Origin of the sequence: Burkholderia sp. Bp8986, from assembly GCF_003854225.1 — a bacterium.
GTDB lineage: Bacteria > Pseudomonadota > Gammaproteobacteria > Burkholderiales > Burkholderiaceae > Burkholderia.
On record NZ_QTQM01000007.1, the window covers coordinates 56,671 to 169,893 of the forward strand.

Below are 113,223 nucleotides of genomic sequence, written 5' to 3' on the forward strand. Positions count from 1 at the left end.
TCGGCGCATCGGCCAGCGCTTCGCGCGACAGCGCCAGCGCGGACACGGCGCCGATGCTCGTGATCAGGAAACTCCGACGGGATGTTTTCATGGGGGACTCGCTCCAACGTTATCGGTTTGAAAGCCGTTCTGGCGACGGCCGTTCAACAGAATAACGCTCAAGCGCATGAATGTGCGCGCCGAAATGCCGGAGATAAGGGATTTCACACAAGGGATTTCACACGGGTCTCGCCCGGGGTTTCGCACGGCCGGCCCGCACGGATGCGGGCCGTGAGTGTCAGCCATGCGACGTCATGTCGGCGACGCGCTGCCCGAGCGCGAGCGACGCGGTCAGCCCCGGCGACTCGATGCCGAACAGGTTCACGAGGCCGCGCACGCCGTGCTGCGCCGTGCCCTGCACGATGAAGTCGGCCGGCGGCTCGCCGGGCCCCGCGAGCTTCGGCCGGATCCCCGCGTAGGCCGGCTGCAACGCGTCGTCCGGCAGGTCGGGCCAGTACGTGCGGATCGACGTGTAGAACGCCTGCGCGCGCGCCGGATCGACTTCGTAGCGCAGCGCATCGACCCACTCGACGTCCGGGCCGAAGCGCGCCTGCCCGGCGAGATCGAGCGTCAGGTGCACACCGAGCCCCGCGCGGTCGGGTATCGGATAGACGAGATGCGAGAACGGCGCGCGGCCGGACAGGCTGAAGTAGTTGCCGCGCGCGAGATAGAGCGGCGGCACCCATCGCGGATCGAGGCCACGCGTGCGGCGCGCGAGCGCCTGCGCGCCGAGGCCCGCGCTGTTGATCACGCACGCGGCCTCGATTTCGGTCGGCGCGTCGCCGCCGGTGCGCACGACGAAGCGGCCGCCGCGCAACACGTCGATCGACTCTACCGGGGATTTCAGCGCGCACACCGCGCCGTCGCGCTCCGCGTCGCCGAGCAGCGCGAGCATCAGCTGGTGGCTGTCGACGATGCCGGTGCTCGGCGAAAACAGCGCCTCCACGCAATCGAGCGCGGGCTCGAGCGTCTGCGCCTCGGTACGCGTGAGCGGCATCAGGTCGAGCACGCCGTTTTCCGCCGCGCGTGCGGCGATCGCCTTCAACTGCTTCACCTGCGCGGCGCTCGTCGCGACGAGCAGCTTGCCCACGCGCCGGTGCGGCACGTGACGCGTCTCGCAGAACTCGTACAGCAGGTCGCGCCCGCGCACGCACGACATCGCCTTCAGCGAGCCGCGCGAGTAGTAGAGCCCCGCGTGAATCACCTCGCTGTTGCGCGAACTCGTGCCCGTGCCGATTGCGTCGGCCGCCTCGAGCACGATCGTTTCGCGTCCGCGCGCGGCCAGCTCCCGCGCAATCGCAAGACCGACGACACCCGCGCCGATCACCACACAATCCATCTGCTCCATGGCGTTTCGCGTCGCTCACGCGTCGAGGGGAGAGAAGAGAATTGTACGTCCCGGTTCGCCCGCCTGCCGAACGCGCTTGCATCGGCATGTCGCGTGCGCCGCGCCGCACGGCGCGACGCGCGCAGGCCGCGGCGAGGCGCGCGCCGCCGGCTCAGAACCCGATCGGCCGGCGCTTCGCCGCGCCCTCGTCGGCGCGGATGTCGGACGGTGCGATCACGTCCCGGCCGTCGAGCCGCGCGGCGCCGAACGCATGCAGCAGCGCACGGCGCATCGTGCGCGGCGGCGTCGCGGCCAGCACGTCGAGCGCGTCGTCGTCGAGCGTGTCGGGGAAGCGCCGCCCCCACGCGTGCGACGTGCGGATCTCGTCGTAGATCGTCTGCGCGATCCGGCGCGCGCCGGCCGCGTCCGGCGGCGCGATCTCGTACACGTTCATCCGGTTCAGCAGCGGCTCCGGGATCGCCTGCGCATCGTTCGCGGTCGCGACCCAGATCACGTTGCCCGCATCGATCGGCACCTCGGCGAATTCGTCGACGAACGCGCGCGCGGTGTCGTGCTCGAGCAACGCGTACAGCGCGCCGAGCGGATCGTATTGCGCGTCGCTGCCCGCCTTGTCGATCTCGTCGACCGCGATCACCGGGTTCGCGTAGCTGCCGTTGACGAGCGCTTCGAACACCTTGCCGGGCTTCGCGTTCTTCCATTGCGACGATGCGCCCGACAGGATCCAGCCGGCTGTCAGCGAACTCATCGGCACGTAGTGGTACGCGGTGCCGAGCAGCTGCGCGAGCGCCTTCGCGAAATGCGTCTTGCCGATGCCGGGCGGCCCGAGCAGCAGGATCGGCATCAGTTCGAGCCGGTCGTCGGTCTCGAGGCACAGCGCGACCTGCTTGCGCACGTCGTCGAGGGGTTCGGTGAAATTGGGCAGCGCGTCGCCGAGTTCGTCGAACGACGGCATCCGGTTCGGCTTCACGCAAAAGCGCAGATTGCCGGTCTTGAGCATCCGCTCGTAGGTGGCGCGCAGTGCGTCGCTCGCGCTCTCGTTCAGCTCGTTCAACGCGGTCTCGACCTGCTCGAGGTCGTACACCGTGCTGAAGGACGCCACCGCCAGTTCCTGTTTCACCATCGCCGTCGTCATACCAACCTCGCCGCTGCTGCCGTCACACGATCATCAGACCCTTACGATTTCAGTGTAGCGATCCCGCATCGGCGTGCAAGCAAGCAGCCACCGCGGTCTGCTGCTAACACCGTGCGCGCGCTGCGGCGTCGCGCCGCGCGGCGTATGATCGATGGTTCACCGGCCGTCGCGCCGGCCTCGCCACGGCGCCCGCACGGCGCCGCGCGCTTCGTCTCGAAGGGTTGCCGATGTCCGTCCCCGCTGCTGCCCCGCGCGTCGATCCCGACGCGATCCACGCCGTCGACGCTGTCGACGCCGCGCTCAAGTCGCGCCGCGCGATTCGCGCGTTCCTGCCGACGCCCGTGCCGCGCGACACGCTCGAGGCGATCCTCGAAGCCGCGAGCCGCGCGCCGTCGGGCACCAACATCCAGCCGTGGCACGTGTACGTCGCGACCGGCGCGACCCGCGACGCGCTCGCCGCGGCCCTCACCGCGGCATACGACGATCCGGCGCGCGACGAGAAATACGTCGCCGAGTACGACTACTATCCGCGCGAATGGGTGTCGCCGTACATCGACCGGCGCCGCAAGGTCGGCTGGGACCTGTATGGTCTGTTGAACATCGGCCGCGACGAAAAGGCCCGCATGCACGCGCAGCATGCGCGCAACTTCCGCTTCTTCGATGCGCCGGTCGCACTGTTCTTCACGCTCGACCGCGTGATGACGCACGGCGCATGGCTCGACTGCGGGATGTTCCTGCAGGGCGTGATGACGGCCGCGCGCGCACGCGGCCTCGACACCTGCCCGCAAGCCGCGTTCGTGCCGTTCCACCGGATCGTCGCCGAGCATCTCGGCATCCCGGCCAACGAGCAACTCGTGTGCGGGATGTCGCTCGGCCATGCGGACCCGCACGCGATCGAGAACCGCCTCGTCACCGAGCGCGCGAGCGTCGCCGAGTTCGCGCGCTTTTTCGCTTGAAAACGCGTGACGCGCACCTACCTTTCGATCAGGACCAGATCGTGCTGCGAACCCGCGGCGACGCATCGTGTCACGCGACCGTCCGGATCGATCGGGCGTAAGATGTGCGTCCGTTCCCCGCTACCCCGCGTTTCCGGAGAAGTTTCATGCTGAAACACGGCCTGGCCGTCCTGCTCGCGAGCGCCGCGCTCGCGGCCCATGCGCAGAGCGCCGCACCGGCAGCCGTCGCATGGGAGATCCAGGTGGTGCGCGACGGTCAGACGATCGACACGTTCCAGCAACGCACCACCGTCGGTCAGACCCGCACCGACACCCATCGCTATCCGTCCGCCGTGCCCGTCGGCTGCGGCAACGCCGCGCGCGTCGTGCCGACCGAGCGCTCGCGCTCGGTGACGGTCGCGCCGCTCACCGTCGACGACGCCGCCCGCACCGTGTCGCTCGCGCTCGACGTGCAGGAAACCCTCGACGACGAAAACGCGACACGCAGCGATCCGTGCGTGCCCGCGTCGCCGCGGCAGATCGTCGCGAGCCATCCGGGGCTGTCGGTCGGCGGCGACGCATGGACCGACTGGACGCTCGTCGAGCAACGCCCGCATCTCGTCTACCGCGTGCGCGCGCACGTCGCGAAGGACTGAGCGCCATGTCCGCCGACGCCCTGTCCCTCCCGTTCGCCGAACCGCACGCCGCGCCCGACGAAATCACCGCGGTCAGCTGGAACCTGCACAAGGGCCGCTCGCCGCTCGGCTTCACCGCATGGAACGCGATGCGCAACTGGATGCAGTCGACGCACGCCGACGTGTATTTCCTGCAGGAAGCGATGGCGCGCCGCATGCCGCGTCCGATGCTCGCCCCCGGCTTCGGCGCGCCGATGGACGACGCGGTCGACGACGTGTGGCACTGCCAGGCCACCGAGATCGCGCAAGCGCTCGACTGGCAGATCGCGCTCGGACCGAACGTGTTCAAGCCGTCGTGGCGGCACGGCAACGCGATCCTGTCGCCGCACCCGCTCGACCTCGGCGGCCGCTGGGACATCTCCGCGCACCGCTTCGAGCGGCGCGGGCTGCTGGTCGCGCGCGCGACGCTCGCCGGCGCGCGGCCCGTCACGCTCCTGTGCGCGCACCTCGCGCTCACGCGTGCGGCGCGGCTGCGCCAGATGCACTGGATCGCGCACTGGATCGTGCGCAACGCGGGCGACGACCCGCTCGTGCTCGCCGGCGACTTCAACGACTGGCGCAACGATTCGGTCGCGCTGTTCGCCGAGATCGGGCTGTCCGAGGTCGCGACGCTGCTCGGCGAGTCGGGCCGCACGTTCCCCGCGTTCTCCCCGGCGCTCGCGCTCGACAAGATGTTCGTGCGCGGGCTGACACCGCTCGAATGGCAGGCGCCGTCCGGCGAAACCGCGTGGCTGTCGGACCACCTGCCGTATATCGCGCGGCTGCGCCTCGATTCGCAGTGACGCGGCAGCACCGCATGCCCGCGACTACCGAAGCGCATATCGCAGCGGCCGGTTCACCTGCCTGACCGGCTCGAAAGCGTGCGCGTCCCGGACCAGCGTGTTCGCGGCGCGAAGCTCGCTGCCGATTACTGAAAGCTGTTTGCAAGATTCCGTTGCGCCAAATCCGCGCAGCCGCGCGGGTCAAGCCCGCATCTGCCCCAAGCAGGGTAAAATAAAGAGTTACTCAAACGTCTGTCATCGAGAAGGCGCGTGTCCGACGCGCCGGCCGGCCGATCCGCGATCGGGCCGACGCACTCGGTTTTTTTGCCCGTTTTTGGGCCCGTTACACGCGTCCGCTACGCGCGTCCGTTTTCAAAGCCATGAGCAAATACGACACCGCCACCGTCCAATCCGTCCATCACTGGACCGACACGCTTTTCAGCTTCACCTGCACCCGTGAGCCGAGCCTGCGCTTCAACAACGGCGAATTCACGATGGTCGGCCTCGAGGTCGACGGCAAGCCGCTCGCGCGTGCCTACTCGATCGTCAGCCCGAACTACGAAGAGCACCTCGAATTCTTCAGCATCAAGGTCCAGAACGGCCCGCTGACGTCGCGCCTGCAGCACCTGAAGGTGGGCGACTCGGTGCTGATCGGCAAGAAGCCGACCGGCACGCTCGTCGCCGACAACCTGCTGCCCGGCAAGACGCTGTGGATGCTGTCGACCGGCACGGGCCTCGCGCCGTTCATGTCGATCATCCGCGACCCGGACATCTACGAACGCTTCGACAAGGTCATCCTGACGCACACCTGCCGCCTGAAGGGCGAGCTGGCGTACATGGACTACATCAAGCACGACCTGCCGGGCCACGAGTATCTCGGCGACATCATCAAGGAAAAGCTCGTCTACTACCCGACGGTCACGCGCGAAGCGTTCGACAACGAGGGCCGGATCACCGACCTGATCGCGACGGGCAAGCTGTTCACGGACCTCGGCGTGCCGGCGTTCTCGCCGGAAAACGACCGCGTGATGCTGTGCGGCAGCACCGCGATGCTGAAGGACACGACCGACCTGCTGAAGCAGGCCGGCCTCGTCGAAGGCAAGAACAGCGCGCCGGGTCACTACGTGATCGAGCGTGCATTCGTGGACTGATCGAACCCCGAATTTGTGCCGTATCAAGAACCGGAGCAAAAGCTCCGGTTTTTTTTCGTCCCTACTTGGCGAATTCGTAACAAACTGGGACCATTCCATGTCAAATCGTTACATTTGGATACGCGCAACGCCGGTGCTTTCGTGTCGGTGTTTTTCCTACAGCCAGCTTCATTCCGATTATTCACATTTACCCTTAAACCTCCGTCTGACATGACCTTTTCAAAATTTTTGAGATATTATTCGGCCCGCATGGTTGGCGTCGGGACGGTCATTGAAGGGTCGGACTCAAACGTTACAAATTGTAACTTCTGTTACCTCGGCAAGGGGCGATTCTCTGACGGCGACCGTCATCGAAACGGCAGCCGATCCACGCAGCCAGCCGGTGCCCGAACCGCTTTCTGACAGCAGGGAGAGTCATGGATACGTCGCTCAACGCGCCCCCGGGCGCCCACGCCCCGTTCCCGTCGCAGCCGCGCGTGCCTGGCGACGGCGCGGCAGCAGCCCCCGTGGCCGAAGCCCTGCCCAACCGCGACACGTCCGCCGCCCGGATCGCAGCGCTGTCCCTTCAGCTGACGGCCGCCGACGAAGCGGCCCGCCGCCATCTGGCCGGCGAACTGCATGACGGGCTCGGCGCCGAACTCACCGCCGCGCGTTTCGCGCTCGCAAACGTTCAAACGTGGCTGCCGGCCGATGCGCCGGAGGGCTGCCTGCGCGCGCTCGAGCTGGCGCAGCGGTCGCTCGACGCCGCGACCGACGCCAACCGCAGGCTGATCGACGAGCGCGACACGCCGGCACTCGACGGCGGCGTCGTCGGCGCACTGTCGACGTGGGCCGACAGCCACGCGGCCCGCACCGGCCTGCGTACGAGCTTCGTCTGCGCGGCCGACGCGCGCCTCACGCAACTCGGCGGCGCCGGCGCGCTCGCGATCTTCCGTGTCGCGCAGGAAGCGCTGTCGAACGTCGCGAAGCATGCGCGCGCGGCGTCCGTCGACGTGCAGATCGACACGGACGCCACGCATCTGTCCCTGATCGTCACCGACGACGGGACCGGTTTTACCCGCAGCCGGCGCGCCGGCTACGGCCTCGCCGGGATGCGCGCACGCTGCGAGGCGTTCGGCGGCAGCTTCGACGCGCGTGCGCCGGAAGCGGGCCGCGGCACGCGCGTCATCGCGCGCTTCGCGTGGGACTCGCTGTTCGCGGTGCCGGCCGCCGCGCGCCGCGGGTCGCTTTCGTGAGGTCGCCATGAGCCTGAACATCCTGCTCGTGGACGATCATGCGATCGTCCGCCAAGGGATCCGCCACCTGCTGATCGACCGCGGTGTCGCGCGCGACGTGACCGAAGCCGAGACCGGCAGCGATGCGATGGCCGCGGTCGACCGCCAGGCCTTCGATGTGATCCTGCTCGACATCTCGCTGCCGGACGCGAACGGCATCGAGGTGCTCAAGCGCATCAAGCGCAAGCTGCCGGGCGCGCCGGTGCTGATGTTCTCGATGTACCGCGAGGACCAGTACGCGGTGCGCGCGCTGAAGGCCGGCGCCTCCGGCTACCTGTCGAAGACGGTGAATGCCGCGCAGATGATCGGCGCGATCCAGCAGGTCGCGGCCGGCCGCAAGTACGTGAGCCCGGCGATGGCCGAGGCGCTCGCCGAATACGTGTCGTTCGAGAACGAACCGCTGCCGCACGAGAAGCTGTCCGACCGCGAATACCAGACGCTCTGCATGCTCGCGTCGGGCAAGCGCCTCACCGACATCGCGAACACGCTGTCGCTGTCGGTGAAGACGGTCAGCGTGTACCGGTCGCGGCTGCTCGAGAAGATGCGGCTGTCGAACAACGCGGAACTGACGTTCTACGTGATGAGCAACCGGCTCGTCGAGATGACGCCCGCGTCGGGCGCCTGATCCGCCGGATTCACCGGAATCGCGCCGTTCACCGCGCCGGCCTGCGCCGCGCCGGCGCCGGCCGCCGAATGCTGCGCGCAAGCGCTTGTTTTGTCGGGCGATTCCGGAGCACGCCGCTGCGCCGCAGCGGGTCTTTCACGCCAAATCGGCTAAAATTGCGGGTTTTCACTCACTCGGCGCCGCCGCGCTCGCGCGCGCCGGAGACACATCCGCAATGTCCCTCTTCCGCAAGAAAAACGTCGATCGCATGATCGCCGGCGCGCACGGCGCCGGGCTCAAGAAAGCGCTCGGCGCAATCGACCTCACCTTCCTCGGCATCGGCGCGATCATCGGCACCGGCATCTTCGTGCTGACCGGCACGGGCGCCGTGCAGGCCGGCCCAGCGCTGATGCTGTCGTTCGTGATCGCCGCGATCGCATGCGGCCTCGCGGCGCTGTCGTACGCCGAATTCGCGTCGACGATTCCGGTCGCGGGCTCGATCTACACGTATTCGTACGCGACGCTCGGCGAGCTCGTCGCCTGGATCATCGGCTGGGACCTGATGCTCGAATACGGCCTCGCGGCGTCGGCCGTGTCGGTCGGCTGGTCGGGCTACCTGCAGTCGCTGCTGCAGGGCTTCGGGCTCTCGCTGCCGACCGTGCTGACGGCCGCACCCGGCGCGATTCCGGGCGTCGTCACGTGGTTCAACCTGCCGGCGTTCCTCGTGATGCTGGTGATCACGACGCTGCTGTCGATCGGCATCCGCGAGTCGACCCGCATCAACAACATCATGGTGTTCATCAAGGTGTCGGTTGTGCTGCTCGTGATCGCGGTCGGCGTGTTCCACGTGACGCCCGCGAACTGGAAGCCGTTCATGCCGCACGGCTGGAACGGCGTGTTCGGTGCTGCGGCCGTGATGTTCTTCGCGTTCATCGGCTTCGACGCGGTGTCGTCGGCGGCCGAGGAAGTGAAGAACCCGAAGCGCGACCTGCCGATCGGCATCATCGCGTCGCTCGCGGTGTGCGCGGTGCTGTACGTGACGGTCGCGGCGGTCGCGACCGGCATCGTGCCGTCGGCGCAGTACGCGAACGTGTCGCACCCGATCTCGTATGCGCTGCAGATCGCCGGCGAGAAGTGGGTCGCGGGCTTCATCGACCTCGGCGCGGTGCTCGGCATGCTGACCGTGATCCTCGTGATGAGTTACGGCCAGACGCGGATCATCTTCGCGATGTCGCGCGACGGGCTGCTGCCGGCGACGCTGTCGCGCGTGCATCCGCGCTACGCGACGCCCTTCCTGACGACCTGGCTCGTCGGCCTGTTCTTCGGGCTGATCGCCGCGCTCGTGCCGCTCAACGTGCTCGCCGAGCTGATCAACATCGGCACGCTCGCCGCGTTCTCGATGGTGTCGATCGCGGTGCTGGTGCTGCGCCGCACGCACCCGGAACTGCCGCGCGCGTTCCGTTGCCCGGGCGTGCCGGTGGTGCCGATCCTCGCGGTCGGCGCGTGCCTGTTCCTGATGCTGAACCTGCAGCCCGTCACGTGGGCCGCGTTCGGCATCTGGCTCGTGATCGGCCTCGTGATCTACTTCCTGTATTCGCGGCGCCACTCGAAGCTCGCGCACGGTCACCACGACGCGCATTGACCGCCGCCGCTGCGCGCGCACGCCGCGCGCAGCACCCAGCGTGTAGCGGTACGACGCCACGCCGGGCCGGCACCGGTGCCGTGCGCCCCGCTCCCTCCCGCCTGAATCGTCCCCGCCCGAATCGTCCCCGCCACAGGCGCACCCGCGCGGGCGGCGCGACATGCGCCGCTTCGCCCCGCCCGCGCACGATCGCTGCCCGATCGTCGCGATTTCTTGCCCGATCGTCCGGATTTGCCGCCACGATCTGCACGCTGCCGGCACGCGCGCGCCGGCCGGTTCATAATCCCGCCATCGAACGACGGCCCGGCCCGGCGGGCCGTCCGGCAACAGGAACAGGATGATGGAAAGCGTCGATCTCGATGTACTGAAATCCAGCGCGCGCTGGCTCGACGAAGGGCGCCGCGTGCTGCTCGTGACGGTCGTGAAGACATGGGGCTCGTCGCCGCGCCCCGAAGGCGCGATGCTCGCGGTGCGCGAGGACGGGCTCGTGGTCGGCTCCGTGTCCGGCGGATGCATCGAGGACGACCTGATCGCGCGCGTGCATGCGAGCGGGATCGCGGCCGACGCGCGCCCGGAAGCCGTCAAGTACGGCGTGACGGCCGAGGAAGCGCACCGCTTCGGGCTGCCCTGCGGCGGCACGATCCAGCTCGTGCTGGAGCCGCTCACGCGCGACAGCGGGATCGCCGCGTTGTGCGCGGAAGTCGAAGCCGGCCGCCTCGTCACGCGCACGATGACGCTCGCGACCGGGCGCGCGTCGCTGTCACCCGCGCAGGCGACCGACGGGCTCGCGTTCGACGGCGAGCGGCTCGTGACGATCCACGGGCCGCGCTACCGGATGCTCGTGATCGGCGCCGGGCAATTGTCGCGCTATCTGTGCCAGATCGCGGTCGGCCTCGACTATCAGGTGACGGTTTGCGATCCGCGCGAGGAATACACGGATGCGTGGGATGTGCCGGGCACGCGCGTCGTGCACACGATGCCCGACGACACGGTGCTCGACATGAAGCTCGACGCGCGTTCGGCCGTGATCGCGCTCACGCACGACCCGAAGCTCGACGATCTCGCGCTGATGGAGGCGTTGAAGACGCCCGCGTTCTACGTGGGCGCGCTCGGCTCGCGACGCAACAATGCGGCGCGGCGCGAGCGGCTGCTCGAATTCGACCTGAGCGAGGCGGAACTTGCGCGGCTGCACGGGCCGGCCGGCATCTACATCGGCAGCCGCACGCCGCCCGAAATCGCGATCTCGATCCTCGCCGAAGTGACGGCCGCGAAGAACAACGTGTCGCTGCCGACGATCCTGCAGGTCGAGGGCGCGAAGGCCGCCCGCGAAATCGCGGCAAACGGCGGCGCGGCCTGCGGCCTCTGAGGCCCCCTCCAAACCGGTCGCTTCGCGCCAGCCCCCCAAGGAGACTTCCTTCGGGACGGAAAACCTGGGGCGGCCCGGCGTTTTCTTGACGCCGTCGCTGCGGTGCAAGGCCGCGCCGGATGGCCGTCATGCGTCGGCGAAAACCGGCGCGCGTCGATGCCGACGTCAGGCGAGTCCCGCCGCGAGCGCCGCAGCGACCGAGCCGGCCACCAGCACCACGCCGACCGTGCGGCGCTTGTTCAGCTCCGTCCACAGCAGCACGCCCGTCAGCGATAGCAGGATCAGCGAACCCGCGATCGTGTCCATCAGCAGCACCCAGCCGAGATTCATGCCGACGCCGCGATGCAGGTTGTTCAGCGTCGTCAGGAACGTGTTGCCGGTGCGCTTCACCGACACGTAGCCGTTGCCGACCCAGTATTCCGCCTGCAGGTTCTGGTGCGGACCGAACAGGCCCATCTGCCAGTGCTCGGGCTGCATCACGCGCTTGTCGCCCCAGGCGACCGGCTGCGCAGGCTCCTTGCGCACGCGGCCCGGCCGGCCGTCGAAGTGCAGCTCCTGCTGGAGCCACTTCGTCATCGCGGCGGGCGACTTCGGCACCGGGTCCGGCAGCGCGATCTGCATCTGCTCGACCTGCGGTTCCCCGGTCGGGATCTTCAGCGGCGGCGCACGGTGGTTCAACAGTACGCCCGTCACGCCGAACAGCAATCCGAGCACCGCGCCCCACAGTCCGATCCAGCCATGCACCTTGCGCAGCCATTTGATGAAGGTCGCGCGGCGCGAGCGCTGGCGGCGCACCGCCAGTTCGGCGTCGCTCAGGGGCCGTGCGGCCGGGTGCAGCACGGTAACGCCCGCAGGGGGCCTGCCCGCCTGCGGCGGGGCGATCGTTTCGGGCGCGTTCACGCGAGAGTATCCATTCGTTCAAAGCAACGGGCGGCGCACGGAAAACGTGCGCCGCCCGGACAGCATGAAAATGAGAATGGATATCATTACACAAATGACGCGGCCGCTCAATCCGCCGGCACACGATGGAGCGGGCGAGAAAGTCCAGAGATAACCGAAAAAGCATACAGATCGCACGCAGATTCCGGTCAATAGACGAAAAATGCCGACGAAATGATCACGAAAGACCCGGACAGCATTTCGCAAGAAAACCCGGGGGGAGGCGTGGACGCGGACTCAGCGACTCAGCGACTCAGCGGCGCAGCGGCGGCAACGGAAAGCGTGGCGCGGCGTCATCCGGTTCGGGCTCGGTGCGATCGAGCGCGTACAGCCACGCGAGCAGATCCGCGACGGCGTGGTAAAGCTGCGGCGGAATCCGGTCGTCGAGGTCGACCTGCATCAGCAGCGACACCATCTCCGGCGCGGTGTGCACGTACAGCCCCGCATCACGGGCACGCGCGACGATCATCTCGGCGAGCAGGCCATACCCCTTCGCGACCACGCGCGGCGCGGCATCGCCGCCTTTCGGATCGTAGACGAGCGCGGCCGCGCGCTTGCGCGACGTCATGCTCATCGCGGCACCTCGTCGTCGGCGCCCGGCACGCCGCCAGCCGCACTGCGCGCATACGCGGCAGCGGCGGCCTGCGCGACGAGCGGATCGAAGCCGTCCGGCTCGTCGCCGACCGCGCGGATCGACAGTCCGCCGAGCTGCAGGCCCGATCCCTCGAACCGTTGCCGCAACGCCGCCTCGTTTCGCGTGAGCCGGTCGGCACCGGCCGAATTCGCGCGCAGCCGCGCGACGAGCTGCTTGCCGTTCAACACCAGCTCCGCGTCGACCGTGCCGAGCGACGGCAACGTGAGCGTCAGCCGGGTGCGCCAGGCGATCCCGTCCCCCGTGTCGTCGCCGCCGCGCGACGCGCGGCCGCCCGGCTCGTCGGGCTCGATCGTCCAGTCGAGCCGCGCGCCGGGCCATGCCTCGCCCGCCCAGCGAAACTGGTCCGTCGCGAGTGCGTCGAGCTGCTGCCGGACGATCGGCACGGCGGCCGGATGCACGGGAGCCGATGCCTGCGCCTGCGGATCGGCCGACGCGGCGGCCAGTTCGGCGCGCGCCGGCGTCCAGCGCGGGTCGGGATGGTCGCCGAGCGGGTCGGTCAGCGCGGCCGTGCCCGACGCGGTACCCGGCCGGGCGACCAGCTGGGCGTTCTGCACAGGCTCGTGCAGCACTGCACCGCCCGGCGCGGGCGCGCCCGGTTGCATGGCGAATCGCGGCGCGGCCGCCGGCAACGGCAGACGCGGCGCGAGTAGTTCGTCGAGCACATCGGGCGCATCGTGCTGCGCGGCATCCGGGGCGGGCTGCACCGGCACGGTCGTGAGGCGCGCCTGCGGTTCGCGCATCAGCGCGGCGAGCGGGCGCTGGCCGGCCAGCCACTGCGCGAGATGGGATTCGTAGAAGAGGCCGCTTTCGCTCACGGCCTGCGCGAGCGCCGCGCGCAGCGCCGCGACGGGTGGTGCGGCAGCCGCAGCGCGCGTGGCCGCGACGTCGGACGCGGGCGACGCAGTTGAAGAAGTGCTGGAAGAAGCGGTGTAGGAAGCAGTGGAAGAAGCGGCGGCCGAAGCGGCCGGATCGGAGGCGCTCTGCCCGACCGGCGGCGCGGCTGCCGCGACGCCCAGCAGCACGGAAGGGTCGGCCAGCAGCGGCGTGCGCCCGGCGATCACGGGCGTCGCGACACCGCCAGAGCGCGAGATCGCATCGAGCACGAGCGCGACATCGGATAACGCCGTCTGCGCGGACGCCGGCGGCGCGGCCGGCGTGGCCCCCGTCGCGGGCGGCGACGACGCGCCGGCACCCGGCGTGCCGACTTGCGCGGTCGCGCCGCCGCCAGCGGGCGCCGTCACGGTGCCGGCCAGCAGGCTGTCGAGGCGGCTCGCCAGCAGGGCGGCCGCAACGGAGTCGATACCGGTCATGATCGAAGCCTGCTCACCTCAGCCACATCGTTGCGATGCCGGGCACGCGGCTACCGCCGCCCCGGCAAACGGGCACTATCCGCGAGCGCGGTAGAGATCGGTCAATACCTCGGTCGAGCGCCGCGCCTCGAACAGCGCGGACAACCGCGCGACTTCCGGGCTCGCGAGATCGCGGATCGCGGCGTCGTCGGCAAGGATGCGGCGGATCAGCGCGAGCTTGCGGCCGAGGTCCGCTTCGTCGAGCGCGACACCCGGAGCGGCCGCCTTCAACCCGTCGACGAGCCTCAGGAATTCAGCCTGCAACTCCGGCAGCGCGCGCCAGTCCGCGCCGCGCGCCGCGCACAGCATGCGGCCGGACACGGCCGCGAGCGCCTCGTAGCGAGCGAAGTATTCGGCCTTGAGATTCATCGCGCCGCGCCCGCCGCCTCTTGCGCGGCCATGCGCACGACTTCCGGAGCGATGCCCGTCCACGCTTCCTCGAGCGTCGCGAGCAGCCCGTCGACCTCGACCAGCATCGCGTCGCTCGCATTCAGGTTGGCTTCCAGCAGGCGCCGGCCGATATAGGTGTACAGCGCGTCGAGGCGTCCGGCGATCTGGCCGCCCGCGTCGCGATTCAGCGACGCCTGCAGGCCGCTCTCGACGATCCCGATCGCCTTGCCGATCGCTTCGCCGCGTGCGGACACGTTGCCCTGCTGCAAATGCATGCGCGCGAGCGCGATGGCCTGCCGCGCGCCCTGATACAGCATCGCGATCAGCCGGTGCGGGGAGGCGCCCATCACCCCCGTCTCGACGCCGACACGCGCGTACGCACTGGCTCCAGCGTGTCCTGGGGAAAACATGCGCTTCTCCTTGTGATGCGTTGGCTATGCGGTGGCCGCCGCCTTGCGATGCACGACGCGGCCTCGTTCCAGAGTTATCGGAACGGAATTGGAAAGCTTTAGGTGCGCGGGCCGCCTGCGCGGCAGGCGGGCTGCTCCTCTGGGCGGCTGCCCCAGGACGCCCGTCGCCGGATGCCCGCGCGTCAAACCGACATCTGCATGATGTCGTTGTACGCGCTCACGAGCTTGTTGCGGACCTGGAGCCCGAACTGGAAACCGATGTTGGCCTTCTGCATGTCGACCATCACGTCGTTCAGCGACACGTTCGCCGCGCCGACCTCGAACGCGTGCGCCTCGCCGAGCGCGTGCTGCTGGTCGCCGCTGATCTTGTCGAGCGACGCCTTCATCGCGCTCGCGAACGTGCCGGCCGTCGCGGCGCCCGAGCCGGCGAGCGCTGCCGCCGGGCTCCCGACGCCGCCGCTCGCCTGCGCGGCCATCGCCTGCATCTGTTGCAACACCGAACCGATTCCGCTGACGTTGGCAGCCATGCTGTCCCCAGACCTGTAAGAGATGAGACCCGGGCACACCGGGCGTTTCCGACGGCGCCGCACGACGCGCACCATGCCGGATCGCGAAAAAGGATAGCAGCGCGGCGCGCGCCAAAGCCGCGAAAGTACGGGGGAAACCCCGCTCTTTTCGGTCGATCGGAGTCGCGCCCGGGTCCCGATAATCGCATCGTGTCATTGTCCGTCCGCTCGTCCGAGCGGCTCAGTCGTCCCGCTCCGGAGAAACTCCACGCATGGATTCGCAGGCCAACTCGCTGATCAACCCCGACGCCCGCACGGGCCTCGCCAGCCCGGTGCCAGGCGCCACCGCGGCCGCCGCGTTGCCGGGAGCAGGCGGCGCCGGCGCGGACTTCGGGTTCGGCGGCTTCGCGGAACGCATCCCCGGCATCTCGCGGATGAAGGGCAACCCGAAGCTGCCGTTCGTGATCGCGGTCGCGTTCGCCGTCGCCGCGATCACCGCGCTCGTGCTGTGGAGCCGCGCGCCCGACTATCGCGTGCTGTACAGCAACCTGTCGGACCGCGACGGCGGCGCGATCATCACCGCGCTCCAGCAGGCAAACGTTCCCTACAAGTTCGCCGACGCGGGCGGCGCGATCCTGGTGCCGTCGAACCAGGTGCACGAAACGCGCCTGAAGCTCGCCGCGATGGGCCTGCCCAAGGGCGGCTCGGTCGGCTTCGAGCTGATGGACAACCAGAAATTCGGCATCAGCCAGTTCGCGGAGCAGGTGAACTACCAGCGCGCGCTCGAAGGCGAGCTGCAGCGCACGATCGAGTCGATCAACGCGGTGAAAACGGCGCGCGTGCATCTCGCGATCCCGAAGCCATCGGTGTTCGTGCGCGACAAGGAAGCGCCGAGCGCGTCGGTGTTCGTCGACCTCTACCCGGGCCGCGTGCTCGACGAGGGCCAGGTGCAGGCGATCACGCGGATGGTGTCGTCCGGCGTGCCCGACATGCCGGCCAAGAACGTGACGATCGTCGACCAGGACGGCAACCTGCTGACCCAGACGGCGTCGGCCTCCGGCCTCGACGCGAGCCAGCTCAAGTACGTGCAGCAGGTCGAGCGCAACACGCAGAAGCGCATCGACGCGATCCTCGCGCCGATCTTCGGCGCCGGCAACGCGCGCTCGCAGGTCAGCGCCGACGTCGATTTCTCCAGGCTCGAGCAGACCTCGGAAAGCTACGGCCCGAACGCCTCGCCGCAGCAGACCGCGATCCGCAGCCAGCAGACCAGCACGGCCACCGAACTCGCGCAGGGCGGCGCCTCGGGCGTGCCGGGCGCGCTGTCGAACACGCCGCCGCAGCCGGCCTCCGCGCCGATCGTCGCCGGCAACGGCCAGAGCGGGCCGCAGTCGACGCCCGTCAGCGACCGCAAGGACCAGACGACCAACTACGAACTCGACAAGACGATCCGCCACGTCGAGCAGCCGATGGGCAACGTGAAGCGGCTGTCGGTCGCCGTCGTCGTCAATTACCAGCCGGTGGCCGACGCGAAGGGCCACGTGACGATGCAGCCGCTGCCACCCGCGAAGCTCGCGCAGATCGAGCAGCTCGTGAAGGACGCGATGGGCTACGACGAGAAGCGCGGCGACTCGGTGAACGTCGTGAACAGCGCGTTCTCGACCGCGAGCGATCCGTACGCCGACCTGCCGTGGTGGCGCCAGCCGGACATGATCGCGATGGCGAAGGAAGCCGCGAAGTGGCTCGGCATCGCGGCGGCCGCGGCGGCGCTCTATTTCATGTTCGTGCGCCCGGCGATGCGCCGCGCGTTTCCGCCGCCCGAGCCGGCCGCGCCGGCGCTCGCGGCGCCGGAGGATGCGGTCGTGCTCGACGGCCTGCCCGCCCCGGACAAGGCCGACGAGCCCGATGCGCTGCTGCTCGGCTTCGAGAACGAAAAGAACCGCTACGAACGCAACCTCGACTACGCGCGCACGATCGCCCGCCAGGATCCGAAGATCGTCGCCACCGTCGTGAAGAACTGGGTGTCCGATGAACGCTGAAGGCCTGACCAAGAGCGCGCTGCTGCTGATGTCGATCGGCGAGGAAGAGGCCGCTGAAGTATTCAAGTTCCTCGCGCCGCGCGAGGTGCAGAAGATCGGCGCCGCGATGGCCGCGCTGAAGAACGTCACGCGCGAGCAGGTCGAGGACGTGCTGCAGGAGTTCGCGAGGGAAGCCGAGCAGCACACCGCGCTGTCGCTCGATTCGAGCGATTACATCCGCTCGGTGCTGACCAAGGCGCTCGGCGAGGACAAGGCCGGCGTGCTGATCGACCGGATCCTGCAGGGCAGCGACACGAGCGGCATCGAGGGCCTGAAGTGGATGGACTCGGGCGCGGTGGCCGAACTGATCAAGAACGAGCATCCGCAGATCATCGCGACCATCCTCGTGCACCTCGACCGCGACCAGGCGTCCGAGATCGCATCGTGCTTCACCGAGCGGCTGCGCAACGACGTGCTGCTGCGGATCGCGACGCTCGACGGCATCCAGCCGGCCGCGCTGCGCGAGCTCGACGACGTGCTGACCGGCCTGCTGTCCGGCAGCGACAACCTGAAGCGCAGCCCGATGGGCGGCATCCGCACCGCGGCCGAGATCCTGAACTTCATGACGAGCAATCATGAGGAAGGCGTGCTCGAAAGCGTGCGCCAGTACGACGCGGAGCTCGCGCAGAAGATCATCGACCAGATGTTCGTGTTCGAGAACCTGCTCGACCTCGAGGATCGCGCGATCCAGATGGTGCTGAAGGAAGTCGAGTCGGAAACGCTGATCATCGCGCTGAAGGGCGCGCCGCCCGCGCTGCGCCAGAAGTTCCTCGCGAACATGTCGCAACGCGCGGCCGAACTGCTCGCCGAGGATCTCGACGCGCGCGGCCCGGTGCGCGTGTCCGAAGTCGAGACGCAGCAGCGCCGCATCCTGCAAATCGTCCGCAATCTCGCCGAAAGCGGCCAGGTCGTGATCGGCGGCAAGGCGGAAGACGCGTATGTCTGATTCCGCGCGCGAGCCCGCCGGCACCCTCACCGCGTACCAGCGGTGGGAGATGGCGTCGTTCGATCCGCCGCCGCCCCCGCCGCCGCCCGACGCTGCCGCAGCGGCCGCCGCCGCGCTCGCCGCGGACCTGCAGCGCGTGCGCGACGCCGCGCATGCCGAAGGCCATGCGGCCGGTCACGTCGAAGGCCAGGCGCTGGGTTATCAGGCCGGTTTCGACCAGGGCCGCGAGCAGGGTTTCGAAGCCGGCCAGGCCGAAGCCCGCAAACAGGCCGCGCAGCTCGCGGCGCTCGCCGCGTCGTTCCGCGAAGCCGTATCGAGCATCGAGCACGATCTCGCGTCCGACCTCGCGCAGCTCGCGCTCGACATCGCGCAGCAGGTCGTGCGCCAGCACGTGAAGCACGATCCGGCCGCGCTCGTCGCGGCGGTGCGCGACGTGCTCGCCGCCGAACCGGCGCTGTCCGGCGCGCCGCATCTCGCGGTGAATCCGGCCGACCTGCCCGTCGTCGAAGCCTATCTGCAGGACGAACTCGATACGCTCGGCTGGAACGTGCGCACCGACGCGTCGATCGAGCGCGGCGGCTGCCGCGCGCACGCCGCGACGGGCGAGGTCGACGCGACGCTGCCCACCCGCTGGCAGCGCGTCGCCGCCGCGATCGGCAAGGTGAGCGCATGGTGACGCCCACGCCCGAATCGATCCTGCACGACGGAATGACGCCGCTCGAGCGCGAACTCGCGCTCGCGTCGTTCGGCCCCGACGGTCCGCACGACACCGCGCACGACGCGCCGGCACACGCGACGGATGCCGCCTGCGACACGCCACGCGCGCCGCACAATCCGCATCTCGCGCACTGGCGCACGCACCTGAACGGGCTCGCGACACGCAGCCACCGCGCGCTGCCGCTGCGGCCGTGCGGGCGCCTCACGCGCGCCGCGGGCCTCGTGCTCGAGGCGATCGGGCTGCGCCTGTCGGTCGGCGCCGAATGCACGATCGAATTGCCGCCCGGCAGCACGCTGCCGCACGCGGAAGCGGAAGTCGTCGGGTTCTCCGGCGATCGCCTGTTCCTGATGCCGACCACCGACGTCGCCGGCGTCCTGCCCGGCGCGCGCGTATGGCCGCTGGAGGCCGCGCCCGTCGCCGATCCGCTCGCGGGCGCCAAGCGGCTGCCGGTCGGCTGGGAAATGCTCGGGCGCGTCGTCGACGCGTCGGGCCGCCCGCTCGACGGCCTCGGCCCGCTCGGGTCGAAGGTCGATGCGCCGCTGTCGGCGCCGTCGATCAACCCGCTCGATCGCGAGCCGATCCACCACGTACTCGACGTCGGCGTGCGCGCGATCAACGGCCTGCTCACCGTCGGCCGCGGGCAGCGGATGGGCCTGTTCGCCGGCTCCGGCGTCGGCAAGTCGGTGCTGCTCGGCACGATGGCGCGCTACACCAGCGCGGAAGTGATCGTGATCGGGCTGATCGGTGAACGCGGCCGCGAAGTGAAGGAATTCATCGAACAGATCCTCGGCGAGGACGGGCTCGCGCGCTCGGTCGTCGTCGCGGCGCCGGCCGACGTGTCGCCGCTGCTGCGGATGCAGGGCGCCGCCTACGCGACGTCGCTCGCCGAGTATTTCCGCGACCAGGGCAAGCACGTGCTGCTGCTGATGGATTCGCTGACGCGCTACGCGATGGCGCAGCGCGAGATCGCGCTCGCGATCGGCGAGCCGCCCGCGACCAAGGGTTATCCGCCGTCGGTGTTCGCGAAGCTGCCCGCGCTCGTCGAGCGCACCGGCAACGGGCCCGAAGGCGGCGGCTCGATCACCGCGTTCTACACGGTGCTGACCGAAGGCGACGACCAGCAGGACCCGATCGCCGACTCGGCGCGCGCGATCCTCGATGGCCACGTCGTGCTGTCGCGCGCGCTCGCCGAGGCCGGCCACTATCCGGCGATCGACATCGAGGCGTCGATCAGCCGCGCGATGACCGCGCTGATCGACGAACCGCATCTCGACCGCGTTCGGCAGTTCAAGCAGATGCTGTCGCGCTACCAGCGCAATCGCGACCTGATCGCGGTCGGCGCCTATGCGCCCGGCCGCGACGCGCAGCTCGACCGCGCGATCGCGCTCTACCCGCGCATCGAATCGTTCCTGCAGCAGGGCTTTCGCGAATGCGCACCGTTCGAATCGAGCCTCGCCGCGCTCGATGCGCTGTTCGACGTACACGGAGGCTGATCCCGATGGCACACGGCTTTCCCCTTCAACTGCTGCTCGACCGCGCGCAGGAAGATCTCGATACGGCCGCGAAGCAGCTCGGCACCGCGCAGCGCGACCGCACCGCTGCCGCCGAGCAGCTCGATGCGCTGCTGCGCTATCGCGACGAATACCACGCACGCTTCGCGCAGTCCGCGCAGAGCGGGATGCCGGCCGGCAACTGGCGCAATTTCCAGGCGTTCATCGACACGCTCGACGCTGCGATCGCGCAGCAGCGCAACGTGCTGGCCGCAGCTGAACGCCGCATCGACGAGGCGCGCCCGAACTGGCAACAGAAGAAACGCACCGTCGGCTCATACGAAATCCTGCAGGCGCGCGGCGTCGCGCAGGAAGCGCAGCGTACCGCGAAGCGCGAACAGCGCGACGCCGACGAACACGCCGCGAAGATCCTGCGCATGCGGGCCGACGCCGCCCGCTCGGCGTAGCCGCTCACCGCTTTCGAACGAGAGAATCGTCATGCCTCCCCTGCCCCTGCTCGGCGCGCTGCTCGACACCGCCGGCACCGCACTCAAGGCCGTCCGCGACGCGGGTTCGTCGGCCGCCGCCGGCAAGACCGCCGGCAACGATGCCGCCGCCAGCCCGGCCGCCGTGCCGTTCGCGCAGACGCTGAAGCAAAGCGTCGACACGCGGCACGACGCGACGAATGCCGGCATGCCGGACGCCACGACGAAACAGGTGTCGGCGACGCCGGCCGCCGGCACGAAGCCGTCCGGCACGGGCGACGACAAGCCGACCGACGACGCGAACGCGACGCCCAATCCCGACGCCGCCGCGCTCGCAGCGGCCGCCGCCGTGCAGGCGCAGCTGCTGGCTCGCACGAACGACGCGGCGCCGGCCGATGCCGACAGCACCGCCACTGCCGCGCAGACGACGGCCGTGTCCGGCCAGCCCGACGCCACGGCCGCGCTGACGAATCATGCCGGCAAGGATGCGGCCGCCGAGCCGGCTGCCCCCGCGCCGGGTCGCGACGCGCTGCAGGCCGCGCTGGCGAAGCTGACCGGCGGCGCGGGCGCGATCGCGATGCCCGCGACGGGCGCGGCGGCGGGCGCGGCGGCGGCCGCAGCGCCCGCACCGGCAGCGACGACGTCGGCCTCGGCCGCCGCCCCGCTGACGCCGAAGGTCCCGACGTTCGACCGCGCGCTCGCCGACGCCAAAGGCGCGCCCGCGACACAGCAGCCCGCCACGCAGGCCGCCGCACCGGCGCTGCAGGCCGGCGCAACGGCCCAACCCGCCGCGCAACATGCATTCGCGGCCGCCGAAGAAACCGCCAGCCCGGCCGCCGACGCAACGGTCGCTGCCGCCGCCACGGCTGCGGCAGCCGCCCAGGCGAACCTCCAGGCATCGCCCGCCGCAAGCACGATTGCCGCGGCCAACCCGCACGTGCTGGCCCCGCACGTCGGCACCGCCGACTGGACGGATGCGCTGAGCCAGAAGGTCGTGTTCCTGTCGAATGCGCACCAGCAGAGCGCCGAGCTGACGCTGAACCCGCCGGACCTCGGCCCGCTGCAGGTCGTGCTGCGCGTCGCGGACAACCACGCGCATGCACTGTTCGTATCGCAGCACGCGCAGGTGCGTGACGCGGTGGAAGCCGCGCTGCCGAAGCTGCGCGAGGCAATGGAAGCGGGCGGGCTCGGCCTGGGCAGCGCGACGGTCAGCGACGGCGGCTTCGCGTCGCAGCAGCAGAACCCGCAGCAAAGCTTCGCCGGCGGCCGGTCGTCGCCGCGCGCGCGCGCCGGATCGTCAGCCGTCGACGCACCGCTCGACGCCGCGCAATCCGCATCGGCCGCCGCCACCGTGAGCCGCGCGGGCCTCGTCGATACGTTCGCCTGAGCATCGCGTCGCTCGCGTGCCGGTATGTGCCGGTATGTGCGAGTATGTGCCGCTCAGCGGCCGTGCGCGGCCGCGGCCGCCTCACCGCGCGGCACGCTGCCCCGGCGCGCCGCGACGATGAAGTCCGCCGCGCGTTCGCCGATCATCACCGACGGCGCATTCGTGTTCCCGCCGATCAGCGTCGGCATCACCGACGCATCCACCACCCGCAGCCTTTCGACACCCCGAACGCGCAGTTGCGGATCCACGACCGCGCGCGCATCCGAGCCCATCCGGCAGGTTCCGACCGGGTGATAGATCGTGTCGGCGTGCGCGACGATCGTCGCGCGCAGCTCGGCTTCGCTCTGGCCCGCCCGCGTGTACAGCTCGCGCCCGCCCTGCGACGCGAGCGGCGCCTGCGACAGGATCCGGCGCATCGCCTGCGCACCGCGCACGAGCAGGTCGAGATCGCGCGTATCGCTGAAGAAACGCGGATCGATCAGCGGCGCGTCGCGCGCATCGCCGCTCGCGAGCGCGACCGTGCCGCGGCTGAACGGGCGCAACGCGCACACGTGCAGCGAATAACCGAAGCCCCAGTGCATCTTGCGGTTGTGATCGTCGACGAGCGCCGTGCAGAAATGCAGCTGCAGGTCCGGACGATCGAGCGACGGATCGCTCTTGATGAAGCCGCCGGCCTCCGCGACGTTGCTCGTCATCATCCCCGTGCGGCTCGAGAAGTAGCGCGCGAGCGCCGGCGCCATCTTCGCGATCCCGCGCATGCAGATGCCGACCAGCTCCGACGAATTCACGCGCGTGTTGATGATGAAGTCGATATGGTCGATCAGGTTGGTGCCGACATCCGGCGCGTCCTGCACGACCGCGATCCCGTGCCGGCGCAGTTGTTCCGCCGGCCCGATCCCCGAGCACATCAGCAGTTGCGGCGAATTGAACGCGCCGGCCGACAGGATCACTTCCGCGCGCGCGCCGAGCGTTTCGACGCGTCCGTCGCGCGACACCACCACACCGACCGCGCGCCTGCCGTCGAAGCCCACGCGCAGCACCGTCGCATCGGTGATCACATGCAGGTTCGGCCGGTCACGGTCGTAGATGTACGCACGTGCAACGCTGCAGCGCGAGCCGTCGCGATGCGTGACCTGATAGAAGCCGACGCCTTCCTGCGTCGCGCCGTTGAAGTCGTCGTTGAGCGGATAACCGGCCGCGTGCGCGGCCTGGATGAATCGTTCGGAGAACGGATTGCGAAAGCGCAGATCGGACACCGTCAGCGGCCCGTCCGCGCCGTGCCAGGCGTCGGCGCCGCGCGCGTTGCCTTCCGCGCGGCGGAAATACGGCAGCACGTCCTGCCAGCCCCAGCCCGTCGCACCGAGTTGTGCCCACTCGTCGTAGTCGCCCGGATGGCCGCGCGTGTAGATCATCGCGTTGATCGCGCTCGAGCCGCCCATCCCGCGTCCGCGCGGCTGGTAGCCGCGGCGGCCGCCGAGGCCCGGCTGCGGCACCGTTTCGTAACCGTAGTTCGTGCCGAGCTTGAACGGCACGAGCGCCGCGATCCCCACCGGCATGTTGACGAGCAGGTTGCGCGCCGTGTGCGAACCGGCCTCGATCAACGCGATCGTCGCGTCGAGGCATGCATCGGCGAGGCGGCTCGCGAGGCTCGACCCGCCCGATCCTCCACCGACGATGATGTAGTCGTATTGCATGTCACGTCTCCTTCGTGTCATGAACGGCGCCCGGCGCGGCCCGGCTCCCGCTTGTAATGTTCGGGCATTGTAGGAATGGCCGTCGCGCGCGCGGCACGCCGATTCAAGAGCGATTCCTCTAAACGCCCGCGTGAACTAAATTTAAGATGTATCGATGAATTCGACGCGATGCAGCGGCCGCCAGAAGCCGCGCCGTCGCGAAACTGGGGAGACGACGATGCAGCGCGACGTTCTGCAGGCCGCGTGCCGATCGGGTTGTCCGGACGCACCGCGCGCGGCCCGCATTTCATTTCAAACGGATGCCTTGGCGGTGACGTGCAACACCGTGCGCGCGGCCGGTCGAAATCGAACGACGCCGCGTATCGCCGACCGTTTGAACGGCGCGTCGCATGCGCGGCTCGACCTGCCGATTCATGCATCGTCGCGCGCATCGCGTCATGCCGCTTCGGTGCGCCGGCAAGCATCGGCAATTCGCGATCGCGCACCATTCGGAAGTCGCAGCGAGCCGCACGCGCACCCCGAGCAATCCCGTTTTCGAACACGAATACCGTCGCGCGGATACGACGCTTGCCGCACGTTGCACCCTGTTTTCGACCGTGCATTGCATCCGGCCCCGTGCCGCGCGACGCGCGCCATCCCGACCCGCCCCACCACGCTCGCCGAGCGGGTACGTGCGGCCTGACTGCTGGCCGACGTGCCACGCCCAACTGGAGTAGACGACATGAAGAACGACCTGCCCGAACTGGCCCCGCAAACGGCGCCGTCGGTCGATGCGCTGACGTCGCTGCTGCGCGACCAGCGCGCGGCCTACCTGCGCGCGCCGTATCCGGAGTGGGACACCCGCGCGCAGCACCTGCGCGCGCTGCGCACGATGCTGCTCGATCACGCGGATGCGCTCGCCGATGCGATCAGCGCCGACTTCGGGCATCGCGCGAAGCAGGAAGTACTGCTGTCGGAAATCTGGATGGCGAAGGAAGAGATCGACGATGCGCTCAAGCACGGCAAGCGCTGGATGAAGCCCATCCGCAAGCCGATGAACAAATGGCTGCGGCCGGCGCGCGCGAAGGTGCTGCCGCAGCCGCTCGGCGTGGTCGGCATCGTCGTGCCGTGGAACTATCCGCTCCTGCTCGCGGCCGGGCCGCTGATCTGCGCGCTCGTGGCCGGCAACCGCGCGATCATCAAGATGTCCGAACTGACGCCGCGCACGTCGGCGCTGTTCGAGCAACTGATTGCGAACACCTTCTCGCGCGACCACGTCGCGGTCGTAAACGGCGATGCGGAGATCGGCGCCGCATTCAGCGCGCTGCCGTTCGATCACCTGCTGTTCACCGGGTCGACGCACGTCGGCCGCCATGTGATGCGCGCCGCGGCCGACAACCTCACACCCGTCACGCTCGAACTCGGCGGGAAGTCGCCGGCGATCGTCGGTCCGAATGCGCGCTTCGATGCGGCCGTCGACGCGATCATCGGCGGCAAGACGCTGAACGCGGGCCAGACCTGCATCGCGCCCGACTACGTGCTGCTGCCGCGCGGGATGGAAGCCGCGTTCATCGAGCGGGCACGAGCGCGCTTCGCGAAGCTGTATCCGGACCTGTCGACCAACGGCGACTACACGACGATCGTGTCGCCGCGCCATTACGCCCGGCTGCAGCAGCTGGCGACCGACGCGGAGGCGGCAGGCGCGCAATTGCATCCGCTGTCGGACGCGCAGTCCGATCCCGCGTCACGCCGCTTCGTGCCGTGCGCGGTCACGCACGTGCCGGCCGCGTCGCAACTGATGCAGGAGGAAATCTTCGGGCCGTTGCTGCCGCTCGTGCCGTACGAGCGGCTCGACGAGGCGATCGCGTACGTGAACGCGCGGCCGCGGCCGCTCGCGCTGTACCTGTTCGACGAGGATGGCGGCACGGTCGAGCGCGTGATGCGCGAAACGATCTCGGGCGGCGTGACGGTGAACGACGCACTGCTGCACATTGCGTGCGGCAGCCTGCCGTTCGGCGGCGTCGGCGCGAGCGGGATGGGCGCGTATCACGGCTACGACGGCTTCGTGACGTTCTCGAAGATGAAGCCCGTGCTCACGCAGGCGCGCCTGAATACCCGCGGGCTGATCGCACCGCCTTACGGCAAGCGCTTCGCCGCGGTCATCAGGATGATGCTGAAGTTCTGAGCGATGCGGGCCGCGCGCCACACGCGCCGGCCCGCCCGCGAACGCCGCACGGCGACGCTGCCGCGCGCGCCGTCGCACGTCACACGGGCCAGAGCGGCCCTTCCTGCATCGCGCCGATCTGCTCGCGCAGCTCGAGCACGCGTGCTTCCCAGTAGCGATGCGTGTTGAACCACGGGAACGCGGCCGGAAACGCCGGATCGTCCCAGCGGCGCGCCAGCCAGGCCGCGTAGTGGATCAAGCGCAGCGTGCGCAGCGCTTCGACCAGATGCAGCTCGCGCGGCTCGAATTCGCAGAAGTCCTCATAACCTGCGAGCAGGTCCGCGAGCGCGCGCGAGGCGCCTTCGCGATCGCCCGGCAGCAGCAGCCACAGATCCTGGACGGCGGGCGCCATCCGGCTATCGTCGAAGTCGACGAAATGCGGGCCTGCGTCGGTCCACAACACGTTGCTCGGATGGCAGTCGCCGTGCGTGCGCAGCAGGCGAATCTCGCCCGCACGCTCGAACGCGGCCTCGACGCCTTCGAGCGCGAGGTTCACCGCCGTCTCGTAGGCGGGCCGGACATCGTCGGGAAGAAAATCGTGCGCGAGCAGGTAGTCGCGCGGCTCGTAGCCGAACGTGCGGATGTCGAGCACCGGACGCGCGACATACGGCTCGGTCGCGCCGACCGCGTGAATCCGGCCGATGAAGCGGCCGAGCCATTCGAGCGTGTCGCTGCGGTCGAGATCGGGCGCGCGGCCGCCGCGCCGCTCGAAGATCGAGAAGCGGAAGCCGTCGAACGCATGCAGCGTGCGGCCGTCGAACGCGCGCGCGGGCACCGCCGGAATCTCGCGCGCGGCGAGCTCGGCGACGAACGCGTGTTCTTCCAGGATCGCGTCGTCCGACCAGCGCGCGGGCCGGTAGAACTTCGCGACGACCGGCGGGCCGTCTTCGATGCCGACCTGGTAGACGCGGTTTTCGTAGCTGTTGAGCGCGAGCAGGCGCCCGTCGGTGCGCAGCCCGGACGGCATCAGCACGCTGTCGAGCGCGTCGAGCACGCACTCGGGCGTGAGGCCGGCGAACGGCGGGCCGGCGGGAGCTGCGGGGGCGGAAGTGTCGTCTTTCATGCCCCGCATTGTGCCGTCAGCCGCGCCGAAACACGAGCGCCCGGTGCGGCACGCGCGCTCAGTGGATCGCGGCGCCGGCCGGCAGCACGGATTCGCCGGTGTCGATCAGGTCCTCGAGAAAGAACGGCTCGGTGTTGAGTTCCTTCGACTCGCCCGGCACGCCCGCGTACCAGGTCACCATGGCCATGTCGCCCAGAACGCGCTGAACGATGCCGCGCGCGCCCTTCGGCACTGCGATATGGGTAGTGCAGACAATCGACCCGACATGCATGATGGTTCCCCACTCTTGAAACTTGAAACCCGGCTCGCTGGCGAGCCGGCAAATGCACGATCCGCGCCGCCCTCGTCGGGGTGTTGCGCGTGATCCCATTGTTCACGGTTTATCGAAGCGCGAAAAGAAGAAGAAGCAGGCGAAGTGCCGCGAATTCGTCGAATGTCTCCAATCAACCACTGCGCCGCGCGTGCGCTTGCACGGGCGGATACCCCCATCATACCCTGTCGAATGTGACTGTCCGCCGAATCCGGCCATACGCGCGGCGCGCACGCGAATCGCACGACAGGCGTATCGTCTGCCCTTTGCCCGGTCGCGAGGAGACTTCGCGTGAGCGCAGCGAACGGAACCACGCCCGCGGCCTCGCGCCTCAATGCCGCGCCCCCTACCTCGAACGAGACTCACGCAGCTACCGACGCGCGGCGTGCGGCGTGATGTCGTAGTGTCGTGGCGCCATAGCGTATGGCGGTGCCGGTGCGCCAGCGGTTGCGCTGCACGGCCGCCTTGCGTTACCTTTGACGTTCATTCGCGTTCAAGCGCATTTCGACACGATGCATCCGCTCACGTCCGCTCTCGCAAAATCCCGGCCGCAGTTCGACTCGCGGCCGCAGGCGTGCGCGCATCCGTCGGTCCTCCCTCCTCCTGTCGCACCGCCGCGCGTCGGCGCCGCGCCGCCCCCGCCGGCGGCACGCGTCGGCTGACCAGCCGGCTTTCGGTTTCCGTTTTCCATTTGCCCGTTCGGGCCGTTCGTGCGCGATCGCGCACGACGCGTTCCCGCACGCGCGACATGGAACGTTTCGATCCGTTCGACAGGTGGATTCACATGGTTTCGTTCAAACGCGCGCTCGCCGCGCATGGCGTGACGTCGCTCTTCGTCCTGCTGTGGAGCAGCGGCGCGATCTTCGCGGAACTCGGTCTGCATCACGCATCCGCGTTCGTCTTTCTCACCGCGCGATTCGCGCTCGCGTCACTCGTGCTGCTCGCGCTGGCCATCATGCGCGGACGCTGGCTGCCGCCACGCGGCGAGCGCCGCATGGCCGCGCTGACCGGCCTGCTGATGATGGGCGGCTATTCGATCTTCTACCTGCTCGCGCTCGATCGCGGGATCGCGCCGGGCGTGCTCGCGACGATCCTCGGCGTGCAGCCGATCCTCACGCTCGCGATCGTCGAGCGGCGCTGGCAACCGATGCGTATCGCCGGGCTCGGGCTGTCGTTGGCCGGTCTCGCGCTCGTCGTGTGCCGCGGCGTGGGCGGTGCCGGCCTGCCGGTCATCGGCGTCGCCTGCGCGCTCACGGCGCTCGTCGCGCTGACCGCCGGCTCGCTGCTGCAAAAGCGCGTGCGCGCGGCGCCTGCCGACGTGCTGCCGCTGCAGAACGCGATCGGCCTCGTGCTGTGCGTGGCGATCCTGCCGTTCCGGCCGATCTCGCTCGAGATCGGCTGGGCGTTCGTCGTGCCGCTGCTGTGGCTCGGGATCGTGATCTCGGTGATCGCGCAGTTGCTGTTCTACCGGTTGATGCAGCGCGGCGATCTCGTCAACGTGACGAGCCTGTTCTATCTCGTGCCCGTCGTCACCACGCTGATGGACGCGCTCTGGCTCGGCAACCGGCCCGAACCGCTCGCGCTCGCCGGCATGGGGGCGATCGTCGGGGGCCTCGCGCTCGTGTTCCGCACGCCCGCCGTTCGCGCGCAACCCGATCGCGCGTAAGCGGCCGGGCTGCCGCGCCCGCGGGTGCGGCAGCCCGTAGCGAACACGTACGGCGTTTCCGCGCCAATCGAAAGGAACGGGAAAGACTGGCGCAAGGCATTCGTCCAATTCGCGGGAAAAATGCGGAATCCCCGGGGTTTTCCGCATACTTTTAATGGTTCGGATAGCGAAAATCGCGGCGAGCTTGCCTATACTCGAACTGTCCGACCCGCTCGCAATCGCGAATCGGTCGGCCCAACAAGAGAGATGCCCGGCATGGGGCTGGAAGACGCGCCTGCGCCTGTTCCGGCCGACTACGGAGACACGCATGACGACCTATTTCACGATCGGCGACTTCATCCTGTTGATTCCGATGGCGCTGGCCGGAGCGCTATTTCTCGGCGCGGTGCCGTGCGCAACCGAATTCCGCCACAACCTGCTGCGCGTGCTCGGCGTCATCCTCGGCGTCGGCGTTGCGGTATTGCTCGTCGAGGGCCTGCCTGCACTCCTCTAGCCACGCGTCGGCGCGCGGCGGTCACGTCGCTGCATTGCAGCGACGCGACGGCGTGTGTGCGTGCGCGGCGATACGGCATGCAATGCTTCGCATCCTGTATCGACGGTCGTTGCTGCCGGTCAGATCGCCTGATCGGTGGACGGCTTTTCCCACAGATTGATGCCGCCCTCGATCGCGTGGCGATCGATCTCCGCGAGTTCGTCGGCCGAGAATTCGAGATTCTTCAGCGCGCCGACGTTTTCACGCACCTGCTCCGCACGGCTCGCGCCGATCAGTGCGGACGTCACGCGGCCATTGCGCAGCACCCACGCGAGCGCCATTTGCGCGAGGCTCTGCCCGCGCCGCTCGGCGATACCGTTGAGCTTGCGCACGTGCTCGAGGTTCTCCGCGCTCAGGTGATCCTGCTTCAGCGAGCCGCCGCCCGGTTTGTTCACGCGAGCGTCTTCCGGCACGCCGTTCAGGTATTTCGACGTCAGCAGCCCCTGCGCGAGCGGCGTGAACGCGATGCTGCCCGTGCCGATCTCGTCGAGCGTGCCGAGCAGGTCCGGCTCGATCCAGCGGTTCAGCATGTTGTAGGACGGCTGGTGGATCAGCAGCGGCACCTTGTATTGCGCGAGCAGTTCGGCCATCTCGCGCGTCTTCGCGGCCGAGTACGACGAGATGCCGATATACAGCGCCTTGCCCTGCTGCACGGCCGATGCGAGCGCGCCGGCGGTTTCCTCGAGCGGCGTGTGTGCGTCGAAGCGGTGCGAATAGAAGATGTCGACGTAGTCGAGGCCCATGCGCTGCAGGCTCTGGTCAAGGCTCGCGAGCACGTACTTGCGCGACCCGCCGCCGCTGCCGTACGGCCCCGGCCACATGTCCCAGCCGGCCTTCGTCGAGATCAGCAGCTCGTCGCGGTACGGCCGGAAATCTTCCTTCAGCAGCCGGCCGAAGTTGGTTTCGGCGCTGCCGTACGGCGGCCCGTAGTTGTTCGCGAGGTCGAAGTGATTGATGCCGAGGTCGAACGCGGTGCGCAGGATCTCGCGCTGCGTCGCGATCGGCGTCGAGTCGCCGAAGTTGTGCCACAGGCCGAGCGACAGGGCGGGCAGTTTGAGCCCGGATTTGCCGCAGGTGCGGTATTGCATGTCGGCATAACGTTCGGAAGCTGCTTCGTAGGCCATGAGTCGGTTCCGTCAGGACGTCGGGGAAGGGACGCGCGCCGCGCGCGAACATCACGCGCCGGCGGCGAAGGAAACATACGACGGCTATGGTAGCGAACGTGGCCGATGCGCGCACGGCAATGGACGCGGCTGCGCGCGTCGCCTACACTGCGGCGTCTCGAATCACCGTTACAGCGAGGTTGGTATGTCCCGGGTCATCTCGGTTGCGCTGCTCGTCGGCGGCGTCGTGCTGCTGTATTTCGGCGGCCAGTCGTTCCATTCGATCAACGACAACGTGTCGCGCTTCTTCACCGGCTCGCCCGCCACGAAAACGATCCTGCTGATCGCCGGCGGCGCCGTCGCAATGCTGATCGGCCTGATCGGCCTCGCGATGCCGGCCAACAAGCGCTGATCTCGCAGCCGCGCGACGCATGACGACGTGCCCGCCTCGCGCGATGCGGGCCGCACAAAACGCAACGGGCGGCCAGGCCGCCCGTTTCTTCATCCGCTCATGCGGCCGCCGCGCCGCATCGAACCATCGACGCGGCTGCAGCGCTGCCCGAACCGCTGCTAGAACTGCACTTCCGGCTTCGCCGCCGAACGCGTGCCCGGCACCGGCCGGTTGCTCACGCCGTGATACGTGTAGACGAGCGAGAACTTCACCTGGTCGGAGCGGTTCTGCCCCGCCGAATGCAGCGTGTTGCAGTGGAAAAACACGACGTCGCCCGTCTGGAGCGGCGGGCAGGTTGCCGCGTCGATCATCTTGCGGTTTTCCGGCAGGTCGCTGCGGAAGAACTTCGCGTCGTCGAACGCTTCCGGCCCGAATTCGGCCATGTGCGAACCCGGCACCAGCCAGAGCGCCCCGTTTTCATTCGTTTCCGGGCCGAGCGCGAGCCACACCGACACCATGTCCGCACGTTCGAACGACCAGTAGCGGAAGTCGCGATGCCAGCCCGTCAGGCTGCCGTACGCCGGATGCTTCGTCATCATGCAGTTGTGATGCGCGCGCGACAGCACCGGCTGCTCGCCGAAGTACTCGCGCATCCACGCGCCGATTTCCGGCGCGATCGCGCGCTCGGCGAACGCCGGATCGCGCGTGTAGGCGTCCAGCAGCCGCCGCACCGTATGCCCGCCCGGCGCATGCTTCGACTCGGGCGCGCCCGGGTAGCGCAAATCCGCCTCGAACTCGATCGGCTCCGCCGCTTCCTGCAACTGGCGCTCCGCGATCCGCTTGAGCGTCGCGCACTGCGCTTCGCCGACGAGGCCGCGCGCGACGACGAAGCCGCGTTCGCGCAATTCCGCGACTTGCGCGCGGATCGATTCCGACTGCAATGAAGACGACATGGGATGCCAGACGTTTATTGTGTGAATGTGACGATTGTAAATCGGCGCCGGATGCCGCGAACAGCGCCATTGTCGTACGCAGGGGCATGCCAATCGCCGATTTGATCTGGCTCAAGGGAACTGTGCGGCGCGGCGCGAGCCTCAGCGACAGGCGGTATGCGACGACACGCTTGCGGCACAAGGGTTTATCGCGACTTTTGCACGTCATGAAACCCCGGTAGCCTGTCGCGGCCTGTCAATTCTGGCGGGCGCGGCGCGCAACGACTTTCGGTAAGATCCGTTGCGCCATCCGAGGCCGTTCATACCAGTGCGCTCTTCAAGGGCGCCATCCATACAAGCGAAGCATCGTTCACATGCCATTCCGTCTGACTTCCCGTCTCAGCCGCGCTGCGAAGCGCGTCGTGCCGTCCGCTCCCGCCCGCCCGCTGCGCCATCACCGCGCGCGCACGCAGGCGCTCGCCGAGCACACGCACGCGCACAGCCGGCTGGACGGCATCCGCGCGTGGTTCCACGCGTTCTTCTCGATGATGAGCGCACAGGCGTTCGCCCGCCGCGCCGGCCTGCGCTCGCTGCTGCAGAAGCCGTCGTCGCTGCGCGCGCTCGCGCTGCGCCGCACGCTGGGCCCGCAGCGCCGCGTCAATCGCCCGCGCCGCCTCGCGGCCAGCAACGGCTGGTTCGGGTTCGGCGCACGCTGAAGCCGAGCCGGCGGCACGCTGCCCGCCACGATCGTCGCGCGCCGTCATCCCGCCGGCGAGTGACACGCATAAAAAAACCCCGGCATGCCGGGGTTTTTCGTTTCGGGCGGACGACGCTTATGCGACGCGTGCCGTCGGCTCCACGCCAGCCGCTTCGGCCAGCGCGAGTGCCTTGTCGGTTGCTTCCCACGAGAATTCCGGCTCGTCGCGGCCGAAGTGGCCGTAAGCGGCCGTCTTCTCGTAGATCGGGCGCAGCAGGTCGAGCATCTTGATGATGCCCTTCGGACGCAGGTCGAAATGCTCGCGGACGAGCTTCGTGATCACCGCATCCGACACGCGGCCCGTGCCGAACGTGTTGACCATCACCGAGGTCGGCTCGGCAACGCCGATCGCGTACGACACCTGGATCAGCGCGCGCGATGCGAGACCTGCCGCGACGATGTTCTTCGCGACGTAACGGCCGGCATACGCTGCCGAACGGTCGACCTTCGACGGATCCTTGCCCGAGAACGCGCCGCCGCCGTGCGGTGCGGCACCGCCGTAGGTATCGACGATGATCTTGCGACCCGTCAGGCCGCAGTCGCCCTGCGGGCCACCGATCACGAACCGGCCGGTCGGGTTCACCAGGAACTTGATGTCGCCCTTGATCAGGTCGGCCGGCAGCGTCGGCTTGATGATTTCCTCGATCACTGCTTCGCGCAGCGCCGGCAGCTCGATGTCCGGTGCGTGCTGCGTCGACAGCACGACGGTGTCGATCGAATCGGGCTTGCCGTCGACGTAGCGGACCGTGACCTGCGACTTCGCGTCCGGGCGCAGCCACTGCAGGCGGCCGTCGCGGCGCAGGCTGGCCTGGCGCTCGACGAGACGGTGCGACAGGTAGATCGGCAGCGGCATCAGTTCCGGCGTTTCGTCGCATGCGTAACCGAACATCAGGCCCTGGTCGCCCGCGCCTTGATCGAGGTTGTCGTCATGCGCGCGGTCGACGCCTTGCGCGATGTCCGGCGACTGCTTGTCGTACGCGACGAGCACCGCGCAGCCCTTGTAGTCGATGCCGTAGTCGGTGTTGTCGTAGCCGATGCGCTTGATGGTGTCGCGCGCGATCTGGATGTAGTCGATGTTGGCCGTCGTGGTGATTTCACCGGCCAGCACGACGAGACCCGTGTTGCACAGCGTTTCGGCCGCAACGCGGGAGTATTTGTCCTGCTCGAGGATGGCGTCGAGAATCGCGTCCGAGATTTGGTCCGCGACCTTGTCCGGATGGCCTTCGGAGACGGATTCGGACGTGAAGAGATAATCGTTTGCCACTTTTTCAGGCTCCTGTGTGGTTACGGTGGGTTTCACGTAGCCAGCTTCGTTGGCCTGAAGCGGCGACGCTTTAGCGGATTACCAGGACCGGGCAGCGCGCTTCGCGCCAGCCGGCTTCGCCCCGCAAGTTGTCAGTTAACTCGGCGAAGCCCGTATTATAGCGGCTTTCGTGAATTGTCACAGAGCGCCACACGTGCTGCATCGTCCGCTGTCCTACCCCCCTGTTCGCAACGCGCCGGCCAGCCGGCCCCACGGAGATTCCGCATGCTAGGCCGCCTCGGCACGCACCTCGCCATCGGCTTGCTGAAGTTGCTCGCCCTGCTGCCGTACGGTCTGACCGCACGGTTCGGCGACGGCCTCGGCTGGCTGCTGTACCAGATTCCCAGCCGGCGAAAGCGCATCGTACATACCAATCTGAAACTCTGCTTCCCCGACTGGAGCGACGAGCGGCGCGAGGAAGTGGCGGGCCGGCATTTCCGCCACGCGATCCGCAGCTACGTCGAGCGCAGCGTCCAGTGGTTCGGCTCCGAGCGCAAGCTCGCGAAACTGATCCAGGTCGACAGCGCGGTCGATCTCACGGACCCCGATCTGCCCCCGACGCTGTTCCTGGGCCTGCATTTCGTCGGCATCGAAGCCGGCTCGATCTGGCTGAACCGTTCACTGCAGCGCCGTTGCGGATCGCTGTACCAGCCGTTCTCGAATGCGATACTCGAGGAAGAAGCGAAGAAGGCGCGCGGGCGTTTCGACGCCGAGATGGTCGGCCGCGCGGACAGCGCGCGCGTCGTGCTGCGCTGGCTGCGCGACCGCAAGCCGGTGATGCTCGGCGCCGACATGGACTACGGGCTGCGCAATTCGACGTTCGTACCCTTCTTCGGCGTGCCCGCGTGCACGCTGACGGCCGTCGGCCGGCTCGCGAAGACGGGCCGCGCGCAGGTCGTGCCGTTCATCGGCGAAGTGCTGCCGAACTACCAGGGTTACCGGCTGAAGGTGTTCAAGCCGTGGGATCACTATCCGACCGGCGACGACGATCTCGACGCGCGGCGGATGAACGAATTCCTCGAAGAGCAGATTCCGCTGATGCCCGAGCAGTATTACTGGGTGCACAAGCGCTTCAAGACGCGCCCGCCCGGCGAGCCGAGCCTCTACTGAGTCGAACCCGCGGGCGCGTCGTCAGATACGCGCCTGTACCCTCGCCACTTTCGGCGCGCCTTTCGCGCGCGCCTGCCAGAGATCGTAGGCCGACTGCTGCGCCAGCCACAGATCCGCCTTCCCGCCGTTTTCCTCGCCCAGCCACGCTTCGAGGCGCAGCGCCATTTCAGGCGAGATGCCGGCATGGCCGTGCAGGATGCGCGACAGCGCCGCGCGCGTGACGCCGAGCTGCGCGGCGGCTTCGGTGACGGTCAGGCCGAGCGCCGGCAAGACGTCGTCGCGCAGCGCCTCGCCCGGATGGGGCGGATTGAAGATGCGAGTCATGGCGTTGAATGACCTCAGTGATAGTCTTGATAGTTGACCAGGACGACATCCGGGCGCTCGAATCTGAACGTCAGGCGCCAGTTGACGCTCACGCTCACCGAGCAGTAACCCTCCAGCCCGCCGGCGAGGCCATGCAGACGCCAGCCGGGTACGTTCATGTCGAACGGCTGGCTCGCCATGTCGAGACGGGCAAGCTGGCGCCGCAACCTCGGCGCATGATCCGGCCGGATGCCAGCCTTGCTCCCGTTCGTGAAAAACGCTTCCAGCCCCTTGTGCTGCCATGACTTGATCATGGGCCTCCCACACTCGAGTGCGATTCGACGGCATGGCCCACATGGCGTATAGCCAGACTATACGAATCGCCTGATTGATTTGTCAATTTGACCGGTACGAAAACGCGCACGCGGCGAAATCCCGTGCGCTGGCAACGGCGCGACGCGTACCGCCGGATTCACCTGTCCCGACAACGCTCGCCACACCGCACCACCTCAATCTGCCGACTCGGTGCCCACGCGACCAGTCAGCCGATCGGCCGGCATCGCCGCGCTCCGCGCCCCCGAACGACGCCCGGCGCCCCGCCCGCGCAGGACGCCCCTGTCGGCTGCATGTATCATTTGCGGTTGAGATCAGCACGACGAACGACGCCGCCCGGCATGACGGCGCGCCGCGTCCGTCGTGCCGGCCGCCCTGTTCGCCATGGAATTCCGGACCCAGTGAAACTCTCGTTCACCAAGATGCACGGCGCGGGCAACGACTTCGTCGTGCTCGACAGCTATTCGCGCGCGCTGCCGCCGCTCACCGAGGCGCAGGTGCGCGCGCTCGCCAACCGACACTTCGGCATCGGCGCCGACCAGTTGCTGCTCGTCGAGAAACCGACCGTCGACGGCGCGGATTTCAAGTACCGGATCTTCAATTGCGACGGCGGCGAAGTCGAACACTGCGGTAACGGCGCGCGCTGCTTCGTGAAGTTCGTCAGCGACCGCGGCCTGACCGACAAGCGCAGCGTGCGCGTGCAGGTGATGAAGGGCCTGATCACGTTGACGATGCAGGACAACGGCGAAGTCGTCGTCGACATGGGCGCGCCCGTGTTTGCGCCGGCGGAGGTGCCGTTCGACGCCGCGGGGCTCGACGGCCGGACGGAAGGCAACGACACGCTGTGGCCACTCGACGTCGGCGGCCACACGCGCTGGATCTCGACGGTGTCGATGGGCAACCCGCACGCGGTGCAGGTCGTCGACGACGTCGAAGCGTATCCCGTGCTCGACGAAGGCCCGCTGATCGAGCGCCACGCCCGCTTCCCGCAGCGCGTGAACGCCGGCTTCATGCAGATCGTGTCGCGCAGCGAGGTGAAGCTGCGCGTGTACGAACGCGGCGCGGGCGAGACGCTCGCATGCGGCACCGGCGCGTGCGCGGCGGTGGCGGCCGGCATCCGGCGCGGCCTGCTCGATTCGCCGGTGACCGTGCACACGCATGGCGGCACGCTGACGATCGGCTGGGGCGGCGCGCGCGACGAAGCCGCCGCGCTGATGATGTCCGGGCCCGCCACGACCGTGTTCGAAGGCGAGATCGACCTGAACGTCTGACCCTTCAACGTCCCGATAACCGAAGAACGCTCCAGCCACATGAACGATCGCGAAGTCGCCGACTACCTGCTCGCCAATCCCGAATTCTTCGCGCAACACGCGGAATTGCTCGCGACGATCCGTCTCGCGAACCCGCACGGCAAGGCCGCGATCTCGCTGCAGGAGCGGCAGATGGAGATGCTGCGCGACAAGAACAAGCATCTCGAGCGCCGGCTCGCCGAGCTCGTGCGCTACGGCCACGAGAACGACAGCCTGTCCGCGAAGTTCAGCCGCTGGACCGCGCGCGTGATCGCGGAACGCGACCCGTACGCGCTGCCGCGCACGATCGCCGAAGGCATCGCCGACGTGTTCGATGTGCCGCAAACCGCGCTGCGCGTTTGGGACGTCGCCGACACCTATGCGCAGGCCGATTTCGCGCGCCAGGTCGGCGAGGAAGTGCGCCTCTTCACGAACGGGCTGTCGACGCCGTACTGCGGCGCGAACACCGGATTCGAAGCGGCCCAGTGGCTCGCGCCCGCGCTCGCGGCGCCGGCCGCGAATGCGGCGGAAGGCGCCGAAGCCGCGCCGGCCGGCGACGGCGCGGCCACGTCGGTCGCGCTGCTCGCGCTGCGTGCGCCGCTCGGCGGCACCGATGCGCCCGCGTTCGGCCTGCTCGTGCTCGGCTCGCCCGATCCGCGCCGCTTCCACGACGGGATGGCGACCGACTTCCTCGCGCAGATCGCGACGCTCGCGAGCGCCGCGCTCACGCGTCTGCTGCCGCATTGAGATCGCTCCCGCGATGACCGACGATCCGATCGCCGCCTACCTGTCGAACCTGAAACACGTCAGGCAGCTGTCGGAACACACGCTGCGTGCGTACACGCACGAACTCGACGAACTGAAGAAACTCGCCGCCGGCCGCCCGCTCGACGCGCTGACGGCCGCCGACATGCGCGGCGCGGTCGTGCGCGCACACGCGGGCGGCTTGTCCGCTCGCTCGATCTCGCACCGGCTTTCCGCATGGCGTGCGTTCTATCGCTGGCTCGCGCAGCGCGTCGAGCTGCCCGCGAATCCCGTTGCCGGGGTGCGCGCGCCCAAACGCGAGAAATCGCTGCCCAAGGCGCTGTCGGTCGACGATGCGGTCGCACTCATGGATACGCCGCTCGCCGGCACGACCGAAGGCATCCGCGATCACGCGATCCTCGAGCTGTTCTATTCGTCCGGGCTGCGCCTCGCGGAACTGGTCGGGCTCGACGTCATGTATACGCAGGCCGACGGCTACCGCTCGGCCGGCTGGCTCGATCTCGCCGAAGCCGAAGTCACCGTGCGCGGCAAGGGCAACAAGGAGCGCAAGGTGCCGGTCGGCCGCAAGGCGATCGACGCGCTGAACGCGTGGCTCGCGGTGCGCGGCGAATTCGTGAAGCACGATCCGCATCCGCTGTTCGTGTCGGTGCGCGGCAACCGGATGGCGCCGGGCGTCGTGCGCGACCGCGTGAAGCGCGCGGCGCTGGCCGCGGGCATCCCCGCCAACGTCCACCCGCACGTGCTGCGCCATTCGTTCGCGACGCACGTGCTGCAGTCGAGCGGCGACCTGCGCGCGGTGCAGGAGCTGCTGGGCCACGCGAGCGTCGCCGCCACGCAGGTCTACACGTCGCTCGACTTCCAGCATCTCGCGAAAATTTACGACAGCGCGCATCCGCGCGCGAAGAAGCGCGACTGACGCGCGTTCCGCCCTACCCGCCGCGCGCGGCGGCCGGCAACGGCCGGCGTCGTCCGCGGCCCCAATCGATCCGATCATGCAAACCGTCACACTCAGACCGTCCAAGGAAAAATCGCTGCTGCGCCGGCATCCGTGGATCTACGCCAATGCGATCGACCGCGTCGACGGCACGCCCGCCCCCGGCGCGACCGTGGTCGTGCGCGCGCACGACGGCCGCTTCCTCGCGCGCGGCGCGTACAGCCCGCAGTCGCAGATCCGCGTGCGCGTGTGGAGCTTCGACGAGAACGAGCCGATCGATCACGCCTTCTTCAAGCGCCGCGTGCAGCGCGCGGTCGCGCACCGCACGACGATGGTGTCGGGCACGGGCGCGGTGCGGCTCGTGTTCGGCGAAGCCGACGGGCTGCCGGGGCTGATCGTCGACTACTACGTCGCGGACACGGCCGAGCCGGGCGCCGTGCCGCGCGGCCAGCTCGTGTGCCAGTTCATGGCCGCGGGCGTCGAGGCATGGAAGGATGCGATCGTCGCGGCGCTCAGCGGCGCGACCGGCTGCCCGAACGTGTACGAACGCTCGGACGTGTCGATCCGCGACAAGGAAGGGCTCGCGCAGACCACCGGCGTGCTCGCCGGCGACGCACCGCCCGCGACGCTGATCGCGAACGAAAACGGCGTGCGTTATCACGTCGACGTGCCGAACGGCCACAAGACCGGCTTCTACGTCGACCAGCGCGACAACCGCGCGCTCGTCGCGCAATACGCGGACGGCCGCGACGTACTGAACTGCTTCTGCTACACGGGCGGCTTCTCGCTCGCGGCGCTCAAGGGCGGCGCGAAACGCGTCGTGTCGATCGACTCGTCGGGCGACGCGCTCGCGCTCGCGCAGCAGAACGTCGTCGCGAACGGTTTCGATCCCGACCGCGCGACCTGGCTCGACGCGGACGCGTTCAAGACGCTGCGCCGCCTCGTCGACGAAGGCGAGCGCTTCGACCTGATCGTGCTCGATCCGCCGAAGTTCGCGCCGACCCGCGACAGCGTCGATCGCGCGTCGCGCGCCTACAAGGACATCAACCTGAGCGGCTTCAAGCTGCTGCGTCCGGGCGGCCTGCTGTTCACGTACTCGTGCTCGGGCGCGATCGACATGGACCTGTTCCAGAAGATCGTCGCGGGCGCGGCCGCCGACGCGAAGGTCGACGCACGGATCCTGAAGCGGCTCGGCGCGGGCGTCGATCACCCGCTGCTCGCCGCGTTCCCGGAGGGCGAATATCTGAAGGGGCTGCTGTTGCAAATCGTCTGATCGCCCCGATCTAGACGGACACCCGTTCGCCGGCCGTTCGTGCGCTGGCGGAACCGCGCTCTCGCCTGTCGTCCGGACGACGGGCGAGGGCTTGACAGGTATGTTTCAATGGATGGTTGTGCGCCCCGGCTCGCGAGTCGACGGCGCGACGCACACATCCTGGTTTTGACCCCGATTCACGAACCACAGGCGACCGACATGGCCACTCCCGTCACCATCCTCACCGGCTTCCTCGGCAGCGGCAAGACGACGCTGCTCAAGCGCATCCTGAACGAACAGCACGGCATGAAGATCGCCGTGATCGAGAACGAGTTCGGCGAAGAGAACATCGACAACGAGATCCTCGTCCAGGACACGAACGAGCAGATCATCCAGATGAGCAACGGCTGCATCTGCTGCACGATCCGCGGCGACCTCGCCCGCGCGCTCGGCGATCTGGCCGCGAAGAAGCGCGAAGGCAAGCTCGACTTCGACCGCATCGTGATCGAGACGACCGGCCTCGCGAACCCGGGCCCCGTCGCACAGACCTTCTTCATCGACAGCGAGATCGCCGACGATTTCCTGCTCGACGCCGTCATCACGCTGGTCGACGCTAAGCATGCGAACGCGCAGCTCGACGAACACGAAGTGGTGCAGCGCCAGGTCGGCTTCGCCGATCGCCTGTTCATCACGAAGTCGGACCTCGTCGACGACCAGGCCGTCGCGGCGCTCAAGCACCGCCTGATGCACATGAACCCGAAGGCGACGATCAAGGTCGTGAATTTCGGCGAAGCCGACATCAAGGAAATCTTCGACCTGCGCGGCTTCAACCTGAACGCGAAGCTCGAGATCGACCCGGACTTCCTCGCCGAGGACGACCACGCGCACCATCACCACGATCACGACCATGATCACGATCACGCGGATTGCGACCACGATCACGGTCAATGCGCGCACGATCACGACCACGGCCATCACCATCACGCGCACCACGACGACAAGATCAAGTCGTTCGTGTACCGCAACGACCGTCCGTTCGACCCGAACAAGCTGGAAGACTTCCTCGGCGGCATCCTGCAGATCTACGGGGAACGGATGTTGCGCTACAAGGGCGTGCTGTACATGAAGGGCGTCGACCGCAAGGTCGTGTTCCAGGGCGTGCACCAGATGATGGGCAGCGACCTCGCCGCGAAGTGGCTGCCGGTCGAGAAGAAGACCAACAAGATGGTGTTCATCGGCGTCGACCTGCCGCAGGACCTGATCACCGACGGCCTCGACGCCTGCCTCGCCTGAGCGGTCGGGCCGGTGTCGCAGGCCTTCCGTGCGGCCGCCTTCGCGGGCGGCCGCGGGGCTTGCGGGGTGCCGTTTCCGGGCAGGGTTTCGCCGTCATCGCTTTTTCGCGATTTGCGCGTTATATTTTCTAGATATTGGCGCAGCCGACGGGGATCGACCCGATACGGCGCCCGCTTGCGATTCAGTTACAATACGTGCCCGCTGGAGTACGGCAATAACAGGCCCGGTTCTTGCAGAACCATTACCCGGGCATCGCAACCGCGCCGGATCGCCCATCCGCCACCCGGCCGCGGCCGATGCGATCTGCCGCGCAGTACCGGTTCGCCGCGCGCGCAAATCCGCGCCAGGCCTGTCCTGGTATTTGAGAACCGGTTTTCCAGAGGCTTTCGGCCCCGCGACGGCAAATCGCAAATGATTGCAAGCGGCAGTTGCGGGTAATCCCAAAGTGCAGGCACTATCTCCTGATTTGCCGCACATTGAAGAAGCAAGCAGATGACGAAGAAACTCTTGACCGAAGCCGAAATCCTGAAGATGAGCGACAAGGATTACATGAATGAGGATCAGCTCGCCTTCTTCAAAAATCGGCTCGAACAGTTGCAGGCGGACATCCTCAAGAACGCAGGCCAGACGACCGAGAACCTGCGCGAGACGGTGATCGTCCCCGATCCCGCCGACCGCGCGACGATCGAGGAAGAGCACGCGCTCGAGCTGCGCACGCGCGATCGCGAGCGCAAGCTCCTCAAGAAGGTTCAGCAGTCGCTCGCCCGCATCGATTCCGGCGACTACGGCTGGTGCGAGGAAACCGGCGAACCGATCGGCATCCCGCGCCTGCTCGCGCGTCCGACGGCCACGCTGTCGCTCGAGGCGCAAGAGCGCCGCGAGCTGCGCCAGAAGCTGTTCGGCGACTGATCGAGCGGCGTTCCGCTCCGACACGCTGCTTCCCGAAAGCGCGCGGCCTGCCGCGCGCTTTTTGTTTTTCCGGCACCGGTTCCCGGCCCGCCGGCCGATTTGCGTCCCCCTCTTGATATCCCGGCGCCCGCCCTAAAATGAAACGGACGCGCGCCGGGCCGCTCCCCGGCGCACTGCGGATTCACGCGGCGGCGCATCGCGCCGCCCGACTCTTCCCCGTTTTTCTCAAGGAACGCAGATGGAGCAATTTCACGGCACGACCATCGTTTCGGTCCGGCGCGGCGACAAGGTCGCGCTCGGCGGCGACGGCCAGGTAACCCTCGGCAACATCGTCATGAAGGGTGGCGCGCGGAAAGTGCGGCGGATCTACAACAACCAGGTACTGGTCGGATTCGCGGGCGGCACCGCCGATGCGTTCTCGCTGCTCGATCGCTTCGAGGCGAAGCTCGAGAAGCACCAGGGCAACCTGACCCGCGCGGCCGTCGAGCTCGCGAAGGACTGGCGCACCGACCGGATGCTGCGCCGCCTCGAGGCGATGCTGATCACGGCCGACGCGACCACCACGCTCGTGATCACCGGCAACGGCGACGTGCTCGACCCGGAAGGCGGCATCTGCGCGATCGGTTCGGGCGGCGCCTATGCGCAGGCCGCGGCCCGCGCGCTCGCGGAGAACACCGAGCTGTCGCCGCGCGAGATCGTCGAGAAGTCGCTCGAGATCGCCGGCGACATGTGCATCTACACGAACCACAACCGCATCATCGAAACGATCGAGTAAGGACCGCCCCATGAGCACCATGACCCCTGCCGAGATCGTCTCGGAACTCGACAAGCACATCATCGGCCAGGCCAAGGCGAAGAAGGCCGTCGCGGTCGCGCTGCGCAACCGCTGGCGCCGCCAGCAGGTCGCCGACCCGCTGCGCCAGGAAATCACGCCGAAGAACATCCTGATGATCGGGCCGACGGGCGTCGGCAAGACCGAAATCGCACGACGCCTCGCGAAGCTCGCCGACGCGCCGTTCATCAAGATCGAAGCGACCAAGTTCACCGAGGTCGGCTACGTCGGCCGCGACGTCGACAGCATCGTGCGCGACCTGATCGAGATCTCGGTCAAGCAGACGCGCGAATCCGAGATGCGCAAGGTGCGCAGCAAGGCCACCGACCAGGCGGAAGACCGCATCCTCGACATCCTGCTGCCGCAGCCGCGCGCGGTGGGCTTCGGCGGCAATGCCGACCACGCGAACGACGACAACAACGCGACGCGCCAGACCTTCCGCAAGCGCCTGCGCGAAGGCCAGCTCGACGACAAGGAAGTCGAGCTCGACCTCGAGCAGCCGTCGGCCGGCATGGACATCATGGCGCCGCCGGGGATGGAAGAAATGACCGAGCAGATCCGCTCGATGTTCTCGAACCTCGGCAGCGGCAAGAAGCAGCGCCGCAAGGTGAAGATCAAGGAAGCGCTGAAGCTGCTGACCGACGAGGAAGCGGCGAAGATGCTCAACGACGAGGAAGTGAAGACGAAGGCCGTGCAGAACGTCGAGCAGAACGGCATCGTGTTCCTCGACGAGATCGACAAGATCACGTCGCGCAACAACGAAGGCAGCGGCGGCGAAGTGTCGCGCCAGGGCGTGCAGCGCGACCTGCTGCCGCTCGTCGAGGGCACGACGGTCAACACGAAGTACGGGATGGTGAAGACCGATCACATCCTGTTCATCGCGAGCGGCGCATTCCACCTCGCGAAGCCGAGCGACCTGATTCCCGAACTGCAGGGCCGCTTCCCGATCCGCGTCGAGCTCGACTCGCTGTCGGTGAAGGATTTCGAGGCAATCCTCGTCGCGACCGATGCCAGCCTCGTCAAACAGTACCAGGCGCTGCTCGCCACCGAAGACGTGCAGCTCGAGTTCGCCGAAGACGGCATTCGCCGCCTGGCCGAAATCGCGTACGCGGTCAACGAGAAGACCGAGAACATCGGTGCGCGCCGGCTCTACACGGTGATCGAGAAGCTGCTCGAGGAAGTGTCGTTCTCGGCCGGCAACCACGCCGGCGAGCGCGTGACGATCGACGCGCAGTATGTCGACCGTGCGCTCGGCGAAGTGTCGCAGGACGAAGACCTGTCGCGCTACGTGCTGTAACGCGCGCGGTGGCGAATGCGAAACGGGCGGCTCCTTCGGGGCCGCCCGTTTTCGTTGGGGCGGCCGGCCGCTGCCGCCGCACCGCTTACTGGCGCACCGGCTTCTTCGCGAGCTTGCGCTGCAGCGTGCGGCGGTGCATGTTCAGCGCGCGCGCGGTTGCCGAAATGTTGTTGTTGTTCTCCGCGAGCACGCGCTGGATGTGCTCCCATTCGAGCCGGTCGACCGACAGCACGACCGGATTCTCGAGCGCCTCGTCGGCCTGCACTTCGCTCGCGTTGGTCTGCAGCGCGGCCAGGATCGACTCGATGTTCGCCGGCTTCGCGAGATAGTTGTCGGCGCCTTCCTTCACGGCCTGCACGGCGGTCGCGATGCTCGCGTAGCCGGTCAGCACGAGAATCCGCGCGTCGGGCTGCAGGTCGCACAGCGGCGCGATCAGGCTCAGCCCCGAATCGTCGCCGAGATGCAGGTCGACGGTGATGAACTGGAACTTGCCGCCGGCCGCGAGCCGCAGCGCCGCCTCCTTGTCGTGCGCCTGCTGGACCGCGTAGCCGCGGCGCTCGAGGCCGCGCGCGAGCGTGCCCGCGAACACCTCGTTGTCGTCGATCACCAGGAAATTGTTCTCGCTCATGTGGTTTCTCCGTCTACGTGTTGGTTGAGGCGGCCGGCGCCGTGACGCGCGCCACCGGCAGGCGCAGCACCGCGCGGGTGCCGCGGCCGGTGACGCCAGCCGGGCGGCTGTCCGGCGCGGCTGGCGCTCGTTCGCTCGCGCGCTGGCCCGACGCAGCAGCGGCGTGACCGTTCGCACCGCCACCCGCGCGCCCGTTGCCGCCCGCCGCGCGCGGCGTGACATCGGACAGCTCGACCTCGCCGCCGAGGCGCGCGGCCGCGCTGAACGCAAGATACAGGCCGACCCCGTGTCCGCCCTGCGTGCTGTCGACCGGCATCGCGCCGAGCGATTCGCGCAATGCGGTCGGAATGCCCGGGCCGTCGTCGCATACTTCGAATTCGATCTGGTCGCCCGCCCGGTCGTTGTGCGCGAGCTTCGCGGCCAGCGTCACGCGGTGCGGGCTCGCCCGCGCGGCATTGTCGAGCAGGATCGTCAGGATCTGGCCGGCCGCGACCGTGTCGTCGAGCGCGACGCCAGACGGGCGCGCACCCAGCAGCTCGAACTGCACGTGCGGATGCCGCAGGCGCCAGTGCTCGACGAACGTGTCGAGCCAGTCATCCACCGGCTGACGGCTCGCCGGCGCGCTCGCGCGGCTGCGCAGCCGCGCGAGCGCCGACGTGCAGAGCGTCATCTGTTCTTCCAGCACCTTCAGGTCGCCCTCGTAGCGCGCGAGCCCCGGATCGGCGCGGGCCGCATCGCGCAGTTCCTCCGCGAGCATCGCGATCGTCGACAGCGGCGTGCCCATCTCGTGCGCGACGGTGGCCGCCTGCACGCCGAGCGCGACCGCCCGCTCGTCGCGCAGCAGGTGCGCCTGCGCCTCGCCGAGCGCCGCATCGCGCTGGCGCAGCGCGTTCGACATGCGCGCGACGAACCATGCGATCAGCCCGACGCTGACCATGAAGTTCGCCCACATCCCGGTGCGGTAGTAGTCGAACAGGTTCGCCGGGTTATCCATGTTGAGCGGCACCGAATCGAAGCCGAGCGCCGCGTAGCACGCGACCGCGAACGCCGCGAGCCAGATCATCAGGTGCCACGGCAGCACGGCCGCCGCGATCGCGAGCGACGGCAGGTACAGCGACACGAACGGGTTGGTCGTGCCGCCCGACAGGAACAGCAGCGCCGACAATGCGCCGAGGTCGACCCACAGCTGGCCGAGCAGCTCGAAATTGGTCTCGGGCCGCGCGCGCAGCACGCGCACCCAGGTCAGCGCGTTGAAAACGATTTCGAGCGCGATGACCATCAGCATCGCCGGCAGCGGCAGATGCACGCCGAAATAGGTCTGCACGACGCCGATCGTCACGAGCTGGCCGATGATCGCGAGATTGCGCAGCCAGAACAGGTGACTGAGGTTGACGCGCCCGGTGGTGGTGATTCGTTGCATCCGAGCAGTTTACCCGTTTAGCGCCCGGCGCCTCTACCGGGGGCCGGATCGGTGGGGACGAACGGAGCACCGGGCGAGCCGGCGTTGCATCGGGTTGCACGGGCCGGCAACCGTCAGCCGGCCGCACCGGTCATGCGTTGCGCGATCTCGTCGGCGAGGCACTCCGGACAGCGGCAACGCGTACCGGCTGCCGACGGCGCGCCGCCGGGCAGGGCCGGCATCGACGCACACCAGCACTCGAACGGCTGCGTGCCGGCGCCGCAGTCGAAGCCGCGCCCGCAGTGCGGGCAACGCGCTCGGCGCGGGGTCGAACGGGCGGCGGCGGCGGAATCGGTCATGGCTCAAGCGTGAAAGCGGGCATGCACGTCGCCCTACGCGACAAGCATAGCGCGGCGCACGGATTTTGCACGTCTGCCGTCCGGCCGATGCGTGGCGCCGACACCGCGCCGCACGCGGCGCACGTCGCCCCGCTCGCGCCGCCGGCGCGGGGGTCGGCGCGGGGGTCGGCGCGGGGGTCGGCGCAGGGTTCGGCGTGGGGTTCGGCGTGGGTTCGGCGTGGGTTCGGCGTGGGTTCGGCGTGGGTTCGGCGTGGGTTCGGCGTGGGGTTCGGCGCAGGGTCCGGCGCAGGGTCCGGCGCAGGGTCCGGCGCCATGGCCGACGGGCCGCCGCGCGTGGCGCCGGGCCCGCGCGATCGGCCGTCCGGCCAGCCCAAAAACCCGATGCTGCGCTGCGCCACTCCTGTACAATTCGCCCTGTTTCAACCGTTCCCAGCCAGAGCCGCCGCCATGTCCGAGCCCATCGACCTCTCGCAGATCGCCCCCACGCTGAAGGCAGAAATCCTCGCCGAGGCGCTGCCGTACATCCGCCGCTACCACGGCAAGACCGTGGTGATCAAATACGGCGGCAACGCGATGACGGAAGAGCGGCTCAAGCAGGGTTTCGCGCGCGACGTGATCCTGCTGAAACTGGTCGGCATCAATCCGGTGATCGTCCACGGCGGCGGCCCGCAGATCGATCATGCGCTGAAGAAGATCGGCAAGGCCGGCACCTTCATCCAGGGCATGCGCGTCACCGACGAAGAAACGATGGAAGTCGTCGAATGGGTGCTGGGCGGCGAAGTCCAGCAGGACATCGTGATGCTGATCAACCACTTCGGCGGCCATGCGGTGGGCCTGACGGGCAAGGACGGCGGCCTGATCCATGCTCGCAAGCTGCTGATGCCGGACCGCGACAATCCGGGCCAGTACATCGACATCGGCCAGGTCGGCGAAGTCGAGGCGATCAACCCGGCGGTCGTGAAGGCGCTGCAGGACGACGCATTCATCCCGGTGATCTCGCCGATCGGCTTCGGCGAGGACGGCCTCTCATACAACATCAACGCCGATCTGGTCGCGGGCAAGCTCGCCACGGTGCTGAACGCCGAGAAGCTGCTGATGATGACCAACATCCCCGGCGTGATGGACAAGGACGGCAACCTGCTGACCGACCTGTCGGCGCGCGAGATCGACGCGCTGTTCGAGGACGGCACGATCTCGGGCGGCATGCTGCCGAAGATCTCGTCGGCGCTCGACGCGGCGAAGAGCGGCGTGAAGTCGGTGCACATCGTCGACGGCCGCATCGAGCACTCGGTGCTGCTGGAAATCCTGACCGAGCAGCCGTTCGGCACGATGATCCGCTCGCATTGAGCGCGCGCCGCAAGACCACCCGCCCCGACCTGCCGGCGTCGCTGCGACGCCGGCGCATCTCCCGCAGCCGGCCGCGCGCCGGCTCGCCTGTCTGGCTGTTCGATCTCGACAACACGCTTCATCACGCATCGCACGCGATCTTCCCGGAGATCAACCGCGCGATGACGCAATACATCATCGACACGCTCCACGTCGGGCGCGTCGAAGCCGATCGCCTGCGCACCGGCTACACGCAGCGCTACGGCGCCGCGCTCCTCGGCCTCACGCGCCACCATCCGATCGATCCGAACGACTTCCTGCGGGTCGTGCACACGTTTTCCGACCTGCCCGCGATGCTGCGCGCCGAGCGCGGCCTCGCGCGCATCATCGCCGCGCTGCCGGGCCGCAAGCTCGTGCTGACCAACGCGCCCGAGAACTACGCGCGCGCGGTGCTGCGCGAGCTGCGCATCGAACGCCTGTTCGAGCGCGTGATCGCGATCGAGCACATGCGAGACCGGCGTGCGTGGCGCGCAAAGCCCGATCACACGATGCTGCGCCGCACGCTGCGCGCCGCGCACGCGCGGCTCGCCGACGCGATCCTCGTCGAGGATACCCGCAGCCACCTGAAGCGCTACAAGCGCCTCGGCATCGGCACCGTATGGATCACGGGCCACCTTCCGGGTCATCTGCCGAACATCGGCCGGCCGCATTATGTCGACCAGCGCATTCGTTCGTTAAAATCGCTGCGACTGGGCACACGATCGGGGCGACAAAAATGCAGCCGACTTACCCGCAGGACCAAGCCGTAACGGAAGACCAGGCCACGCCGTCCCGCCCGCGCCCGAAGCCGGGCGAGCGGCGCGTGATGATCCTGCAGACGCTCGCCGCGATGCTGGAGGCGCCGAAGCCCGAAAAAATCACGACGGCCTCGCTCGCGGCCCGGCTCGACGTGTCGGAAGCCGCGCTGTACCGGCACTTCTCCAGCAAGGCGAAGATGTACGAAGGGCTGATCGAGTTCATCGAGCAGGCGCTGTTCGGCCTCGTCAACCAGATCGTCGCGAAGGAGCCGAACGGCGTGCTGCAGGCACGCACGATCGCGCTGACGATGCTCAATTTCGCCGCGAAGAACCCCGGCATGACGCGCGTGCTGACCGGCGAGGCGCTGGTCGGCGAGGACGAGCGGCTCACCGAGCGCGTGAACCAGCTGCTCGACCGGATCGAGGCGACCGTCAAGCAGTGCCTGCGGGTCGCGCGCACCGAATCCCAGGCGCCCGACGGCGCGGCGCCGTTCATGCTGCCGGCCGATTACGATCCCGCCGCGCGCGCAAGCCTGCTCGTCAGCTATGTGATCGGCCGGTGGCATCGCTTTGCCAAAGGCGGGTTCCAGAAGCCGCCCGGGGAACAGGCCGATGCGCATTTGCGGCTGATTCTGCAGTGACGCGCGCTTCCATCCGACTCGGCACGACCGGACAAGTGAGCCAGCGCTTCTCGATATCGGCCAGCTTCCGCGTGGAAGGCAACCTGTCCGACTACTCGGTGGCCACGGGGCAATTCACGGCAAAGTACCGCTGCTGGTAACGCGGCCAGCGGGTCGCACGCCCCGATGCAATCCGCCTCCGGCGGAATTCCGCTATACTTTGCCGACTTGCCGCCCCCTTGGCGGCAGGCCGGAAGCGCGCCGATTTGCTGACTCGATTGCGGGCGCGCGAACCGGCCGGGGCCTTGACGCGTCGATGCGTCGTTCCCCGGCGGTTCACTACAAATGCGGCTAAAGAGGTCGTCAGCCGCGCACCTTCGACTCCGCGCCTCGCCGACACCATTTAGCCGCCCAGTCATATGGCATAAGGCGGAACGAATGGAATCGATCGGCATCGTCGCTCCACAGACCATGCACTTCGCCGAACCGCTGCGCTTGCAAAGCGGCAGCGTGATCGGCAACTATCAGCTCGTCGTCGAGACGTACGGCGAGCTCAACGCCGCGCGCTCGAACGCGGTGCTCGTCTGCCACGCGCTCAACGCGTCGCACCACGTCGCTGGCGTCTACGCGGACGATCCGCGCAGCACCGGCTGGTGGGACAACATGGTCGGCCCCGGCAAGCCGCTCGACACCAACCGCTTCTTCGTGATCGGCGTGAACAACCTCGGGTCGTGTTTCGGCTCGACCGGCCCGATGAGCATCGATCCGTCGACCGGCAAGCCGTACGGCGCGCGCTTCCCCGTCGTCACCGTCGAGGACTGGGTGCACGCGCAGGCGCGCGTCGCCGACGCATTCGGCATCGAGCGCTTCGCCGCCGTGATGGGCGGCAGCCTCGGCGGGATGCAGGCGCTCGCGTGGAGCCTGATGTATCCGGAGCGCGTCGCGCACTGCATCGACATCGCGTCGACACCGAAGCTGTCCGCGCAGAACATCGCGTTCAACGAGGTCGCACGCTCGGCGATCCTGTCCGATCCCGACTTCCACGGCGGCGACTACTACGCACACGGCGTGAAGCCGAAGCGCGGCCTGCGCGTCGCGCGGATGATCGGCCACATCACGTACCTGTCCGACGACGACATGGCCGAGAAATTCGGCCGTGCGCTGCGCCGTGCGGACGGCGCGCTCGACGCGTACAACTTCAGCTTCGACGTGGAGTTCGAGGTCGAGTCGTACCTGCGCTATCAGGGCGACAAGTTCGCCGACTACTTCGACGCGAACACCTATCTGCTGATCACGCGCGCGCTCGACTACTTCGATCCGGCGAAGGCGTTCGACGGCAACCTGACGGCCGCGCTCGCGCACACGCAGGCGAAATACCTGATCGCGAGCTTCTCGACCGACTGGCGCTTCGCGCCGGCGCGTTCGCGCGAGATCGTGAAGGCGCTGCTCGACAACAAGCGCACGGTCAGCTACGCGGAAATCGACGCGCCGCACGGCCACGACGCGTTCCTGCTCGACGACGCGCGCTATCACAACCTGCTCCGCGCGTATTACGAACGAATCGCCATCGAGGTGGGGGCATGAACCAGCAAGCACTGAATTCCCTGTCCGCCCGCGCGGACTTCCGCGCGATCGCCCGCTGGGTCGAACCGCGCGCGACCGTGCTCGACCTCGGCTGCGGCGACGGCTCGCTGCTGTCGCTGCTGTCGGAAGAACTCGACGTGTCCGGCTACGGGATCGAACTGAACGACGCGGGCGTGCTCGCCAGCGCGAAGAACGGGATCAACGTGATCCAGCAGAACCTCGAGGACGGCCTGCGCCTGTTCGAGGATCACAGCTTCGATTTCGCGATCCTGTCGCAAACCCTTCAGACGATCCACCAGACGGCCGCGATCCTGCGCGAAACCGCGCGCGTCGGACGCGAATGCATCGTGTCGTTCCCGAACTTCGGCTACTGGGCGCACCGGTTGTCGGTGCTGCGCGGCCGGATGCCGGTGTCGAAGTCGCTGCCTTACCAGTGGCACAACACGCCGAACGTCCGGGTGCTGACGATCAAGGATTTCGAGGCGCTCGCGCCGGAAGTCGGCGTCACGATCCTCGACCGCATCGTGCTGCACGAAGGCCAGCCGATTCGATGGGGAGCGAACTGGCGTGGTAGTCTTGCTGTCTATCGCGTCAAGCGCAGCTGAGCCGGGGGGCCGTTGACGGACGCCGACGGCCCGCACGCACGTACGGCCGCGCTCCTGTGCTACCCGCGCCGCCGCCTGCGCTGCCGCCGCCATCAGTCAACGCTACCCAGTTTCCGTCCATGTCCAAAACGCCACACGAGGCGCCCGCACTCACCGCTCACGAGGATCACCCCGGCTGGCGCGCCTATCTGAACACGCACATGCTGATCTGCGTGTTCCTGGGCTTCACGTCGGGGCTGCCCCTGTTCACGCTCGTCTACCTCGTGCAGGCATGGCTGCGCTCCGAGGGCGTGAACCTGAAGGAAATCGGCCTGTTCGCGCTGATCCAGTTCCCGTATACGTGGAAGTTCCTGTGGGCGCCGCTGATGGACCGCTACATCCCGCGCCTGCCCGGCTGGCGGCCGGGCCGCCGGCGCGGCTGGATGCTGCTCACGCAGGTGCTGGTCGCCGGCGCGATCGCCGCGCTCGGCTTCGTGTCGCCGCGCGACTCGATCTGGACGGTCGCCGCGCTCACGACGCTCGTCGCGTTCTTCGGCGCAAGCTCCGACATCGTGATCGACGCCTATCGCCGCGAACTGCTGCGCGACACCGAGCAAGGCCTCGGCAACGCGGTGCACGTGAACGCATACAAGCTCGCCGCGCTGATCCCCGGCTCGCTCGCGCTGATCCTGTCCGACCACATGCCGTGGGACGCCGTGTTCGCGCTCACCGGCGCGTTCATGCTGCCGGGCATCCTGATGACGCTGCTCGTGCGCGAACCGGAAGTCGTCGGCGCGCCGCCGCGCAACCTGCGCGACGCGATCGTGCTGCCGTTCCGCGAATTCATCCAGCGCGACGGCTGGAGCGGCGCGCTGCTCGTCATCGCGTTCATCTTCCTGTTCAAGATCGGCGACACGATGGCCACCACGCTGTCGACGTCGTTCTTCCTCGACATCGGCTTCACGCGCACCGAGATCGGCATCGTCGCGAAGACCACCGCGCTCGTCGCGAGCGTCGCCGGCGGCATCATCGGCGGCGTCTGGCTCGTGAAGATCGGGATCGGCCGCGGGCTGTGGATCTTCGGCGCGCTGCAGATGGTGTCGACGCTCGGCTTCGCATGGCTCGCGCAACTCGGCCCCGGCTCGCCGGTGCTCGCGATGCTGTACGACTTCACGGTATCGACGAGCCATGCGATCGCGGCGGCGCTGTCCGTGTTCGGCGTCGCGGTCACGCCGCAATTCAGCCCGATGACGGTCGCGCTCGCGATCGTCTACGGCGTCGAAACCTTCACGACCGGCCTGACGATGGCCGCGTTCGTCGCGTATATCGCGAGCACGACCGATCCGCGCTACACGGCCACGCAGTTCGCGCTGTTCACGAGCCTGGCGTCCGTGCCGCGCACCCTCGCATCGGCCGCGAGCGGCTTCATCGTCGCGAAGATCGGCTGGTTCGACTACTTCATCGTGTGCACCGCGCTCGCGATCCCCGGCATGCTGCTGCTGTTCAAGATCGCGCCGTGGAACGGCACCGCGCGCAACGGCGAGGCCAGCCGTGCGCAATGACCGCCTGCATCGCGTGGCGCGCGTCGCCGCCGCGCTGGGCGTCGGCTTCGCGACGCTCGGCGCGGCGGGAAGCGCTCATGCGTCCGACACCGTTGCGGCCATGGCCGGCTCCGCGCCCGCTGCCCCGGCATCGCCGTCCACACCGGCTGCATCCGCTCCCCCGCCTGCAGCCGAAGCCGCGCAGCCGACCGGCGCCGCCGTGCCCGCGAAAGCCTATACGCCGGCGCCGCAGCAGGTTCGCTACGGCAATGCGATCGCGTTCCGCACGCTGATCCCGTCGCCGCTGCTCGAACAACTCACCGCGAACGAATACGCGCAGATCGTCCAGGCCGCCGCCGACAGCGACCGCCTGCTGCCCGCGAACCAGCCGCGCGTGAAGCGGCTGCGCGCGATCGTCATGAAGCTCGCGCCGTATTCGGTGAAGTGGAACGATCGTGTGAAGAGCTGGGCGTGGGACGTCAACGTGATCCGCTCGCGCGACATCCGCATCACCTGCCTGCCGGGCGGCAAGGTGCTCGTGTACGGCGGGCTGCTCGATCGCGTCCGCCTGAACGACGACGAGTTCGGCGTGCTGATCGCACACGGCATCGCGCACGCGCTGCGCGAACACGCGCGCAGCAATTTCAGCGCGACGTCGCAAACGTCGCTGCGCGCCGCCACGCTGCCGCCGCTGTTCGGCGTCGGCGATCCGTTGCCGCAGGCGCTGAACCTCGGCGAACGCCTGCAGACGCTGCGCTACGACCCGACCGACGAAACCGAAGCCGACGTGATCGGCGGCGACATCGCCGCCCGCGCGGGCTTCGATCCGCGCGCGGCGATCACGCTGTGGGACAAGCTCGCGGCGGCGACGCGCGCGAACAAGGCGTCGGGCTTCATCTACATGCATCCGTACAGCGCCGCGCGGCGGCAGGATCTGCTGAACCGCCTGCCGGACCTGATGCCGCTGTATGCGAAGGCGACGGCCAAACGCGTCGACACGCTGCCCGACTACGCGGGCATCAGCGCGCAGCGGCGCAAGGTCGTACGGCGCTGAGCGCCGCACCCGGCGGCTTCCCGGGAATCACCGGCACGCATCACCGGCGCACGAGGCCAGGCGCTACGCGCCGACTTCCGACTCGACCGGCCGGCTGCCGATTTCGCGCATCCAGCGTACTTCGTCTCCCGGGCTGCGGCCGAACAGCCGCTTGAACTCGCGGCTGAACTGCGACGCGCTCGCATAGCCGACCCGTGCCGACGCCGCACCCGCGCCGAGACCGTCCTGCACCATCATCAACCGGGCCTGGTGCAGGCGCGCGGCCTTCACATACTGCATCGGCGACGTCGCCGTCACGTGCTTGAACTGCGCGTGGAACACCGCAACGCTCATCCCGGCCTCGCGCGCGAGCGTCTCGACGTCGAGATCGGCCTTCAGGTCCGCATGGATGCGCCGCAGCGCCTTCGCGATGCGGCCGAAATGATGCTGCTGGACGAGCGCCGCCCGAATCGCGTCGCCCTGCGCCCCCGTCAGCACGCGGTATGCGATCTCGCGCATGATCGCCGGCCCGAGCACGCACGTGTCGTGCGGCGACGCGAGCGCTTCGAGCAGCCGCACCACCGCGTCGGCGAGCGGCGCGTCGAGCGGCGTCGAATAGACGCCGTGCGGCTCGCTGACTGAAGCACCCAGCGTCTCGTCGAGCAGGATCGCGAGCTCGGCGATCACCGCGAGATCGACGCGGATCGAGATCGCGAGAAACGGCTCGTCCATGCTCGCGAAGGTCTCGCATTCGAACGGTAGCGGCACCGACAGCACGAGATACTGCTGCGCGTCGTAGACGAACGAGCGGTCGCCGAGATAGCCGAGCTTGCGGCCCTGGCACACGACGATGATGCTCGGTTCGTACAGCACCGGCATGCGCGGCACGGGGCGGTTCACGCGGAAGAAGCGCACGCCGTCGAGCGCCGCCGGCGTATCGCCCTCGTTCGGCGCGAGACGCGCATGCAGCTCGATCATGCGGCGCCGCACACGGTCGCCCGTGTCGTCGAAAAGGGGTTGGAAGCTCACGGGCGTCGTCCTGTCCGGCAAGAGAATCAGGCTCGCAATGTAGCACCTTGAAAGCGTTTTGACGGCCGTTCGCGTGCACTTCGAGAGGAATAGGCAAATCTTCGAGACCTTCGTGTATTTCGCCGACGCGGCCCGCTCCTTACGATGGGCACCTGTCTCGCCGCGTCGCCACATGATGCGGCGGCAGTCTGATTCGCCGGACTTTTTGCCGGACAAGGAGCCCCCTGCATGAGCACAACCTACGCTTACGCGGCGACCGACGCGCGCTCGCCGCTCGCCCCGTTCGAATTCCAGCGCCGCGCGCTGCGCGACCTCGACGTCCAGATCGAGGTGCTCTACTGCGGCGTCTGCCACTCGGACCTGCACCAGGCCCGCAACGAATGGCGCAACACGATCTACCCGGTCGTGCCGGGCCATGAAATCGTCGGCCGCGTGACCGCGACCGGCCCGCAAGTGTCGCGCTTCAAGGTCGGTGAGCTGGTCGGCGTCGGCTGTCTCGTCGATTCGTGCCGCACCTGCCCGAGCTGCGCGGAAGGCCTCGAGCAGTATTGCGAGAACGGCTTCGTCGGCACCTACAACGGCCAGGACCGCGTGACCGGCGACGTCACGTACGGCGGCTATTCGACGCAGCTCGTCGTCGACGAGGCATTCGTGCTGCGCGTGCCCGAGACACTCGACCCGGCCGGCGCCGCGCCGCTCTTGTGCGCGGGGATCACGACCTATTCGCCGCTGCGCCAGTGGAACGTCGGGCCCGGCAAGAAGGTCGGGATCGTCGGCCTCGGCGGCCTCGGTCACATGGGCGTGAAGCTCGCGCGCGCGATGGGCGCGCACGTCGTGCTGTTCACGACGTCGCCGTCGAAGATCGAGGACGGCAAGCGTCTCGGCGCGCATGAGGTCGTGATCTCGAAGGACGAAGCGCAGATGAACGCGCACCTGAACAGCTTCGACTTCATCCTGAACACGGTCGCCGCGCAGCACGACCTGAACCCGTTCCTGCACCTGCTGAAGCGCGACGGCACGATGACGCTCGTCGGCGCGCCGGAGCACGACCATCCGTCGCCGCAGGTGTTCAACCTGATCTTCAAGCGCCGCCGCCTCGCGGGCTCGCTGATCGGCGGGATCGCGGAAACGCAGGAAATGCTCGACTTCTGCGCGGAGCACGGCATTACGTCGGATATCGAAACGATTCCGATGCAGCAGATCAATGCCGCTTACGAGCGGATGCTGAAGAGCGACGTGAAGTACCGGTTCGTGATCGACATGGCGTCGATCAAGCAGTAAGCGACGCACCAAACGAAACGGGGCCGCATGTTCGACATGCGGCCCCGTTTTGCGTCCGGCGACCGGACGACTCGACGGCGACGCGCAGCGCGTCGCGCCGACGCTCACTTCTTGTAGTCGTAGTCGACCGTCAGCGGCGCGTGATCGCTGAACTTGATGTCCTTGAAGATCGACGTGCGCTTCGCGGTGCCGGCCACGCCCGGTGTCGCGATCTGGTAATCGATCCGCCACCCGACGTTCTTCGCGTACGCCTGGCCGCGATTGCTCCACCACGTGTACTGCTCGGGGCGCGGATCGAGCGTGCGGAACACGTCGACGTAGCCGACATCGTCGAACAGCTGCGTGAGCCACGCGCGCTCTTCCGGCAGGCAGCCCGAATTCTTCTGGTTGCTCTTCCAGTTCTTGATGTCGATTTCCTTGTGCACGATGTTCACGTCGCCGCACAGGATCACCTCGCGCTTCTTCTTCAGCTCGGCGAGGTGCGGCATGAACTCGTCCATGAAGCGGTACTTCGCCTGCTGGCGCTCTTCGCCGCTCGAGCCGGACGGCACGTACACCGACACGACCGACAGCTTGCCGTAGCGCGCCTCGACGTAGCGCCCCTCGGAGTCGAATTCGCTGCTGCCGAAGCCGATGATCACGTCATCGGGCTCGTGGCGGCTGTACACGCCCGCGCCGCTGTAGCCCTTCTTCTCGGCGTGATGGAAGTAGCTCCTGAAGCCGTGCGGCTCGACGAATTCGGCCGGCAGGTCGTCGGCCGATACCTTGATTTCCTGCACGCACACGCAGTCGGCATTCTGTTCGCCGAGCCATTCGAAGAAGCCCTTCTTCGCGGCGGAGCGGATGCCGTTCAGGTTGGCGGTAATCACTCGCATCATGTCGGGTTCCGTTGTTCAGTTCAGTTCGATGTGGTTGCAGGATCGCAGCCTAGCGGATCTTCACGCCTTCGAGTTCCGGCTTCGGCGGCGGGAATTCGAGCTTCATGTCGGTCATCGTGCGCAGCAGCAGCTCGGCGATCATCACGTTGCGGTGCGTCTTCGAGTTCGCCGGGATCACGTACCACGGCGCATGCTCGGCCGACGTCGCGGCGAGCGCATCGCGGTACGCCGACTGGTACGCCTCCCAGTGCTTGCGCGCGTCGAGATCGGCGATGTCGAACTTCCAGTGCTTGGTCGGATCGTCGATGCGCGCCTGCAACCGCTCGCGCTGCTCGTCCTTCGAGATGTGCAGGAAGCACTTGACGATCGTCGTGCCGTTCTCGAACAGCATCGTCTCGAAATCGCGGATCTGCCGGTAGCGGCGCTCGCATTCCTTGTCATCGATCGCGCCGATCACGCGCGGCACGAGCACGTCTTCGTAGTGGCTGCGGTTGAAGATCGCGAGCTCGCCCGCGGCCGGTACCTGCGCATGCACGCGCCAGAGGAAGTCGTGCGCGGCCTCGATCGGCGTCGGCGCCTTGAACGACACGACGCGCAGGCCGAGCGGATCGACCTCGCGGAACACGGCGCGCACGGTGCCGTCCTTGCCGCTGGTATCCATCCCCTGCAGCACGAGCAGCACGCGCTTCTTCTGCTGCGTGTGCAGGCGCTCCTGCTGGACGTCGAGCTCGGTCGACACGGCCGACAGCCGTTCGCGGTCGGCGTCCTTCGACCCCGACGAAAACGGCTTCGCGGCCGGATCGAACGCATCGAGCTTGAATGCGGCAGCTTCCTTCTCGCGCGTGCTGTACGGCACGCGGAAATCGTCGAGCGACGGTTGTTTCGCCATTCGTTCCTCCGTTGGACGGTGCGATGCACACGCGCACACGATAACGCATGCACCAAAACGACGGGCCGCCCCGAACAGGTTCGGCGGCGGCCCGTGGTCAGGCGCGGTTCAGGCGCGCGGCCATGCTCAGCCGAGTTTCTTCTTCAGCAGCTCATTGACCTGCTGCGGATTGGCCTTGCCCTTGGTCGCCTTCATCGCTTGGCCGATCAGCGCGTTGAACGCCTTTTCCTTGCCGGCGCGGAACTCCTCGACCGACTTCGCGTTCGCCGCCAGCACCTCGTCGATGATCGCTTCCAGCGCGCCGGTGTCGGAAATCTGCTTCAGGCCCTTCGCGTCGATGATGCGGTCGGCCGCGCCTTCGTCGGTCGCCTTCTCGTCCCAGATCGTCGCGAAGATTTCCTTCGCGATCTTGTTCGAGATCGTGCCGTCGGCGATGCGCTGCAGCACCAGCGCAAGCTGCGCGGCCGACACGGGAATCGCGTCGATCTCGATGCCGTCGCGGTTCAGCTGCGACGACACGTCGCCCATCAGCCAGTTCGCGGCGATCTTCGCGTTCGCCGCGCCGGCCTTCGCGACCACCGCCTCGAAGTAGGCGGCCATCGCCTTGCTCGACGTCAGCACGCCCGCGTCGTACGCGGACACGCCGTACTGCTCGACGAAGCGCTGCTGCATCGCGGCCGGCAGCTCGGGCATGCCGGCCTGCACGCGCTCGACCCAGTCACGGCCGATCACGAGCGGCATCAGGTCGGGGTCGGGGAAGTAGCGGTAGTCGTGCGCGTCTTCCTTGCTGCGCATCGAACGCGTCTCGCGCTTGTCCGGATCGTAGAGGCGCGTTTCCTGCACGACTTCGCCGCCATCCTCGATCAGCTCGATCTGGCGGCGCACTTCGTAGTTGATCGCCTCTTCAAGGAACCGGAACGAGTTCAGGTTCTTGATCTCGGCACGCGTGCCGAACTTTTCCTGGCCGACCGGGCGCACCGACACGTTCGCGTCGCAGCGGAACGAGCCTTCCTGCATGTTGCCGTCGCAGATGCCGAGCCACACGACGAGCGCGTGCAGCGCCTTCGCATACGCGACGGCCTCGGCCGCGCTGCGCATTTCCGGCTCGGTGACGATCTCGAGCAGCGGCGTGCCCGCGCGGTTCAGGTCGATCCCGGTCATCCCGGCGAAGTCTTCATGCAGCGACTTGCCCGCATCTTCCTCGAGGTGCGCGCGGGTCAGGTTGACGGTCTTCTCGTACGCTTCCTTGCCGGCCTTTTCGTTGGCGGGCACCTGGATCGTGATCTGGCCGCCCTGCACGACCGGAATCTCGTACTGGCTGATCTGATAGCCCTTCGGCAGATCGGGGTAGAAGTAATTCTTGCGCGCGAAGATGCTGCGCGGCGCGATGGTCGAGCCGATCGCGAGGCCGAAGCGGATCGCGCGCTCGACCGCGCCGCGGTTCAGCACCGGCAGCACGCCCGGCAGCGCCAGGTCGACCGGGCAAGCCTGCGTGTTCGGCTCCGCGCCGAACTGCGTCGACGCGCCCGAGAAAATCTTCGAGACGGTCGACAGTTGCGCGTGCGTCTCGAGACCGATGACGACTTCCCATTGCGTAGTCATTGCTTACACCCCTGCCGGAACTTGCTTGTGCCAGCCGGTCGCGCGCTGGAACGCGTCGGCGACCTGCAGCATCCGGGCTTCGTTGAAATAGTTGCCGATGATCTGCAGGCCGACCGGGCGCTTCGCGTTCGCGCCGGCGCCGAAGCCGCACGGCACGCTCATGCCGGGCAGACCGGCGAGGCTCACCGACAGCGTGTAGATATCCGCGAGATACATCTGCACCGGATCGTCGCCCTTCGCGCCGAGATCCCATGCGACCGTCGGCGACGCCGGGCCCATGATCACGTCGCACGACTTGAACGCTTCCTGGAAATCGTTCGCGATGATGCGGCGGATCTTCTGCGCCTGCAGGTAGTACGCGTCGTAGTAGCCGTGCGACAGCACGTAGGTGCCGACCAGGATCCGGCGCTTCACCTCGGGGCCGAAGCCTTCAGCGCGCGACTTCTTGTACATGTCGAGCAGGTCGCCGTACTGCGCGGCGCGGTGGCCGAAGCGCACGCCGTCGAAACGCGACAGGTTCGACGACGCCTCGGCCGGCGCGATCACGTAGTACACGGGGATCGACAGTTCCGTCTTCGGCAGCGACACCGGCACGAGGGTCGCGCCGAGCGCTTCATACTGCTTGAGCGCCGCGTCGATCGACGCGCGCACGTCGTCGGCCAGACCATCACCGAAATACTCGTTCGGCAGGCCGATGCGCAGCCCCGCGAGCGGCTTGCCCGCATCGTTGCCGGCCGCCCACGGCTGGCCGAGATGACGCGTGAAATCCTCGTCGTCGCGCTCGAGGCTCGTCGAGTCGCGCTCGTCGAAGCCGGCCATCGCGTTCAGCAGCAGCGCGCAGTCGGACGCGCTCTGCGCCATCGGGCCGCCCTGGTCGAGCGACGACGCGAACGCGATCATCCCGTAGCGCGACACGCGGCCGTAAGTCGGCTTGATGCCCGTCACGCCCGCGAACGACGCGGGCTGGCGGATCGAGCCGCCGGTGTCGGTGCCGGTCGCGGCCGGCGCGAGGCGCGCGGCGACGGCCGCCGAGCTGCCGCCCGAGCTGCCGCCCGGCACGGCGTTCGTGTCCCACGGGTTCTTCACCGCGCCGAACGCCGAGTTCTCGTTGGACGAGCCCATCGCGAACTCGTCCATGTTGGTCTTGCCGAGCGTGACCATGCCGGCCGCCTGCAGGCGGGCGACGACGGTCGCGTCGAACGGGCTTTCGTAGTTCGCGAGCATCTTCGAGCCGGCGGTCGAGCGCCAGCCGCGCGTGACGAACACGTCCTTGTGCGCGATCGGCAGGCCGGTCAGCGCGCCGCCCGCGCCGCGCGCGAGTTCGGCGTCGGCGGCCTTCGCCTGCGCAAGGGTGAGGTCGGCATCGACATGGACGAACGCGTTCAGGTCGCGTGCCGCGTCGATCCGTTTCAGGTAGAGCTGCGCGAGCTCGACGGCCGAGCATTCCTTGGCGGCGAGCGCGGCGCGCAGTTCGGTCAGGCTTTTTGCGTGCATTGAGTGGTTTTCCTGGGAATTCTGGGTGGCGCGCGGCGCAGGCCGGCCGGCGCGCTTCTCATCGAATGCTTACTCGATCACCTTCGGCACGAGATAGAGGCCGTCCTGGACGGCCGGCGCCGGACGCTGGTTGTCGTCGCGATTGACGACTTCCGTCACGGCGTCGTCGCGCAGGCGCTGCGCGACTTCCTGGATCTGTTCGATCGGGTGGGCGAGCGGCGCGATGCCGGCGGTGTCGACCGCCTGCATCTGCTCGACGAGGCCGAAGAATTCATTGAGCTGGCCGAGCGTATGCTCGGCGTCGGCGTCGGCCATTTCGAGTCGCGCCAGGTGCGCGATGCGTTTCACATCGGTCAGGGTCAGGGCCATGCGATCACCGGAAAAACAAGGCTGCGCAGCGCATTGAAAACCGCGCTGCGGCGGGGGGTTGGAGGGTACGATCCCACCCTCAAAAATCAGGGCCGAAGCGGCAAAAATACCGTCCGTTTCGATTCAAATACCGCGAAATTATAAGGTATCATTACGCGTTCGACCCAAACCCGGCAGCCTTTTCCCGCACCGTTTCGCCCCGCTTCGGCAAGCCGTGCGTGCTTCGTGCGATTCCCGGTAGACATCACTCGCAGCTTCGTGCGCCGCGGCGGCCGCTTCCGCCACGCTTCCCGAGGCTGTTATTTTTTCCGCTGCCCGCCCTCAGCGTTCGCTATGCAGGGCCGGCCCAGAGCGAAACAGGATTCTGAATGTTCGGTTTTTTGCGCAGCTACTTCTCCAACGATCTGGCGATCGACCTCGGCACCGCAAACACCCTGATCTACATGCGTGGCAAGGGCATCGTGCTCGATGAGCCGTCGGTCGTGTCGATCCGCCAGGAAGGCGGCCCCAACGGCAAGAAGACGATCCAGGCAGTCGGCAAGGAAGCCAAGCAGATGCTCGGCAAGGTGCCGGGCAACATCGAGGCGATCCGCCCGATGAAGGACGGCGTGATCGCCGACTTCACCGTCACCGAGCAGATGATCAAGCAGTTCATCAAGACGGCGCACGAGTCGCGCATGTTCTCGCCGTCGCCGCGCATCATCATCTGCGTGCCGTGCGGCTCGACCCAGGTCGAGCGCCGCGCGATCAAGGAAGCCGCGCACGGCGCCGGCGCATCGCAGGTCTACCTGATCGAGGAGCCGATGGCGGCCGCGATCGGCGCCGGCCTGCCGGTGTCGGAAGCCACCGGCTCGATGGTCGTCGACATCGGCGGCGGCACCACGGAAGTCGGCGTGATCTCGCTCGGCGGCATCGTCTACAAAGGCTCGGTGCGCGTCGGCGGCGACAAGTTCGACGAAGCGATCGTCAACTACATCCGCCGCAACTACGGGATGCTGATCGGTGAGCAGACGGCCGAGGCGATCAAGAAGGAAATCGGCTCCGCGTTCCCGGGCTCCGAAGTCAAGGAAATGGAAGTGAAGGGCCGCAACCTGTCGGAAGGCATTCCGCGCAGCTTCACGATCTCCAGCAACGAAATCCTCGAAGCGCTGACCGATCCGCTGAACCAGATCGTGTCGTCGGTGAAGATCGCCCTCGAGCAGACGCCGCCGGAACTCGGCGCCGACATCGCCGAGCGCGGGATGATGCTGACGGGCGGCGGCGCACTGCTGCGCGACCTCGACCGCCTGCTCGCGGAAGAAACCGGCCTGCCGGTGCTCGTCGCCGAAGATCCGCTCACCTGCGTCGTACGCGGTTCGGGCATGGCGCTCGAACGCATGGACAAGCTGGGCAGCATCTTCTCGTACGAGTGATCGACGAGTGATCGCCTAAGCAGTCCCGTTTGATATGGCGCACCCGCGGCGTGGCCGGATCGCTCGTTCAGAACGAACCGCCACGCCGTTCGCGCGTCTGAGCATTATTTAACCGATCGCCACGCGCCCGGCGCCGACCATGGAATACAGTCCGCCGCCCCTCTTCAAGCAAGGTCCGCCCGCGCTCGCGCGGCTCATCTTCTTCGTCGCCCTCGCCATCGCGCTTCTCGTATCGGACGCGCGCTTCAGCACGCTCGAAATCGTCCGCGGCGTGCTCGGCACCGTGCTGTACCCGCTGCAGCGCGCGGCGCTCGTGCCGCGCGACCTGTTCATGGGCGCGGCCGACATCGCCGTCACCGGTGCGTCGCTGCGCCACGAGAACGACGCGCTGCGCAAGCGCAACCTGCAGCTGTCCACGCAGGCCAACCAGGCCGCGGTGCTCGCGCAGGAAAACACGCATCTGCGCGCCGTGCTCGAGCTGCGCCAGCACATCGCGACGCATTCGACGCCGGTCGAGATCCAGTACGACACCAGCGACCCGTTCACGCAGAAGATCGTGATCGGCCAGGGTTCGCAGCAGGGCATCCAGAACGGCGCGCCGGTCGTCAGCGAGGACGGCGTGATCGGCCAGGTCACGCGCGTGTTCCCGCTGCAGGCCGAAGTCACGCTGATCACCGACCGCGATCTCGCGATTCCCGTGCAGGTGCTGCGCACCGGCCTGCGCAGCGTGATCTACGGCACGCCGAAGGGCGATTCGCTCGACCTGCGCTTCGTGCCGACGAGCTCGGACCTCGTCGCGGGCGACGAGCTCGTCACGAGCGGCCTCGATGGCGTCTATCCGCCGGGCCTGCCGGTTGCGAAGGTCGCGAAGGTCGACAAGCTCGCCGATACCGCGTTCGCGCGCGTGACCTGCGCGCCGGTCGCCGCCGTGCGCGGCGCGCGGCAGATGCTCGTGCTGCATTACCAGAACGATGTCCCGCCGCGCCCGGCCGAGCCCGAGCCGGCCGACAAGAACGCGAAGGGCAAGAAGGGCGCGAAGGCCGCCGCGAAGAGCGACAAAGCCGACAAGGCCGAGAAGGCCGACGCGAACGCGAAGCCGGCCGCCGCGGCCGCAGCCGGCGCGAAACCGGCGCCGGCTGCACCTGCCGCCCCCGCCGCTCCGGCCAAGCCCGCCGCCGCGCCCGCGAAGCCCGCGGCCGGGCAACCAGGAGCCCAGCGATGAACCGCCCGCAATACATCCTGCAGCCGGTCAATCCGTACTTCATCGTCTTCAGCCTCGCCGCCGCGTTCCTGCTGAACCTGATGCCGTGGGGCCGCCTGCCCGGCGTGCCCGACTTCGTCGCGCTCGTGCTGCTGTTCTGGAACATCCACCAGCCGCGCAAGGTCGGGATGGGCGTCGCGTTCGCGCTCGGCATCCTGATGGACGTGCATGACGCGGGGCTGCTCGGCGAGCATGCGCTCGCCTATACGCTGCTGTCGTACGGCGCGATCACGATCCACCGCCGCGTGCTGTGGATGCCGATCGGCGTGCAGGTGCTGTACGTCACGCCGCTGCTCGTCGTCGCGCAGCTGGTGCCGTTCGTGATCCGCCTCGTGATGGGCGCCGCGTTTCCCGGCTGGCGCTATCTGGTGGACGGCTTCGTCGAGGCCGCGCTGTGGCCGATCGCGAGCCACCTGCTGCTGATGCCGCAACGCCGCCCGGTCGACCCGGACGATACGCGCCCCATCTGAGCCGGACCGACCTTGAATACCCGCCGCCCCCACGCCCGCGCGCCGCGCTCCGGGGCGGCTCCTCGCCCGCGCGCGCTCGCCGCGCACGGGCCAGATCGATCGTAACCGCATGACCGAATTCAACGACACCCAACAGCAGCTCTCGAAGTTCCGCCTGCGCGTCGCGGCGGCGGGCGTGTTCGTGTTCGTCTGCTTCGGGCTGCTCGCGAGCCGCTTCTTCTACCTGCAGCTGATGCAGCACGGCAAATACGCGCTGCAGGCCGAGGAAAACCGCATCTCGGTCGCACCAATCGTGCCGAACCGCGGGATCATCACCGACCGCAACGGCGTGGTCCTCGCGAAGAACTATTCGGCCTACACGCTCGAGATCACGCCGTCGAAGCTCGACGACACGCTCGACAACACGATCGACAAGCTGTCCGAGATCATCCCGATCGACGCGCGCGACCGCCGCCGCTTCAAGAAGCTGCAGGAAGACTCGAAGAACTTCGAGAGCCTGCCGATCCGCACGCGCCTCACCGACGCGGAAGTCGCGCGCTTCACCGCGCAGCGCTTCCGCTTTCCCGGCGTCGACGTGCGCGCGCGGCTGTTCCGCCAGTACCCGCTCGGCATGACGGCCGCGCACGTGATCGGCTACATCGGCCGGATCTCGAAGCGCGACCAGGATCGCATCGACGCGATGAGCGACGACAACGACAGCGACCAGGAACACTACGATCCGCGTCGCGACGCGAACAACTACAAGGGCACCGACTACATCGGCAAGATCGGCGTCGAGCAGAGCTACGAAACCGAGCTGCACGGCCTCACGGGCTTCGAGGAAGTCGAGGTGACGGCCGGCGGCCGGCCCGTGCGCACGTTGTCGCGCACGCAGGCGACGCCCGGCAACAACCTCGTGCTGTCGCTCGACATCGCGCTGCAGCAGGTCGCCGAGCAGGCGTTCGCCGGCAAGCGCGGCGCGCTCGTCGCGATCGAGCCGAAGACCGGCGACGTGCTCGCGTTCGTGTCGTCGCCGAGCTTCGACCCGAACTCGTTCGTCGACGGCATCGACCAGCAGACCTGGGACGAACTGAACAACTCGCCCGACAAGCCGCTCCTGAACCGCCCGCTGCACGGCACCTACCCGCCCGGCTCGACGTACAAGCCGTTCATGGCGCTGGCCGGCCTGACGCTCGGCAAGCGCACGCCGGGCTGGGGCTTCCAGGATCCCGGCTACTTCACGTTCGGCGGGCACACGTTCCGCAACGACGTGCGCTCGGGCCAGGGCTGGGTCGACATGAACAAGGCGATCATGGTGTCGAACGACACCTACTTCTACATGCTCGCGCGCGATCTCGGCGTGAACGCGATCGCGAACTTCATGAAGCCGTTCGGCTTCGGCCAGATCACCGGCATCGACATCCAGGGCGAGGCGCGCGGGATCCTGCCGTCGACCGACTGGAAGAAGAAGGCGTTCAAGAAGGCCGCGCAGCAGAAGTGGTTCGACGGCGAGACGATCAGCCTCGGGATCGGCCAGGGCTACAACTCGTACACGATCCTGCAGCTCGCGCATGCCACCGCGACGCTCGCGAACAACGGCGTCGTGATGAAGCCCCACCTCGTGAAGGAAGTCGAGGATCCGATCACGCGCGGGCGCCACCTGACCGTGCCGAAGGAAAGTGAAACGATCCCGCTCAAGCAGGCCGACATCGATGTCGTGAAGCGCGGGATGGAGAACGTGATCGAGAACCCGTCCGGCACCGCGTACAAGGTGTTCCGCGGCGCGTCGTACCTCGCGGCCGGCAAGACCGGTACCGCGCAGGTGTTCTCGCTGCAGGGCTCGAACTACAAGGGCCACCTGCTCGCCGAGCACCTGCGCGACCACGCGCTGTTCATCGCGTACGCGCCGGTCGACCATCCGCAGATCGCGCTCGCGCTGGTCGTCGAGAACGGCGGCTGGGGCGCGCAGGCCGCGGGCCCGATCGCGCGCCGCGTGCTCGACTTCTACCTCGTCGAGCGCCAGAAACCGGAGAACGAGGCGGCTGCCGTCGCCGCCGCCGCGTCGGCGACCGAGCCGATCAGCGCACCGGTGATCGGCGATGCCTCGAAGGCAGTGTCCGTCGCGGCCGGCTTCAAGGCGCTGCCGCAGCCGGTCGTGCCGGCCGCGGCCAGCGCGGCGGATGCGGCATCGGCCGCGTCGGCGCCCGATGCGCCGGGTGCGGCCGCGGCAAGCGCGGCGCAGCCCGCCGACGCGAGCGCCGCGGCGCCGAGGGCCGCGAGCCTGCCGCCGATCCGGCGCCCGCACCGGCCGCGCCGGCCCGCCAGCGACGCGCAGCCGCTCGCCGCCGCGCCGCGCGACGACAACTTCCGTGTCACGGCCTCCGCGAAAGCGGTGAACGCCGGCACCGCTCATTAACGGAGAAAGGCATGCAATTCGACAAGCGCGCCTGGCTCGACAAGATCAAGCAGATGTTCGCGGGCTTCGACCGCCCGCTCGCCCTCATCGTGTTCCTGCTGCTGTGCGTCGGCATCGTCACGCTGTACAGCGCGTCGATCGACATGCCGGGCCGCGTCGAGGATCAGCTGCGCAACATCCTGCTGACGTTCGTGCTGATGTGGGTGATCGCCAACATCCCGCCGACGACACTGATGCGCTTCGCGGTCCCGCTCTATACGTTCGGGGTCACGCTGCTGGTCGCCGTCGCGCTGTTCGGGATGACCAAGAAGGGCGCGAAGCGCTGGCTGAACGTCGGCGTCGTGATCCAGCCGTCGGAAATCCTAAAGATCGCGACACCGCTGATGCTCGCGTGGTACTACCAGCGCCGCGAAGGCGGGCTGCGCTGGTACGACTTCATCGCCGCGTTCGCGATCCTGCTGGTGCCGGTCGGCCTGATCGCGAAGCAGCCCGACCTCGGCACGGGCCTGCTCGTGTTCGCGGCCGGCTTCTTCGTGATCTACCTCGCGGGCCTGTCGTTCAAGCTGATCGTGCCGGTGCTCGTCGCGGGCGTGATCGCGGTCGGCTCGATCGCCGTGTTCGAAGAGCGCATCTGCCAGCCCGAAGTGCAGTGGCCGCTGATGCACGACTACCAGAAGCACCGCGTGTGCACGCTGCTCGATCCGACCTCCGACCCGCTCGGCAAGGGCTTCCACACGATCCAGGCCGTGATCGCGATCGGCTCGGGCGGCGCGCTCGGCAAGGGCTACCTGAAGGGCACCCAGGCCCACCTCGAATTCATTCCGGAGAAGCACACCGACTTCATCTTCGCGGTGTTCTCGGAAGAATGGGGGCTCGCCGGCGGCCTCGTGCTGCTGACGCTGTACATGGCGCTGATCGCACGCGGGCTCTATATCGCCGCGCAGGGCGCGACGCTGTTCGGCCGGCTGCTCGCGGGCTCGCTCACACTCGCGTTCTTCGTCTACGCATTCGTCAACATCGGGATGGTGAGCGGCGTGCTGCCCGTCGTCGGCGTGCCGTTGCCGTTCATGAGTTACGGCGGCACCGCACTCGCGACGCTCGGTGTCGCGATCGGCATGATCATGAGCGTCGGGCGACAGCGGCGGTTGATGAAGAGCTGACGGCGCGGCGCGACACGGCACGCAGTCGAAAGTAATGAAAAACGGCGCCTCGGCGCCGTTTTTTCGTTCTGCGCGTATCGCATGGCGCCGGCGCTGCCTACTCACTGCGGTGGCGTCGCGCGCGGGCTCCCATGATCCGCACCGGCGCCCGATGCAGGCTCCTGCGCCTTGAGCCGCGCGCTCAGTTCCTTGAATTTCAGCCCGGCCGTCTCGTCGCCCTGCGCGGCCGCGGCCGCGTAATACGCGCGCGCGATGTTCAGGTTCTGCGTGACGCCGTCGCCACCGCGCTCGTAGAACGACGCGGTCACGTACTGCGCGGTCGGCTCGCCCGCGTCGGCCGCCTGCTTGTACCACTCGAACGCCCGCCGGTTGTCGCGCGGCGTGCCGCGCCCGTCGAGGAACTGGTTCGCGAGCGACAGCTCGGCCTGCACGTGCCCCTGCTTCGCCGCGCGCAGGAACCAGCGGTGCGCTTCGGCCGGGTTGCGCGCAACGAACTCGCCGTCGTCGAACATGCGCCCGTACACGTACTGCGCATGCGACATGTTCGCGTCGGCCGCCCGCTTCAGCCAGCGCAGCCCTTCGTCGACGTTCGCGGTCACGCCGACACCCGTGAGCAGCATCATCGCGTAGTTGAACTGCGCGAGCCGGTCGCCGCGTTCGGCCGCGTCGTGGAACTGCACCAGCGCTGCGCGATAGTCGCCCGCGTTGTAGTCGGCCACCGCGGATTGCGTCTCGCGCGCCGGGTCCGGCTTCGCGTGCGGCGCATTCTGCGCAACCGCCGCGACGCATACGGCCCACAGCCCGAGCAGCGCGCCGATCCGCCCGCGTACGCCGGCCGCAAGCCGCACACCTTCGTGCCCCGCGCCGTCGACATCGTTCATGACCGCACCTCCTGCAATGCCTGGCGCGTCGCACGCAGCAGCCAGCTCACGTCGGCCGACAGCGTGATCATCCGGAAGCCGGCCTCGCGATACTGGCGCGCGGTTGCGGTATCGCTCGCGAAGATGCCGACCGCGACGCCGGCCTGCTTGCCGGCCGCGAGCACGCGCGCGATCGCGGTTTCGACGTCCGGATGGCGGCTGTCGCCGAGGTGCCCGAGGCTCGCCGCCAGATCGGCCGGGCCGACGAACAGGCAGTCGACGCCCGGCGTCGCGGCGATCCGCTCGACTTCGTCGATACCGCGCGCCGATTCGATCTGCACGATCACCGCGACCTGCGCGTTCGCCGTCTGCAGGTAATCGCGGCGCATGCCGAACGCCGCCGCACGCACCATGCCGGCCACGCCACGCAGCCCGTCGGGGGAATCCGGCGACGGGAAGCGCGTGAGCCGCACCGCGTGCGCGGCCTCGTCGGGCGTCTCGATGCACGGGAACATCAGCGTGCGCGCGCCGGCGTCGAGTGCGCGCTTCACGAGCCACGGCTCGCGCCCCGGCACGCGCACGACGGGCTCGCTCGGCAGGTGCGCGGCAGCCAGCGCGCGCAGTTGCGACGCGACGTCGCGGCTGTCGTTCGGCGCATGCTCCATGTCGATGCAGAGCCAGTCGTAGCCGGCGTGGGCGAGCGCTTCCGCGGCCGAATCGCAGCCGAGCGACAGCCACAGGCCGTACAGCGGCTCGTCGCCGTCGTGCAGGCGTTGTTTGAGGGAATTGGTGAGCGTGCTCATCGATACGGGCTCCTGGACGGAACGGCAATCGAACGGGACAAGCAACGGGCGAAGCGGGCGCAATGCGCCGGGCCGCGATGCCCGGCGGCGCCGGACCGGGCCCTGGAACGTCAGTCGGTCGTGAGCAGCCGATCTGACAGCGCGGGCCGCGCGATGTCGCACGGATGTGTTTTCCGGTGCCACGCAACGATCATAGCGCGGCGTCACGCGGAATGTGGGAACAGGCGGGGAACGGCGCCGGGCGAGGCCGCGCGGCGCGGCGGCAGGCAGCCCGCGCCGGCTGGCGGGGCTGCCGGGAAGGCAGGATCAGCGGCCGGGCTGGCGCTCGACGTCGGCCCAGCAGTTCGGCGTTTCGTACAGGCGCACGCGCTCCAGGCGCAGGTTCACACCGTAGTGCGCGTCGTACACGTTCGCGAGGATGTCGAACGCGATCGCCGCGAGGTTCTCGACGGTCGGGATCCGGTCGAGCACGACGGTCTTGTGGTCGGCCATCTGCTCGAGGAACGAGCGCACGACTTCGTCGCGCGCATAGACCAGGAACGCGTGATCCCACTTGTTCACGAGGTGCTCGACCGCGAGCGCCTTCACGTCGGCGAAGTCCATCACCATGCCGCGGTCGGGCGCCCCCTCGGTATCGACGAGATCGCCGCGCAGCGTGACTTCGAGCACGTAGCGATGGCCGTGCAGGTTGCGGCACTGGCTGCGGTGATCGGGAATGCGGTGGCCCGCGTCGAATTCGAGTTTTCGGGTAATCAGCACGATGTCAAAAGCCGTGGCTCAGGGAATGTTCAGATATTTGTGGGTCTGCATCGACAGCCGCCACTGCGGATGCCGCTTGCACCAGTCGATCGCGAGCTTCGTATTGAGATCGCGCGACGGGCCGTCCATCGGCTGCACGAGAAAATACTCGAAATCGAGCTTCGCGTAATCGGCCAGCCGCTGGTTGTCCTGCGGGATCACGACCTTCAGTTCGTTGCCCTTCGTGACGACGAGCGGCGCGTCGGCCTTCGGGCTCACGCAGATCCAGTCGATCGTCTCGAGCACCGGCAGCGAGCCGTTGGTCTCGATCGCGATCTCGAAGCCCGCCGCGTGCAGCGCGTCGACGAGCGGCTGGTCGAGCTGCAGCATCGGCTCGCCGCCCGTGCAGACGACGAAGCGGTGCGCCTCGCCGTTCGGCCACAGGCCGGCGATCGTCGCGACGAGCGCGTCGGCGTCCTTGAACTTGCCGCCGTTCTCGCCGTCGGTGCCGACGAAGTCGGTATCGCAGAAGCGGCACACGGCGTCCGCCCGATCCTCTTCGCGGCCCGACCACAGATTGCAGCCGGCGAACCGGCAGAACACGGCCGGACGGCCCGCGTTCGCGCCCTCGCCCTGCAACGTGTAGAAAATTTCCTTGACCGCGTAAGTCATCGTGCTTCGTCCGGCTCGCGCCGCTCGTTGTCGATCAGAATCCGTTATCCATCCAGCGCTGCCGGCGCACCCGCGTCACAGCGGTGCTTCGGTCACGCGCTCGCCCTTCAGGTAGGCCTCGTAGCCGCGCTTGCGCAGCTTGCAGGCCGGGCATTCGCCGCAGCCGAAGCCCCAGTCGTGCAGTTCCGCGCGCTCGCCCACGTAGCACGTGTGCGTCTCGACGCGGATCAGCTCGACGAGCGCCTCGCCGCCGAGCTGCTCGGCGAGTTGCCAGGTCTGCGCCTTGTCGAGCCACATCAGTGGCGTCTCGAGCACCATGCGCGTGTCCATGCCGAGGTTCAGCGCGACCTGCAGCGCCTTCATCGTATCGTCGCGGCAGTCCGGGTAGCCCGAGAAATCGGTCTCGCACATCCCGCCGACCAGCACGCGCAAGCCGCGGCGATAGGCGATCGCGGCCGCGATCGTCATGAACAGCAGGTTGCGGCCCGGCACGAACGTGTTCGGCAAGCCGTTCGCCGCGGTCTCGATCTCGATCGTGCGGGTCATCGCGGTATCGCTGATCGCGCCGAGCACCGACAGGTCGACCATGTGATCGTCGCCGAGGCGGTCGGCCCAGGCGGGAAACTGACGCTTCAGCGCGTCGCGCACGCCTTCGCGACATTCGAGTTCGACGCGGTGGCGCTGGCCGTAATCGAAGCCGAGCGTCTCGACCGTCTGGTAGCGTTCGAGGGCCCAGGCCACGCACGTGGCCGAGTCCTGCCCGCCGGAAAACAACACGAGCGCGCCGTCTTTAGCGTCTGTCCGAATCACCGTGATACTCCGTGAATGTGTAGGCTCGCGTCGCGCTGCGCCCCGGGGCCGGCTGCCGCCGGGCGGCCCGACGCGTGCCGGCCTGCGCCGGCTCGACCAGTATAGGCAGCGCGGTCGGCCGCGAACGCGGCGGAGCGCTTATACCGCCCATCGCGCGGCTTCGTTGCCGCACATCACGGCAGCGCCTGCGGGCAGCCTTGCCGTGCGCATGAAGCGATGCGCTAAGTCATTGAGCGGGCACGGATTTTATCACGCCCCGGCGAATGCTGCCGGGCGCACCGCCAATGCCGCGCGAACCCACCACAAACGAAAAACCCCAAGAACCTTCCGATTCTTGGGGTTGGAACTGCTGGTGGCCTGGGACGGAATCGAACCATCGACACGCGGATTTTCAATCCGCTGCTCTACCAACTGAGCTACCGGGCCAACGAAGAAACAAAGTATATCGAGCTTTATTGAGTCGCACAAGGGGTTTCGTGAAATTTCTTATACGGCCCCTTCCGACGGCTTCTTGCCGAGCTCGACGCCGAGCTGCTTGAGCTTGCGATACAGGTGCGTGCGCTCGAGGCCCGTCTTCTCCGCGACGCGCGTCATGCTGCCGTTCTCGCGCGCGAGGTGATATTCGAAGTACGCGCGCTCGAACGCGTCGCGCGCTTCGCGCAACGGGATGTCGAACGGAATCGCGGCCGTCTGGCCCGCGAGGCCGAGCGCCGCGGCCATGTCGTCGCCGAGCGTCGGCAGCGCGGCCGCGGACGCGACCGCCGCCGGGCCCGATGCCTGGCCGCCGCCCGCCTTCGCCGCCGCATTGGCAGACACCGGTGCCGCGCCGCGCGCGAGACCGTGCTCGACGGACTTCAGCAGCTTCTGCAGCGCGATCGGCTTCTCGAGGAAATCGAGTGCGCCGATCTTCGTCGCCTCGACGGCGGTATCGATCGTCGCGTGCCCGGACATCATGATCACGGGCATCGTCAACAGGCCCTGCGCCGCCCATTCCTTGAGCAGCGTGACGCCGTCGGTATCGGGCATCCAGATATCGAGCAGCACGAGATCGGGCGCCTGATTCAGACGGTATTCCCGCGCGGCCTGCGCGTTTTCCGCCGCCTCGACGACATGTCCTTCATCGCTGAGGATCTCCGAGAGCAATTCCCGGATGCCCATTTCATCATCTACCACCAGGATGGTTGCCATTTACGCTGCCTTTGTCTGCACACTTGCTTTTGTCTTGGCGGGAGCCGCCCCGCCCTGCGCGCCGGATTCGACGCCTGGCGTATCGCTCGCCATCTGCAGGAACAGGATCGACACCTGCGCACCCTCGACGGTCTCGCCGTGCATGCGATTGCGCAGATCGATCCGCGCGCCGTGCTCATCGACGATTTTCTTGACCGTGGCCAATCCGAGCCCCGTGCCCTTCGCCTTCGTCGTCACGTAAGGCTCGAACGCACGGGTCAGGATGCGTGCCGGAAAACCGGGCCCGTTGTCGGACACGGTAAGACGTACCGCGACGCGCGTTTTGCCCTCGGCGTCGGGGTCGCCATATTCTACTGTCTTGGTTTCGATCAACACACGCGGATGCGCGACTTCCGCGACCGAATCCTGCGCGTTCTGCAGCAGGTTGTGAATCACCTGGCGCAGTTGCGTCGCGTCGCCGCGGATCACCGGCAGCGACGGCGCGAGTTCGGCGACGATCGCGCTCTTGCCTTCGCCGACACCATACAGCCCGAGCACCTCGCTCGCCAGTTCGTTCAGCTGCAGGTTGGCGAGCACCGCCGGCGGCGTGCGCGCATATTCGCGGAAGTCGTCGACCATCCGCTTCATCGCGGCCACCTGGTTGACGATCATCGTCGCGCCGCGCTTGAGCACGTCGGCATCGGGCGGCGCGAGCTTGTCGGACAGCTTCATCTGCAGGCGCTCGGCCGACAGCTGGATCGGCGTCAGCGGGTTCTTGATCTCGTGCGCGAGCCGCCGCGCGACCTCGCCCCATGCGACCGAACGCTGCGCGGAAATCACGTCGGAGATGTCGTCGAACACGACGACGTAGCCGGACGTTTGCGGATCGTCGGCCTCGCCCTCGACGGTCGATACGAGGCGCGTGCCGCGTACGAGCAAGGTCAGCGGATCGGCTTCGCCCGGCACTTCGATCGCGAACTGCTGCTGCCAGTGGCCGCGGTCGCCGCCGCCGTCGTCGGACGCCGCTTCGCGATCGGCGAACGCCTTGCGCACCATCGCGCCGAATTCCGCGATGACGCCGATCCGGTCGAGCGCCGTGCCGATCATCGCGCCGAACGGTTGCCGGAAAATTCGCTCGGCGCCGCGGTTGGCCGTCGTCAGCCGGAACTGGCGATCGAGCACGAACACGCCGGCGGTCAGGTTCGCGAGGATGCTCTCGAGATAGGTCTTCGAATGCTCGAGCGCGACCCGGTTCTTCTCGACCGCGAGCCGCGCCTCGGACAGCTGGCGCGTCATCGCATTGAACGACTGCGTGAGGAAGCCGAGCTCGTCGCGCGACTTGATCTCGCGCTTCGGCGTGTAGTCGCCTTCCGTGATCTCCTTCGTGCCCTGCGCGAGCAGGAACAGCGGCCGCGCGAGCTGCTGGCCGAGCGCGAGCGCGAGCATCATCGCGATGAAGGTCGCGAGGAACAGCGCGAGCGTCAGCGTGCCGATGTACATCTTGCGCAAGCCCGTGCGGCCGAGCGATTTTTCCTGGTACTCGCGATACGCGCGCTGCACTGCGTCCGCATTGTGCGCGAGCGTGGGCGGCACCGGCTGCGTGAGCTGCAGGAACCGCTCCGCCGGCTGCAGCAGCGACGTCGTCGCGTCGGGAATCGGCCGCACGACACGCAGCCGCAATGCGCCCTTCGCGCCATGCGCGCGCGGGTCGCCGTCGACCTCGCCCTCGATCGCCGCATACGCGCCGTGTTCGCGCGCCTGGCTCAGCATCAGCGGCGTCGGCAGGTCGTCCGGAATCAGCGCGGCGAAATTGCCCGATGCCTGCGCGACGATGTGCAGGTCGGGCGCCGCGCCGGAGCCGCCGCGACTCGGCTCGACGATCGTCGCATCCTGCACGCCGAACTGGTCGCGCAGGCGCAAGAGCGTGAGCGTCGTGCCGTTCGTGTTCGCATCGACGCTCGCGAGCTGGTCGGACATCAGCCGCGCCTTCGTCTGCAGGTCGGACAGCGACGCGTCGAGCATCCCGCGGCCGAGGTTCAGGCCGGCCGTCAGCGCGGTCTCGACGTTCACGTCGAACCACGACTCGATACTGCGCGACACGAACTGGTACGACACGATGTAGATGATCCCGCCCGGCACCACGCCGACGAGCGCGAAGAACACCGCGAGCTTCGCGAGCAGCCGCGTGCCGAACTTGCCCTTCCTCAGGCGCACGACGATCATCCCGATCAGCCCGAGCACCACGAGCAGGAACACGAGCGCGACGACGATGTTCGTCGCGTACAGCCACGAGTAGTAGCGGTCGAAGAATTCGGTGTTCGCGCTCGCGGCCGCGAGCAGCACGAGCAGCAGCAATGCGGTGATCGCGACGGTCGAGACGATCACGCGAACGAGGAGGCTCTTCCCGCTGGCCGCGCGGCGCACTTTATTTAGCACGTTCGGTCACCGTGAAGGTAAAGCGCTTCCAGTCCGACCCGAGCGTCCAGTCGCGGTTGTTCACCGCGTCGACCTGGAACGGCTTCGGCATCAGCGCCGTATCGAGCTGCATCCGCACCGAGGCCGTGTAGGTTTCGCCGGCACGCACCTGGTTGCGGTCGATCACGTGCCACGACGTGATGTGCCGGACGACCGCGAGCGCGTCCTTCAGCGACGGGAAGCCGAGTTGCAGGCCGCCGGTCGACACGCGGTACTCGCGCGTGAGCGGCTGGAACGACAGCCGGATCGTCTGCGACACCGACACCGGCTGCTCGTCGAACCAGTACCAGCGCGCGCGGCCCAGTTCGAAATCGGTCGTGAAGTAAAGCGGGATGCCCTTGTTGACGGCATCCTCGAGGTTCGGATTCAGCTCGAAATCGAAGCGGGCATCGAGGCTCCAGCCGCTTCCGTCAGCCTGCAGCGATGCACGCTGCACGGCGATCGACTCGGCGCGCGCCGGCCGAACGACCGTCATGCACAGCGTCAACGCGACCAGCAGGACGGCCGCAAGCCGAAGTGGAAAAAGGTGTTTGATCGTCACCGTTTCTGAAACCGCGCGTAGAAAAATCCGTCGTGATCGGTGTTCTGGTCGCGTGCGCCGGCCGCCCCGCCGTGCACGCCGCCCGGCAGCAGTTGGCCGGGCGCGTCCAATCGTACCGCATCTTCACAGGCCGCTTCAAACCAGCGCGCCTGCAATTCACCTTCCTCGGGGAAGATCGAACAGGTCACGTAGAGCAGTTCGCCGCCCGGTTTCACCAGCGGCCACAACGCGCTCAGGATGCGGCGCTGTTCCGCGACGAGCGCGGCGATGTCGGCTTCGCGGCGCAGCCAGCGGATGTCGGGATGACGGCGCACGATGCCGGACGCCGAGCACGGCACGTCGGCCAGGATGCGATCGAACGGACGGCCGTCGTACCACGCGTTCGGTGCGCCCGCGTCGCCGACGCGCACGTCCGCCGCGAGCGACAGGCGCGCGAGGTTCTCGCCGATGCGCGCCGCGCGGGTCGCGTCGCTTTCGAGCGCAACGACTTCCGCGTCGGCCAGTTCGAGGATATGCCCGGTCTTGCCGCCCGGTGCCGCGCACGCGTCGAGCACGCGCATGCCGTCGCGCGCACCGAGCCATTCGGCCGCGAGCTGCGCGCCGGCGTCCTGCACCGACACGACGCCATCGGCGAAGCCCGGAATGCGATCGACTGGCAGCGCCGACGCGAGCCGCACCGCGTGACGGCCGATCGCGGTCGCGTCGATCCCGCTCGCACGCAGCGTGTCGAGATACGCGTCGACGCTCGCGCGGCGCGCGTTCACACGCAGCGTCAGCGGCCCCTGGCGCTCGCCGGCCGCGAGGATCGCCTGCCATGCGTCGGGCCATGCGCGCTTCACCGCGTCGACCCACCAGGTGCGGTAATTCCAGCGCGCGACCGGATCGTCCTGCAGCGCCGCGACGAGCACGTCGCGCTCGCGCAGGAAACGCCGCAGCACCGCGTTGACCAGCCCCTTCGCGAACGCGTATTCGCGTCGCGCGCCGATTACAGTCACGGCCTGGTCGACGATCGTGAACGCCGGATATGCAGCCGTTTCCTCCGGATCGAGCAGCAGCGCGAATGCGCCGGCGAGCACCGCATGCACATGCGCGGGCGGCGCTTTGCTGACGAGCCGGCCGATCAGCCAATCGGCGCTCCCGAGACGACGCATCGTCCGGTATGCAACGTCCTGCGTCGCGCCACGCGCAAGCGCCTGCGTGCCGGCCGGCATCTGCGCGAACACCGCGGCCAGTGCCGCCGGCAGCGCGGTGCCGCGCCGCACCGCATCGACTGCCTGCGCGGCCGCGTCGAGCGCGAAGCCCAGCGAATCGGGCGCGAGATGCAGCGCGGACGGGCGCGCCGGGCGGCCGGAGGAAGACGGGGCGGAGGAACGGGTTCGTGTCATCGGAGCAAAATCGGCAAACGGGTGCCGCGAGCGGCGGGAACCCTGCGGCCGCATGGCCGCCGCGATTCCAAACCGCGCATTGTAGCGTGAGGTCATGCGGCCCCTTTACGGGGCGCACAAATGAAACACCCCGCAGCGCGGGGCATGCGGGGCGATGTGTCGAGCGCTGCGCGACTTAGTCGAAGCGGCCGGTACGGGCCATCTCCATCAGGCGCGCGATGCGCTCCTCGGTCGCCGGGTGCGTGGAGAACAGGTTCTGCAGGCCGCCGCCGTGCAGCGGGTTCATGATCATCATCTGCGCGGTGGCCGGATGCGCTTCGGCCGCCTGGAACGGGATGCCGGCCGCATAGCGATGGATCTTGTCGAGCGCGGTGGCGAGCGACTGCGGATCGCCGGAGATCTGCGCGCCGCCGCGGTCGGCCTCGAACTCGCGCGCCCGCGAGATCGCCATCTGGATCAGCGCACCGGCGATCGGCGCGAGCAGCGCGACCGCAATCCCCGCGATCGGGTTGGCCGGACGGCCGTTTTCGTCGCGGCCGCCGAAGAACATCGCGAAGTTGGCCAGCGCCGAAATCGCGCCCGCCATCGTCGCGGTGATCGTCGAGATCAGGATGTCGCGGTGCTTCACGTGCGCGAGCTCGTGCGCCATCACCCCGCGCATCTCGCGCTCGGACAGCACGCGCAGGATGCCCGTCGTCGCGGCGACTGCCGCGTGCTCGGGGTTGCGGCCCGTGGCGAACGCGTTCGGCGCGTCCTCGTTGATCAGATAGACGCGCGGCATCGGCAGGTTCGCGCGCGTGGCGAGCTCGCGCACCATCCGGTAGAACTGAGGCGCCGTGTTCTCGTCGACTTCCTGCGCGTTGTACATGCGCAGCACCATCTTGTCGGAGAACCAGTATGAGAAGAAATTCATGCCGAGCGCGAACAGCAGCGCGATCGTCATGCCGCGCGAGCCACCGATCATGCCGCCGATCACGATGAACAGGGCCGTGATCGCGGCCATCAGCATCGCCGTTTTGACCCAATTGAACATACCCACTCCTTATCCGTCAGGGGACCCGCCGACATCATAGTGCGCGGCGGAAAATTGTAAGCGATTTGTTAGATAAGGTCTTGCCGGAAAAATTCAATTTCAGCGTTGCGTCGCCGCGAGCCGCAGCCCGAGGCCGACGAAGGCGCTGCCCACCGTGCGATCAAGCCATTTCCTGACGCCCGGCTTGCCGGAAAAGCGCTGCGTGACGCTACCCGCGACCCACGCGACGATGCAGCTCCAGACGGTACTCATCACGAGGAACACCGACCCGAGGGCCAGGAACGCCAGCGCCTTGTGCGGGCTGTCGGCCGACACGAACTGCGGGAAGAAGGACACGAAGAACAGCACGACCTTCGGATTCAGCACGTTGGTCCAGAAACCCTGCATGAACAACTGGCGCAGCGGCTTCGCGGCCGTGGCCTGCGCCGCCTCGGCGCCTGCCGGCGCGGCGGCCTGCTTCGTGATGATCATGCGCACGCCGAGGTAGATCAGGTAAGCGGCACCGACCAGCTTGATCGCCGTGAACGCGGCCGCCGACGCCGCGAGCAGCGCGGTCAGGCCGAATGCACACGCAAGCGTGTGCACGCAGCAGCCGGCCGAGATGCCGAGCGCCGACATCAGCCCCGCGCCACGGCCCTGCGCGACGCTGCGGCCGACGATGTACGCCGTATCGGGGCCGGGCGTGACGTTCAGCAGGAAGACCGCGAGCACGAAGAAGCCGAAATGGGTGATGCCAAGCATGAGAACCTCGAAACCGGAATGCGCAGGGAAATTCTACGCGCGCCCGCCGCGCTGCGCGACTCGGCCATCCGGCCGATTGCGCGCGGACGCGATGCCGTGTCGAATGACGCTCAGGCCGCGTCAGGCAACGCGAAGCGCTGGCCCACGGCGAGCGGCGAGCCGGCCAGGAATTCGCGCGCGGGCAGCCGCTTGCCGCCCGGTTTCTGCAGTTGCGTGACGCGCAGCGCGCCGCTGCCGCAGGCGACGACCACGCCCTCCGGCGCAGCCTCGACGATCGTGCCGGGCGCCATGTCGACAGTCGTGCCGCGCGCCGCCACCGGCTCGGCCGCCCACAGCTTGATTGCCGCGCCGTCGAGCGTGGCGACGCCGCCCGGGAACGGGTCGAACGCGCGCACCTGGCGCGCGAGCACGTCGGCCGGCTTGCGCCAGTCGAGCGCCGCTTCGTGCTTGCCGATCTTTTCCGCATAGGTCACGCCGTCGGCCGGCTGCGGCGTGGCGGGCAGCGTGCCGTCGCGCTCGAGCCGCACCAGCGCATCGACGATCAGCCGCGCGCCGTCGGCGGCGAGCCGGTCGTGCAGCGTGGCGGTCGTGTCGTCGGACGCGATCGCGACGCGCGCTTCCTCGATCATCGCGCCGGTGTCGAGGCCGACGTCCATCTGCATCAGCGTGACGCCCGTCTCGGCGTCACCGGCCTCGATCGCTCGGTGGATCGGCGCGGCGCCGCGCCAGCGCGGCAGCAGCGACGCGTGGATGTTGATGCAGCCGGCACGCGGAATGTCGAGCACTTCCTGCGGCAGCAGCAGGCCGTATGCGGCGACCACCATCACATCGTGCGGGGTCGCGCGCAGCAGTTCGATCGCATCGGCCGCCTCCGCCGGGTACTTGCCCGCGCGGCGCAGCGACGGCGGCTGCGCGACGGGCATCCCGTGCTCGACGGCATAGCGCTTCACGGCGCTTGCCTGCAGTTTCATCCCGCGCCCGGCCGGGCGATCGGGCTGGGTGAGCACGAGCGGCACCGGAAAACCGGCCTCGTGGATCGCGGCGAGTGCGGCCGCGGCGAATTCCGGCGTGCCGGCAAAAATCACGCGCAACGTATGGGTCATGACAGCGTTCGGGATCGGGCTGGGCACACGCGCGTCACATCGCGCGTTCGAGTTTCTTCATCTTCGTCTTGATGCGGGTCTGCTTCAGCGGCGACAGATATTCGACGAACACGCGCCCCATCAGGTGATCCATCTCGTGCTGCACGCACACGGCCAGGAGGCCCTCGCAGTCGAGCTCGAAAGTCTCGCCGTGCTCGTTGAGCGCACGTACACGGACGTGGTTGGGACGCTCGACTTCGTCGTAGATCCCGGGCACCGACAGGCAGCCCTCCTCGTAGACCTGTTTCACGTCGCTCGACCAGATGATCTCGGGGTTGATGAACGCGCGCAGCTCGTTCTTCTCCTCGGAGACGTCGATCACGATCACGCGCTCGTGCACGTCGACCTGCGTCGCCGCGAGGCCGATGCCCGGCGCGGCGTACATGGTTTCGGCCATGTCGGCGACGAGCTTGCGGATCCGGTCGTCGACCTTGTCGACGGGCTTCGCGACCTTGTGCAGTCGCTTGTCGGGGTAATGAAGAATGTTCAGCAAAGCCATGGTGTTCGGTATTCGGTGGAGCGGCGTGCCGCATCGGCCATCCGGCCGGCTGGCGCCGCCGCCGGGATGCAATGAAGATGAGGCAGACGCGCGGCATATCAACGCCGCGGGTCATGCCTCCTGCAATTGGCCGGGCGCTCGTGCGCGCGGCCCTGTCGAGTATTTCGGATGATGAAAATTTTATCATGGCGCCACGCGCTCCGCTGGCCGCCGCGTTCGAGGGGAACCTCATGTCGCCGCAAGCGCTGACGACTTCCGCATTGCGCGCGTGGCTGCAGCTCGCGCATGCGCCGGGCATCTCACCCGCCGTGCTGCATGCATTGCTCGACGCATTCGGCTCGCCGGCGGCGCTGCTCGCCGCGTCCGACCGGGCCATCGGCGCGGCGAGCAGCGCCGCCGCCGCGCGGGCGGTGCGCGCCAGCGAGCGGGACGACCTCGACGCCTGCACCGACGCCGCACTGGCATGGCTCGATACACCGGGCAACGCGATCGTCACGCTCAACGATCCCGTCTATCCGCCACGGCTGCGCGACCTGCACGACCCGCCGCCGCTGCTATATGTAAAGGGCAGGCTCGACCTGCTGCACGCACGCGGGCTCGCCGTGGTCGGCAGCCGCCATGCGACGCCGCAAGGGCTCGCCGACGCCACGCGCTTCGCCCATGCGCTGTCCGACGCGGGGCTCGCGATCGTCTCCGGCCTCGCGCTCGGCATCGACGGCGCCGCGCATCGCGGCGGGCTCGACGGCCGCGCCGGCACGGTCGCGGTGATCGCGACGGGCGCCGATCTCGTCTATCCGGCGCGGCACCGCACGCTCGCGCACGACATTGCCGCGCGCGGCGCGATCCTGTCCGAATGGCCGCTCGGCACGCCCGCGCGGGCGTCGCATTTCCCTCAGCGCAACCGGCTGATCGCCGCGCTCGCGCTCGGCGTGCTCGTCGTCGAAGCCGCGCCGCGCTCCGGCTCGCTGATCACCGCACGCCTCGCGAACGAGTTGGGCCGCGACGTGTTCGCGATGCCGGGCTCGATCCACGCGCCGCTCGCGCAGGGCTGCCACGCGCTGATCCGCGACGGCGCGAAGCTCACCGCGACACCGCTCGACGTGCTCGAGGAGTACGGGCTGGACGAACCGGCAGCGCACACCGCCCACGCCGCGGCGAATTCGGGTACGCGCCCCGATAACGGCGAAACAGCCGGCACGCTGGGGCGACGCGCGGGCGAGTATGTCGGGAAACCGGTTTCCGCCGTTCCATCCACCGCATCGGCCGGAAACGAAGGCGTACCGCCCGACGACCCGGCCGAACGATCCGTGCTCGTCGCATTGGGATACGGCCCCGTTACTTACGAGTGGCTCGCGGAGCACAGCGGCCTGTCGGATGACGCGCTGCACCGCGCGCTGCTCGCGCTCGAACTGGCCGGCCGCGTCGCGAGCGTGCCCGGCGGACGCTTCGCGCGGCTTGACGTGGCGCCCACTCCGCCCGCGTCCGGCGTGCTACAGTCCCCCGCATAGGGCGGCCCGTGCCGCCGACGCTACCCAAGGAATTCCATGCCCGCGCTGAATCTCGACACCGATGCCGATCGGATCGCCGAGCGCCTCGCCGATCCCGACACGCTGCTGGTCGCCTGCCTGTGCGCCGAGTGGTGCGGCACCTGCCGCGACTACCGGACGGCCTTCGACCAGCTCGCCGATAGCCATCCCGACGCCTGCTTCGCGTGGATCGACATCGAAACCCACGCCGACCGGCTCGACGATCTCGACGTCGAGAATTTCCCGACGATCCTGATCGAGGACGCGAACACCGCGCGCTTCTTCGGCACGGTGCTGCCGCACGCGACGATCGTCGAACGGATGCTGTCCGACTTGAGCGCCGTGCCCGGCGCGCCGCACGCACCGAAATTGCGCAATATCCTGAACGTCGAGGCGTGAACCGCGCACCGGCCGGGCGGCTTTTCGCGCCGTTGCGCGTGCCGCCGCGCCGGGCGCGCTTGCCGCCGTTGCGCCCCCCCTCTATGATGAGCCGCTTTTTGCACGCCGAGCCGCCGTCGCTGCGGCGTGTGCTATAAAGCCGTCGTAAAAGGGACCCACGCCGGCGAACCCGGTCTACCAACACACATCTGTCATGTCCAAAGCTCTGATCATTGCGGAAAAGCCTTCTGTCGCGAACGACATCGCGCGCGCTTTGGGCGGCTTTACCAAGCATGACGAATACTTCGAGAGCGACGAATTCGTCCTGTCGTCCGCGGTCGGCCACCTGCTGGAAATCGCCGCCCCGGAAGAGTACGAGGTCAAGCGCGGGAAATGGAGCTTCGCTCATCTGCCCGTCATCCCCCCGCATTTCGACCTGAATCCGATCGCAAAAAGCGAGTCGCGCCTGAAAGTCCTGACCAAGCTGATGAAGCGCAAGGACGTCGATCGCCTGATCAACGCATGTGACGCGGGGCGCGAGGGCGAGCTGATTTTCCGCCTGATCGTGCAGCACGCGAAGGCGAAGCAGCCGGTCCAGCGCCTGTGGCTGCAGTCGATGACGCCGCAGGCGATTCGCGACGGTTTCGCGCACCTGCGCACCGACTCGGACATGCAGCCGCTCGCCGACGCCGCACGCTGCCGCTCGGAAGCCGACTGGCTGGTCGGGATCAACGGCACGCGCGCGATGACCGCGTTCAACAGCAAGGGCGGCGGCTTCTTCCTGACGACCGTCGGCCGCGTTCAGACGCCAACCTTGTCGATCGTCGTCGAACGTGAAGAGAAAATCCGCCGCTTCATCCCGCGCGACTACTGGGAAGTGAAGGCCGAGTTCGCATGCGCGGGCGGCTTCTACGAAGGCAAGTGGTTCGACCCGAAATTCAAGCGCGACGAATTCGATCCGGAAAAGCGCGACTCGCGCCTCTGGAGCCTGCCGGCCGCCGAAACGATCGTCGCCGCGTGCCGCGACCAGGTCGGCACGGTGTCCGAGGAATCGAAGCCGTCGACCCAGCTGTCGCCGCTGCTGTTCGACCTGACGAGCCTGCAGCGCGAAGCGAACAGCCGCTTCGGCTTCTCCGCGAAGAACACGCTCGGCCTCGCGCAGGCGCTGTATGAAAAGCACAAGGTACTCACGTACCCGCGTACCGACGCGCGCGCGCTGCCGGAAGACTACATTTCGACGGTGCAGTCCACGCTCGAGATGCTCAAGGAGAGCCACAACTACCTGCCGCATGCGAAGCAGGTGCTCGACAAGGGCTGGGTGAAGCCGAACAAGCGGATCTTCGACAACTCGAAGATCAGCGACCACTTCGCCATCATCCCGACGCTGCAGGCGCCGAAGTCGCTGTCCGAGCCGGAGCAGAAGCTGTACGACATGGTCGTGAAGCGCTTCCTCGCGGTGTTCTTCCCGGCGGCCGAGTTCCGCGTCACGACGCGGATCACCGAAGTCGCCGGCCATCACTTCAAGACCGAAGGCAAGGTGCTCGTCGAGCCGGGCTGGCTGCAGGTGTACGGCCGCGACGCCGAAGGCGCGGACGCGAACCTCGTGCCGGTGCAGAAGGACGAGAAGGTGAAGACGGACGAGATCGCCGCCGTCGCGCTCGTCACGAAGCCGCCCGCACGCTACTCGGAAGCGACACTGCTGTCCGCGATGGAAGGCGCGGGCAAGCTCGTCGAGGACGACGAGCTGCGCGAGGCGATGGCCGCGAAGGGCCTCGGCACGCCGGCGACGCGCGCGGCGATCATCGAAGGCCTGCTCGGCGAGAAGTATCTCGTGCGCGAAGGCCGCGAGCTGATCCCGACCGCGAAGGCATTCCAGCTGATGACGCTGCTGCGCGGGCTCGGCGTGAAGGAGCTGACCGCGCCCGAGCTCACTGGCGAATGGGAATACAAGCTGTCGCAGATGGAGCGCGGCAACCTCGGGCGAGACGCGTTCATGCAGGAAATCGCCCGCATGACGCAGCAGATCGTCAAGCGCGCGAAGGAATACGATTCCGACACGATCCCCGGCGATTACGCGACGCTCGAGACGCCGTGCCCGAACTGCGGCGGCCAGGTGAAGGAAAACTACCGCCGCTTCGCATGCACGAAGTGCGAGTTCTCGATCTCGAAGATTCCGGGCAGCCGGCAGTTCGAGATCGCGGAAGTCGAGGAGCTGCTGCGGGAAAAAACCATCGGCCCGCTGTCCGGCTTCCGCAGCAAGATGGGCCGTCCGTTCTCGGCGATCCTGAAGCTCTCGTTCGACGACGAAACGAAGAACTACAAGCTCGAGTTCGACTTCGGCCAGGACCAGGGCGGCGAGGAAGGCGAAGCGCCCGACTTCTCCGCGCAGGAACCGGTCGGCGCATGCCCGAAGTGCAAGGGCCGCGTGTTCGAGCACGGGATGAGCTATGTGTGCGAGCACTCGGTCGCGAATCCGAAGACCTGCGACTTCCGTTCGGGCAAGGTGATCCTGCAGCAGGAAATCACGCGCGAGCAGATGGCGAAACTGCTGGCCGACGGCCGCACGGATCTGCTGCCGAACTTCAAGTCGTCGCGCACGGGCCGCAACTTCAAGGCATTCCTCGTGAAGCAGCCGGACGGCAAAATCGGTTTCGAGTTCGAGAAGAAGGAACCGAAGGCCGCGGCCGCGAAGAAGACGGCAAAATCGGCGACGAAGGATGCCGAAACCGTGACGGAAGGCGCCGACGAGAAACCGGCACCGGCGCGCAAGACCGCCGCCCGCAAGACGACGGCGCGCAAGACGGGCTCCTGACGCACCGGGCGCCGGGGTTTCTCCGGCCCGTAGTACGCCGGTGAAGCGGCGACAAAAAAAACGCGGATCGATCGCTCGATCCGCGTTTTTTCTTGGTGCCTGCTGCCGGCCGTGCCGGTGCGCGGCCGCCGCGCCGTTACAGCGGCGACGGCACCGCGACGCGCGCGCGCGGCGAACGCGCGAGCCGCGGCTGCAGGTTCGGGTCGGTCGACCCGGGCGGCTCGGCACGCATCTCGACGCCGATCGGCGCAGGCGCCGCGCTCTGTGCGGCCCACTGTTCGCCCATCATCGCGTCGGTCGAGTGGCTGAAATATTCGACGAGGTGATCGATGAACGTGCGCACCTTCGCGGGCAGGTGGCGCCGGCTCGGATACGCGATGTTGATCTCGACCTGCGGCAGCCGGAAATCCGGCAGCAGCCGGACCAGCGCGCCGCGCGCGATGTCGCTGCCGATCAGGTAGCTGGGCAGGATCGCGACGCCCATCCCGAGCAGCGCGAACTGGCGCAGCATCGCGGTATTGTTCGCGACGATCACGTTGGTCGGGCGCACGCGCACTTCGCCGTCCGGCCCGGTGAACACGCGCTCGTCGCCCCAGTATTCGGTCGGCAGGCTCAGCGCCGGGTGTTCGGCGAGATGCTCCGGATGGGTCGGCACGCCGTGCTTTTCCAGGTAGCTCGGCGTCGCGCACACGGTCATGCAGCCCGTGGTCAGCCGACGCGTGACGATGCTCGCGCTGCGCATCTGGCGCGTCACGACGATGCCGACGTCGAAACCTTCCTCGACGAGATCGACCTGGCGGTCGACCAGCGTCAGATCCGGCACCACTTTCGGGAAATTCTCGGTGTACGACTGCAGGACGGGCGCAAGGTTGTGCAGGCCGAACACGACCGGCGCGACGATGCGCAACGTGCCGACCGGCTCGTGATTGCGCGCGACGACCATCTGCTCGACATCCTCGAGCTCATCGAGAATCTGGCGCGCCCGCTCCAGATAGACCTGGCCCGACTCCGTCAGCGAAAGGCTGCGCGTGGTGCGGTTCAGCAGGCGCGTGCCGAGCCGGCCTTCCAGATCGGCGACGTGACGCGTCGCGACCGCGTTGGAAATATCCATTGCACTCGCGGCCCGCGCGAAACTGCCGAGATCCGCAACCTTGACGAACACGCGCATCGACTGCAAATGATCCATAACGACTCCTGCCGCTGTTACAACTTCAAAAAGTTGAAGCAAATGCATAATTCTCCTACGACAGCGGAAATGATGCAGAGTTGCTCAACAAGGGCCGCCTTGACGATAAAAATAGTCAAAAATCCTCACTCATCGCGAATGGATGATCCAATTATTCTGATTGAAGCAACAATTGGGTGAACCTCCTCCGGTAAGCTGCCGAATCAGAAAGGACGTGTCTGATGCGACACAACATCGCATCCCGACGCGTCCGAGGGGAGCGGCGCCGGCTCAGGCCGGCGCCGATTGCGGCGGAGCGTAACAACCTGTTAAAAAGACACCACGACGTGCGCCGACGTAGCATCATGTCGGCCCCGGCCGGGCGGGACGGGTGCGCGACCTGCGCCGCCGCCGCTGCCGCTTTCAACGCGCGACTCCCGCTGATCATGAAAATTGCCATCCTCGACGACTACCAGGACGCCGTCCGCAAGCTGAACTGCTTCGAGATGCTCGCCGAGCACGACGTGAAGGTCTTCAACAACACGGTACGCGGCCTGGGGCAACTCGCGAGCCGCCTGGCGGAAGTCGAGGCGCTCGTGCTGATTCGCGAGCGCACGCCGATTTCGTCGCAACTGCTCGCCAAGCTGCCGAACCTGCGCATGATCAGCCAGACCGGCCGCATCTCGAGCCACATCGACCTCGAAGCGTGTACCGACCGCGGCATCGCGGTGCTCGAAGGCACGGGTTCGCCGGTCGCGCCCGCCGAGCTGACCTGGGCGCTCGTGATGGCCGCCCAGCGCCGCATTCCGCAATACGTCGCGAACCTGAAGCAGGGGGCGTGGCAGCAGTCGGGCCTGAAGACGTCGGCGCTGCCGCCGAACTTCGGCCTCGGCCAGGTGCTGCGCGGCCAGACGCTCGGCATCTGGGGCTACGGCAAGATCGGCCGGCTGGTGGCCGGCTACGGCAAGGCGTTCGGGATGAACGTGCTGATCTGGGGCCGCGAGCATTCGCTCGAGGCCGCGCGCGCCGACGGCTACACGGCCGCCGAGAGCCGCGAAGCGCTGTTCGAGCAGAGCGACGTGCTGTCGCTGCACCTGCGCATGCACGACGACACGCGCGGGATCGTCAAGCAGGAAGACCTGATGCGGATGAAGCCGACGTCGCTGCTCGTCAACACGAGCCGTGCCGAGCTGCTCGAGGAGAACGCGCTCGTCAACGCGCTGTCGCACAACCGTCCGGGGATGGTCGCGATCGACGTGTTCGAGAGCGAGCCGATCCTGCAGGGCTACAGCCTGCTGCGAATGGAAAACGTGATCTGCACGCCGCACATCGGCTACGTCGAGCGCGAAAGCTACGAGCTCTATTTCAGCGCGGCGTTCAAGAACATCCTCGCGTTCGACCAGGGCGATATGTCGAGCGTCGTCAATCCGGAAGCGCTGACGCCGCGCCGCGTGCGCTGACCGACTCCGACCGGTGCTGACCGGCACGGGGCGCGCTGGCCGCGCGGCTCTGCTGCCGGGCTTCCCGCCTTCAGGCGGCCACGCGGCCGCCCGTCATTGCGTCGACGCGCGTGAGGAAATGCTCGCCGTCGCGCCGTCCGAGGTCGTACGCATGCCGCATCTGCGACGGACTCGTGTAATCCCAGCTCGAAATCGGCACCTTGCTCGACGGCTGCACATACAGCCGCCGCTGGTCGCCGTGCGCGACCGTGAACATCTGCGGGCGCGGATACAGCCGCGTGACGAGCACCAGCACGTCGCCCGGCGACGTGTCGAGCGCGTCGACCGGCACGTTGTCGACCATCCCGCCGTCGAGTACCGGCCGGCCGTCGCGGCGCAGCACCGGCGTGAACGGCGGCGTGCACGACGACTGCAGGATCAGGTCGGCGAGCTCCTCGACACTCGCGCACGCCTGCGCGCGCACGAACTCGGGCCGGAAACCGAGCGTGCGCCCGAGCGTCGGGTGCAGCGTCTTGCGCAGGTACTTTTCGATGTTGTATGCGACGAGGCCCGCGGCGACCGCGCTGCGCGCGCCGAGCCAGCGCGGCACGTGCGACACGCCGATGCGGATCTCCGGCGCGTCGGCGAGCCGCGCGAACGGCTCGCCGTAGATGTCGAGCAGCGCCTGACGGTAGATCCGGTAATGCGGAAACACCGGCTCGCGGCCGAACAGGTTGCCCCAGTACGCGTTCTTGCGGTTGTGGCGCAGCGCTTCCTCGTAATAGCGCATCACCCACGCGGCGTCGCGTGTATACAGCATGCAGGCGGTCGCCGCGCCGGCGGAGATCCCCGCGATCACGCGCGGGCGCAAGCCGAGCGCCGGCTGCGCGACGTCCCAGAAGCCGGCCTGCCACCAGCAGCGATTGCCGCCGCCCGCGAAGACGATCTGGTCGAACATCGCGCCGCTCAGCTGACGAGCGCGTAGGTCGACGTCGCGTGAACGGCCATCTTGCCGTCCTCGTCGAACAGCTCGACTTCGCCGAATACCAGGTTGCGGCCCATCCGCAGCACGCGCGCGGTGACGAGCACGTCGCCCTTGCGCACCGGACGCATGAAGTTCGTGTTCAGCGAGACGGTGGTCATCGGCCGGAACTCGCCGAGCGCGGCCGAGATCGCGACCACCATCGCGGTGTCGGCGGCGGCCGTGAACACCTGGCCGCAGATGACCCCGCCCGAATGACGGAATTCGCCGGAAAACGGCAGGCGCATCGTGACGCTGTCGTCGCCGATCGATACGGGGACCAGACCGAGCGAGCGGACCCACGGGGCCAGCAGGCGATCCAGCAATTCGCGGACTGCGTTTTCGTCCATCTTCGAATGTCCAGAAAACGTTGCGCGACCGCCGCGCAACGGGTGTGGACGTCATCATACCGGGAGCGCGCCAACTGCGATGGCTCATTACCGCGGCGACGGCCGCCGTCGCCGCCACGAAATATTTTGAGGAAATTCGCAGAAAGGGCTTGCCAAGTCCAAAATACACGGGCATAATCTTTCTTCTGTTGGGGGCGTTAGCTCAGTTGGTAGAGCAGCGGACTCTTAATCCGTAGGTCGAGTGTTCGAGTCACTCACGCCCCACCAGGAATTCCAAAGGCCGGTCAGCGCAAGCTGACCGGCCTTTTTCCATTTCCGGCGCCGCCCGGCCTCGGCCCCTCCTCGCGACGGGCAATCACATTGATGCCTCGCCCAGGTACTTTCCGCTAGAATCGTCCGACAAAATATCACACGACCGGGACGGCGATCGCCGTATCGCCGCCGGCACTGAGAGAGCATGGGACGTCAGACATGGAATCATGTGAACGAGACGCGACCATTCAGAGGGCATGGTCACGCCGACAACGGCACGCACATCGTGTCGCCTCCTCCCCCCGATCGCATCCGGGCCCGTCGCGTGACGCGCACTACGGATCCGGCCATGCCGCGTAAGGACGCGCTCGTCGCACTCGCGCTCGGCGTTGCGCTGCTCGTGGTCGCAGCCATGCTCGCCGTCACCGCGAGCCATGCGGCCGGCGACCTGATCCGTACGCCGGGCACGGTCGTGCGCATCGTGCAGGACAGCGACGCGATGCGTGCATACCGCCCGATCGTCGCCTATTTGGCGAACGACGGCCGCCGCCGCGAAGTCGCCGGCAATACCGCATCGGTGGTCCCGGCCTACGACATCGGCGAAAGCGTGGACGTCCTGGTCGATCCGGCCCATCCGAACCGTCCCGCACTGATCGACGATTTCACGCAACGCTGGTTGCCCGTCGCGGTGCCGGCGCTGCTTGCAGTCGCATCGCTGGCGATCGGTAGCCTGCTGTACGTGAACGCGCGCCGCGGCCGGCAGGCCGACGCGCTGTCTGCGCCAGCCGCCCGCAAAGCGGTCCGGCGCCGCTGGAACATCGCGATCGTGCTGATTCCGATCGCGATCGGCACCGGCTTCCTGGCCGGCGCCGGCGCCGCCGGGCTGCGCCAGTGGCAGATCGCCCGCCATTACGCGCACTCGACCGGCCATGTCGTCGAGATCGCCGAAACCGCCCAGTCGTCCCGCACGCGCACGTCGCTCTATTCGGCGACCATCGCGTTCATGACCGACAGCGGCCGCCCCGTCACGTTCGCGCAAGGCTCGACCTCGTCGCGCCCCGGGCTGTACGAAGGCGAGGTGGTCGACGTGCTGTACGACCCCGTCACGCCCGAGCGCGCGGTCATCGACCGGTTCTGGGACCGGTGGGGGCTCACGGCCATCCTGTTCGCGATCGGCGCGCCGTTCCTCGTCGCCGGACTGTTCGTCGTCGGGGCGCTGTGGCCCGAGCCTCGGCCGCACGAACTCGCCGAATGACGAACGCGGAAGAACCGGGCCGTCAACGTCGCGGCCCCGGCTTCACCGCTCCCTGAACGCCTCCACCTTCGCTCGGTTGCCGCACGTGCGCATGTCGCACCAGCGGCGTCCGACGCCGCGGCCGCGATCGACGAAGAACCACGTACAGCGGCCGCACTGGCGCACGCGCGCGAAATCGTCGCCGCGCAGCAGATGCTCGAACCCGAGCGCGGCCGCGTCGATCCAGCGCGACGCGGCGCGCGCATCGGGCCGCCACGCGAAGCGGCCGTCGACCGCGTCGAATCTGCTGCGCCCGATCGCATCGCGAATCGCCTCGGCGAGCCGGTCCGCCGCTCGCGCGCCGGCACTGCCGCCTTCGCCGGCCGTCAGGTGCGCGAGCGCCGCATACGCATCCTCGCGAAAACCGTGCAGCGCGACGAGTTCGTCCGCGCCGTCCTGCCGGGGATGACGCAGAAACCGCGTCAGGTCGGCCTCCGCCAGCAACCCCGACTTCCCGGCCCAGGCACGCACGGCCGGCCAGTCGACGAGTTTGTCCTCATCGCGCGTCTTGCCCGTGTCGGCCACCGTGTTCAGGAAATCGAGCGCCGGATGGCCGCCGACGAAATCGGCCGCACGCCATGTATGCGCCGCTCGCGCAGGCTCGTGTCGAGTAACCATTTATTTTCACCTATCGGTTTCACATCCGAGTGAACAAGCGTAACCTGTTAACAACCAAAACAGGTTAGCACGGAGGCACCGATGCTCGAGCTCGCCAATCGCTACAATTTTGAAGGTCACCGGATCGCATGGGGCACGCTCGGCGAAGGGCCGCCGCTCGTGCTCGTGCACGGGACGCCGTTCTCGTCGCAGGTGTGGCGCCGCATCGCGCCGTGGCTCGCACGGCGTCATCGCGTGTTCTTCTACGACCTGCTCGGCTACGGCCAGTCGGACATGCCCGACACGGACGTCTCGCTCGGCCGGCAGAACGCGCTGTTCGGCGCGCTGCTCGCCGAATGGAAACTCTCACGCCCGCGCGTACTCGCGCACGACTACGGCGGCGCAACCGTGCTGCGCGCGCATTTCCTCGACGGTATCGCGTATTCGGACCTGACACTCGTGAACCCCGTCGCGATCGCGCCGCAAGGCTCGCCGTTCGTGCGTCACGTCGCGCAGCACGAAGCCGCGTTCACCGGGCTGCCGGCGTATGCGCATCACGCACTCGTGTCGGCCTACATCGGCAATGCGGTCGCACGGCCGTTGAGCGACGACGTGCTGTCGATCTACCGCTCGCCGTGGCTCACGCCGGCCGGCCAGCCGGCGTTCTATCGGCAGATCGCGCAGATGCGCCAGCGCTATATCGAGGAAGCCGAGGCCCGTTATGCGCCGCCGGACTTTCCGGTGCGCATCGTGTGGGGCGAGGACGACGCGTGGATTCCGCGCGAACAGGGGCAGGCGCTCGCCGATCGCATCGCGGGCGGCACGCTGATCCGCGTGCCGCGCGCGGGGCACCTGGTCCAGGAGGATGCGCCCGAGGCGATCGTCGCCGCGGTGCTCGACGCACACGGACAGGAATGATCGCCCACGCAGCCGCGTGGCGTGGCCAATCAGAAGGCCGGCACGCCCTGCGCGAGCGTCGCGACGAACTTCGCGGTGCGCGGATCTCGCGGCCGCCCGAACAGCTCGCGCGACGCGCCGGCCTCGACCACGCGGCCATCCGCGAGAAACACCGCATCGTGCGCGACCGACGCAGCCAGGCGCAGGTCGTGCGTGGCCATCAGCATCGTCGTGCCTTCCCGCGCGAGCTGGCGCAACACTTCGACGACTTCGACGGACAATTCGGGATCGAGCGCGGACGTCGGCTCGTCGCACAGCAGCACCTGCGGCGACGGCGCGAGCGCGCGTGCGATGGCCACGCGCTGCTGCTGGCCGCCCGACAACGTCGCGGGCCATGCGTCGGCCTTGTCGGCGATACCGACCTTGTCCAGCAACGCGAGCGCCCGTTCGCGCGCCTGGTCGCGCGGCCAGCGCTGCACGGTCACGAGCCCTTCCATCACGTTCTGCACGACGCTCAGGTGCGGAAACAACTGGAAGTTCTGGAACACCATGCCGGTCTGACGGCGCACCGCGAACACGTGATCGCGCGACGGGCGGTGCCCCGCCGCGAAGTCGATGCGGGCGTCGCCGACCGTGAGCGCGCCCGCCTCCGGCACTTCGAGCAGGTTCACGCAGCGCAGCAGCGTGCTCTTGCCGCTGCCGGACGGCCCGATCAACGCGGTCACGCTGCCGGGCTGCAATGCGAGGTCGATGCCGGTCAGCACGCGCTGCGCGCCGAACGACTTGTCGATGCGTTCGAGACGGATCATCGCAACTCCGCGTGGAACAGCGCATGGCGCCCGAAGCGCAGCTCGAGCCGACGCTGCAGCGACGAGAGCACCGAGCTGAACAGCAGATAGATCAGCGCGGCTTCGGTATAGAGGATCAGCGGCTCGTAGGTGACGGCTGCGATGCGCTGCGCGGCCTGGAAGATCTCGGGCACGGTCAGCACGGCCGCGAGCGACGTGTCCTTTACCAGCGAGATGAACGAATTCGACAGCGCGGGCAGCGCGACGCGCGTGGCCTGCGGCAGGATCGCGCGGCGCAGCGCCTGCGCGCGCGTCATCGCCATCGAGTACGCGGCTTCCCACTGCCCTTTCGGGATCGATTCGATCACGCCGCGGATCACCTCGGCGTTGTACGCGCCGACGTTCAGCGAGAAGCCGATCACGGCGGCGGTCAGCGGATCGAGCACGATGCCGACGTTCGGCAGCCCGTAGAAGATCACGAACAGCTGCACGAGCAGCGGCGAGCCGCGAAACAGCCAGATGTAGAAACGCACGCCGGCCTGCGCCCAGCGCGGCCCGAACAGGCGCGCGAGCGCCGCGCCGAACGCGAGCAGCAGGCCGATCGCGAACGACGCGAGCGCGAGCGGAACCGTGAACACGAGCCCCGCCACCAGCAGGGGCCGCAGCGATTCCGCCATCAAGTGCAGCCAGGGCGGCATCGGTCAGCCTCGCGTCACGGCTGCGACACGTCGCGGCCGAAGTACTTCTGCGAGATCTTCGCGTAGGTGCCATCGGCCTTGATGTCCGCGAGCGCCTTGTCGATCGCCGCCACCAGCGCGGGACTGCCCTTGCGCAGCAGCACGCCCGATGCATCGCCGGCGCCGCTCGTGTCGGTCGCCGCGATCTTCAGTTTCGCGTCGGGCTTGTGCTTGCGGAAATCGAGGTACGACAACGAATCGTTGATCGTCGCGTCGACGCGCCCCGCGCTCAGCAGGTCGATCGATTCGTTGAAGCCCTGCACGGGCACCACGTCCGCGCCGTGCGCGGCCGCGAGCTTGCCGAAATTGCTGGTCAGCGTGTTCGCCGATTTCTTGCCCTTCAGGTCGTCGAACGAGCGGATCGACGTGTTGTCCGCACGCACGATCAGCACCGCGCGGGACGTGATGTACGGCGTCGAGAAATCGTATTTCGCCTTGCGCGCATCGGTGATCGACACTTCGTTGACGACCGCGTCGTAGCGGTTCACGTCGAGGCCCGCGATCAGCCCGTCCCACTTGCCTTCGACGAACTCCGCCTTCACGCCGAGCCGTTGCGCGATCGCGCTCGCAATGTCGACGTCGAAGCCGGTCAGCTTGCCCGACGCATCGTGATACGTGAACGGTGCGTACGTGCCTTCGGTGCCGACCCGGAACACACCGGCCGACTTGATCTGCGCGAGATCGTCGGCCGCCAGCGCGCTCGTGACGGCAGTGGCCTGCAGCAATGCGACGACCAGGATGGAGCGAAGGAATTTCATGGTGCGGACCCCGAACGATGGAAGGGAGTGGACCCGCCGGCCCGAACGGCCGCGCGAGAGGTCCGCGAATTCTACCGACGCGCCGATATCCGGCAAAAACGCAAATCCGCTAACGATATGAGCGCGTCGAATAACGCGCCGGCGAGCCGCGCCCGTTCCGCAGACGAAATCCCACGCGATGCAGCGCGGCGATCGTCTGACGAATCGTTACCTGCGGTTACAGAAGCGACACTGCGGTATCACCCATTGGGCATGCGCTACGTACCATGAAGGCAGGTAAAACGATTGCTCGCGGGCCTGGTCCCCGCGGACGGAGTGAACGGCAAATGAGACGCATCCTGTTGTCCAGTGCCGTCGGCATCGCGGCCGCCTGCCTGTCGGCAAGTGCGTTCGCGCGTGCCGACGTCGGCGTGTATTTCGGCGTGCCGGGGCCCGTGATCGAGGCGCCGCCGCCTGTCTACTACGCGCCGCCGCCGCCCGTCGTGTACGAGCCGGCGCCGGTCTATTACGGCCCGTACTACGGCGAATACCGTTACCGCTACTACCGGCACGACAACGGCTGGCATCGCGGCTGGCGTCATCACCATCACGACGACGATTGACCGTCGCCTGGCGGCTGTCGCGGCCGCCTCCCGTCATGGGGAAATTGCGCGCGCCGGCCTTCGAGCCGGCGCGTGTGCATCACACACCGCTTACCACGGCAGCGAGTAGGTCTTCGTGTTCGTGAAGCTCTTCATCGCCTCCTGCACGCCTTCCTTGTAGCCGAGGCCCGAATCCTTCACGCCGCCGAACGGCGTCAGCTCGAGCCGGTAGCCCGGCACCTCGCGCACGTTCACGCTGCCGACTTCCAGCTCCGTGATGAAGCGCGTGATGCTGTCGAAGCGGTTCGTGCAGACCGACGACGACAACGCATAGTCGGTGCTGTTCGACATCCGGATCGCCTCGTCGATGTCGCGAAAACGCATGATCGGCGACACGGGCCCGAATGTCTCGTACTTCACGAGCGGCATGTCGGGCGTCACGCGATCGACGACCGTCGGCGAATACAGCGCGCCGTCGCGCACGTTGCCGACCAGAAGCCGCGCACCGCGCGCAATCGCGTCGTTCACCTGCTGCTCGCAGAACTTCGCGGCCGCTTCGTCGATCACGGTGCCCATGTCGACCGACGGATCGGCCGGGTTCCCGTAGGCCCACGCGCGGGTTTTCTCGACGACCAGCTCGGTGAAGCGATCGGCCACCGCCTCGTGCACGAGCATCCGCTTGATCGCGGTGCAGCGCTGCCCCGAGTTCTTGTACGAACCCGACACCGCCAGCGTGCTCGCTTCGTCGAGATCGGCGTCCTCCATCACGATGATCGGATCGTTGCCGCCGAGTTCCAGCACCGCGCGCCGGTAGCCCATCCGCGACGCGATCGACTTGCCGATCGACACGCCGCCGGTGAACGTAATCAGGTCGATCGCCGGATTCGTGATCAGCTCGTCGGCGATCTCCTTCGGGTCGCCGGTGATCACCTGCAGCATCTGCGGCGGCAGGCCGGCTTCATACAGGATGTCCGCGAACAGGTAGCACGACAGCGGCACCTTCTCCGACGGCTTCACGACGATCCGGTTGTTGGTCGCGACCGACGGCACGACCTTGTGCGCGACCTGGTTCATCGGATGGTTGAACGGCGTGATCGCGGAAATCACGCCGAGCAGCGGTTCGCGCTGCGTGTACACGCGGCGCTTCTTGCCGTGCGGCGTCAGATCGCACGAGAAGATCTGTCCGTCGTCCTTCAGCACTTCGCCCGCGCCGAACGTGAGCACGTCGGCCACGCGCCCGGCTTCATACGTCGAATCCTTGATGCACAAGCCGGCCTCGGCCGTGATCAGCGCCGCGATCCCGGCGGTGCGCGCACGCACGATGTCGGCCGCGCGGCGCAGGATCGCCGCGCGTTCGTGGCGCGTGAGCGATGGCCGGTACGCACGCGCGACCGCGAATGCGCGCCGCACGTCGTCGAGCGTCGCCTTCGGCACGGTGCCGACGAGCGAGCCGTCGTACGGGTTGCGCACTTCGATTACCGCATCGCGCTGAATCCTTTCACCATCGATTCGCAGTGCTTCACGATGTACCGTGCGAACCTCCGTCGATGCTGCAATGGCGTTCATGAGTGTCTCCTGGCGGATGCGTCCGCGTCACTGCAGATGGTTGAGCGCGATGTCGATGATGTCGAAGTTGCGCAGCCGCGCGCGGCCCGCGACGTCGGTCGCGACCGGCTTGCTGAAGATCAGCGGCACGATCTGCTCGGAGATCCCGCCGTGCGAGCGCAGCGGCACGTCGAGGCCCGACAGGTCGTGCTTGATGCGGCGCGTGCCGAGCACGACGTCCTGCTTCGAGATCACGATCAGGTCGCCCATCCGCTCGGGCGGCAGCTCGAAGCGCGCGCAGCCTTCGGCGCCCGTCAGCACGACCTCGATGCCGTCCACCGCGGCGAGCCGCGCGCGCAGCGCGTCGGGATCGGCGTCGTCCGGCACGTAGACGGTCGCGAACGAGCCGAGCGCGCCGTGGTGCACGACGTACGGATCGGTGATCGGCAGGATCACGCGCGCCGCGTCGTGGCCGAGCCAGTCGTCGAACAGCTCCTGCAGATAGATCACGTTCGGCTCGCCGGTCTCGCCGTCGTGCTTCGCGTTCATCCCGTGGTCGGCCGTGATCGCGACGATCGCGCCGAGTTCGTCGAGCCGCTTCAGGTACGCGTCCATCATCTGGTAGAACGCGTTCGCGCCGTCGGTGCCGGGCGCGCACTTGTGCTGCACGTAATCGGTCGTCGACAGGTACATCAGGTCGATCGGGCGCGTCTCGAGCAGGCGCACGCCGGCCGCGAACACGAACTCCGACAGGTCCGCGCTGTACACGCTCGGCACCGGCTTGCCGACCAGCTCGAGCACGTTGTCGATGCCGTTTTCCTCGAGGCTCGCCTCGTCGGCCTTCTCCGACGAGAAGCAGATGCCCTTGAGCCCCTTGCCGAGCAGGCGGCGCAGCTTGTCCTTCGCGGTGACGACCGCGACGCGCGCGCCCTGCTCGGCGAAGGTCGCGAGCACGGTGGGCGCGACCAGGTACTTCGGATCGTTCATCAGCACCTCGGCGCCGGTGTCGCGATCGTAGAAGTAGTTGCCGCTTATCCCGTGGATCGCCGGCGGCACGCCGGTAACAATCGACAGGTTGTTCGGGTTCGTGAAGCTCGGCACCACGCACTCGCCCTTGAGCGCCGTGCCCGGCTTCAGCAGCGTGCGCAGGAACGGCGCGACGCCGGCCTCGGCCGCCATCTCGAGATACTCATAGGCGCAGCCGTCGACGCAGACCACCACCACGGGGCGGCGCATCCAGTTGTAGCGGCGGCCGTTCACTTCCACGGATACAGGCGTTTCAGTCATGACGTTCAGTCCTTTCGGTTCGAAGGGGTTGAGCTGTCGGCGCCCGCGCCGCGCCGAGGAGGTGTTTTCCATGCTTGACATTAAAATTGATGATTTGTAGATTGTCAACAACATGCAGAGAACAGAAAGCAAAAGACGGAAACACGAGGCAGTACGAAGAGGGCTGGTCTCCACTCATCCGCCGCATGCCGCGGCGCCACGGTCAAGGGGTCTGAAGATGAACGAAGTGCCGGTACAGAAGCGTTTCAATGCATGGGCGGCGGGCGCGGCGCGCGTCGCGCTGGCCGCCGCGGTCGCGCTCGGCGCGGCGCAGGCGGCGCATGCGAAGACGTCGCTGCTCGTCTACACCGCGCTGGAGGACGAGGCGATGAAGCCCTACAAGGACGCCTTCGAGAAAGCGAACCCCGACATCGAGATCCGCTGGGTGCGCGACTCGACCGGCTCGGTCACCGCGAAGCTGCTCGCGGAGAAGAACAACCCGCGCGCGGACGTCATCCTCGGCCTCGCCGCATCGAGCCTCACGCTGCTCGACCTGCAGGGGATGCTGATGCCGTATGCGCCGAAGGGCTTCGACCAGCTCACGCGCAAGTACAGCGACGCGAACACGCCGCCGCACTGGGTCGGCATGGACGTGTGGGGCGCGACGATCTGCTACAACCGCGTCGCCGCGCAGGCGAAGAACATCCCGAAGCCGACGTCGTGGGAAGACCTGACGAAGCCGGTCTACAAAGGCGCGATCGTGATGCCGAGCCCGGTGTCGTCGGGCACTGGCTATCTCGACGTCACCGCGTGGCTGCAGACCTTCGGCGACGATCGCGGCTGGAAATTCATGGACGCGCTCGACAAGAACGTCGCGCAGTACGTGCATTCGGGCTCGAAGCCGTGCACGCTCGCCGGCACCGGCGAATTCCCGATCGGCATCTCGTTCGAGTTCCGCGGTCATGAACTGCAGGCGCAGGGCGCGCCGATCGATCTCGTGTTCCCGAAGGAAGGGCTCGGCTGGGACATGGAAGGCACCGCGATCATGAAGACGACCAGGCAGCCCGACGCCGCGAAGAAGCTCGCGGACTTCATGGCGAGCAAGGACGCGAACGAGATCACCGCGCGCTGGTGGGCGATCGTCGCGTACCCGGGCGTCGCGCGCAAGCTGGCCGGCATCCCCGACAACTACGCGGACCTGCTCGTGAAGAACGACTTCGTGTGGTCGGCGAAGAACCGTCAGTCGATCCTCGATACCTGGCAGAAGCGCTACGGGGCGAAAGCGCAGCAATGACGCGGCGATAACGCCGCACCAGGCAGCGGGGCCGCCACACGCGCCGCCCCGCCTCCCTTCCGATCGTCGTATCCGGCCCGCATCCGGGCCGCCCGCAGCGTGGAGGCGTGCATGGCACCCTATCTGAGCGTAGAACGCATCGAAAAGCGGTACAACGACACACAGGTCCTCACCGACATCAACCTGAGCGTGATGAAGGGCGAGATGATCTGCTTCCTGGGGCCGTCCGGCTGCGGGAAAACCACGCTGCTGCGGATCATCGCGGGGCTCGAGGCGCAAAGCGCCGGCCACATCATGCAGGACGGCCGCGACATCTCGCGGCTGCCGCCGCAACTGCGCGACTACGGGATCGTGTTCCAGTCGTACGCGCTGTTTCCGAACCTCACCGTCTTCGACAACGTCGCGTACGGGCTCGTGAACCGCAGGATGAAGCGCGACGCGATCCACGAGCGCGTGCATACGCTGCTCGCGCTGGTCGGCCTGCCCGACAGCCATCGCAAGCATCCGGGCCAACTGTCCGGCGGCCAGCAGCAGCGCATCGCACTCGCGCGCGCGCTCGCGACGTCGCCCGGCCTGCTGCTGCTCGACGAGCCGCTGTCGGCACTCGATGCGCGCGTGCGCGTGCGGCTGCGCCAGGAGATCCGCGCGCTGCAGCAGCGGCTCGGCGTGACGACGATCATGGTCACGCACGACCAGGAAGAGGCGCTGTCGATGGCCGACCGCATCGTCGTGATGAATCACGGCGTGATCGAGCAGATCGGCACGCCGCTCGAAATCTACCGCCAGCCCGCGTCGCCGTTCGTCGCGGACTTCATCGGCCGCGTCAACACGATCCCCGCCGAAGTCGCGCAGGACGGCACGCTGCGCGCGGGCGGCATCAGCTTCGACTGCCGGCATGGCGCGAACCGGCCGGCCCAGGGCGCGGCCGTGTCGGTCTACGTGCGGCCCGAGGATCTGCGCATCCGCATTCCGGGCGAGACGGCCGACAACGTGCTGGCCGGCCGCGTCGAGAAGCTCGAGTTCCTCGGCGCGTTCTGTCGCGTGAGCTTCCGGATCGACGGGCTCGACGGCCAGGAAGTCGTCGCCGACCTGTCGTATCACGACGTCGACCGCACCGGCGTGCAGGCCGGCGCACGCATCGACCTCGCGCTCGATCGCGAGCATGTCCGCGTGTTCCCCAGCGCGAAGGAGCGACTGCAATGAGCGCCGTCCTCACCGAACGCCGCCGCGGCGCGGCCGCCTCCGCCGACGTGCGGCAGCTCACGCACTGGCACGACCGCCTCGCACAGCTCGCGCTCGTCGCGATGGCCGCGCTGATGTCGCTGTTCCTGCTGCTGCCGCTCGCGCTCGTCGTGCAGAAATGCTTCGTCGATACGGACGGCCGCTTCGTCGGCGCACACAACTTCGTCGAGTATCTCGAGGACAGCGGCGTGCTGCGCTCGATGCTTCATTCGCTGACGGTCGGCGCGCTCGTCACGATGATCGTCGTGCCGATGGCGTTCACGTTCGCGTATGCGCTGACACGCTCGTGCATGCCGCTGAAGAACGCAGCACGCACGATCGCGCTACTGCCGCTGCTCGCGCCGACGCTGCTGTCCGCCGTGTCGTTCATCTACTGGTTCGGCAACGCGGGGCTGCTCAAGCCGCTGCTGCACGGCCACTCGATCTACGGACTGCCGGGGATCGTGCTGAGCATGGTGTACGCATCGTTTCCGCACGTGCTGATGATCCTCGTCACCGCGCTGTCGCTCGCGGACGGCCGGCTCTACGAAGCCGCCGACGCGATGGGCACGAGCCGCGTGCGCAAGTTCTTCACGATCACGCTGCCGGGCGCGAAGTACGGGCTGATCAGCGCGACGATGGTGGCCTTCACGATGTGCATCAACGACTTCGGCGTGCCGGTCGTGATCGGCGGCTCGTACAACGTGCTGTCGACCGACATCTACAAGCTGATCATCGGGCTGCAGGACTTCAACCGCAGCGCGGTCGTGAGCCTGATGCTGCTGTGCCCGGCGCTGGTCGCGTTCGGTGTCGACTTCTTCATCCGCCGCCGCCAGCAGTCGCAGCTCGGCGCGCGCTCGACGCCGTACCAGCCGAAGCCGTCACGCGGATTCGACGCCGCGATGCTCGCGTACTGCGCATTGGTGTGCGCGTTCTTCGTCGCGGTGGTCGGCATCTCGGTGTTCGCGTCGTTCGTGAAGTTCTGGCCGTACCAGATGAGCGTCGGGCTCCAGCACTACGAGATGGGACTGATCGGCGCCGGCATCTTCGACGCGTACAAGAACAGCCTGCGGATGGCCGCGACCGTCGCGCTCGGCGGCACGATCGTCGTGTTCGGCGGCGCCTACCTGATCGAGAAGACCCGCGGCGCACGCTGGCTGCGCGGCTTCATCAGCCTGTGCGCGATCCTGCCGATGGGCGTGCCGGGCCTCGTGCTCGGCATCAGCTACATCTTCCTGTTCAACGCGCCCGGCAATCCGCTCAACGGGCTGTACGGGTCGCTGTGGCTGCTCGCGATCGTCACGGTCGTCCACTACTACGCGTCGAGCCACCTGACCGCCGTCACCGCGCTGCGGCAGATCGACAGCGAGTTCGAGGCCGTGTCCGCGTCGCTGAAGGTGCCGTTCTACAAGACCTTCCTGCGCGTGACCGTGCCCGTGTGCCTGCCCGCGATCCTGCTGATCGCGCGCTACCTGTTCGTCAACGGGATGACGACGGTCTCCGCCGTCGCGTTCCTGTACTCGCCGGACACGCAGCCCGCCTCCGTCGCGATCCTGAACCTCGACGACGCGGGCCAGATGGGCCCGGCCGCCGCGATGGCGACGCTCGTACTCGCGACCTCGTCGTTCGCGTGCGTGCTGTTCGCCTGCATCTCGCACCGCCTGTTGCGCCGCACGCAGGCCTGGCGCACCCCGCATCGCCGCTGATCCGTTCGCCGCATTCACGTGACGTCCCGACTTCACCAAGGAGACACCATGACGCTCGCCACCCAGCCCATCCTGCTCACCCCCGGCCCCCTGACGACCTCGGAGCGCACGCGCGACGCGATGCTGCGCGACTGGGGTTCGTGGGACAGCGACTTCAACGCGATCACCGCGCGGCTGCGCGAACGGCTGCTGCAGATCGTGCACGGCGAAGGCACGCACGAATGCGTGCCGCTGCAGGGTAGCGGCACGTTCTCGGTCGAGGCGGCGATCGGCACGCTCGTGCCGCGCGACGGCCACGTGCTGGTGCCGAACAACGGCGCGTACTGCCAGCGCCTCGCGAAGATCTGCCGCGTGCTCGGCCGCAAGCTCACGACGATCGACTACAGCGAGGACCGCCGCGTCGATCCGGCCGACGTCGAGCGCGCGCTCGCCGGCGATCCGACCATCACGCACGTCGCGCTCGTGCACTGCGAAACCGGCGCCGGCGTGCTGAACCCGCTGCACGAAGTCGCGCAGGTCGTCGCGAAACACGGCCGCGGGCTGATCGTCGACGCGATGAGCTCGTTCGGCGCGATCGACATCGATGCGCGCACGACGCCGTTCGACGCGGTGATCGCCGCGTCCGGCAAGTGTCTCGAAGGCGTGCCGGGGCTCGGCTTCGTGATCGCGAAGCGCACCGCGCTCGAACGCTGCGAAGGCAACAGCCATTCGCTCGCGATGGACCTGTACGACCAGTGGGTCTACATGCAGCGCACGACGCAATGGCGCTTCACGCCGCCCACGCACGTGGTTGCGGCGCTCGATGCGGCCGTCGCGCAATACGTCGACGAAGGCGGGCTCGCCGCACGAGGTGGCCGCTACCAGCGCAACACGCGCGCGCTGATCGACGGAATGCGCGCGCTCGGGTTCCGGCCGTTCCTCGATTCCGCGATCCAGGCGCCGATCATCGTCACGTTCCATGCGCCGGACGATCCGAACTACGACTTCAAGCGGTTTTATCAGGAGGTCAAAAAGCGCGGCTACATTCTGTATCCGGGCAAGCTGACCGAGGTCGACACGTTCCGCGTCGGCTGCATCGGCCACTTCGGCGAGGCCGGCATTCCGGGCGCGGTCGCCGCGATCGCCGACACGCTGAAGGCGATGGGCGTGCGGCGCGTGTCGGCCGAAGCGGCGGCCTGACGCGAGGCATCCGCCGTACCGCGGCGCGCGGCCGGTCGCCGTGCGTTGCGGTGCGACGGGTTCGCTTTCGTTTTGCGTTTTACCGCCGTGTGCGGCACGGCAATTCTCTCGACCCTTACCGGCACGACATCCGATGCGACCCTTCTGGATCGAACAAGCACTGTTCAACGACGGCGATCTCGCCCCCGCGCTGCAGGGCGCGATAGAGGCCGACGTCTGCATCGTCGGCGGCGGCTTCACGGGACTCTGGACCGCGATCCAGGCGAAGCAGCAGAACCCGGCGCTCGACATCGCGATGCTCGAGGCCGACCTGTGCGGCGCCGGCGCGAGCGGGCGCAACGGCGGGTGCCTGCTCACGTGGTCAGCCAAATTCCTGACGCTGCGGCGCCTGTTCGGCGAAGCGGAGGCGATCCGGCTCGTGAAGGCGTCGGAGGCGGCCGTCCAGCACATCGCCGACTTCTGTCGCACGCATCGCATCGATGCCGAACTGCGGCTCGACGGCACGCTGTACACCGCGACGTCGCGCGCGCAGGTCGGCACGCTCGCGCCGGTGCTCGACGCGCTCGCCGCGTGCGGTATCCACAGCTACGAGCCGCTGCCGGCCGCCGAGGTCGCGCGCCGCACGGGCTCCGCCCGCAATCTCGACGGCGTGTACTCGCCGATCGCCGCGACCGTGCATCCGGGCAAGCTCGTGCGCGGGCTGCGCCGCGTCGCGCTCGAGATGGGGATCCGGATCTACGAGCGCACGCCGCTCGTCGACTTCACGCCAGGGCAGCCGGCCGTCGTTCGGACGCCGTCCGGCAGCGTGCGCGCCGGCAAGCTGGTGTTCGCGATCAACGCGTGGATGGCGAGCCGCTTCCCGCAGTTCGAGCGCACGATCGCGGTCGTGTCGAGCGACATGGTCATCACCGAGAAATGCCCGGAACTGCTGGAACGGACCGGGCTCGTCGACGGCGTGTCGGTGCTCGATTCGCGGATCTTCGTGTACTACTACCGCACGACCGCCGACGGCCGGCTGATGCTCGGCAAGGGCGGCAACACGTTCTCGTGGCGCAGCCGCATCGCGCCGGTGTTCGACCGGCGCTCGCCGTACGAGGCGCAGCTCACGCAGAGCCTGCGCGAATTCTTTCCGTCGCTCGCGGGCGTGCCGGTCACCGCGAGCTGGAACGGCCCGTCGGATCGCTCGGTGACGGGCTTCCCGTTCTTCGGTCGCCTCGATGGCGCGCCGAACGTGTTCTACGGCTTCGGCTATTCAGGCAACGGCGTCGGGCCGACCTACATGGGCGGGCAGATCCTGTCGTCGCTGGTGCTCGGGCTCGACAACGCGTGGACGCGCAGCCCGATCGTGCGCGGCCCGCTCGGCCATTTCCCGCCGGAGCCGATCCGCTATGTGGGCGCGCACGTGGTGCGCAATGCGATTCGTCGCAAGGAGCGTGCGGAGGATGAGAGCCGGAGGCCGGCGATGGTCGATACGTGGCTCGCGAAGTTCGCGAGCGCGGCGGGGAAGGCGGACAAGGCGTGATGGCGGGCGCCATGCAATAAAGGGGCAAGTAACGCACAGCGCTCGTGAACGTTGCGGCATCGCCGATTTTTATCGAAACGCGTGTATCGCCTCACCAGATCGCGAACACGCGAAGTCCTTCGATAGAACAAGTCAAATCACCAGCGTGGTGTCTTCTCTCGAACCGGCGGCGCTGCATGCAAAGAACAGCATGACTATAGGACGCGTCCTGGCGCACACGATCCATATCTTCGGGTCCACGATTCAAACATGCCGCTATCGGCGGTCGATAGAGTCTTACCGGGATAGCGTCTTGAATTATCTGCATTGCCAACAAATCGGCATGCAACGCGATACCATCGACTCCCTCATCAACTCGTCCGACGACATCCGAAGAAATGACACGGTTTCTTCTATTGCCCGCACTCATCGTGATGATCAGCGCATGCTCGAAGCACATAGACGAAAAATGGACGGCGCTTCAAGACATGCCTGCCTTCGCCGAGCCGAATGACGATCGAACCCAGCCCGTCTTTACGATCAGGAAAGGCGAATCCTGCGTGCCATTGGCGGATCGCGCCGCAAAAATTTACGCCTACACACAGGTGCGCTGCGAGACTGGTACTGGCTGGGTCCTGGACGATTTCTTTGATAAACGGAGCGGCAAATGATCAACGCGCCGACGATCACCCCAATCGGCTCGGATCTCGTCATCTTCGGCAGGAACTGAACCCGCCAGGCACAACGCGCATCGCACACCGCACGTCACCATGCGAACGATGTAAACACAAAAGGCGCTGACCGATCGGTTCAGCGCCCTGTCGCCATCGACGCGCGGTGAAACCCGCGCCGCAACCCGCTCACGCGCCGGCCTTCTCACGCGCCGCCTTCCCCGCCGCAGGCAACCCCTGCTCGTGCGTGCAGCGCATCCGCGCGAGGCCGTGCGCGACATGCTCGCGCACCAGTGCGACCGCCTTCTCCTCGTCGCCGCTCGCGAGCGCCTGCACGATCTTGTCGTGCTCGGCCGCCGACACCGCGATCGCATCCTCCTCGGCCTCGATCGCGGCCTGGCGCAGCAGCCCGAGCTGGCGCACGAGCCGGCGATAGGTGTCGGTGAGATGCGTATTGCCGACGCCGACCACCATCGCGTCGTGGAACTGCACGTTCAGCTCGGTATAGCGCGTGACGTCGTGCGTCTTCGCGGCATCCTTCATCGACTGGATGATGCCCTTCAGCACCTTCAGCGTGTCGGGCGAAATGCGTTTCGCGAGCGCGCGCGCGACCGACTCGTCGAGCATCGCGCGCACTTCGTAGATCTCTTCGGCCTCGCGCAGCGGCACGACGCGCACCGTCACGCCGCGATTCTTCTCGTTGCGCAGCAGCCCGGCCTGCTCGAGCGCGCGGAATGCTTCGCGCACGGGGCCGCGCGACACGTTCAGCCTGGTCGCGATATCGACTTCGTTGAGCTTCTCGCCCGGCGCATATTCGCCGGACACGATCGCGCGCTCGAGCATGTCCTGGACAATCATCGCGAGCGACTGGCTTTGCAGGAGTTCGATGGCGTTGAGCGCGTTCGGGGCAGTCATGGTCGGGCAGGCAGCGGCGCTGCGGAAGAAAAAACGAGGGCGCCATGTCGGCGAATGATCGTTATATACCCTCGGCCCGATACATTGTCAACAGTTTTCAGTTTCCAGTTTCCAAAAACCGGTTCCGCGTGCCGGAATGCAACCGGCACGCGGCATCGTGCGGCCGGCATGAGCACGCCGGACCGCTCGATGCGGGCCTGCCGTCAGGCCGGCTGCTTCACCGGCCCAGGGTCGCTCTGGCTCGGCCGCCCCGTCTCGACGTGGCCCGCGAAGCGGCGCACGACCTTGTCGTCGCCACCGCGCAGCGTGGTCGCGGTGATCGTCAGATCGTACCAGCCGTGGCTCGACGACAGCTCGAAGTGATCCTCGATGCGCTCGCCCGGCTCCAGCGTGTAGCTGCGTGCATGCGCATGGCTGTACGCGTTGTCGACGACCACGCGGCACGCCGCGCCGCCGCTGTTGCGCAGCTGCAGGTACACGTGGCGGTTGCGCACGTCGTAGCCGATCTTCGCTTCCGGATTCGCGTGGCGGCCGTCCGCGGCCAGCCGCGTGTTGCCCTGGAATTCGCACAGATAGCCGTTCGGGCCATAGGCGGCGAGATGGTAGTCGCCGCGCGCGGCCGACGTGCTCCAGGTATCGGCGAAGCGGTCGTGCGAGGACACCGCGTAACGGCGCGGCGGCGTCGCCGGATTGCGGCGGTCGTACACGTAGAATGCGGCGCCCGCGTCACCCGAATTCGCGAAATCGAGCGACACGCTGTCGTCGCGGCCGTTCACGCGGGTATGCACGAACAGCTCGTACGGCAGCGCCCGCGCCGGACGCGTGCCGGGCTCCTGCGCCGGCATCGACTGCTGCGCGGGCACCTGGTACGCCTGGCCGGCCGTCTGGATGTGCTGCGGCACCGTGAAGCTCACCGTGCGCGTATCGGGTCGCGCGGAGAAATCGAATGCCGACGTGAGGTCGCCGCAGACCGAGCGGCGCCACGCGCTGATGTTCGGCTCCTGCACGCCGAAGCGCGCTTCGAGGAAACGCAGCACCGACGTGTGGTCGAACGTCTCCGAGCAGACCCAGCCGCCCTTCGTCCACGGCGAGATGATGATCAGCGGCACGCGCGGCCCGAGGCCGATCGGCTGGATGCCCCCCGGGTCCGCACCCGGCACGAGCGGGCTCATCTCGCCCGGGTACTTGTTCAGGTCGAGCAGTTCGTCGCCGAGGTTCGACAGCAGGTTCGACGACACGATGCCCTGGCCGCCCACGCCGCTCGTGACCGGCGGCACCGGCGGCACGACGTGGTCGAACAGCCCGTCGTTTTCGTCGTAATTGAGGATGAACACCGTCTTCGCCCACACCTCGGGGTTCGACGTCAGCGCCTCGAGCACCATGTTGATGTAGAACGCGCCGTCGGTCGGCGACGCCTGCGGGTGTTCGCTGTACTTGTACGGCGACACGATCCACGACACCTGCGGCAGCCGGTTCGCCTGCACGTCGGCCTTCAGCTCGGCGAGCGTGTGGTCCGACGCGCCCTTGTCGACCAGCGGGCCGCTCGCGCCTTCCTTCACCTGGAAGCGCTTGAAGAACATCAGCGAGTTGTCGGTGTAGTTGTCCGTCGGGTCGCCCGGGATGCCCGTGCCGCCCTGGTACAGCTTCCAGCTGATCTTCGCGTTCTCGAGGCGTTCCGCGTAGGTCGTCCACGTGTAGCCGTTCGTGTTGTTGCGCTCGCCGATGCCGGGGCCGTTCGGCTGCGTGCCGTACACGTTGCGCGAATCGATCGTGCCGGTCCACAGGTAGATGCGGTTCGGCGCCGTGTCGGCGTGCGCGGAGCAGAAGTACGAATCGCAGATCGTGAACGCGTCGGCGAGCGCGTAGTGGTACGTGAGGTCCTGGCGCTTCAGGTAGCCCATCGTCAGCACGTCCTGCTTCTGGTTCACCCACTGGTCCCACTGGCCGTTGTTCCAGGACAGGTGGCCGCTGCTCCAGCCGTGGTTGGTGCCCGGCTGGAATTCGGTCGTCTGCTTCGGGTCGAGGTAGAACGGCAGCACGTACGGCGCGGACGGGTCGAGCCCGCGCGAGTGGTAGTTCTTCGTGAACACCGACGCCGGCGGCTGCTGCCACACCGGCGCGCCGTTGGGCAGCAGGTGCGGGCGCGGGTCGTTGAAGCCGCGCACGCCGCGCAGCCCGCCGAAGTAATGATCGAACGAGCGGTTTTCCTGCATGAAGATCACGACGTGTTCGACGTCGCGGATCGTGCCGGTGCGATAGGCGGCCGGCATCGCGAGCGCCTTGCGGATCGCCGGCGGGAAGCCGGCGTAGGCGGCCATCGCGCCGGCCGACTGGGCGGCGAGGCGCAGGAAATCGCGTCGATTGGTGGCGGACATGAGGAGGATCCTGTGGGTCGGTAAGGGTGGCGCCGGTCGAGCGGGGCCGGCGGTCGGTGCGTTGCCGCTATTACTCCGCACCGGCATGTCCCGGCCGTGACCGGTTCCAGCAGGTTTCTTGCGGTCACCCCCAGCTTTTTTTCGAAGCGGCGCACGACGCACCTTTCACGTGGCCGACACACGCATGCGCTACGCTGACGCGCGATGAAGAGGGGGGAGAAGCCGAGTCGTGTTCGATCAGCTGAAGGCGTTCCACGCGACCGTCCGGCAGGGCAGCATCACGCGCGCCGCGCGCCACCTGGGCGTGAGCCAGCCGACGATCGCCGCGCAGATCCGGCAGGTCGAGCAGCTGTACGGCGTCGAGCTGTTCTATCGCAGCGGCCGCAAGCTCGAGGTCACCGAGACCGGCATCGAGCTGCTGCCGCTCGTCGAGAAGATGATCGCGCTCGAGGCGCAGGCCGACATCATGCTGCGCAACGTCGGTGGCCTGTTCGAAGGCCATCTGCGGATCGGCGCGACCGGGCCGTACTACATCATGGACGCGGTCGGCCGCTTCTCGCACGCGCATCCGTCGATCGCGCTCACGTGCCGGATCGGCAATTCCGAGGAAATCCTGCAGGCGCTGCACGAATTCCGCATCGACCTCGCGGTGTCGTCGCAGCGCAATGACGCGGACGGCCTCGAACGCAAGGTGATCTCGACCGATCCGCTCGTGCTCGTCGTGCATCGCGACCATCCGCTCGCACGCTTCGACGCGATCGACGCCGCGCAGCTCGCCGACGTGCGGCTCCTGATTCGCGAGGAAGGGTCGGTCACGCGTCGCTGCACGGAGACGATCCTCGCGGCGGCCGGGGTCGCGGCCACGTCGGTCGCCGAGATCGGCAGCCGCGAAGCGATCCGCGAGGCGATCCTGCATGGCGTGGGCGGAAGCCTGTTTCCGCGCGGCGAGGCCGAGCGTCACCCGGACCTGCGCGTCGTCGCGCTGCGCGGCATCGACACGACGATCGACGAATACGTGTACTACCTGAAGGCGCGCCGCCAAAGCCCGGCGATCGATGCGTTCCTCGCGTGCATCGTACCGGCGCAGACCGCGACCCGCGACGCAACGCACGCGACGCGGCCGGTGAACGCGCGCTGAGCCGCCGCGCGTTCGTCGGCTTCGCGTTTTTCCCTTCGCGCTTCCCGGCGCTTTTCCGGGCGCGTTTCCCGCGTTGTTCCTGCGTTGTTCCCGCGCCTTCCGTCGTTGTGTTCCCCGTGCCTTCCTTGCCGCTTCCCGCCGCGCGTCACTTCGGCAGCGCGGGGATCATCCACGTCAGCACGTGCTGCTGCAGGAACACGAGCACGCCGAGCAGTAGCGTGAGGATCACGCTGTGCCAGAAGGTGCGCGCGAACACGATGCCTTCCTGCCCCTTCAGGTCGGTCGTCGAGACGCCCGTCGCGATGTTCTGCGGCGAGATCATCTTGCCCATCACGCCACCCGACGAGTTGGTCGCGGCCATCAGTACCGGATCGAGGCCGAGCTGCCGCGCGGCGACCACCTGCAGGTTGCCGAACAGCGCGTTGCCGGACGTGTCGCTGCCGGACAGGAACACCGCGATCCAGCCGAGCGACGCCGACACGAGCGGGAACAGCGCACCGGTCGACGCGACACCGGTGCCGAGCGTGTAGCTGATTCCCGAGTAGTTCAGCAGGTACGCAAGCCCGACGATCATCATCACCGTGATGATCGCGATCCACGTCTGCCGCCACGTCTTGACCACGCATTCGAGGAACGCGCCGGCGCCGGTGCGCGTCAGCACGGCCGTGATGATCGCCGACAGGAGGATCGCGGTGCCGGTGCCGAGCGGCTGGAAGTCCCAGATCGCCGCATACGGCTTGTGGTACAGCGAAACGAAGACCGCGTTGTGCAGGCCCGGCCACTTGATCTTCACGTCGCCGATCGCCGCGATGTTCGCGTGCACCCAGACGATCACGACCACCGACACGACGATCCACGGCAGCCAGCCGCCGAAGCCCGCGCGCGCGGCGCCGGCCGTGGCGGGCACGCTGCGCGCGAGCGCGTATTGCGGATCGGGCTGCGGCTTCCACACCTGCAGGAAGCCGATCGTGACGATCAGCGACGTGAGCGACGACAGCACGTCGGTGAGCTGGTAGCCGAGGAAATTCGACGTGACGAACTGCGCGATCGCGAAGCTCGCGCCCGACACGAGCAGCGCGGGCCACAGTTTCGAGATCGAGCGCAGGCCGCCGTACGCGCCGACCACGTAGAACGGCAGCAGCAGCGCGAAGAACGGCAGTTGCCGGCCGACCATCGCGCCGAGCGTCGCGGGCGGCAGCGACGTGACCGCGCCGAGCACGGTGATCGGCACGCCGAGCGCGCCGAACGCGACTGGCGCCGTGTTGAACAGCAGCGTATAGGTGAGCGCTTCGAGCGCGGGGAAGCCGAGCGCGATCAAGAGTGCGCTGGTGATCGCGACCGGCGTGCCGAACCCGGAGATCCCTTCGAGCAGGCAGCCGAAAGAGAACGCGACGACGAGCAGCACGAGGCGGCGGTCGTCGGGCAGGTGGTCGAGCATCCACTGCCGGAACTGGTCGAAGCGGCCCGACTTCACCGCGATGTTGTACAGCAGCAAGGCGTTGAACACGATCCACATCACCGGCACGACCGCGAGCGCCATGCCGGCGCCGACCGCGTTGAACGCGAGGCCGGCCGGCATGCCCCACGCGCCGATCGCGACCGCGAGGCCGGTGACGAGGCCGGCGAGCGACGCCTGCCATGCCGGCCGGCGCAGCACGCCGAGCGCGATCAGCGCGACCGCGATCGGGATCACCGCGACGAGGAACGACAGGAACAGCGAGTTGGCGACGGGCGTCAACGGCTGCGCGAACAGGATGCCGGGCGGCAGGGTTGCGGTGGGATTCATCGTGTCTCCGTGTCGACAGGAGTTAGCGCTTTAGCGCTTGCTCCTGTCCCATGCTTCGCGGTCGACAGGAGTTGGCGCTTTAGCGCTTGCTCCTGTCCCGTATCAAACGTGCGTTCCACGACGGCGAAGATCACCCGACGCTTGCGCATGCAACCATGCCGCAGCGCCGACCGATCGGTCGCTTAAAAAAGGTTAGGAGGCGCATCGCGCTTGCACAAGGAGGGCAAGCCCGATGCGCGCGGCGTCGACACATGGAATCCGCCGCACGCTGAACGGCGGCTGGCGCCGCACTGACACGCACGCCAGCATGCCGCCGGCGCAATGTTGCTCAGGCGACAAAGGTGACTGACGGCACGCGGGGTGTTTCGTTTGGCGTCCGAAGCCTAGACTGGCTGCATCGATTCCGCCCGCGCCGACGAAGGGCGCGGCGCCGGATACCTCACGGAGCAAACACGATGAAAACCATGAAACTTGCGGCGTGCGCAT

109 protein-coding genes and 2 tRNA genes (2 of these 111 cut by a window edge) are annotated in these 113,223 nt (G+C 67.9%); 59 read left to right on the top strand and 52 right to left on the bottom strand.

All coding sequences use genetic code 11. From position 1 onward, the window contains the following. From DID99_RS09540 to DID99_RS09550, 3 genes are all read right to left on the bottom strand, one after another. A protein-coding gene (locus tag DID99_RS09540) for a high-potential iron-sulfur protein (RefSeq protein ID WP_021163765.1) crosses the window boundary here: on the bottom strand, positions 1-91 show its start. The gene continues 221 nt to the left of window position 1, outside the view; the window shows 91 of its 312 coding nt (coding positions 1-91); it begins with the start codon at positions 89-91; its stop codon lies beyond the left edge, outside the window. A gap of 186 nt (positions 92-277) precedes the next feature. Beyond that, positions 278-1,387 (bottom strand): NAD(P)/FAD-dependent oxidoreductase, encoded by a 1,110-nt coding sequence (locus DID99_RS09545; protein WP_124486661.1) that lies wholly within the window; start codon positions 1,385-1,387, stop codon positions 278-280. Positions 1,388-1,538: 151 nt separating this feature from the next. Further along, positions 1,539-2,519, bottom strand: coding sequence for an AAA family ATPase (locus DID99_RS09550; RefSeq protein ID WP_044848851.1), 981 nt, complete (start codon positions 2,517-2,519; stop codon positions 1,539-1,541). A gap of 227 nt (positions 2,520-2,746) precedes the next feature. Here DID99_RS09550 and DID99_RS09560 point away from each other — a divergent pair, with 227 nt between their 5' ends. From DID99_RS09560 to DID99_RS09600, 8 genes are all read left to right on the top strand, one after another. Then, positions 2,747-3,475: a nitroreductase gene (locus DID99_RS09560; protein WP_124486663.1), complete on the top strand. Its 729-nt coding sequence runs from the start codon at positions 2,747-2,749 to the stop codon at positions 3,473-3,475. Positions 3,476-3,621: 146 nt separating this feature from the next. Continuing rightward, the gene (locus DID99_RS09565) at positions 3,622-4,110 is read left to right on the top strand and encodes a hypothetical protein (protein WP_044848849.1); all 489 of its coding nucleotides are present in this window, start codon (positions 3,622-3,624) and stop codon (positions 4,108-4,110) included. Between the two features lie 5 nt (positions 4,111-4,115). Continuing rightward, entirely contained in the window at positions 4,116-4,931 is an 816-nt protein-coding gene (locus DID99_RS09570; protein ID WP_124486665.1) for an endonuclease/exonuclease/phosphatase family protein, read from the top strand. Positions 4,932-5,290: 359 nt separating this feature from the next. Beyond that, on the top strand, positions 5,291-6,061 hold the full coding sequence (locus DID99_RS09580) for a ferredoxin--NADP reductase (RefSeq protein WP_059535031.1): 771 nt from the start codon (positions 5,291-5,293) through the stop codon (positions 6,059-6,061). 416 nt (positions 6,062-6,477) lie between these two features. Continuing rightward, entirely contained in the window at positions 6,478-7,296 is an 819-nt protein-coding gene (rqpS, locus tag DID99_RS09585) for a quorum system sensor histidine kinase RqpS (protein ID WP_124666551.1), read from the top strand. 7 nt (positions 7,297-7,303) lie between these two features. After that, positions 7,304-7,960 carry a response regulator transcription factor RqpR gene (gene rqpR / locus DID99_RS09590; protein WP_044848845.1) on the top strand — a complete coding sequence of 219 codons (657 nt, stop codon included), beginning with the start codon at positions 7,304-7,306 and terminating at the stop codon, positions 7,958-7,960. A gap of 214 nt (positions 7,961-8,174) precedes the next feature. Further along, on the top strand, positions 8,175-9,581 hold the full coding sequence (locus DID99_RS09595; protein WP_124520544.1) for an amino acid permease: 1,407 nt from the start codon (positions 8,175-8,177) through the stop codon (positions 9,579-9,581). 340 nt (positions 9,582-9,921) lie between these two features. Then, complete coding sequence (locus DID99_RS09600; RefSeq protein ID WP_044848843.1) at positions 9,922-10,947, top strand: XdhC family protein; 1,026 nt, start codon at positions 9,922-9,924, stop codon at positions 10,945-10,947. 165 nt (positions 10,948-11,112) lie between these two features. On the opposite strand, the gene DID99_RS09605 is transcribed toward DID99_RS09600, so the two are convergent. The 6 genes from DID99_RS09605 to fliE all read right to left on the bottom strand — a co-directional run bounded on the left by DID99_RS09605 (position 11,113) and on the right by fliE (position 15,217). Further along, positions 11,113-11,847 carry a PepSY-associated TM helix domain-containing protein gene (locus DID99_RS09605; protein ID WP_124666552.1) on the bottom strand — a complete coding sequence of 245 codons (735 nt, stop codon included), beginning with the start codon at positions 11,845-11,847 and terminating at the stop codon, positions 11,113-11,115. Between the two features lie 292 nt (positions 11,848-12,139). Further along, positions 12,140-12,460: an EscU/YscU/HrcU family type III secretion system export apparatus switch protein gene (locus DID99_RS09610; RefSeq protein ID WP_124520546.1), complete on the bottom strand. Its 321-nt coding sequence runs from the start codon at positions 12,458-12,460 to the stop codon at positions 12,140-12,142. Then, positions 12,457-13,851, bottom strand: a complete 1,395-nt coding sequence (locus DID99_RS09615; RefSeq protein WP_124666553.1) for a flagellar hook-length control protein FliK — start codon at positions 13,849-13,851, stop codon at positions 12,457-12,459. The genes DID99_RS09610 and DID99_RS09615 overlap by 4 nt, the downstream gene beginning before the upstream one ends. A gap of 75 nt (positions 13,852-13,926) precedes the next feature. Next, the gene (locus DID99_RS09620) at positions 13,927-14,259 is read right to left on the bottom strand and encodes a flagellar protein FliT (protein WP_044849239.1); all 333 of its coding nucleotides are present in this window, start codon (positions 14,257-14,259) and stop codon (positions 13,927-13,929) included. Next, positions 14,256-14,690, bottom strand: a complete 435-nt coding sequence (fliS, locus tag DID99_RS09625; RefSeq protein WP_124666554.1) for a flagellar export chaperone FliS — start codon at positions 14,688-14,690, stop codon at positions 14,256-14,258. The genes DID99_RS09620 and fliS overlap by 4 nt, the downstream gene beginning before the upstream one ends. A 182-nt stretch (positions 14,691-14,872) precedes the next feature. Continuing rightward, positions 14,873-15,217 carry a flagellar hook-basal body complex protein FliE gene (fliE, locus tag DID99_RS09630; protein WP_044849241.1) on the bottom strand — a complete coding sequence of 115 codons (345 nt, stop codon included), beginning with the start codon at positions 15,215-15,217 and terminating at the stop codon, positions 14,873-14,875. Between the two features lie 251 nt (positions 15,218-15,468). On the opposite strand from fliE, the gene fliF reads away from it, so the two are divergent. The 6 genes from fliF to DID99_RS09665 are packed head-to-tail and all read left to right on the top strand — an operon-like array spanning position 15,469 to position 22,297. Continuing rightward, positions 15,469-17,232 (top strand): flagellar basal-body MS-ring/collar protein FliF, encoded by a 1,764-nt coding sequence (gene fliF / locus DID99_RS09640; protein WP_044849242.1) that lies wholly within the window; start codon positions 15,469-15,471, stop codon positions 17,230-17,232. Then, on the top strand, positions 17,222-18,217 hold the full coding sequence (fliG, locus tag DID99_RS09645) for a flagellar motor switch protein FliG (protein WP_124486673.1): 996 nt from the start codon (positions 17,222-17,224) through the stop codon (positions 18,215-18,217). Before fliF ends, fliG begins: the two co-directional genes overlap by 11 nt. Further along, entirely contained in the window at positions 18,210-18,893 is a 684-nt protein-coding gene (gene fliH, locus DID99_RS09650) for a flagellar assembly protein FliH (RefSeq protein ID WP_124486674.1), read from the top strand. The genes fliG and fliH overlap by 8 nt, the downstream gene beginning before the upstream one ends. Next, a complete protein-coding gene (fliI, locus tag DID99_RS09655) occupies positions 18,887-20,428 on the top strand; it encodes a flagellar protein export ATPase FliI (RefSeq protein WP_124486675.1) in 1,542 nt (513 codons plus the stop codon). Before fliH ends, fliI begins: the two co-directional genes overlap by 7 nt. Before the next feature lie 5 nt (positions 20,429-20,433). Further along, positions 20,434-20,892, top strand: a complete 459-nt coding sequence (gene fliJ / locus DID99_RS09660; protein WP_044849246.1) for a flagellar export protein FliJ — start codon at positions 20,434-20,436, stop codon at positions 20,890-20,892. 31 nt (positions 20,893-20,923) lie between these two features. Beyond that, the gene (locus DID99_RS09665) at positions 20,924-22,297 is read left to right on the top strand and encodes a flagellar hook-length control protein FliK (RefSeq protein WP_124666555.1); all 1,374 of its coding nucleotides are present in this window, start codon (positions 20,924-20,926) and stop codon (positions 22,295-22,297) included. Between the two features lie 53 nt (positions 22,298-22,350). Here the strand turns inward: DID99_RS09665 and DID99_RS09670 are convergent, their stop codons facing one another. Further along, positions 22,351-23,991: a GMC family oxidoreductase gene (locus tag DID99_RS09670; RefSeq protein WP_124666556.1), complete on the bottom strand. Its 1,641-nt coding sequence runs from the start codon at positions 23,989-23,991 to the stop codon at positions 22,351-22,353. 217 nt (positions 23,992-24,208) lie between these two features. Here DID99_RS09670 and DID99_RS09680 point away from each other — a divergent pair, with 217 nt between their 5' ends. Both DID99_RS09680 and DID99_RS09685 read left to right on the top strand, forming a co-directional pair. After that, positions 24,209-24,673, top strand: a complete 465-nt coding sequence (locus DID99_RS09680; protein ID WP_124666557.1) for a hypothetical protein — start codon at positions 24,209-24,211, stop codon at positions 24,671-24,673. A gap of 39 nt (positions 24,674-24,712) precedes the next feature. Further along, a complete protein-coding gene (locus tag DID99_RS09685; RefSeq protein WP_124666558.1) occupies positions 24,713-26,155 on the top strand; it encodes a coniferyl aldehyde dehydrogenase in 1,443 nt (480 codons plus the stop codon). Positions 26,156-26,234: 79 nt separating this feature from the next. On the opposite strand, the gene DID99_RS09690 is transcribed toward DID99_RS09685, so the two are convergent. Further along, entirely contained in the window at positions 26,235-27,266 is a 1,032-nt protein-coding gene (locus tag DID99_RS09690; protein ID WP_124520550.1) for a serine/threonine protein kinase, read from the bottom strand. Positions 27,267-27,315: 49 nt separating this feature from the next. Then, entirely contained in the window at positions 27,316-27,528 is a 213-nt protein-coding gene (locus tag DID99_RS09695) for a hypothetical protein (protein WP_011886311.1), read from the bottom strand. A gap of 823 nt (positions 27,529-28,351) precedes the next feature. Between DID99_RS09695 and DID99_RS09705 the strand changes: the two genes are divergently transcribed. Next, positions 28,352-29,233, top strand: a complete 882-nt coding sequence (locus tag DID99_RS09705; RefSeq protein WP_124570753.1) for a DMT family transporter — start codon at positions 28,352-28,354, stop codon at positions 29,231-29,233. 307 nt (positions 29,234-29,540) lie between these two features. Next, positions 29,541-29,726 (top strand): hypothetical protein, encoded by a 186-nt coding sequence (locus tag DID99_RS09710; RefSeq protein ID WP_014895742.1) that lies wholly within the window; start codon positions 29,541-29,543, stop codon positions 29,724-29,726. A 119-nt stretch (positions 29,727-29,845) separates the two neighbouring features. Here DID99_RS09710 and mgrA read toward each other — a convergent pair whose 3' ends face one another. Then, entirely contained in the window at positions 29,846-30,889 is a 1,044-nt protein-coding gene (gene mgrA / locus DID99_RS09715; RefSeq protein WP_124570754.1) for an L-glyceraldehyde 3-phosphate reductase, read from the bottom strand. 184 nt (positions 30,890-31,073) lie between these two features. Here mgrA and DID99_RS09720 point away from each other — a divergent pair, with 184 nt between their 5' ends. Then, complete coding sequence (locus tag DID99_RS09720; RefSeq protein WP_044847854.1) at positions 31,074-31,280, top strand: DUF3185 family protein; 207 nt, start codon at positions 31,074-31,076, stop codon at positions 31,278-31,280. A 158-nt stretch (positions 31,281-31,438) separates the two neighbouring features. Here the strand turns inward: DID99_RS09720 and DID99_RS09725 are convergent, their stop codons facing one another. Continuing rightward, on the bottom strand, positions 31,439-32,212 hold the full coding sequence (locus tag DID99_RS09725) for a phytanoyl-CoA dioxygenase family protein (RefSeq protein WP_124666559.1): 774 nt from the start codon (positions 32,210-32,212) through the stop codon (positions 31,439-31,441). A gap of 353 nt (positions 32,213-32,565) precedes the next feature. Between DID99_RS09725 and DID99_RS09730 the strand changes: the two genes are divergently transcribed. Further along, positions 32,566-32,907 carry a hypothetical protein gene (locus DID99_RS09730; protein WP_044847852.1) on the top strand — a complete coding sequence of 114 codons (342 nt, stop codon included), beginning with the start codon at positions 32,566-32,568 and terminating at the stop codon, positions 32,905-32,907. Positions 32,908-33,024: 117 nt separating this feature from the next. Here DID99_RS09730 and metK read toward each other — a convergent pair whose 3' ends face one another. After that, positions 33,025-34,212 carry a methionine adenosyltransferase gene (gene metK, locus DID99_RS09735; RefSeq protein WP_044847851.1) on the bottom strand — a complete coding sequence of 396 codons (1,188 nt, stop codon included), beginning with the start codon at positions 34,210-34,212 and terminating at the stop codon, positions 33,025-33,027. 264 nt (positions 34,213-34,476) lie between these two features. Here metK and lpxL point away from each other — a divergent pair, with 264 nt between their 5' ends. Then, positions 34,477-35,361, top strand: coding sequence for a lauroyl acyltransferase LpxL (lpxL, locus tag DID99_RS09740; RefSeq protein ID WP_044847850.1), 885 nt, complete (start codon positions 34,477-34,479; stop codon positions 35,359-35,361). A gap of 21 nt (positions 35,362-35,382) precedes the next feature. Here the strand turns inward: lpxL and DID99_RS09745 are convergent, their stop codons facing one another. Both DID99_RS09745 and DID99_RS09750 read right to left on the bottom strand, forming a co-directional pair. Next, complete coding sequence (locus tag DID99_RS09745; protein ID WP_044847849.1) at positions 35,383-35,685, bottom strand: HigA family addiction module antitoxin; 303 nt, start codon at positions 35,683-35,685, stop codon at positions 35,383-35,385. A gap of 14 nt (positions 35,686-35,699) precedes the next feature. Then, entirely contained in the window at positions 35,700-35,978 is a 279-nt protein-coding gene (locus DID99_RS09750) for a type II toxin-antitoxin system RelE/ParE family toxin (RefSeq protein WP_124666560.1), read from the bottom strand. A 420-nt stretch (positions 35,979-36,398) separates the two neighbouring features. On the opposite strand from DID99_RS09750, the gene dapF reads away from it, so the two are divergent. From dapF to hslU, 8 genes are all read left to right on the top strand, one after another. Beyond that, positions 36,399-37,268 (top strand): diaminopimelate epimerase, encoded by an 870-nt coding sequence (dapF, locus tag DID99_RS09755; protein WP_124486686.1) that lies wholly within the window; start codon positions 36,399-36,401, stop codon positions 37,266-37,268. A 39-nt stretch (positions 37,269-37,307) separates the two neighbouring features. Continuing rightward, positions 37,308-38,033 (top strand): DUF484 family protein, encoded by a 726-nt coding sequence (locus DID99_RS09760; protein WP_124486687.1) that lies wholly within the window; start codon positions 37,308-37,310, stop codon positions 38,031-38,033. 13 nt (positions 38,034-38,046) lie between these two features. Beyond that, entirely contained in the window at positions 38,047-38,967 is a 921-nt protein-coding gene (gene xerC / locus DID99_RS09765) for a tyrosine recombinase XerC (protein WP_124486688.1), read from the top strand. 76 nt (positions 38,968-39,043) lie between these two features. Beyond that, the gene (locus DID99_RS09770; protein ID WP_124570756.1) at positions 39,044-40,258 is read left to right on the top strand and encodes a class I SAM-dependent rRNA methyltransferase; all 1,215 of its coding nucleotides are present in this window, start codon (positions 39,044-39,046) and stop codon (positions 40,256-40,258) included. Positions 40,259-40,456: 198 nt separating this feature from the next. Beyond that, on the top strand, positions 40,457-41,530 hold the full coding sequence (locus tag DID99_RS09775) for a GTP-binding protein (RefSeq protein ID WP_124486689.1): 1,074 nt from the start codon (positions 40,457-40,459) through the stop codon (positions 41,528-41,530). A gap of 492 nt (positions 41,531-42,022) precedes the next feature. Then, on the top strand, positions 42,023-42,439 hold the full coding sequence (dksA, locus tag DID99_RS09785; protein WP_006477498.1) for an RNA polymerase-binding protein DksA: 417 nt from the start codon (positions 42,023-42,025) through the stop codon (positions 42,437-42,439). 238 nt (positions 42,440-42,677) lie between these two features. Next, positions 42,678-43,214 carry an ATP-dependent protease subunit HslV gene (hslV, locus tag DID99_RS09790; RefSeq protein WP_006760749.1) on the top strand — a complete coding sequence of 179 codons (537 nt, stop codon included), beginning with the start codon at positions 42,678-42,680 and terminating at the stop codon, positions 43,212-43,214. A gap of 10 nt (positions 43,215-43,224) precedes the next feature. After that, positions 43,225-44,568, top strand: a complete 1,344-nt coding sequence (gene hslU / locus DID99_RS09795) for an ATP-dependent protease ATPase subunit HslU (RefSeq protein ID WP_044847842.1) — start codon at positions 43,225-43,227, stop codon at positions 44,566-44,568. 85 nt (positions 44,569-44,653) lie between these two features. Here hslU and DID99_RS09800 read toward each other — a convergent pair whose 3' ends face one another. From DID99_RS09800 to DID99_RS09810, 3 genes are all read right to left on the bottom strand, one after another. Continuing rightward, positions 44,654-45,196 carry a response regulator transcription factor gene (locus tag DID99_RS09800; RefSeq protein ID WP_044847841.1) on the bottom strand — a complete coding sequence of 181 codons (543 nt, stop codon included), beginning with the start codon at positions 45,194-45,196 and terminating at the stop codon, positions 44,654-44,656. Between the two features lie 13 nt (positions 45,197-45,209). Beyond that, on the bottom strand, positions 45,210-46,616 hold the full coding sequence (locus tag DID99_RS09805; RefSeq protein ID WP_124666561.1) for an ATP-binding protein: 1,407 nt from the start codon (positions 46,614-46,616) through the stop codon (positions 45,210-45,212). Between the two features lie 113 nt (positions 46,617-46,729). Next, on the bottom strand, positions 46,730-46,954 hold the full coding sequence (locus DID99_RS09810) for a cysteine-rich CWC family protein (protein ID WP_124486691.1): 225 nt from the start codon (positions 46,952-46,954) through the stop codon (positions 46,730-46,732). A gap of 447 nt (positions 46,955-47,401) precedes the next feature. Between DID99_RS09810 and argB the strand changes: the two genes are divergently transcribed. From argB to DID99_RS09855, 8 genes are all read left to right on the top strand, one after another. Next, complete coding sequence (gene argB, locus DID99_RS09820) at positions 47,402-48,301, top strand: acetylglutamate kinase (protein WP_006490510.1); 900 nt, start codon at positions 47,402-47,404, stop codon at positions 48,299-48,301. Then, positions 48,298-49,089, top strand: coding sequence for an HAD-IA family hydrolase (locus DID99_RS09825; protein ID WP_124666562.1), 792 nt, complete (start codon positions 48,298-48,300; stop codon positions 49,087-49,089). Before argB ends, DID99_RS09825 begins: the two co-directional genes overlap by 4 nt. Next, complete coding sequence (gene slmA, locus DID99_RS09830; RefSeq protein WP_124666563.1) at positions 49,056-49,718, top strand: nucleoid occlusion factor SlmA; 663 nt, start codon at positions 49,056-49,058, stop codon at positions 49,716-49,718. The genes DID99_RS09825 and slmA overlap by 34 nt, the downstream gene beginning before the upstream one ends. Further along, positions 49,715-49,858 (top strand): hypothetical protein, encoded by a 144-nt coding sequence (locus tag DID99_RS37175; RefSeq protein ID WP_185733749.1) that lies wholly within the window; start codon positions 49,715-49,717, stop codon positions 49,856-49,858. Before slmA ends, DID99_RS37175 begins: the two co-directional genes overlap by 4 nt. 277 nt (positions 49,859-50,135) lie before the next feature. Then, complete coding sequence (locus tag DID99_RS09840; protein ID WP_044847831.1) at positions 50,136-51,281, top strand: homoserine O-acetyltransferase; 1,146 nt, start codon at positions 50,136-50,138, stop codon at positions 51,279-51,281. Further along, positions 51,278-51,886 (top strand): methionine biosynthesis protein MetW, encoded by a 609-nt coding sequence (gene metW / locus DID99_RS09845; RefSeq protein WP_044847830.1) that lies wholly within the window; start codon positions 51,278-51,280, stop codon positions 51,884-51,886. Before DID99_RS09840 ends, metW begins: the two co-directional genes overlap by 4 nt. Positions 51,887-52,005: 119 nt before the next feature. Beyond that, complete coding sequence (locus tag DID99_RS09850) at positions 52,006-53,427, top strand: AmpG family muropeptide MFS transporter (RefSeq protein ID WP_124486695.1); 1,422 nt, start codon at positions 52,006-52,008, stop codon at positions 53,425-53,427. Then, positions 53,417-54,460, top strand: a complete 1,044-nt coding sequence (locus DID99_RS09855) for a M48 family metallopeptidase (protein WP_124666564.1) — start codon at positions 53,417-53,419, stop codon at positions 54,458-54,460. The genes DID99_RS09850 and DID99_RS09855 overlap by 11 nt, the downstream gene beginning before the upstream one ends. 63 nt (positions 54,461-54,523) lie before the next feature. Here DID99_RS09855 and DID99_RS09860 read toward each other — a convergent pair whose 3' ends face one another. Beyond that, a complete protein-coding gene (locus tag DID99_RS09860) occupies positions 54,524-55,468 on the bottom strand; it encodes an AraC family transcriptional regulator (RefSeq protein ID WP_044847827.1) in 945 nt (314 codons plus the stop codon). 228 nt (positions 55,469-55,696) lie between these two features. On the opposite strand from DID99_RS09860, the gene DID99_RS09865 reads away from it, so the two are divergent. Beyond that, positions 55,697-56,749, top strand: a complete 1,053-nt coding sequence (locus DID99_RS09865; protein ID WP_124520555.1) for an NAD(P)-dependent alcohol dehydrogenase — start codon at positions 55,697-55,699, stop codon at positions 56,747-56,749. 104 nt (positions 56,750-56,853) lie between these two features. On the opposite strand, the gene DID99_RS09870 is transcribed toward DID99_RS09865, so the two are convergent. The 5 genes from DID99_RS09870 to gatC all read right to left on the bottom strand — a co-directional run bounded on the left by DID99_RS09870 (position 56,854) and on the right by gatC (position 61,981). Next, positions 56,854-57,627 (bottom strand): exodeoxyribonuclease III, encoded by a 774-nt coding sequence (locus DID99_RS09870; protein ID WP_044847825.1) that lies wholly within the window; start codon positions 57,625-57,627, stop codon positions 56,854-56,856. Positions 57,628-57,676: 49 nt separating this feature from the next. Beyond that, a complete protein-coding gene (locus DID99_RS09875) occupies positions 57,677-58,516 on the bottom strand; it encodes a polyphosphate kinase 2 family protein (protein WP_124486698.1) in 840 nt (279 codons plus the stop codon). A gap of 126 nt (positions 58,517-58,642) precedes the next feature. Then, on the bottom strand, positions 58,643-60,118 hold the full coding sequence (gene gatB / locus DID99_RS09880) for an Asp-tRNA(Asn)/Glu-tRNA(Gln) amidotransferase subunit GatB (RefSeq protein WP_044847823.1): 1,476 nt from the start codon (positions 60,116-60,118) through the stop codon (positions 58,643-58,645). Between the two features lie 3 nt (positions 60,119-60,121). Next, positions 60,122-61,612, bottom strand: a complete 1,491-nt coding sequence (gene gatA / locus DID99_RS09885) for an Asp-tRNA(Asn)/Glu-tRNA(Gln) amidotransferase subunit GatA (RefSeq protein WP_124666565.1) — start codon at positions 61,610-61,612, stop codon at positions 60,122-60,124. A 69-nt stretch (positions 61,613-61,681) separates the two neighbouring features. After that, a complete protein-coding gene (gene gatC / locus DID99_RS09890; protein ID WP_006407213.1) occupies positions 61,682-61,981 on the bottom strand; it encodes an Asp-tRNA(Asn)/Glu-tRNA(Gln) amidotransferase subunit GatC in 300 nt (99 codons plus the stop codon). A gap of 368 nt (positions 61,982-62,349) precedes the next feature. Here gatC and DID99_RS09895 point away from each other — a divergent pair, with 368 nt between their 5' ends. From DID99_RS09895 to rodA, 5 genes are all read left to right on the top strand, one after another. Beyond that, positions 62,350-63,393 (top strand): rod shape-determining protein, encoded by a 1,044-nt coding sequence (locus DID99_RS09895; RefSeq protein ID WP_004189550.1) that lies wholly within the window; start codon positions 62,350-62,352, stop codon positions 63,391-63,393. Positions 63,394-63,532: 139 nt separating this feature from the next. Further along, complete coding sequence (gene mreC / locus DID99_RS09900) at positions 63,533-64,615, top strand: rod shape-determining protein MreC (protein WP_124666566.1); 1,083 nt, start codon at positions 63,533-63,535, stop codon at positions 64,613-64,615. Beyond that, positions 64,612-65,124 carry a rod shape-determining protein MreD gene (gene mreD / locus DID99_RS09905; protein WP_009687274.1) on the top strand — a complete coding sequence of 171 codons (513 nt, stop codon included), beginning with the start codon at positions 64,612-64,614 and terminating at the stop codon, positions 65,122-65,124. The genes mreC and mreD overlap by 4 nt, the downstream gene beginning before the upstream one ends. 109 nt (positions 65,125-65,233) lie before the next feature. Next, positions 65,234-67,519, top strand: a complete 2,286-nt coding sequence (mrdA, locus tag DID99_RS09910; RefSeq protein ID WP_124570764.1) for a penicillin-binding protein 2 — start codon at positions 65,234-65,236, stop codon at positions 67,517-67,519. A gap of 11 nt (positions 67,520-67,530) precedes the next feature. Beyond that, positions 67,531-68,679 (top strand): rod shape-determining protein RodA, encoded by a 1,149-nt coding sequence (gene rodA / locus DID99_RS09915; RefSeq protein ID WP_044847360.1) that lies wholly within the window; start codon positions 67,531-67,533, stop codon positions 68,677-68,679. A 101-nt stretch (positions 68,680-68,780) separates the two neighbouring features. Here the strand turns inward: rodA and DID99_RS09920 are convergent, their stop codons facing one another. From DID99_RS09920 to def, 14 genes are all read right to left on the bottom strand, one after another. Further along, on the bottom strand, positions 68,781-69,560 hold the full coding sequence (locus DID99_RS09920) for a tetratricopeptide repeat protein (protein ID WP_124570765.1): 780 nt from the start codon (positions 69,558-69,560) through the stop codon (positions 68,781-68,783). Continuing rightward, positions 69,557-70,342, bottom strand: coding sequence for an HpcH/HpaI aldolase/citrate lyase family protein (locus DID99_RS09925; protein ID WP_044847358.1), 786 nt, complete (start codon positions 70,340-70,342; stop codon positions 69,557-69,559). Before DID99_RS09925 ends, DID99_RS09920 begins: the two co-directional genes overlap by 4 nt. A gap of 306 nt (positions 70,343-70,648) precedes the next feature. Further along, entirely contained in the window at positions 70,649-71,101 is a 453-nt protein-coding gene (queD, locus tag DID99_RS09930) for a 6-carboxytetrahydropterin synthase QueD (protein WP_044847357.1), read from the bottom strand. Between the two features lie 18 nt (positions 71,102-71,119). Next, positions 71,120-71,752 carry a 7-carboxy-7-deazaguanine synthase gene (gene queE / locus DID99_RS09935; protein ID WP_124570766.1) on the bottom strand — a complete coding sequence of 211 codons (633 nt, stop codon included), beginning with the start codon at positions 71,750-71,752 and terminating at the stop codon, positions 71,120-71,122. 75 nt (positions 71,753-71,827) lie between these two features. Further along, positions 71,828-72,562 (bottom strand): 7-cyano-7-deazaguanine synthase QueC, encoded by a 735-nt coding sequence (queC, locus tag DID99_RS09940; protein ID WP_044847355.1) that lies wholly within the window; start codon positions 72,560-72,562, stop codon positions 71,828-71,830. A gap of 350 nt (positions 72,563-72,912) precedes the next feature. After that, a tRNA-Phe gene (locus tag DID99_RS09945) sits at positions 72,913-72,988 on the bottom strand. A 60-nt stretch (positions 72,989-73,048) separates the two neighbouring features. Continuing rightward, positions 73,049-73,750 carry a response regulator transcription factor EsaR gene (gene esaR, locus DID99_RS09950; RefSeq protein WP_044847354.1) on the bottom strand — a complete coding sequence of 234 codons (702 nt, stop codon included), beginning with the start codon at positions 73,748-73,750 and terminating at the stop codon, positions 73,049-73,051. Then, positions 73,751-76,165, bottom strand: a complete 2,415-nt coding sequence (gene esaS, locus DID99_RS09955) for a sensor histidine kinase EsaS (RefSeq protein ID WP_124666567.1) — start codon at positions 76,163-76,165, stop codon at positions 73,751-73,753. It lies immediately after the preceding gene. Continuing rightward, a complete protein-coding gene (locus DID99_RS09960) occupies positions 76,155-76,745 on the bottom strand; it encodes a DUF4390 domain-containing protein (RefSeq protein WP_124486704.1) in 591 nt (196 codons plus the stop codon). The genes esaS and DID99_RS09960 overlap by 11 nt, the downstream gene beginning before the upstream one ends. Beyond that, a complete protein-coding gene (gene rsmB / locus DID99_RS09965) occupies positions 76,742-78,130 on the bottom strand; it encodes a 16S rRNA (cytosine(967)-C(5))-methyltransferase RsmB (RefSeq protein WP_124666568.1) in 1,389 nt (462 codons plus the stop codon). Before rsmB ends, DID99_RS09960 begins: the two co-directional genes overlap by 4 nt. 175 nt (positions 78,131-78,305) lie before the next feature. Continuing rightward, positions 78,306-79,163, bottom strand: a complete 858-nt coding sequence (gene htpX / locus DID99_RS09970; protein WP_006485774.1) for a zinc metalloprotease HtpX — start codon at positions 79,161-79,163, stop codon at positions 78,306-78,308. 99 nt (positions 79,164-79,262) lie between these two features. Continuing rightward, positions 79,263-79,904: a LysE family translocator gene (locus tag DID99_RS09975; protein ID WP_124520559.1), complete on the bottom strand. Its 642-nt coding sequence runs from the start codon at positions 79,902-79,904 to the stop codon at positions 79,263-79,265. A gap of 110 nt (positions 79,905-80,014) precedes the next feature. Further along, on the bottom strand, positions 80,015-81,007 hold the full coding sequence (fmt, locus tag DID99_RS09980) for a methionyl-tRNA formyltransferase (protein ID WP_124486706.1): 993 nt from the start codon (positions 81,005-81,007) through the stop codon (positions 80,015-80,017). 34 nt (positions 81,008-81,041) lie between these two features. Continuing rightward, positions 81,042-81,545 carry a peptide deformylase gene (gene def, locus DID99_RS09985; RefSeq protein ID WP_124666569.1) on the bottom strand — a complete coding sequence of 168 codons (504 nt, stop codon included), beginning with the start codon at positions 81,543-81,545 and terminating at the stop codon, positions 81,042-81,044. Between the two features lie 230 nt (positions 81,546-81,775). Here def and dprA point away from each other — a divergent pair, with 230 nt between their 5' ends. The 3 genes from dprA to DID99_RS10000 all read left to right on the top strand — a co-directional run bounded on the left by dprA (position 81,776) and on the right by DID99_RS10000 (position 86,261). Continuing rightward, entirely contained in the window at positions 81,776-83,053 is a 1,278-nt protein-coding gene (dprA, locus tag DID99_RS09990; protein ID WP_409362694.1) for a DNA-processing protein DprA, read from the top strand. 36 nt (positions 83,054-83,089) lie between these two features. After that, positions 83,090-83,470, top strand: a complete 381-nt coding sequence (locus DID99_RS09995; RefSeq protein ID WP_124520561.1) for a thioredoxin family protein — start codon at positions 83,090-83,092, stop codon at positions 83,468-83,470. Positions 83,471-83,663: 193 nt separating this feature from the next. Next, complete coding sequence (locus DID99_RS10000; protein WP_044847346.1) at positions 83,664-86,261, top strand: DNA topoisomerase III; 2,598 nt, start codon at positions 83,664-83,666, stop codon at positions 86,259-86,261. Between the two features lie 136 nt (positions 86,262-86,397). On the opposite strand, the gene DID99_RS10005 is transcribed toward DID99_RS10000, so the two are convergent. Further along, positions 86,398-87,447, bottom strand: a complete 1,050-nt coding sequence (locus DID99_RS10005) for a LysR family transcriptional regulator (protein ID WP_124520562.1) — start codon at positions 87,445-87,447, stop codon at positions 86,398-86,400. A 425-nt stretch (positions 87,448-87,872) separates the two neighbouring features. Here DID99_RS10005 and DID99_RS10010 point away from each other — a divergent pair, with 425 nt between their 5' ends. Beyond that, positions 87,873-88,886, top strand: coding sequence for a D-2-hydroxyacid dehydrogenase family protein (locus DID99_RS10010; protein WP_044847344.1), 1,014 nt, complete (start codon positions 87,873-87,875; stop codon positions 88,884-88,886). Between the two features lie 70 nt (positions 88,887-88,956). Here the strand turns inward: DID99_RS10010 and DID99_RS10015 are convergent, their stop codons facing one another. Both DID99_RS10015 and DID99_RS10020 read right to left on the bottom strand, forming a co-directional pair. Further along, positions 88,957-89,823 (bottom strand): patatin-like phospholipase family protein, encoded by an 867-nt coding sequence (locus DID99_RS10015; RefSeq protein ID WP_124570771.1) that lies wholly within the window; start codon positions 89,821-89,823, stop codon positions 88,957-88,959. Positions 89,824-89,831: 8 nt separating this feature from the next. After that, positions 89,832-90,236 carry a PaaI family thioesterase gene (locus DID99_RS10020; protein ID WP_044847342.1) on the bottom strand — a complete coding sequence of 135 codons (405 nt, stop codon included), beginning with the start codon at positions 90,234-90,236 and terminating at the stop codon, positions 89,832-89,834. Between the two features lie 191 nt (positions 90,237-90,427). On the opposite strand from DID99_RS10020, the gene DID99_RS10025 reads away from it, so the two are divergent. Continuing rightward, a tRNA-Lys gene (locus DID99_RS10025) sits at positions 90,428-90,503 on the top strand. A gap of 190 nt (positions 90,504-90,693) precedes the next feature. Continuing rightward, positions 90,694-91,743, top strand: coding sequence for a DUF3592 domain-containing protein (locus DID99_RS10030; RefSeq protein ID WP_124666571.1), 1,050 nt, complete (start codon positions 90,694-90,696; stop codon positions 91,741-91,743). A gap of 42 nt (positions 91,744-91,785) precedes the next feature. On the opposite strand, the gene DID99_RS10035 is transcribed toward DID99_RS10030, so the two are convergent. After that, entirely contained in the window at positions 91,786-92,400 is a 615-nt protein-coding gene (locus DID99_RS10035; protein ID WP_124520564.1) for a CGNR zinc finger domain-containing protein, read from the bottom strand. 81 nt (positions 92,401-92,481) lie between these two features. On the opposite strand from DID99_RS10035, the gene DID99_RS10040 reads away from it, so the two are divergent. Then, positions 92,482-93,297 carry an alpha/beta fold hydrolase gene (locus DID99_RS10040; protein WP_124570774.1) on the top strand — a complete coding sequence of 272 codons (816 nt, stop codon included), beginning with the start codon at positions 92,482-92,484 and terminating at the stop codon, positions 93,295-93,297. A gap of 29 nt (positions 93,298-93,326) precedes the next feature. On the opposite strand, the gene DID99_RS10045 is transcribed toward DID99_RS10040, so the two are convergent. Genes DID99_RS10045 through DID99_RS10055 form a run of 3 tightly spaced genes read right to left on the bottom strand, consistent with a single transcriptional unit; the run spans position 93,327 to position 95,559 of the window. Further along, complete coding sequence (locus tag DID99_RS10045) at positions 93,327-94,085, bottom strand: amino acid ABC transporter ATP-binding protein (protein WP_124666572.1); 759 nt, start codon at positions 94,083-94,085, stop codon at positions 93,327-93,329. Then, positions 94,082-94,762, bottom strand: coding sequence for an amino acid ABC transporter permease (locus tag DID99_RS10050; protein ID WP_124666573.1), 681 nt, complete (start codon positions 94,760-94,762; stop codon positions 94,082-94,084). The genes DID99_RS10045 and DID99_RS10050 overlap by 4 nt, the downstream gene beginning before the upstream one ends. Before the next feature lie 14 nt (positions 94,763-94,776). Continuing rightward, a complete protein-coding gene (locus DID99_RS10055) occupies positions 94,777-95,559 on the bottom strand; it encodes an amino acid ABC transporter substrate-binding protein (RefSeq protein WP_124520566.1) in 783 nt (260 codons plus the stop codon). Positions 95,560-95,885: 326 nt separating this feature from the next. On the opposite strand from DID99_RS10055, the gene DID99_RS10060 reads away from it, so the two are divergent. After that, positions 95,886-96,161, top strand: coding sequence for a hypothetical protein (locus DID99_RS10060; RefSeq protein WP_124486715.1), 276 nt, complete (start codon positions 95,886-95,888; stop codon positions 96,159-96,161). Positions 96,162-96,251: 90 nt separating this feature from the next. On the opposite strand, the gene phnY is transcribed toward DID99_RS10060, so the two are convergent. Together phnY and phnA are read right to left on the bottom strand one after the other, a co-directional pair. Next, entirely contained in the window at positions 96,252-97,706 is a 1,455-nt protein-coding gene (gene phnY / locus DID99_RS10065) for a phosphonoacetaldehyde dehydrogenase (RefSeq protein ID WP_124486716.1), read from the bottom strand. A gap of 27 nt (positions 97,707-97,733) precedes the next feature. Then, a complete protein-coding gene (gene phnA, locus DID99_RS10070; protein WP_124520568.1) occupies positions 97,734-98,972 on the bottom strand; it encodes a phosphonoacetate hydrolase in 1,239 nt (412 codons plus the stop codon). Positions 98,973-99,189: 217 nt separating this feature from the next. Here phnA and DID99_RS10075 point away from each other — a divergent pair, with 217 nt between their 5' ends. From DID99_RS10075 to DID99_RS10100, 6 genes are all read left to right on the top strand, one after another. Next, positions 99,190-100,245, top strand: a complete 1,056-nt coding sequence (locus DID99_RS10075; RefSeq protein WP_124666574.1) for a putative 2-aminoethylphosphonate ABC transporter substrate-binding protein — start codon at positions 99,190-99,192, stop codon at positions 100,243-100,245. Positions 100,246-100,356: 111 nt separating this feature from the next. Then, positions 100,357-101,448 (top strand): putative 2-aminoethylphosphonate ABC transporter ATP-binding protein, encoded by a 1,092-nt coding sequence (locus DID99_RS10080; RefSeq protein WP_124666575.1) that lies wholly within the window; start codon positions 100,357-100,359, stop codon positions 101,446-101,448. After that, positions 101,445-103,172, top strand: coding sequence for a putative 2-aminoethylphosphonate ABC transporter permease subunit (locus DID99_RS10085; protein ID WP_124666576.1), 1,728 nt, complete (start codon positions 101,445-101,447; stop codon positions 103,170-103,172). Before DID99_RS10080 ends, DID99_RS10085 begins: the two co-directional genes overlap by 4 nt. Before the next feature lie 48 nt (positions 103,173-103,220). After that, positions 103,221-104,351: a 2-aminoethylphosphonate--pyruvate transaminase gene (locus tag DID99_RS10090; protein ID WP_124486721.1), complete on the top strand. Its 1,131-nt coding sequence runs from the start codon at positions 103,221-103,223 to the stop codon at positions 104,349-104,351. A gap of 133 nt (positions 104,352-104,484) precedes the next feature. Then, the gene (locus tag DID99_RS10095; protein WP_124666577.1) at positions 104,485-105,873 is read left to right on the top strand and encodes an FAD-dependent oxidoreductase; all 1,389 of its coding nucleotides are present in this window, start codon (positions 104,485-104,487) and stop codon (positions 105,871-105,873) included. A gap of 377 nt (positions 105,874-106,250) precedes the next feature. Continuing rightward, complete coding sequence (locus tag DID99_RS10100) at positions 106,251-106,523, top strand: hypothetical protein (RefSeq protein WP_124666578.1); 273 nt, start codon at positions 106,251-106,253, stop codon at positions 106,521-106,523. A gap of 189 nt (positions 106,524-106,712) precedes the next feature. Here DID99_RS10100 and DID99_RS10105 read toward each other — a convergent pair whose 3' ends face one another. Then, positions 106,713-107,438: a phosphonate utilization associated transcriptional regulator gene (locus tag DID99_RS10105; protein WP_124666579.1), complete on the bottom strand. Its 726-nt coding sequence runs from the start codon at positions 107,436-107,438 to the stop codon at positions 106,713-106,715. 203 nt (positions 107,439-107,641) lie between these two features. Continuing rightward, positions 107,642-109,813 (bottom strand): phosphocholine-specific phospholipase C, encoded by a 2,172-nt coding sequence (locus DID99_RS10110; protein WP_124666580.1) that lies wholly within the window; start codon positions 109,811-109,813, stop codon positions 107,642-107,644. A gap of 229 nt (positions 109,814-110,042) precedes the next feature. On the opposite strand from DID99_RS10110, the gene DID99_RS10115 reads away from it, so the two are divergent. Further along, positions 110,043-110,951 (top strand): LysR family transcriptional regulator, encoded by a 909-nt coding sequence (locus DID99_RS10115; protein WP_124666581.1) that lies wholly within the window; start codon positions 110,043-110,045, stop codon positions 110,949-110,951. Positions 110,952-111,096: 145 nt separating this feature from the next. Here the strand turns inward: DID99_RS10115 and DID99_RS10120 are convergent, their stop codons facing one another. Continuing rightward, positions 111,097-112,737: an L-lactate permease gene (locus DID99_RS10120; RefSeq protein WP_124486726.1), complete on the bottom strand. Its 1,641-nt coding sequence runs from the start codon at positions 112,735-112,737 to the stop codon at positions 111,097-111,099. 455 nt (positions 112,738-113,192) lie between these two features. Between DID99_RS10120 and DID99_RS10130 the strand changes: the two genes are divergently transcribed. Continuing rightward, positions 113,193-113,223 carry the 5' end (the start) of a DUF4148 domain-containing protein gene (locus tag DID99_RS10130; RefSeq protein WP_124666583.1) on the top strand. The gene runs 281 nt beyond the window's last position, so the window shows 31 of its 312 coding nt (coding positions 1-31); its start codon is at positions 113,193-113,195; the stop codon falls past the right edge of the window.

Bases quoted from the DNA above. Each gene is read 5' to 3' on its own strand.
- DID99_RS10000 (WP_044847346.1), top strand. From the start codon at position 83,664: ATGTCCAAAGCTCTGATCATTGCGGAAAAGCCTTCTGTCGCGAACGAC.
- DID99_RS10035 (WP_124520564.1), bottom strand. From the start codon at position 92,400: ATGGTTACTCGACACGAGCCTGCGCGAGCGGCGCATACATGGCGTGCG.
- slmA (WP_124666563.1), top strand. From the start codon at position 49,056: ATGCAGCCGACTTACCCGCAGGACCAAGCCGTAACGGAAGACCAGGCC.
- phnY (WP_124486716.1), bottom strand. From the start codon at position 97,706: ATGAACGCCATTGCAGCATCGACGGAGGTTCGCACGGTACATCGTGAA.
- DID99_RS10090 (WP_124486721.1), top strand. From the start codon at position 103,221: ATGACGCTCGCCACCCAGCCCATCCTGCTCACCCCCGGCCCCCTGACG.
- DID99_RS10020 (WP_044847342.1), bottom strand. From the start codon at position 90,236: ATGGACGAAAACGCAGTCCGCGAATTGCTGGATCGCCTGCTGGCCCCG.
- DID99_RS10120 (WP_124486726.1), bottom strand. From the start codon at position 112,737: ATGAATCCCACCGCAACCCTGCCGCCCGGCATCCTGTTCGCGCAGCCG.
- DID99_RS10050 (WP_124666573.1), bottom strand. From the start codon at position 94,762: ATGCCGCCCTGGCTGCACTTGATGGCGGAATCGCTGCGGCCCCTGCTG.
- DID99_RS09760 (WP_124486687.1), top strand. From the start codon at position 37,308: ATGAACGATCGCGAAGTCGCCGACTACCTGCTCGCCAATCCCGAATTC.
- DID99_RS10095 (WP_124666577.1), top strand. From the start codon at position 104,485: ATGCGACCCTTCTGGATCGAACAAGCACTGTTCAACGACGGCGATCTC.
- DID99_RS09560 (WP_124486663.1), top strand. From the start codon at position 2,747: ATGTCCGTCCCCGCTGCTGCCCCGCGCGTCGATCCCGACGCGATCCAC.
- DID99_RS09850 (WP_124486695.1), top strand. From the start codon at position 52,006: ATGTCCAAAACGCCACACGAGGCGCCCGCACTCACCGCTCACGAGGAT.
- rqpS (WP_124666551.1), top strand. From the start codon at position 6,478: ATGGATACGTCGCTCAACGCGCCCCCGGGCGCCCACGCCCCGTTCCCG.
- DID99_RS10110 (WP_124666580.1), bottom strand. From the start codon at position 109,813: ATGTCCGCCACCAATCGACGCGATTTCCTGCGCCTCGCCGCCCAGTCG.
- DID99_RS09775 (WP_124486689.1), top strand. From the start codon at position 40,457: ATGGCCACTCCCGTCACCATCCTCACCGGCTTCCTCGGCAGCGGCAAG.
- DID99_RS09690 (WP_124520550.1), bottom strand. From the start codon at position 27,266: ATGCGGGGCATGAAAGACGACACTTCCGCCCCCGCAGCTCCCGCCGGC.
- fliF (WP_044849242.1), top strand. From the start codon at position 15,469: ATGGATTCGCAGGCCAACTCGCTGATCAACCCCGACGCCCGCACGGGC.
- DID99_RS09895 (WP_004189550.1), top strand. From the start codon at position 62,350: ATGTTCGGTTTTTTGCGCAGCTACTTCTCCAACGATCTGGCGATCGAC.
- DID99_RS09580 (WP_059535031.1), top strand. From the start codon at position 5,291: ATGAGCAAATACGACACCGCCACCGTCCAATCCGTCCATCACTGGACC.
- DID99_RS10060 (WP_124486715.1), top strand. From the start codon at position 95,886: ATGAGACGCATCCTGTTGTCCAGTGCCGTCGGCATCGCGGCCGCCTGC.
- DID99_RS09600 (WP_044848843.1), top strand. From the start codon at position 9,922: ATGGAAAGCGTCGATCTCGATGTACTGAAATCCAGCGCGCGCTGGCTC.
- DID99_RS09620 (WP_044849239.1), bottom strand. From the start codon at position 14,259: ATGAATCTCAAGGCCGAATACTTCGCTCGCTACGAGGCGCTCGCGGCC.
- rsmB (WP_124666568.1), bottom strand. From the start codon at position 78,130: ATGACACGAACCCGTTCCTCCGCCCCGTCTTCCTCCGGCCGCCCGGCG.
- DID99_RS10015 (WP_124570771.1), bottom strand. From the start codon at position 89,823: ATGTTCGACCAGATCGTCTTCGCGGGCGGCGGCAATCGCTGCTGGTGG.
- DID99_RS09750 (WP_124666560.1), bottom strand. From the start codon at position 35,978: ATGATCAAGTCATGGCAGCACAAGGGGCTGGAAGCGTTTTTCACGAAC.
- htpX (WP_006485774.1), bottom strand. From the start codon at position 79,163: ATGTTCAATTGGGTCAAAACGGCGATGCTGATGGCCGCGATCACGGCC.
- phnA (WP_124520568.1), bottom strand. From the start codon at position 98,972: ATGACTGAAACGCCTGTATCCGTGGAAGTGAACGGCCGCCGCTACAAC.
- lpxL (WP_044847850.1), top strand. From the start codon at position 34,477: ATGCTAGGCCGCCTCGGCACGCACCTCGCCATCGGCTTGCTGAAGTTG.
- DID99_RS10080 (WP_124666575.1), top strand. From the start codon at position 100,357: ATGGCACCCTATCTGAGCGTAGAACGCATCGAAAAGCGGTACAACGAC.
- fliH (WP_124486674.1), top strand. From the start codon at position 18,210: ATGTCTGATTCCGCGCGCGAGCCCGCCGGCACCCTCACCGCGTACCAG.
- gatB (WP_044847823.1), bottom strand. From the start codon at position 60,118: ATGACTACGCAATGGGAAGTCGTCATCGGTCTCGAGACGCACGCGCAA.
- DID99_RS09725 (WP_124666559.1), bottom strand. From the start codon at position 32,212: ATGTCGTCTTCATTGCAGTCGGAATCGATCCGCGCGCAAGTCGCGGAA.
- dprA (WP_409362694.1), top strand. From the start codon at position 81,776: ATGTCGCCGCAAGCGCTGACGACTTCCGCATTGCGCGCGTGGCTGCAG.
- DID99_RS09770 (WP_124570756.1), top strand. From the start codon at position 39,044: ATGCAAACCGTCACACTCAGACCGTCCAAGGAAAAATCGCTGCTGCGC.
- hslV (WP_006760749.1), top strand. From the start codon at position 42,678: ATGGAGCAATTTCACGGCACGACCATCGTTTCGGTCCGGCGCGGCGAC.
- DID99_RS09665 (WP_124666555.1), top strand. From the start codon at position 20,924: ATGCCTCCCCTGCCCCTGCTCGGCGCGCTGCTCGACACCGCCGGCACC.
- DID99_RS10040 (WP_124570774.1), top strand. From the start codon at position 92,482: ATGCTCGAGCTCGCCAATCGCTACAATTTTGAAGGTCACCGGATCGCA.
- DID99_RS10045 (WP_124666572.1), bottom strand. From the start codon at position 94,085: ATGATCCGTCTCGAACGCATCGACAAGTCGTTCGGCGCGCAGCGCGTG.
- xerC (WP_124486688.1), top strand. From the start codon at position 38,047: ATGACCGACGATCCGATCGCCGCCTACCTGTCGAACCTGAAACACGTC.
- fliS (WP_124666554.1), bottom strand. From the start codon at position 14,690: ATGTTTTCCCCAGGACACGCTGGAGCCAGTGCGTACGCGCGTGTCGGC.
- DID99_RS09670 (WP_124666556.1), bottom strand. From the start codon at position 23,991: ATGCAATACGACTACATCATCGTCGGTGGAGGATCGGGCGGGTCGAGC.
- DID99_RS09745 (WP_044847849.1), bottom strand. From the start codon at position 35,685: ATGACTCGCATCTTCAATCCGCCCCATCCGGGCGAGGCGCTGCGCGAC.
- DID99_RS09805 (WP_124666561.1), bottom strand. From the start codon at position 46,616: ATGCAACGAATCACCACCACCGGGCGCGTCAACCTCAGTCACCTGTTC.
- DID99_RS09710 (WP_014895742.1), top strand. From the start codon at position 29,541: ATGACGACCTATTTCACGATCGGCGACTTCATCCTGTTGATTCCGATG.
- DID99_RS09720 (WP_044847854.1), top strand. From the start codon at position 31,074: ATGTCCCGGGTCATCTCGGTTGCGCTGCTCGTCGGCGGCGTCGTGCTG.
- gatA (WP_124666565.1), bottom strand. From the start codon at position 61,612: ATGCACGCAAAAAGCCTGACCGAACTGCGCGCCGCGCTCGCCGCCAAG.
- DID99_RS09810 (WP_124486691.1), bottom strand. From the start codon at position 46,954: ATGACCGATTCCGCCGCCGCCGCCCGTTCGACCCCGCGCCGAGCGCGT.
- DID99_RS09865 (WP_124520555.1), top strand. From the start codon at position 55,697: ATGAGCACAACCTACGCTTACGCGGCGACCGACGCGCGCTCGCCGCTC.
- def (WP_124666569.1), bottom strand. From the start codon at position 81,545: ATGGCTTTGCTGAACATTCTTCATTACCCCGACAAGCGACTGCACAAG.
- DID99_RS09615 (WP_124666553.1), bottom strand. From the start codon at position 13,851: ATGACCGGTATCGACTCCGTTGCGGCCGCCCTGCTGGCGAGCCGCCTC.
- DID99_RS09730 (WP_044847852.1), top strand. From the start codon at position 32,566: ATGCCATTCCGTCTGACTTCCCGTCTCAGCCGCGCTGCGAAGCGCGTC.
- DID99_RS09570 (WP_124486665.1), top strand. From the start codon at position 4,116: ATGTCCGCCGACGCCCTGTCCCTCCCGTTCGCCGAACCGCACGCCGCG.
- DID99_RS09545 (WP_124486661.1), bottom strand. From the start codon at position 1,387: ATGGAGCAGATGGATTGTGTGGTGATCGGCGCGGGTGTCGTCGGTCTT.
- DID99_RS09925 (WP_044847358.1), bottom strand. From the start codon at position 70,342: ATGAGCACGCTCACCAATTCCCTCAAACAACGCCTGCACGACGGCGAC.
- metW (WP_044847830.1), top strand. From the start codon at position 51,278: ATGAACCAGCAAGCACTGAATTCCCTGTCCGCCCGCGCGGACTTCCGC.
- DID99_RS09595 (WP_124520544.1), top strand. From the start codon at position 8,175: ATGTCCCTCTTCCGCAAGAAAAACGTCGATCGCATGATCGCCGGCGCG.
- rqpR (WP_044848845.1), top strand. From the start codon at position 7,304: ATGAGCCTGAACATCCTGCTCGTGGACGATCATGCGATCGTCCGCCAA.
- mgrA (WP_124570754.1), bottom strand. From the start codon at position 30,889: ATGGCCTACGAAGCAGCTTCCGAACGTTATGCCGACATGCAATACCGC.
- fliJ (WP_044849246.1), top strand. From the start codon at position 20,434: ATGGCACACGGCTTTCCCCTTCAACTGCTGCTCGACCGCGCGCAGGAA.
- mrdA (WP_124570764.1), top strand. From the start codon at position 65,234: ATGACCGAATTCAACGACACCCAACAGCAGCTCTCGAAGTTCCGCCTG.
- hslU (WP_044847842.1), top strand. From the start codon at position 43,225: ATGAGCACCATGACCCCTGCCGAGATCGTCTCGGAACTCGACAAGCAC.
- fliE (WP_044849241.1), bottom strand. From the start codon at position 15,217: ATGGCTGCCAACGTCAGCGGAATCGGTTCGGTGTTGCAACAGATGCAG.
- DID99_RS09840 (WP_044847831.1), top strand. From the start codon at position 50,136: ATGGAATCGATCGGCATCGTCGCTCCACAGACCATGCACTTCGCCGAA.
- DID99_RS09685 (WP_124666558.1), top strand. From the start codon at position 24,713: ATGAAGAACGACCTGCCCGAACTGGCCCCGCAAACGGCGCCGTCGGTC.
- mreC (WP_124666566.1), top strand. From the start codon at position 63,533: ATGGAATACAGTCCGCCGCCCCTCTTCAAGCAAGGTCCGCCCGCGCTC.
- dksA (WP_006477498.1), top strand. From the start codon at position 42,023: ATGACGAAGAAACTCTTGACCGAAGCCGAAATCCTGAAGATGAGCGAC.
- DID99_RS10100 (WP_124666578.1), top strand. From the start codon at position 106,251: ATGACACGGTTTCTTCTATTGCCCGCACTCATCGTGATGATCAGCGCA.
- DID99_RS10005 (WP_124520562.1), bottom strand. From the start codon at position 87,447: ATGGATCATTTGCAGTCGATGCGCGTGTTCGTCAAGGTTGCGGATCTC.
- DID99_RS10085 (WP_124666576.1), top strand. From the start codon at position 101,445: ATGAGCGCCGTCCTCACCGAACGCCGCCGCGGCGCGGCCGCCTCCGCC.
- gatC (WP_006407213.1), bottom strand. From the start codon at position 61,981: ATGGCCCTGACCCTGACCGATGTGAAACGCATCGCGCACCTGGCGCGA.
- DID99_RS10075 (WP_124666574.1), top strand. From the start codon at position 99,190: ATGAACGAAGTGCCGGTACAGAAGCGTTTCAATGCATGGGCGGCGGGC.
- fliI (WP_124486675.1), top strand. From the start codon at position 18,887: ATGGTGACGCCCACGCCCGAATCGATCCTGCACGACGGAATGACGCCG.
- DID99_RS09565 (WP_044848849.1), top strand. From the start codon at position 3,622: ATGCTGAAACACGGCCTGGCCGTCCTGCTCGCGAGCGCCGCGCTCGCG.
- DID99_RS09550 (WP_044848851.1), bottom strand. From the start codon at position 2,519: ATGACGACGGCGATGGTGAAACAGGAACTGGCGGTGGCGTCCTTCAGC.
- rodA (WP_044847360.1), top strand. From the start codon at position 67,531: ATGCAATTCGACAAGCGCGCCTGGCTCGACAAGATCAAGCAGATGTTC.
- DID99_RS10030 (WP_124666571.1), top strand. From the start codon at position 90,694: ATGGGACGTCAGACATGGAATCATGTGAACGAGACGCGACCATTCAGA.
- argB (WP_006490510.1), top strand. From the start codon at position 47,402: ATGTCCGAGCCCATCGACCTCTCGCAGATCGCCCCCACGCTGAAGGCA.
- DID99_RS09695 (WP_011886311.1), bottom strand. From the start codon at position 27,528: ATGCATGTCGGGTCGATTGTCTGCACTACCCATATCGCAGTGCCGAAG.
- fmt (WP_124486706.1), bottom strand. From the start codon at position 81,007: ATGACCCATACGTTGCGCGTGATTTTTGCCGGCACGCCGGAATTCGCC.
- queE (WP_124570766.1), bottom strand. From the start codon at position 71,752: ATGACTTACGCGGTCAAGGAAATTTTCTACACGTTGCAGGGCGAGGGC.
- DID99_RS09705 (WP_124570753.1), top strand. From the start codon at position 28,352: ATGGTTTCGTTCAAACGCGCGCTCGCCGCGCATGGCGTGACGTCGCTC.
- DID99_RS09870 (WP_044847825.1), bottom strand. From the start codon at position 57,627: ATGATGCGAGTGATTACCGCCAACCTGAACGGCATCCGCTCCGCCGCG.
- DID99_RS09800 (WP_044847841.1), bottom strand. From the start codon at position 45,196: ATGAGCGAGAACAATTTCCTGGTGATCGACGACAACGAGGTGTTCGCG.
- DID99_RS10055 (WP_124520566.1), bottom strand. From the start codon at position 95,559: ATGAAATTCCTTCGCTCCATCCTGGTCGTCGCATTGCTGCAGGCCACT.
- mreD (WP_009687274.1), top strand. From the start codon at position 64,612: ATGAACCGCCCGCAATACATCCTGCAGCCGGTCAATCCGTACTTCATC.
- DID99_RS09680 (WP_124666557.1), top strand. From the start codon at position 24,209: ATGCAGCGCGACGTTCTGCAGGCCGCGTGCCGATCGGGTTGTCCGGAC.
- esaR (WP_044847354.1), bottom strand. From the start codon at position 73,750: ATGGCAACCATCCTGGTGGTAGATGATGAAATGGGCATCCGGGAATTG.
- DID99_RS10105 (WP_124666579.1), bottom strand. From the start codon at position 107,438: ATGACTGCCCCGAACGCGCTCAACGCCATCGAACTCCTGCAAAGCCAG.
- DID99_RS09975 (WP_124520559.1), bottom strand. From the start codon at position 79,904: ATGCTTGGCATCACCCATTTCGGCTTCTTCGTGCTCGCGGTCTTCCTG.
- DID99_RS09920 (WP_124570765.1), bottom strand. From the start codon at position 69,560: ATGAACGATGTCGACGGCGCGGGGCACGAAGGTGTGCGGCTTGCGGCC.
- DID99_RS09995 (WP_124520561.1), top strand. From the start codon at position 83,090: ATGCCCGCGCTGAATCTCGACACCGATGCCGATCGGATCGCCGAGCGC.
- DID99_RS10010 (WP_044847344.1), top strand. From the start codon at position 87,873: ATGAAAATTGCCATCCTCGACGACTACCAGGACGCCGTCCGCAAGCTG.
- fliG (WP_124486673.1), top strand. From the start codon at position 17,222: ATGAACGCTGAAGGCCTGACCAAGAGCGCGCTGCTGCTGATGTCGATC.
- DID99_RS09875 (WP_124486698.1), bottom strand. From the start codon at position 58,516: ATGGCGAAACAACCGTCGCTCGACGATTTCCGCGTGCCGTACAGCACG.
- DID99_RS09610 (WP_124520546.1), bottom strand. From the start codon at position 12,460: ATGAGCATGACGTCGCGCAAGCGCGCGGCCGCGCTCGTCTACGATCCG.